Consider the following 115,343-nt stretch of genomic DNA (forward strand, 5'->3'; position numbering starts at 1 on the left):
AAAAGGTGTCCATTCACATGTAAGTCCGGTTAAGTCCGGCTTCGTCGTGTACTTGCCCGGCTTTACCAAATATCGCCCCTTCTTGATCTGCTGCTCCGCCCATTTGAGCCCTCCCCCGGCAAACATTGCGTAGGTGGCATTTTCCGAGGCCGCGTATCGTGCAATTCTCACGTCGCGCCCACCGGCACGTATTTCGCCGACAGACATCAGCCCCGTTCGTAGAGCAAGATGAAGATCGGTTCTTGCAAAGGTCGCGACCTGTCGCAATACCGAAGTCGCCGTCATGATCCCATTCGGCGGCAAAGCAAATGCAGCCCCATCCCCGCGAAATACAAACGGGAAATCAAATGTGCCCCAAGCGTTGCCAAGAGCGGCAATTATGGACGCACCGGCGTAGTTGACGTCTTCATATCGTCCCGACTTGATTGCTGCAGTCGAATTAATAACGTCCGTTACCCCGATGAGCCAATCATCGGGTAATGGCTCATAGCTGGCTGGGTCGAGCACAAGCGAAAACTCACTGTGCACTTGGGATTCTGTGCGTATAGTTCGCAACCATTGACTGTTCTCCAGATGAACGTCGACTAGCAAATTTGACTTCGTTTTCGGCCGGGGTCGCGCAGATTCCCAACGTGTCCCGTTCGATCAGAGTCGGGTCTGCCTAGCCAGAGCAGGCAGACCCGACCGTTTTCGTTCAGAGAAGGTTCGTTGCAACGTCGATGTTGCCGTGAACCGCCTTTGAGTAGGGGCAGATGCCATGTGCCGCAGCGAGTAGTTCGCGCGCAACTTCGGGATCGACCCCTGGCACGCTGACGTTTAGACGCGCCCGCAGGAAGTAAGAGCCATCATCGGCGTTCAGATCGATTTCGGCATCGACCGTGGTACCCGCTTGAAGCTTGATGTTTCTCTGGGAGGCGGCGACTTCGATCGCTCCCATGTAGCAGGCCGACCAGGCGGCGCCGAAGAGCTGTTCGGCAGCGGGATGCGGTTGTGGCAGCCTGATGTCCAGCTGGCCGTCGCTGCTGCGGGCGGCGCCGTTACGGCCGCCAATGTTGTGGGTCTTGCCGGTAAAAATGAGCTTCTCAGTCATGATGAATTCTTCTTTCGTTTTGATTTATATCGTGTCCGATTTAATCGTGTGCGCTTCATATACATCTAGCGAAAACGCATGTCAATAGCATTGCGATTAAATCGGATACGATTTATATATGACTCGATGAAACGTCATTTGAATAGGAATGCCCATGCCCACCCAAACAACACGGACGCCGGATATGTCGGTGCGCGTTTCCTCAGAGGTCCCCAATGAGGGACGAAAGCTGTCCAATTTTCTGTGCTTCGCGATCTATTCGGCCAACCTTGCTTTTGGTCGCGCGTATAAGCCAATCCTGGATAAGCTTGGCCTGACGTATACTCAATATGTCGCCATGGTGGCTCTTTCTGAACAGGATGACCAGACCGTCGGTGCGCTTGGCGAAAAGCTGTTTCTTGAATCCAACACGCTCACACCCATTCTCAAGAAACTCGAGTCAATCGGCTACATCCGGCGCCAGCGCGATCCCGCCGACGAAAGGCAGGTTCGAGTAAGCCTGACGCCCGTCGGACGCGCCCTTCTAGACACTGAACCCGCAGGGTCGCTGGTGGATGCCACCGGCCTGGGAGAGGATTTCGCAACAGTGCAGAAATCTGTGACGAGGCTTCGGGACAATCTGCTGCGATCGACGCAGTCTCACCCCGGAAAAAAATAGCCAACGTCGCGGTACCTGCAACGGCCAGGACGCGCTGGATGCGAATCAGTGAGCAGCTGTTCCCGACGCACATGCCGCTTGGGGCCGAAGCAGTTGAACGGCTATTCTTGCTTTGGATTTGTAACCCACGACGTCGATGCATTTCGTACGATCATGCAGACCCACAACCCGCAGACTCTACCCGATCGCCCGAGGCGTCGTTCGTAACGACGGAGAAGCGAGGATACAGTCCAGGAGGTCCATGTCAGTGCTTTCACCGCCCTCGACAAACAGCTGGGTTGAATCAATCTTCACGGCATGCGACGGAACATTCCTATCAGCGCTTAACCTTTCCGCCCTTTGTCGCCTGCTGAACCTTACCGCCGAACGTGGCAAAGGTCCCCAGATTGCGCCACCCTTCGGAAAGCGCGTTTCCGTTGTTGCCTTTTTGCATCTCTCCTTTCCTTTGGGCGCGTGCTGCACGGGTTGGCCCGCGGTATTAGCAGCTATCGTTCAGGTGCCGCCATGTTGCCACCATCTTCATCATCCTCCGCCAGCATCTGGATCAGTGCGAAGGTGCGGGTGCGCAGACGGGGCGAAAACCGCAAGATCTCATTGACAAAGCGACGACCCTCGGCCGTTGCTATGGCCAATTGTTCGTTGTTTGCCAATGGGATAATGGACGATCTGGGTCGGCTAGACCGACATATCCGTTGCGGCCAACGAGGTTTCCTTTCGAAGGATCGACTGGCGGATACCACAAAAAACCTGGCGTCCGAGCCCGGCGGTTAGCCTTGGAATTATCTTCAACGACAGTCATGCGCCGCTCATCTCTCGACATCACACCGCCTCCGATTCTATCGCTCCCCCCGATCATCGCGATCGTGTGCTCTTTGTTCATCAGCTTCCCGCTGCAGTTCCTCCAGACGGGGAACATGCTGCTTGATGGGGTCGCCACGTGTGGTGTCGCCAATTTCGCGGTGTGCTGCAGCCGAACCCCCGTCCGGATCGCTGCGCTCCGGATCGCGAGCTGCCTCGGATCGCTCGGAACTGGCTGACGCACTTTCGCGACTGGCTTTATGCCGCTGACGTTCCACCGCCTGCAATACGGTGTTCAGTTCCTCGTCAACTTCGGCAACTTCGCCGATGAGCCCGTTGCCGTTGGCGCCGAGCTCGGCAGCCTGAATTAGCCGCGAGTCGAGCTCCTGTCTAAGCGCCGCCATTTTGTCCGGACTGCGGTCGCCGGCCTCCGCGCGTTCCATCGCGTCGCGCGATTGCTCAATCTCAAGGAGAACCCTGTTCGCCGCCTCCGCTGCGGCAAAGCCATGGCGTGCGACCGCATCGTTCCACCGTTGCTTTTCATCGTCCCGGTGTTGGTCGGGGGAACGGCGCTCCTTTGGTTCGGCCATCTCGTTGTGCAGGCGCTGCTCATTCAACGCGACCAGCTCGCGGCGCACATTGACGTGGTCCCTCGCCGCCGTCGCAATCTCGTCAAAGTCCTTGCGCTCCGCCGGGGATATTGTCCGCTCCGCCTGGAAGAGTGCCGTCTCCACACGCTTTTCATAAGCCTCGAATTCAGGTCGCGTCATGCGGCGCATATCGTCACCCTCCCAAACAAGCTCTGATAACTTTCCCAATTGTGTGCGCAATTGCGGGCCGGAATTTGATTGCTCACCTTGGGCCAATGCTCTTGACTCGGACGGCGCTCTGCGGTCTTCAAGCCGGGTCAGCTGAGCTTTGACAAAATCCTGCGCGGGCATGGAGAGCCGCATACTCGCTATTTCTTGCCATTGCTGCTGCGCAACCCGAACATAGGCCTGGCTGCGGGCGGTGCGCGGAAAGCGCTCCACATCAGCGCGCTTCGCATCATACCGGCGTTGTGCGGCATCACTCGTTCCCGCGTGTTGGGTACGACCGATCGTGTTCATCGGCCGGACCTGGTTCTTCGAATAGGCCGGGGGGCTGGCGCGATCCCGCCGATCGGTCATCTCCATGGCGATACCATGCGCGCGTGCCTTTTCAGCCATCGTCAGCCGCCACGCCCGAAAGGCCGGGATGGTCGTCTCGATCCTGTCACCCGCGTCCGAGCGCATGGCGATGATGGCGTGGACGTGAACGTGCGGCCGCTTGCCTCCCGCTGCCTGCGCCTTCGGGTCACTCGCAGCATCGTGAAGTGAGAACACATAACGGTGCCCGGCGAACTGGGTCCCGAGGAAATCCCGCGCCGCATCCTGGAACGCCGCCGCATTGGTTCCGGGGCGCGCCGACAAAACCAGATGCATGACATCGCGCGGCTTGCGGCTATGGAGCTGGCCGCGCCATTCAAGCTGGACAAGGTCGCCGGCCCGCTTGCCGTCGCCGATCGCGCGCCCCTGCTCATCGCATACCTCGCCCTTGTGGGCCGCCACCAGCGAACGCAGGCGAGCGCTGCCGTAATCGGTGCCATTGCCGTGGCCGGTGAACCGGAAGCTTGCGCTGCCCTCTGTGGCCCGCCCGGCATCCAGGCGCTGCTGCACAATCGCGGTTGCCTTCTCGTCGGCCGTCAAGCGTTCACCCCCGGGGCTGCGCAGCACAGTGATCCCGTCTATATCGTAGCCACTGCCATCGGGGCGCGCGCTCACCGCGAAGGCAAAAGCGCGATCGCCGAGGCCCCGCCTGACGATCGCGCGGGCCCGGTCACGGAGATCTCCGCCGTGACCGGAGTCATGCGCGACCGAAACATGAAACAGCCCGATGTCGCGGCTCTCGGCGCGGTTCTTCATCAGATGATCCCACGCGCCTCCCACCGCAGACAGCTGATCGCGCCCGCGCAACTGCTCGCCGCGCTCGTTCTCGACAACGACATCGCCATGGCGCGAGACGTAGTTGATCATGGCCCCCAGCCTGGATCCGCCACCAAACGAAGCCATCTTCACCACCGCCGGCTGGCCGCCGGAGGCAAGGCCAACAAATCGCAGCCGCATCGGCCGGTCGGCGGAACGATGCCTGCCCCCGTCCCCGAAACGTCCTCTTTCCGCCGGCCGAGGACGAAAACCCGGCTTCATCCCGGCTGCCATGTTTGCGGCCGCACCGCCGCGCCGCCGCCGCTCATCCTCGGCGGCGGACGTTTGACGCCCGAGTGAGAGCTCATGGAGCAGCGCCGCCCGGCGCTGCTCCCATTCCGCGGTGAAGGCGCCAAGGAAGAACTCCACTACCGCCTCCCTTTTCGCAGCCTGGCCCCGCGATCGGCAAAAAAGCCGATCTCGTACACCAATGCCGCCATGGCGCGTTGCACATCATCAAGGACTGCCCCTTCCTCATCGAAGCGCGAATGTCGTCGATTTGCTGCACGGGCGAGCTGATTGAGGTTGACGCTAACGGTCCTGAGATCTTTCCAAAGCGCGCCAAGAAGGACGCGGTCCTCCGCCGTGAAAAACGGCCGCACGCCAGCGCCCTCCAGCGACAGCGACCGCATGAACGCCGAAACTGTCAGTCCCGCCCGCTCCGCCGCCCTTTCGATCCTGGTTATTTCGCTCGCACTGAAGCGGGCATGGACCACCTTGTTCTTGCGCTGCTCTGGCGAGGAGCCTGCTCTCGGTTGCCACGTCATTCATTTCGCCTTCCTGAAAGCTGGCCGCAGGCGCCATCGACGGCCCGTCCGTCGATCGTCAGCAAAATTTGTATCACAAATTTGCGTATCCTGCCAAAAGCAATACTACCGATTCGGTAACAGTTTTTCAAGCCATCCCTGCCGCTCGGCTTCCGGGCGGCGCGCAACTTCGTCCCTCTCTTGGCGACCGCGACAACACCGACTGCCCCCATACCCGACCTTCATGCTGCCGCATCGATACCGGCCATATTTGCGCTAAGCATATGAATTGTCGCAATGTAGTGCTTGACCCTACAACCATACCCTACAATGCTTGCATGTGTTTTAAGTGTGGGTTTATGGCCTGCGGAATATATTCCACACTGTAGGTCGCGCCCATACATCAAAAACCCACCTGTCACAGATATGAATATGTTGTATTCATTTTTGGCTTGCATTGTTGCGCCAATTCGAGGCATGATGCGCCTCTCGTCACCACCACACGGACGCGATCATGACACGAACCTATGCGGCGGTAAGCAACAAGGGCGGAGCGGGAAAGACCACGCTGGTGACTCTGCTGGCGGGAGAATATGCGCAATCCGGCGACCGGGGCCAGCATCAAAGTGGCCGCCGCAAAAAACTGTCCTTCGCGCCTGCCAAGGCGCTCAAGGACACGTTGAACAAGTGACAGGAGAAAAGCCCCGCCTGGGCAGCGGGGCTCTTCATTGGGGCTATCGGCGCGTGGTGCGTGACCAGATGAGCTGCAAGCCTTCCTGGCCCTGCACTTCGGTGAGCGTCGCGTAGATCGGAGCGGGGAAGCTCGGGTCGTCGAGCTTGACCGAGATGTAGTCGCGTTCGGTTTCGCGCGCCTGTTTCTGCCAGCCGGCGCCGAACTCGACATTGCCTGCCAGCACCCGGAAGTCGGGAGCGTCGTCGGAGGTACGGTCGACCCGGACGATCTTCGCCTTGACGTTGAGGTTGAGGGTCTTGATGGTGCCGGAAAAGCCGTTGTCGGACGGGATGAAAGAACCGATGGTTGCCATTGTCGTATTCCTTGTCTGTTGGTCGGGGCCGCGCCCATCGTGGCCCCGATGGCAGTCGATCAGACCGGGGACGATCGGCACCGCACCTGACAAGGCCGCAACGACGTGGAGGACGGCCATGGGCCGAGGCTTTCTTGCTTGGCGAGGAATGACGGCGCAGCCGGCAGGGGAAGAAAACGAGCCGGCCGTTGCGGGAGGACGATCGAGCCGAGCACCGCGGGGCGGTTTTCGGTCAGACATGCCCCATCGCGGCCGCTGGGGGCGAGCCTTATGCTGACGCCAAAGGAACAGACGATTGCCGCCATCGGCGCGCAGCCGCCTCGGCCGGCATTCGCTATACGCCATCCTGCCCCTCGCCCGGCAGGCTTGGCCTCCGGCACCGCACCATTCGGTTAACCCGAATGACAGCAACACTGGTGCTTGGAGCAATCGCGGGCTGGGTCATGGCCGATGATCCGGTTGAGTGATCGAGGCATAGCGCGGGCCCGCACCTCAGGAACCCTTTGGATCGGATATCCTCTTCGCAAGCAAGGCTGCGTCCCGCGGACCGGCGAGTAAGGCCGGGGCGACTAGATAGAGGATCGTGGCGATCGCCACGACGCCAGTGAACCCGACGTGCATTGCAAGCAGTGCGGCGAGGATTGCGCTCAGCACCGACGCACAGCCATTGATCCCCCACGCCCAGGGAATAAGCGCCTCCGAGCGTGCGCCAACGTAGCCGAGGCCGATGGGGAACGGCATGCCCATGAAGACGGCGAGTGGGGCTATGAGGAGAAGTGTGATCGCGATCTTCGCGGCATCCGGCAGTGCCAGCAGTCGTTCGAATATCAGGGGCAGCGCGAGTAGGTAGGTGGCAGCGAGCAATGCGATCACCACGACGGCGAGTGTAATGCCGCGTACCGCTGATCCGCGTCCAACCGCCGCCATCCAGCGTGCCGCTATGGCGCTACCCAAACCTGCGAAGGCAAGAAAACCAGCGAGCACGACAGCGACAGCGTAGAGCGGATGGCCAAGGAACAGCAGGAAGCGCTGGATGAAGGCTATTTCGATGAAGAGGAAGGCCAGGCCCAAAGCAAGAAAATACAGACCGAAGCGCAACCGGCGTTCGGCTCTGGGGGGTGCGCGCCGACGAAGCCAGAGCGGGAAAAGGATGAGGACGGCGCTGAGGACAGCGGCCTGGACGAGTGTCGTCACCAGGATCAGGTAGCCCCAGTCGAGCATCGCGGCTCCACCTTGGGTGCGCAGTGTCAGGAGTTCGGGCAGGGCGCGCCAGCGGAAAAAGTCGAAGAAATATGGCCGATTGTCAGTGGCCGGTGAAATATCAAACTTGTAGCGTTCGGTGAAGCCGGCTCGCCCAGGGCCGAGGAGAGCGAGGGCTCCCTCGTAGAGATATTCCTGATCGAGTTGGTTGTAGCGGTTCACGTCGCTCGTGGAGATGCCCGGCGCCCAGGAGATGTCAAAGAAATTCTCGGCTGCGAATCGGCGGATGGCCGCGACGTCTTCGCCTATGAACGGCGACTTGGCGACAAGCAGGGTTGCAGTGTTCCAGCTCCTGATCAGAGCCAGGTGCGTGCCTGGCTCAGCCACGCCATCCGCCTCAAGCGCTGCGGTAGCAGTGGCGAACAGCTTGAGGATGTCGCGCGGCGGCACCCGCAGCCATCGCGTGATGGCGATGACCTCCTCCGGTTTGAGCACCGTTAGGTAATCTCGCAGTGCTTCTACGGTGTAGGTGTAGTTCTCATGCATGCTCTGCACGCCGGCCGCGGCTGCGCTGAAGGAATCAAGGAGCGGCATTTGGATCAGGTCGTAACGCTCGTCAGTCGTCGCAGCGAAGGCGCGTGCTTCGGCTAGATGCACATGTACGTTCGGTCGGCTGAAGATGCCACCGGCGAAGTCGGCGAAGCGATCCCGAACCAGGTCGATCATCTGCGGGTTGACCTCTACCGCATCCACGGTATCGGCTCCGGCGCGCAGCGCCAGCAGCACCTGCTCGCCGCCGCCGGCACCGAGGATTAGCATTCGCGGCCGCTCAAGAATGCGGTACGGGAGCGCCGCTGTTGTCCGGTCGAGATAAGCGAGCGTCGCCGGAGCGCCGTCATAGGCGGTGATGGTCGTAATACTTTCGCCATCGGTGAAGACCGCGAGTTGTGCGAGCGGCTCTTGGGTGTTGGCGAGGCTAAGGCCGGGCACGTATCGGAAAGGGACGGTCGGGCTCTCGACGATAGTCAGCAGTCCGAGCGGGCTCGATCGCTCCTCGACCACTCGCGCGTTCGGCACTTCGAGTGCCATGCGGAGGCCCTTGTACTGCGACATGTGCGGGGCGGGGGCCGTCCAGGAAGGTGGTAGCCACACCGCGATGGCCACGGCTGCAAGCCCGAGGCTGCCCGCGGCCAGCCACCGATGGCGAGCCATGCCCGTCGCGGAGAGGGCAGCTGCCACGAAGCCCAGCGCTGCGACCAAGCGCAGCGCCACAGAGGGAAAGACCAGGAATAAGAGCCCGACGGTGCCTAACGCACCGGTCCCTGCGCCGACCATGTCGAAGGCATAGACGCGCCCGATCTGGTCAGGATGGCGGCTGAAGGCAAGGCCGATACAGGTTGCACCGAAAAAGAACGGCAGGAACAGGAGAGCATAGCTGGCCGCGAGCCAACCGAGCTGGCCTGGATTCCAGACGATCTCAAGCGGGTTGAACGGCAGGCGTTCGGCACCGGCGAAGCTGGCCACCGCTGTAATGCCGAACAGCGCTGCCGACGCTGCGAAAGCGGCCGGATATCGCTCCACCAGGGGGCGACGGGCCAATGCAACGAATGAACCGCTTGCGCCGAAGCCCAGGAGCGCGATGCTTATGATCATATAGGCAAAATAGTGCCATTGAACGATCGAAAAGAGCCGCATCAACAACACTTCGTAGGAAAGAGTCGCCGCCGATATGAGACCGACCGGCAACAGGCATCCCGCTCTCATCGGGCCCTACCGCCCCTCAGCGGCACAAAGCTCACCGGCAGCAGCTGCCGGGTCGTAATGCTTCCGTCCCGTCGCTTCTCGATCAGCATAAGAAACTGGGTCGCGAACGGGCCTCCCACGGGGACGACCATCCGGCCCCCCTTGGCGAGCTGTTCGACCAGGGGCGACGGGATGTGGCTGGCTGCGGCAGTCACTACGATGCCGTTGAAAGGCGCGTGCGCACGCCAACCATAGTAACCGTCGTCTACCTTCACCTCGACATTGTCGAAGCGCAGCTCCTTAAGTCGGGCCGCTGCCCTCTTACCCAGTTCTGGGATGATCTCAATCGAGTAAACCTTCGCTACGAGCGGCGACAAGACGGCCGCCTGATAACCCGAGCCGGTGCCAACCTCAAGGACAACGTCACCAGGGCCAACATTGATCAGGTCGGTCATCAGCGCGACGATGAAGGGCTGCGAGATCGTCTGACCGTATCCGATCGGCAGTGGCCGATCCAAATAGGCCGCGCTGCGCTGCTGCTCGGGCACGAAAGAGTGTCGCGGCACCTTCCCCATGGTCTTCAGCACCGCCGCGTCGATGCCCTGGCCCTCGACCGCCGACGGCGCTGAGCGGGCGTGTAATTTGATCGCTTCGATCATCGCGGCACGCTCGGCGAGGCGATCCTGAGCAGGCGCGGATGTCGATACCACGGCAGCAGCGCTTGCAAGAACCGCGGCCAGTAGTGCTTGACACTGAGCTAGTGGACGCATGAACTCTCTCCCCTCAAAAACGCCGAAGACAGTTGGCGGCGGAGGGCAAGTTTGAGTTCGCTCCGCTGTCAGCCGCTCGCCGTCGAGACCTGCCGAGATTTCAATTGGCCTCGCGGAGGCGACCACGCCCGACTACCTTCCGCTAAGATTGTACGATTTGTCTTGGGGAAATCCAGACGCCTATGCGTCAGCGGGTTCTGCACCGAGGTCACGTCTAAGACCGTTTCCTGAAGACGACCAATCACGTCAGACCAACATGAACCGTCAGCGAACGGGCCGTGGGCAAGCACGACGTTCGTTGCCTGGACGACATCTTTTGCCAGCACGCCCTTTTGGAAGGAGGCTGAGGACGGAGATGCAAGGGCTCCGGTAAACTTACGGCAGGTCCTTGGTCTTATGAACTTCCTGTTCAGACTTTCGACTGAGATAAATTCGTGGCCACGGCATTTCGGCGGGGAATTATAGCAAGGACGGTCTATGCCCATTAAAGATCTGTCGACGGTGGCTTGAGATGGTCAAGCTCTTGCATGTGCCATGCTGCCATCAAAAACGGGCAACGAACCGGCGGACTTAATCCTGGATCTTCGTCCGCTGTCTGCTGATCATCAGCTCAATAGCCTTTTTCGATCGATTTCGACGAGGAGCGTAGGTTCAGGCACGGAGGTCAGGGGGCCAGTTGATACGCCGCCCGGCGGCGAACTTTTTCTCGCCACGCAAAACCTGATCAGCGGTTGGTCACAGGTACCAACCCTCGTCCGCATGGAGTGAACAGACAGGACTCGGGTTCGACAAAAGAAACACGAGTCATTGCACTATGGTTCACTTTACTTGCCAATTCGTGCAAGTCTTTCTTGCTCTTGAGATATCGCGTTCAGAATATATTTAACTGGTTTCGAGAACACGAAAGCTAAGATTGTCGCCAGCGCCGGTACCTGCCCAAATTATTGTACGCTCGTCCTCAGCGTCCCGGTAAAACCTGATGACATTCGACATATTAACGACAACTCGCTCGCTGTCTTCGCCTCGCGTGAGTTCCAACCACATGTCCGTATCCTCCGCAATCAACCCCGCCGAGCAGCCAAGGCGGCAAGCCCCTCAAGATAAATAGATACCACTCCGCGTCCATGGGGATCATCCCCGTTCGTCCCGAACTCCATTACCCTCAGCAAAACCGGGCGATCACGGGCATGGCGGAAGATGAAGAACTGATAGAGGACATCATGGCGCAGGCTGAATCAGTCGAAGGAGAGCGTCCTGAGACGATTGATGTGCGGCTTTGGCGATGACCCTTGGAGCCAAGTTTCCACAACGTCATCAGAGACCGTTTCGAGAGTTCCCAATAAAAAGTGCGATTGCAAAACTGGCCATGCGTAGCATTCCTGATAACGTCGCCATCTCATCGGACCGCGAGGATTAGCTCGAACACGCAATGTCGGAATTTTGTTTATTCAATCGTCTTCGAGAGAGACAGCTATGGAGAACAGCGATGACTATCACAATTACCGCCTTCGAACGGTCGCCCGATGGCGGCAAGGGTCTGGCGCGGGACATGCGCGTTCGCTGGGCGCTTGAAGAAGTGGGCCAGCCTTACGACGTTCGTCTTCTTTCGTTCAAAGCGATGAAGGAACCCACGCATCTTGCGCTTCATCCTTTCGGGCAAATTCCGACCTATGAAGAAGGCGATCTCGCCCTGTTCGAGTCGGGGGCAATCGTGTTCCACATCGCGGAGCGCCATGTGGGCCTGCTGCCAGATGATGCGAATGCCCGGGCGCGCGCGATCACATGGATGTTTGCCGCACTCACCACGCTGGAGCCGCCAATCGTTGATCGCGAGGTCGCGAGATACCTCGAGGGCGACGAGAGTTGGTACGAGCAGCGCCTGTCTGCCGTCGAGGAACGCATCCGGAAGCGACTGAGCGAACTCTCCGGTCGAGTTGGCGATGCCGACTGGCTCGACGGCGACTTCAGCGTCGGCGATCTTCAGATGGTGTCGGTGCTGCTCAGATTGAAAGGATCGGGTATACTGGACGAATATCCGAACCTCTCCGCCTACATCGCCCGCGGCGAAGCACGACCCGCATACAAGCGCGCTTTCGACGCTCAGTTGGCAGTTTTCACGGCCGCATCGACCGGCGGAGAAGGTCTTCTTTAAAACACACTATGCGCCTTGATGCCGAATCGAACCAAAGGCCTACTCAATATGGTTTTGCGAAGTACGGCGCCGCAAGAGCCATTATGCGACATTCGGAGCACAGATCGGGAATATCACCCTTACGCCTGCCGGCTCGTCGGTTCCGACAGGAGCGGTTCAAGTCGTCAGCTGTTCGTTGATGAACGCGCCAGCTGAGGCGATTGCCATTCGCCCCGAACTCAGTCGTGCCGCCCACAGATGCCAAGCGTGGATCATGTGTGGCCAGATCTCGAGACTAGTCGCCACGTCGGCCGCCCCGAGCCGGCGGGCGATCCGCACTGCATCGTCGAGGAGCGTCTCGGCCGAACCAACCTGGATGAGGGTCGGCGGGAGCCCTGCGAGATCGACATGGAGCGGCGAAGCGAGCGGCTCGCGAGCGCTGGTCCCGCCGAGATAAGCGTCCGCGAGCTCTTCGAGATAGTCGCGGTGAATCAGCGGATCGACGGCATCCTTCTCGTCCATACTCGCACCGGTCATTTCGAGATCGACCCAAGGCGATACCAACCAAGCGCAACCGGGCAGCGGTTTGCCGGCCTCACGCAAACGTATCATGGTCGCCAGCGTCAGCCCGCCGCCAGCACTGTCGCCGCCGATCGCGATTGACGCCGCCGGGATCCCTTGAGCGAGCAGGAACTCGAATGCGGCAAGCCCATCATCTAGCGCAGCCGGAAACGGGTTCTCCGGCGCGAGTCGGTAACCGAGTGCAAGCGTGCGGACGCGCGCCGCGCGACCGGTCTCGGCGACCATCCTGCGATGGCTTTGGATCGATCCGGAACAATAGCCGCCGCCATGGAAAAACAGCAGCGTCTTGGTGGTATCGCTTCCCGGTGCAAGCGACCATTCTGCGTCAAGCATACCGACCATTTGAGGTTTGAACTGGATATCGGGCGCGATCGGATCTGCGGCTGCCACGAGATCGAGGCGCTGGCGGCGCTCGGCGAGGCTCGAGGGTCGCGGACGGGATTGCAAGAGCGCCCTGACCGTATCGATTTCGTTTTCGTGCATTGTCGCTACCTCGGTGACCAGCATTTGAAGATGATCAAAACAATCGCCTCCTCAGTGATCGCTCTGGGAAGACGGCGGAAAAGATAGCACAGGTCCACAGAATGAGCGGTCCTGAGACTGTACGTCCAAAGCGTCCGAAGTGTAATGCGAGTGATAAACCTTCCTCGAAAATGCCGGTAATAAGCGGATCTCTTTGTTGAACCTGATTGGTACCAAAAATTCTTCTACAGTCGCTGCGCCATAAGAATGTCCGGCCCCGCGTCCAAAGGCCGTCCTCCTGTCAACTCCGGACGGATGACCTGTGTCGCCCAGAAATGTTTCTTGGGTGCCTCAGAAGGCGTACCAGCACGTTCCGTCTGCTTTTGCGCTGACCAAGATCGATATCGCTGACAAGCTTTGCGCCGCCCTCGCGGCGCTCCAATGTGATCTTGCGGCTATGGAAAGCTTCCAGCTCGGCCTCGATGCGCTACGCTTATGATGGTGACCTTGGGCAATTCGTGGATGAGCATCTCCATCATCTTGTCCTGGCTTTTCTCATCGAGTGCTGAGGTCGCTTCATCCAACACGATGATGTCGGGAGTGTGCAGCAGGAGGCGCGCGAACGCGAGCCGCTGTTTTTCGCCACCCGACAAGGTCTGGTCCCATGGCGCGTCTTCCTCGATCTTGCCATTCAGATAATCGAGTCCCACCTTATCCAGAGCCGCGTTGATTTTCTCCAACGTCCAGTTATCGGCGGCGCCGGGATAGGCGACTGCTCGGCGAAGCGTCCCGGAGGGGATATACGGCCGTTGCGGTAACATGAACAGTCGTCTGTCGGCGTGGAAATTAACACTGCCGTCACCCCACGGCCACAGACCTGCGACGGCCCGTACCAGGGTGCTCTTGCCTGAACCGGATTCGCCGGCCACAAGCAGCCGTTCGCCTGGTTCGACCACGACCTCGGTTTCCTTGACCACGGCGGTGCCGTCGTCAAGCGACACGGAGAGATTGTTCAAGCTGAGCATCGCATCGCCTTCCGTTTCGCCGCGCCTGATACGTCCGAAGGCGTCGCTCTGTTCCGCGCGCTCGAGGCCGTCGAGCGACATCATCAGCGAGGCGATGCGCCGTGCACAGGCGTTCCAATCGGCGAGACGGGGGTAGTTGTCGACAAGCCATCCAAACGCGCCCTGCACGATGGCAAAGGCAGAGGCTGCCTGCATTACCTGTCCAAGGGTCATGCTACCTTCGAGAAATTTCGGAGCGCAAAGCAAAACCGGCACGACCGGCGCAAAAAGGCTCGCCCCCTGCGAGACCAGCGCTGTGCGCATATGCTGGCCCGTAAGAAGGGCCCATCGCCTGAGCACATTGGCGAACGTCTTGTCGATGCCGCTACGCTCCTCCTCCTCGCCGCCGAGCAACGCGATACTCTCGCCGTTTTCCCGCACGCGCGTCAGCGTATAGCGGAATTCGGCTTCCGCCTGATTTTTTTCCTCGGAGAGATGGATGAAACGCCGGCCAATGACCGCCATCGAGGTGGACGTGATTGCGGCGTAGAGTATCGCAGTGATGACGAGGAAGCCGGGAACAGTGACGGTGGAACCTGCGATCGTCAGGGTCAGGGCCCCGCCGATAGTCCAGAGCACCACGATGAAGGTCGAGGCCGACAGAAATGCGGAGATGACACCCGCGATGAAATCGACGGGCGATCTCGGTGGCAATCCGCAAATCATCCGCGATGCGGGCTTCGGGGTTCGTGTGGTCGCCACCGACGAGATTTAATTGATAGTAACGGCCGTTTGCGAGCCAACGCGCGATGACTGCGGTCGTGAGCCAGGAACGCCAGCGGCGCTGAATCGTCATACGAAGGAAGACTTGTGCAACAACTAGGCTTCCGGTTCCGAGCACGAGCGGCAGGAAAACGGCGCTTAGGAAATAAACGGTGCGGGCATTGCGTTGCTCGATCGCGTCGAAAATTGCCCGATTCCAGACATTGATCCCGTACTGGAAGCCGACATTGATACATATCAGGATCAAAAAGCCCGATTGATAGCGGCCAGGCGAGCCTATCGCCACCGCGGCCCCAATACTTGCGCGCGCTGATCCAGAAACGCGTCAGCAAGTACCTCTTGCGCGCCTGCTCGGCCTCCTCAGGCGTCAGTTTTGGATCAGGGTCGATGGAATCCGGCGGCGCGCCTTGGTCATCGACCGCAGACGCGACTTCGACAGTCGATGCCTTCCCCTGGCGGGGCTTTTTAGCACCGCGTGGTTTGGCGCTGTCAATTGATTTCGACTTGAATTTAACCCCGGACATAACGGCGATAACGACTTAAACAGCAAAAGGTTTCATGATGTCCGCTCGAGATCCGGCTGCCAACAGTACAAGGCCCTTTTGGTATTGCAGTGTTCCAACAACCACGCCTAGAGTCGTTCTCGAATGACAGACTTGGCGTGTTGCGGGCACTTTCAGTTCGCTGCCGAGTGGCGTGCACGTGTCAGGAACGGACGCGCTAGCGCCGTCCCACCTGAGTCAGAGATCGACCTGCTCGGAAATTGCGAGACCGTCATCAACTTCGATCCCGAAATAGCGAACGCTGCTTTCAAGCTTGGGTATGACTTGTATCAAATATGATTCCCGCCACTATTTAAGCTAAGCGGCTTAGCGAAGCACACGATTATCGGCCGGGCCATCTCCAGTTCAGTACCAGCTATCAGCCATGGAGGCCTTGCGTCTTGCCACGAAGTCGCAAAGCGCTTCGTCAACGGAGACGTCGAGCGGTGGCGCTTCAAATTCTTCCAGCGTCTTCTTCCATTGGCGGTTTGCGCGAGTCGCAATGTCCGTTGACCCGCCTTCCTCGCTCCACTTCTCGAAGGGTTCGTTGTCCGACAGTGCCGAATCCCAAAAGGCGGTCTGATAGTTTCGCATCGTGTGGGCTGAGCCGAGGAAGTGATTGCCGGGACCGACCTCCTCGAATGCGTCGAATGCCAGCGTGTTATCATCGACTGCGACGCCCGCTAAATAGGAATGAAGGGCGCCGCAAAGGTCGGAGTCCATCACGAACTTCTCGTAGGACATGGACAGCAGCCCATCGAGGAAACCTGCCGAATGGAGGATAAAGTTCGCTCCGCAGTGGATGGCCGACAGCATGGACATCAATCCTTCTTGCATGGCCTGACCATCGGGCAGTTTCGAATTTGAGAAGTTACCGGCACAGCGTAAAGGGAGTTTCAGCCGCCGTGCGAGCTGACCGACGACCATGGAGCCGATGGCAGGTTCGGGGGTTCCGAATGTCGGCGATCCGGATCGTAGCGACATGGAAGACAGGAAGTTTCCGAAGATGACTGGGGCGCCCTTTCTTTCGAGCTGCGTCAAGGCGCAACCGGCGAGTGTCTCGGCAAAGGACTGTGCGATGGCTCCCGCATTGGTGACGGGTCCCATTGCACCACCAAGAATGAAGGGCACGATGACGGCAGCTTGGTTGGCGCGGGCATAGGCGCGTAGAGACGTCGTCATGGTGCCGTCCCAGACCAGCGGGGAGTTCACATTGACGTTGCCCAGGATGACGCACCTCTGGTCGACGAACTCGGCACCGAAAAGGATGCGTGCCATTTCGACGGAGTCCTCCGCGCGCGCCTCCGCCGTCACCGATCCCATGAACGCGCGATCTGAATACTTGATATGGCTGTAAACCATGTCGAGGTGACGTTTGTTGACTGGAACGTCAACAGGTTCGCAGATCGTACCACCGGAATGGTGCAGCCAAGGGCTACTCTGGGCAAGCTTGATGAAGTTGCGGAAGTCCTCGATCGTGCCGTAGCGACGGCCTTTATCGAGATCCATGACGAAGGGCGAACCGTAGGCGGGCGAAAAGACGACATTGTCGCCCCCGATTTGGACGCTGTTTGCAGGATTGCGGGCGTGCTGTGTGAATACGCTCGGCGCGGAAGAGACGATTTCGCGAAGCATTCCCGGCTCGAAGCGGACAAGGACGCCGTCCACCTTGGCTCCGGCCCGCTTCCAGTGATCGACCGCAGCAGGATCGTCGCGAAACTCTATCCCGACCTCGGCTAGGATGCGGTCTGCCGTGCGCTCGATCTTCTGGAGGTTTTCTTCAGACAGAATGTCGTATGTCGGGATGTTTCGAACGATATAGGGCACACCGTGAGGTTTTGCCGCGCCATCGCGTCGCGCGCTTCGCCCACGTCTGGCGGCCTTTTCTGCGGTCATCGCAGCCTCCATAATTCTGTGTATAGGCTAGAACGACTTGAAGGCTTTGTAACGCAGGAAAAATTTGTCATTCAAGCCGTTCTGCGTGAAGGAGGCGTGCGCTGGCCTTGCGGCATCACGACGATTATCTCGAGCGCGCAACGACGATGGACGAGCCAAGACGCCGCGTCCTTTATGGCGCACTATGGCGATAGTTATTCGAGCCCTCCCATGAACCGAAGAGCCGAGACGAATTTTTCTTAAAAGCGACTAATTTGCGACCCTAACGAAGTCCAAAAAATCCGAGTATGAACAGAACAATGACGACGGCTCCGACCAGCCAGATGAGGTTGTTCATGATATGCTCCTTGTCTGCAGCTTCCTAACAGCGATGCCTGTAGGACTAGCGTCCACGGCCGACCAGCCGCCTCCGCCTAACGTCCGCGTCATATAATCGTTCCAATGGAGCTATCTGCAATGCGGAGGTCTGTTCGTAAAAATTTACATGCTGGGTCATATGGGCCCGTACCGACCCTCTGCTGAGAGCGCTGTGTGCTGCTACCTATGAACCTATTAATGCCCATAAGGCATAGCGAACCTTGGCCGTTGGGGGAGCAGGTGAATGTAGCCTACACTGAAACAGGCGGCTTGCGACACACACGGGAACAACCCAAATGGAAGGCGATTCAAACTCAGGTCCTCCACCGCAGCGGATTGAACGAGGCTGGGAAGTCGAAGCCGGGCACCCACCTGACAGTTCATACTGTAGGTTACTGGTGCTATGGTGCGGTAACTCCTAGTGAATAGCTGACCCCTCCGTCCGCTGAACATCGGGTGAGGCCCATGCTGGACAGTTTGCATAGCGGCAATCCGTCAGTGAGAATTAGATTTGGCGCTATCGGAGTTCCGCGATGCCTCCCGAAGCTAAGTCCATCGTTATAACACCTCCGACGGTGACCACCTGGTTCGGTTTTGCCGCCCTGTGCATTGGCATGTTCATGGCAATCCTCGACGTACAGATCGTGTCAACGTCATTGCCGAACATTCAGCACGCTCTCGACATCGATCCCGATCAGATGAGCTGGATACAAACTGCCTATCTGATCGCCGAAGTGGTCGCCATACCGCTGAATGGCTTCTTGACCCGACTGCTCACGATGCGTTGGCTCTTTGTATGCGGGATAATCCTGTTCACACTCGCATCCGTTGGGTGCGCTTTGAGCGGCAATTTCTCAGAATTGCTTGCATGGCGTATTGTCCAAGGGCTCGCCGGCGGCGCGCTCATACCACTCATCTTCTCAGCGGTGTTCATTCTTTTTCCGGAAAATCTCCAAGGCATTGCCACGACCGCTGCTGGTGTCGTCGCAGTATTGGCACCCACTGTCGGTCCCATGGTGGGAGGCTGGATCACCGAATCATATTCCTGGCACTGGTTGTTTCTCATCAATGTCCTTCCGGGGATCACGGCGGCAGTTCTTGCAGCCACGCTATTGCCGCGCGAACAAACACGACTTGGTGAGATACGAAAGTTGGATTTAATCTCCTTTTTATGATGGCGATCGCACTCGCCGCCATGGAAATCGCACTGAAGGAAGCGCCCAAGCGCGGTTGGACGGACGGTCAAGTCCTCGGCCTGGCCGTTCTCAGCGCTGCCAGCTTTGCCGGGTTTGTCCATCGCACCTGGAGCAACCCGGTCCCTTTGGTGAACCTGCGCAACTTCAACGACCTCAACTTTACGATCGGGTGCGCCTTGAGCTTTCTGCTTGGGTTTGGCCTGTTCGGCTCAGTTTACCTGATGCCCGTATTCCTGGCTTACGTTCGTGGTCACAGCGCATTCATGATTGGGACGATGATGCTGGCAACGGGAGTAGCGCAAATCATCGTTGCCCCGATCGCTGTTTTTCTCGAGCAGCGCATGGATGCAAGGCTTCTCACGGCGTTGGGTTACTCGGTATTTGCCGTGGGTCTCGGATGCAGCGCGTTCCAAACGCCGGCAACGGATGCCGACGAGATGTTTTGGCCTCAAATCATCCGAGGCGTTGCGGTGATGTTCTGCATTTTGGCGCCCACGCGTCTGGCGCTCGGAAATCTACCGCATCATCGGATACCCGACGCAAGTGGCCTGTTCAACCTCATGCGCAATCTGGGAGGCGCGCTCGGCTTGGCCCTGATCGATACCGTTATCTACTCGCGGGCATCCACGCATGGTGTAGATCTCGCAAATCGGCTGTTGGCTGGGGACCCGCAAACGGCACAGTTTGTCGGAATCCCACTCGACAAACTCCATGGCGAAGGCCTCGCCGGGTTTGGCGCGGGAGCCCAAGCCATATTCAGTCCTTTGGTAACGAAGGCAGCGCTTGTTGAGTCGATCAACGACGCTTGGGCGATGATCGCATTGATCACCCTCATTTCCCTCCTGGTCATTCCTTTCGCCCGTCCAGTGCGCAATGAAATGTATGGTGTGCCAACCTGACAAAATCCTGCAGCCCTCCTCGTATCGCTCGGCCCGCAGGTCGAATTTGCCCGCCTTTTGAGGGATCGCTCCCGTTTCTCAACCGATGATGATTTTAAAATGTGTGGTCGTTCTCAAGCGTCCGGATCACTGCGAATTGCTTCGACACGGGTTGTTACAGGAAGGTTTGCCATATGAGCCGGTCGGAACGTTGCGGCCAGCTAAATCCGGGCCGGGCCGCTGGTTGTATCCGCAAACACTTACCAGCGCAGGTCGTAGACCGGGGCTGAAAGATGAGCGTGATCAAAGCAGAGACAAGAGTGTCTTTGTGACGCTGACCAAGCAATCGCTTGCATGCGCTGCGGCGAGCGTTGTTCAACCCCCGGAGAAACGGTTCCCTGGAAAAGGCCGATAACTTGCGATTCACTTTGATAATGTAATTCCACGGTTTCAGTCGGGCCACAAAACCGATTTGGGATGTGGAAACTTCCTGCTAAATTTTTGTTTCGATTCGCTAGGCGACATTTGAACTAGGCGTTGTAAATTCGAAACCACAAGCAAGGAATGATTAGTGGAGCTGAAGGCTTGTCAAACATCCATGTTCCAGTCGCCATGGGATTTACCCAGTGACACTGGTGCGGGTTGATCCCGCCAAGGTTCATACGTTCGAGAGTGGCGAGAGCTTCTACGAGTGGCTCGGCGAGCACCACGACAGCGAGGATGAGGTCTGGATCAAAATCCACAAGATGGGTTCCGGGCTCAAATCGATCACTCCCAAGGAGGCAATCGACGTGGCGCTCTGCTGGGGCTGGATCGACGCGATCCGCAAAGGCCTTGACAGCAAAAGCTATCTACAGCGCTACACACGGCGCGGCAGGAAAAGTACTTGGAGCCAGATCAATGTCAACAACGTCGCTCGGCTCATAAGCGAAGGCCGGATGACAGAGCACGGGTTGAAGGAGGTTGATGCGGCAAGGGGAGATGGCCGGTGGGACCGCGCGTACGGGAGCGGCAAAGAAATGAAGATCCCGAGCGATCTTCAGGCTGCCATCGATGCCGAGCCTAGGGCCAAAGAGATGCTGGCAAAGCTAACCGAGCAGAACCGTTTCGCACTGGCCTTCCGCACGCACAACATGAAGACCGAAGCTGGGCGGAAGAAGAAGATCGAGACCTTCGTCGAGATGCTTAAGCGCGGGGAGACCCTTTACCCTCAGAAAAGGAAATGAGCCTGCCGGCGCCAGCGCGATCCCGCCGACGAAAGGCAGGTTCGAGTAACCCTGACGCCCGTTGCACGCGATCTTCTTGACGCTGAACCTGCTGGGCCGCTGCCACCGGACTCGGAGAGGACTTTGTGACAGTGCAGAAATCTGTGAGGAGACTGCGGGACAATCTGCTGCGATTGACGCACTCTTACCCGGGAAAAGGTGGCTTTCCAAACTTCGTGGTATCCTGTGGCATTCACGACGCGCTCTATAAGAAGCGGTCGATCGTTCTGAGCGGCTGCTTCCCAAGCACATGCCACTCGGGAGCGGCAGGACCGCTCCTTGTGCTGTGTTCTTCGTCACCCGTCACCATCTCAATGTCTTTCCACCAAAGAGACTGGATCAGCACTTCACCCCTGCTCAATGCCGAACCTTTCCAACAACGTCACAGCGCCACTGGCAACTCCCGGACGCATTAGACAGGTCCAACAGGCTTAACTTGCATCATAAAGCAAGCGATAATCTGGGAACCTTTGCGCGCAAACATCATCTAATGCGTTGTAGAGGAGATTTGTCATGCCGGTTGTTCGCAATAAGAGAAACGCTGCCGAAGCTCACGCTGGCGATATCGATCTTGTTCGCCGCGCGCTGACCCGCGACGCGGATGCATTTCGTACGATCATGCAGACCCACAACCGCAGACTCTACCGGATTGCCAGAGCCGTCGTCCGTAACGACGGCGAAGCCGAGGATATAGTCCAGGAGGCCTATGTCAGTGCTTTCACCGCCCTCGACAGTTTTGGCGGCGCTTCTTCACTCGCCACATGGCTTTCCCGTATCGTGATCAACGAGGCGCTTGGACGCCTGCGCAAGAATCGGCGTGCCTCTGCCGCCGCTGCAAAGATCGCCCAGAACTCAGCAGCGCAAATCATCCAGTTTCCCCTTAACACAAGCGAAGACCCGGAGCGGACGATGGCGCAACGGCAAATCCTCCATCTGGTCGAAAGGGCGACCGACAATCTCCCGGACGCCTACCGGACAGTTTTCATCGCCAGGATCATCGAAGGACTGAGTATCGATGAGACGGCGGAACTGCTTTGTTTGCGGCCAGAAACCGTCAAGACAAGGCTGCACCGTGCCCGGCTTCTCGTACGCAAACAAATTGACCAGCAGATCGGACCGATGTTGCTGGACGCTTTCCCGTTTGCTGGCCGGCGCTGCGAGCGGATCACAGCCTGCGTCATGAAACGCCTCGGCTTTCCGGGCTAATTTTCCGGGAACCTTTTCCCCTACGCGGCATCCAATGGTGGTCAATTGGAAACGATGCCCGGACCGTTGGTGTCCGGATGATGGAGGATCCCATGTTTACACGAACAACCACGGCATTGGCCATACTCTGCTTTCTGGGTGGCACGTCCCTGATGCAAGCCGCCGATAAGCCAACCGACCCCCAAATCGCGCACATTGCCTACACTGCTGGCACCATTGATATCGAGGCGGCGAAGCTAGCGATCGAAAAGTCCAAAAACAAGGATGTCATGGCCTTCGCCAATGACATGGTTCGCGACCATGAAGCGGTCAACAAACAAGCCCTCGACCTTGTCAAGAAACTCAAAGTGACACCCGAGGATAATGATACCAGTCGTGCCTTGGCCAAAGCAGCGGCCGCCGAAAAGAGCAAACTCTCGAAACTTAGCGGTAGTGCTTTTGACAAAGCCTATGTCGAAAACGAGGTCGCCTACCACAAACAGGTAAATGGCGCGCTGGAAACAGTACTGATCCCGTCGGCAAGTAACTCTGAACTCAAGAGTCTGCTGGAAACTGGTCTGAAAATATTCCAGGGACACGAACAGCACGCCGAGCACGTTGCGTCCGAACTCAAGTAGGACAGGACATGTTGTCGCGACGGTATCTGTGGATCGGCATTATTGTTGTAATGAACCTGGGCGCCGTTCAGGCGCAGGCGGAAACCATTCAGGTTACGATTGACAAGCTCGTATTCTCGCCTGCGGCCATCAATGCAAAGATCGGCGATACGATCGAATGGGTCAACACGGATATTCTGGATCACACAGCCACCGTGAAGGGGGGCTGGGAAGCATTGATCCCGGCTGGCAAGTCGGCAAGTCTGGCTCTGCAAGAGGTGGGGTTGTTCGAATATTATTGCCGCTTTCACCCGAACATGAAGGCCCGTGTTACGGTTGAAATAGAATGATACTGTCAAACAGAACGCATAGCCCCACCTACAAAAACGGCCTCGTGAACATTTCAGCGCCGAGCACGCACAGACAGATCAGGAACCAGTGGCGGAAGGTCGACGAGCTGACCCGGTTGCGAATGATCTGCCCGGCCCACATGCCGGCGAGTGCCGGCGCGATCGCCAGCGCCGAAACGGCGAGATTGTCGATCTGAAGGGCGCTTCGCCATAGCAAGGCTGCCGCAAGTGCAATCGTGGAAACGGTGAAGGACAGGCCGAGCGCCTGGACCAGATCGTCCTTTTCGAGGCCGAGCGCCTGAAGGTAGGGCACTGCCGGGATGACGAAGACGCCGGTGCTCCCGGTTATTACGCCGGTTGCAACGCCGATGACCGGAGAAAGCCACGGTTCCAGGATCGCTGGCACGCGAGATCTGACGAGCAACCAGCGTCCAAACGGCATAGAGGACAAGAGCACACCCGAGCGCGCTCGTTGTGAGTACTGTGTCGCCGCTGGTGAGCAGCGACGAGCCGGCAATCGTCCCCACGACGACCCCGAGTATCATTGGCCAAAATCTGCGCCCGAGCGTGCCGAGATTCGGACCTGCGAGAAGCTGCCAGACATTGGTCACGAATGATGGGACTATCAGCAGGCTGGCCGCGGACAGTGGCGAGAACAGCGCGCCGAGCACGCCCATGGCCACGGTCGGCAGTCCCATGCCAGTGACGCCCTTCACCAAGCCGGCGGCGAAAAAGGTCGCGGTTACCGCGACGACGAGAGGTATCGAGGAATCCATCATAAGCTTGGCTTAAGGGATCTCCCGGCAGACACAATGCGGAAGATCCACATCCAGGCTTCGGCTGGCCCGAAGGCTGGATGTCGGATATGCTCTGTATATGCGCTTTGATCTGACCGACCTTCGCCTGTTCCTCGCCGTGGTAGATGCCGGCAGCATCACGCACGGGGCGGCCGATGTTGGACTTTCGTTGTCGGCGGCCAGCGAGCGCCTGCGCGACATGGAAGCTGCCGGCGAAGTCAAGTTGCTCGAACGCGGCCGTCGCGGCGTATGGCCGACTGCGGCCGGCGAAGCCTTGGCGCATCACGCCCGCCTGATCCGGCGCCAGATGGCGCAGATGCGCGGCGAACTCGGCGAACACGCCAGTGGCGTGCGTGCGACGGTCCGAATTGCCGCAAACACGGCCGCCCTCACCGAGTTTTTGCCGGAAAGGCTCAGCACATGGATGGCGGTCCATCCGCAGATCGATGTCGATCTGAGAGAGCGCCAGAGCGATGAAATCGCGAGAGCCGTCTCGGGCGGATTAGTGGAGTTCGGCATTCTCTCGGATGCGGCCGCCACCGCCGGCCTGCAACTGCGTCCCTTTGCCACCGACCGGTTGGTCGTCGTGATCTCGCGCGATCATGTGCTGGCGGCGAAAAAGCGCGTCACCTTTGCCGATATTCTGGATCAACACCTGGTCGGTCTGGCGGGCGGCGCGCTGCAGGATCACCTCGCTGTCCAGGCCGCGAGGACGGGCGTCAGGCTGAAGGTGCGGGTGCGGATGCGCACTTTTGAGGGCATCTGCCATATGGCGGCCGCCGACGTCGGTTTCGGCATCATGCCCGAGACGGCGGCGCGCCGCTGCAGCCGATCTGCAAAGATCGCGTTTGTCCGCCTTGCCGATGACTGGGCTACACGCCGGCTGTCGATCTGCTTTCGCACCGAGGAAGAATTATCGTCGCCCGCGCGGGACCTCTTGGAGTATCTGGCATCGAGCAATCAACGTCGCCTCTCCGAGCGGTAGCTGTCATCAACAACTTGCGTCATGGCCGGGTTTGGGCAGGTATCTTTGAAAAACCGAACGACCGTCTCCCAACGAAGCTGCATCAGAAGGTTCAGTCGAGCCATTTCACCTTTTGAAGCAACATTGAACACATCGGGCGCTGTTTGCGCGATGACCGGCGAGGCGCATTCATTTCAAGATGCTGACTGGGGACGTCGCTCCCAGTCCTATGGTTTTGTCGCCACAGGCTTTTATGAGTTATCTGTAACAGCCCTAGAAGAGACAGCAACAGCGGTTCGTTTAAGAACGCAGATAAGGACGAAAATTCGATTGTTGAATGAACTTCCCCATTGACGCTGACGCTGAGATCCGCCCGCAAGAATATCCGCCGGCAGCAGTTTGAACGCGCCCAGTGGGCGCATTCAAACTGGGCATGTCAAATAGCAGGTTTGGGTGCTTCAGGGTACCAGGAGTCAGGTTCAGGATATTCCCAGTCATCTGGAAACGCGTATGTTTCGAAGCAGGTCGTCGTGTCGTCTTCGGTTCCGAAAAATGCGAAATGATTTCTGCCCAGCCAGCTGCCGGATTGCATTTTCTTGTACCCGCGTCTCTCGAATTCGGCCAAGCGCTCCTCAAAGGGGATGTTGTTGCAGTCATAAGCAACGTGATGAATTCCCTCGCCGTGCACTTCAAGGAAGTCCGCGAAAATTGTAGGGCCCGATGCAGGCTCCATCAGTTCCCAGACCATATTTCCCGACTGGGCAAAACATACGGTCAATTCAAAATCCACCCGTTCGCCTCTGTAGGTCTGATTCTCCGTATTGCCAGGGTTGAAGCTGTAAACACGCCATGGTCCGATACCGAGCTTACCAAGGCCATCCATCGTCTTGCGATGATCGCGGGTGACGATCGCTATCTCGACCACGTTTCCAAGGAAGGTGTCTTCGGCCGCACCACCGGACAGAGCCTTCAGCACGTTATCCTGTTGTAGAACTGGGATCATTGTATCTCCTTTTATGGTCTTGGGCGGCCATTTGCGGCCGGCCCGTGCTGCATTATTTTCCGCGAGCACTGAGAGGGATCAGGTGCTCATCGGCTTTTCCGCGAAGCTTGTGGAATACGAAGTATGCGACGGATGAGGTACCGATCCCGGCGAGCCAGGAAAGATCGATCCCGCCCAAACGAACCGCTACGGGACCTTGCAGGCTTTCGATCGTGCCCATCTGGAACAGCCATGCAGCCACCAGTCCGGCGAAGAAAGCGCCGATGCCGTTCCAGTTGATATCGCCATAGGCGCTATCGGCTGGCGCGGCATAGAGTTCCGCGATGCTAACCCCTTCCGCGACGAATGACGAAGAAGTCGGTCATTGTGACGCCAGCCCACGGGCTAATCCACACCACCATCGCTACCATGAAACTATCAAAGGCATGGGCGAAGTCTCCCGATTGCAGAAAGAAGTAGAGGATGACGGACCCGACCAGGCCACAGGCGAGCGAGACCATCCAACGAGGCTGCTTGATATCGAGCGCGAGGGTCGAGAGGGCCGCCGAGTAGATGACGACGATATTCGTTGCGATCGGGCCGTGCACGAGCACCATCAACACGGGCAGCGCCATGGCGCCAAATGCGGCGATGATCAACTGAGCAGGATCCGCCCCAACGCCTGCCGATGCAATTGCCGCCCCGAGAAATGCCAGCCAGGCCGTCGGAACGAACATCCCGAGAAACGTTGCGTTGAAGACCTTTCTATTGGTCAGAAGGGGCTTCGCGAAACGTGTGTAATCACCCGCGTAGACGAGCCATGAGATACCCCAACCGATTCCGATTGCCGTCATGAGCTGGCTCATGGCCGCCCAACGATCAATACCTACCAGCGTGGAATTGCTCCAGCGAATGTCGATGGTAAAGAACGCTAACAGTGTCATGATCACCATCACCCCAAGGATCAGGGGCATCGTGTAGCGCTCGAAGTACTTTATCGCGTTGAAGCCCCATGCGGCAATGCCGACCTGGAGCACCATGATTGCGAGAGCCACAACATATTTCAGTTCGGCGCCGCCGCCGATCCCGGCCTTATCGAACGCCGCCACCGCCAGATCCAGGACGATCCAGGTGTTGGTCGCGACCCATCCCATTCCCATCAATACCTGAAGGAGTGTGGGCAGATATGCTCCGCGACGTCCAAAAGAAAGCCGTGTCAGAACCATTTGGGTCACACCTGTTTTATGCCCCATCAGGCAAAACAGCCCGAAAAGACCTGCACCCATGATGTTTCCAATGACGATCACAGTGAACGTGTCCCAAAGACTCAGTCCCATCTGGATACCCAAGGCGCCTAAAACCCAGTTGATAGGCGCAACGTTTGCTCCGGCCCAGATCCAGAATTGGTCGAGGGGCGACGATGTACGGTGCATGTCAGGAACTTGCTCTATGCCCGAAGCATCGAAGCCCCCTTCCGATAGTATTTCCGGGTTTTCCGATTGTAATTGCATATTTAAAATTCCCCTTTCGAGATATTTGCTCCTACCTCCTTCATTTCGGCAGGTATGAAGCAAATCTGAAAATGAGAACTTCTCAAGCTGGCATGAGCTCAACTCGACAGTTCAAGCTAATGTCTTGTTTTCAATACTGAATAGATCCTGTTTGATGTTGGAATGGGCTGATACAGCCTGGTTGAGATTATCTCAACTCATGAACACGAAATTTCAATCACACCCCTTTCGCTATTCGGGCAAAGGTCTTCCAAACCCTGGTTGCAGAGGAAGACATGAAATGACAACAATTCTCCATATCGACTCAAGCCCTAGGGGCGAGCGTTCGCTCAGCCGACGCCTCAGCGCCGACTTCATCGCGAAATGGAAAGAACGCGATTCCAGCGCCGAGATCATAGTCCGCGATGTCGGAACCAACCCTCCCCCGATTATCACCGAACAGTGGATAGCAGCAGCTTTCACAAGACAGGAAGACAGGACGGCTGAGGACCACGATGAGCTCGCGCTTTCCGATGAACTCATTGCGGAAGTGGATCGGGCGCAGATCATCGTTATCGGCGCACCGATGCACAACTACGGCATGCCAGCGGCATTGAAATCCTGGTTCGACAAGGTCATACGCATTGGCAAGACCTTCACATTTGACCTCGAAGCGGGGTGACTTCCCGTTGAAGCCGATCATGTCGGGCAAGACGTTGGTCGTATTGAGCGCGAGAGGCGAATTTGGTTTCGGCGTTGGCGGCATCCGCGAGAACATGAACCACCTTGATACCCATATCGCAACTTGCTCTCATTATCTCGGCGTTGATGAGAGCCATGTGATTTCAATCGACTATCAAGAATTCAATGACGACAGGCACCAAAAGTCGATTGCGGATGCATGCGCAGCGGTACCTCGCCTCGTCGATCAATTACTTCACGTATCAAATATGCGGGCCGCCGAGTGAGCAGATTGAAGGCTGGCCTCCGTGGAACGTCCGGTGGAAGGAGACATATTGTCGGCCTGAGCGAAATTTCCAGAAGACTGGCGGCTGGGGAGACGAGCTCGGTCATCCTTGTAGAGAAGGCCCTTGCACAAGCGGCTGCCACAAAACATGTGTTCATTTCCCTGCGGCGTGAAGAAGCATTGAACGAGGCCCGGGTGTCAGACGATCGCCGAAGCAACGGTCATTCGCTTGGTCCGCTTGATGGCATTCCAATTGCCGTGAAGGACTTGATTGACATGCAGGGGCTTCGGACAACAGCAGGATCGTGCACGCGATTAACTGTTGCACCGGCGCTGCGAGACGCGCCGGTGGTCGCGGCGGTCAAGCGACAAGGGCTCATCGCGATCGGCAAGACCAATCTGAGCGAGTTCGCCTTTTCCGGCCTGGGCTTAAATCCCAGTTTCGGCACGCCCACCGCTTCTTACATTAAGGGCGAGGCCCGAGCACCAGGAGGATCGTCGTCAGGATCTGCCATTGCAGTCGAGCGCGATGTTGTCTCCGCAGCCATCGGCACGGACACTGCGGGCTCTATTCGCGTACCTTCGGCCTTTAATGGATTGGTTGGTTTTCGGGCATCCACGAACCGATACCTGATGTCTGGTGTCCATCCCCTCGCCGCCACCTTCGACACGCTGGGCCCGATTGCCCGGTCGGTTTCCGACTGCGCATGGATGGATTTGGCCATGCGTGACCGAGGGCGCCTGACGCTTACGCCGCCCTCAATGGCCAAGGTGCGCCTTGTCGTCGACGCGGCGATGCTGGAAGACGGCGATGTTGAACCGGCCGTCAGGGATAACCTGATGCACATGATGGAGTCCTTGGCCAGCCGTGGCGCTAAAGTGAGCTACAAATCCGTCGGCGTTGTAAGTGAGGCAAGAAAGGTCATTTCAGATCTGGGCTGGCTGGGTGCTTACGAGGCATGGCAATTGCTTGGCGACATCGTGAATGGGCATTCGAGCGCCTTGGTGGATCGCCGCGTTAGCGCGCGGCTCCGTGCGGCAAGTCTGATGTCTGAGCAGCAAGCAGAGAAAATTATCACTGCGCGACGAGACCTGATGGCGCCGCTGTCATTGGCGCTCGATGGTGCTTTGCTAGTTCTTCCAACGGTCAAACATGTAGCACCCAAGCTCAAGGAGCTTGAGGCTGACGACGACTATTTCGCTGCGCTGAACTTACAGACGTTATCGATAACGATGATAGGCAGCCTTCTGGATATGCCAGGATTGGCCCTCCCGAGCGGTTACGACGATGAAGGCTTGGCGACATCCGTGCTGATTTCTGCGACGCATGGTAAGGACGACGCCCTTCTCGCCTCCGGGTTAGCAATCGAGCACGCATTGGTGAACTCATGAGGAGAATGACATGATCAAAAATCCGATCCCCTGGCCCAATGGGGCGAAATGCGCCTGTGCGATATCTTTCGACGTCGACGCGGACAGCCTCATACATGTCGCTAGACCGAAGGACAGTTACAACAGGCTGTATCCAATCACGATGGGCCGGTATGGTCCGACGGTGGCGATACCCCGCATTCTCGAGACATATCGCAGGCTTGGGCTCAAACAGTCATTCTTTATCCCCGCATGGACGATGGAGCACTATCCGGCCGCCGTGGAGGCGGTCCTGGAAGCAGGGCACGAAATCGGTCACCATGGTTTCATCCACGAGGACCCGAGCGAAAGCAGCGATGCCGAACAGCGTTATTGGTTCGAAAAAGCTTTGGACGTACACGTGCGAATGACGGGACGAAAGCCGCGCGGGTACCGCGCTCCCGTCTACAATGCCACCCAGACGACAATCGACCTTTTAATCGAGCATGGCTTTCTTTACGACTCCTCCCTGATGGCCGATGACATCCCCTACAGGATGAAGACGCCGAAGGGTGAGCTTTACGAGGCTCCGCCTCACTGGGGCAGCGATGATTGGCCGCCATTCGCCCACTATGCCGAGATTGGCTACATGATGCCCGTCAAGGCGCCGGCCGAAGGCCTCGCGGCGTCTTTCGAAGAATTCGAAGCACAATATGAAGCTGGTGGCTTTTGGATGGGCATATGGCATCCCTTCCTTACGGGACGCCTCGCCAGATGGCGAGTGGTGGAGCGTTGGCTCGAAGATGTCCTGTTGAACAAGGCCGACGTTTGGTTTGCAACCCTTGAAGACATTATCAAGCATGTGGACAGTTTACAAAAGAACGGCGACTACAATGTCCGTACCGAGGAGCTTCCATATTTTGACGCCCCCGTAATGCTGCGATAGCCATAGGCTTTATCCCACCGAACGGACCGCATCACGCCTGGAGATGTGGCCTCAATACTTCGATGAATTCTGCCGCAACCTGGGAAAGCTCTTCCCGGGTCGGCAACAAGATGGCGATCTGGTACTCGATATTTGGTTCGAAAGGCACAAGGACCACGTTTTCCGTAAAGGGCCGGCTGACGACAGGATCAACAATCCCGACACCACAGCCGGCGGCGACCAGTTCACAAGCCGTGGAAAAGAACTCGGTCTCCGCCGTGACATTCCAATGGGCGCCATGTTCGGAGAACGCCGTGGCGAGCTGTTGATAAATCGGATCACCTCGAAAAAGAGTCACGAATGGCACACCATCGAGGTCACTCGGCGTCAGAATGCTCTTTGAAGCGAGTGTGTGACCAATAGGGAGCATGCATTGGCACGTGTAGGAAAAGACCTCCATGTGCGATGTCGGATAATCAAGCGGCAGTTCGGCGATCGCGATGTCGAATTGCTGAGTGGACATCAGCTCGCGAACGTTTTGCGAATTTCGTGAGATAATCTTCATCTGCAGATCGGGCCGATCCTCGGCAAACACCGACAAAACCCGCGGGAGCAGGCTGATCGAGATGCTGGCATAGGCTGCTATCGCCAGGTAACCGCGTTGCCCGGATCCGATTTCGTTCGCAATCCTCTTCGTGTTCTCCACCGATTCCAGCGCCTTTGCTGCTTCGATATAGAACAGCTTCGCTTCTGGAGTGGGCTGCAGGCGACCGCCCCGCCGAACGAAAAGAGTCAGACCGATATCCTGTTCCAGTGCCGCGATCATTGTGCTGATGCCAGGCTGCGACATTCCAAGGAGCTCCGCGGCCCGGGTCATTGTGCCGTGGATCATGATCGCGCGGAAACATTCCAACTGCCGTAGCCTCATTTGATAGGTATACGATTTTTCTATAATGAAGCAAAGTAATATTATTGGAATTACAGGGTGCCATCTGCTTCACTGTGCAAACTCAACCACGGCGAGGATTTAGAACATGAACCAGATCACGCAAACCGATCCTGCAGATGCCATACTGATACCAGCGCGCCGAGGTGTAGCGGCCTATGTACAGGCCGGCCAAACCGTGACTGTGATCAATACGCACGGTAGCCAAGTCGTCGATACCTGGGCTTATAACGCCAAAGACATGGGCGAGTTCATGTCCATGGAACACACCCGCGCGGCGATTCTAACGCTCTTGCCCAAGGAGGGCGACGTCTTCACAACCAATAAGCGCCAGCCGATCTTGACAGTCGTAGAAGACACCACGCCTGGTATCCACGATACGCTCATCGCCGCTTGCGACTGCCATCGTTACCGGCAGCTGGGCGCCGTAGGTTATCACGACAACTGCACTGACAATCTCCACCAGGCCCTCGAAGCGATCGCGCTCGAATCCACCGCGACTCCGAGCCCTTTGAATCTCTTCATGAACGTTCCTGTCGAAAATGACGGGACGCTTTCGTTCCTGCCCCCCGTGAGCAAGCCAGGTCAGTTCATTTCGCTGCGCGCGGAGCAAGACATTGTCATCGTCTTGTCGGCTTGCCCTCAGGACATGGTGCCCGTCAACAACATGATACCAACAGAAGCGCATTTCAAAATTCGGTAAGCAAGAAAGAGGAACCACGAATGCTGAACAATTGCATTGGCAACATTTGCCCGCCCGAAAAAGGAATGACCATTGTCATGAGATATCCCAAGTCGATTCTAGGCCGGAAGTCGCGGACCGCATTCGAATAATGGTATTCCAACATGCCGCGGGCGAGCTTTTAGAAATCCCGAGGACGCGCGTCTAAACCAATTTCTTCACACTTCCAGCGGCCCCAGGTGGTTCCGGATCTGAAGTTTCCATCTACCAGCCGGAAAGGAACTGACATGCGAAAGCTACCACCGCTTAACTCTTTGAGAGCCTTCGAAGCCGCCGCACGGCATGAGAGTTTTACCGCTGCCGCCAACGAGTTGTGTGTGACGGTTACGGCTGTGAGCCATCAGGTCAGGCAGCTGGAAGAATTAATCGGGCGCAAACTGTTCGAGCGCTCCGGCCGCGCTGTGGCGCTAACGACAGCGGGTGGCGAGATCTATCCCCTGTTGAGAGATGGTTTTGACAAACTCGCAACCGCTTTCAGCCATGTGGCGTCTGCCAGTGAGTCCGACAGGGTATCAGTGTCGATGACCCGGGCTTTCGCCGAACGTTGGCTGATGCCAAGGCTTGAGAGGTTCGCCCGTGCCTTTCCCAATGTCACCGTTAATATTCACGCTTCTGAGGACGTGATCGATCTTCGAGCCGAGGGCATTGATCTCGCCGTCAGATACGGCCCTCCCCACGGCGGTATAGGGCAGACAGTTTTGCTTGAAGACCACTATATCGCCGTTGCCGCCAGTGCCATCTGCGGTTCTGGGGCGGTGCAGATTGACCAATTCCGGAACAAGCCACTTCTGGCTTATAAGTGGAAGAATCCTGCTTTCTCCTGTCCCACGTGGACCAGTTGGATCGTGGAGGCACCCCATTCGCATGACGGTGATTTCAAGATTTCCTGGTTCAGCGAGGAGACCTTGGCCATGCACGCCGCCGAACGAGGACTTGGCCCTCTGCTATCGAGCAACGTCCTCATTGACGAAGGTATAAAGTCGGGAACGATGCGCCGGATAGAAGGCCCTACCATGCCTGGCTACGCGTACCGGATCGTCGAACTCGCTACGATCGCTCGAATGAAAAGTGTCCGACAGTTTGTCGAATGGCTGCGGCAGGAGGCTAGTGATTTCGCAAGCGAGGCAACCTCCCGGCCGATGGCGGCCTGAGAGTGCTCAGGACGCGAGCCGTCCGCCCGATCGCCGACGAATGAAATACGCTGATTTGAGATCAGGATTGTTCGAGCAAGCATGGCAGCGCAATCGCCTGGGACGCGCCCACACGCTTACAGTCCATATACTTTCGTAATCCTCCAGAACATCGACGTGGCCAGCGGTCGGGGCTGTCGGCCACCGCATCGGTCACATTCGATGCAGGCAAAGGAGTAGGCGAGTTTATGACATCTGACAAATAGTTAGATTCTTTGCAGTCATCTGGAAAACAGATGACTGCAAATTGGTTCTCCATTCCATTCTGGGGCTAGGATATGAAATGCGCCAATACACGGCAGATTACTGATACTCATCTGTGCAAAACATCCCGTCGTTCACACGCAGCCAGCCCGATTGACGCGTTTACTTTCCACGAGAGACAGATTTGGACGAGCGCAACGTCAAACGGCCAGGGCCATATTTCCAAACAGGCGGGAGTGGTGGGCCCCGAAGAGTTCACACAGGATTCACAAGCAGACCCGCAGCCAAGGAACGGAACGCCTGGATGGCCTTCGGCAGTACATCCTCCGGGTCGTCGCTGGCGGCGATCCAAAGAGCAGCATTGAGAGCAGCTCCACTTAGAAGCCGCGCCGCCGCTTCTGCGTCAATGGGCTTGAGGAGCCCTTGTGCGATAAGGCGTTCAACTGTTCGCTTGGTGACTTGTAGACAACTGCTCTGGCTGGGCCATCGCGAGGGATCACCCAACACCGCAGGTCCATCGAGCAGGACAATGCGTTGGACTTCCGGATCAAGCGCCATCTCAATATAGGCGGCACCCTCGGCAAGCAGGCCCTGCCAATCGTTGCCGGCACGGGCGCCGATCTTCTGGGCGCGCGATGCCATTTCCGAGTCAATCTGATCGACAACTGCCGCCAAAAGCCCGCGCTTGTCTCCGAAATTATGGTAGAGCGCACCGCGCGTCAGACTGACTTCAGCGGTCAACTCATCCATTGAAGCGGCAGAGTAGCCCTTTTTGGCAAAAGCCTTTCGGGCAGCCGCGATTAGCTTGGCGCGGTTCTCTTCCATCGTCTCAACGCGTCGTTTAGCCATCTTAGCCTCGATTTCACATACGACGCGTATATTGACTTGACATACGGTGCGTATGTAGAATATTCCACATACGCACCGTATATCAGACGATACGGGCGTATGTGAAGCTGCTGCAGTTCACGCTGCACTCACCGGTCATCAACCCAGATAATCAAGAGAGATCGACTATGGCCCAACGCGAAGCAATCTTTCCTGCAAACAGGCATGCCCTTTACGAGGAACATGGCTATTCGGCCGCTATCCGATCCGGCGATCTCCTGTTCGTGTCCGGGCAGGTCGGCAGCCGTTCCGATGGAACGCCTGAACCCGACTTCGAACGTCAGGTCCAGCTGGCCTTCGAAAACCTCAAGGCGACACTGGATGCCGCAGGCTGCACGTTCGACGATATCGTGGATGTGACGACGTTCCACACTGACCCCGAGAACCAGTTCGCAACGATCATGGCTGTCAAGCAACAGATTTTCAGCAAGGCACCTTACCCGAACTGGACTGCACTAGGCGTAAACTGGCTAGCCGGCTTCGACTTCGAGATCAAGGTCATCGCCCGTATTCCCTCGAATGCGTGACGTTGCGAAACTCCTAAGTTTTGGCCCAATGGATCTTCCGCTATTTCTGATCGAGGAAGACCTCGAAGAAATTCGAAACGCTTAAGAAAGTAATACCGCCATCTTAAGCAGCAGTTTGGATCGCGATGATGTCATGACAACTCCCCCAAGTGTCGCGGCGATGCCTTCGCGCTAAAAGTGACGAAAAGCGATTGCGTCGAACAACATCTCCCCTTGCCTGCCGGACGATCGGCATCTATATTTGCCAAATGCTTGATCATTCGTCCCGACCGTCTTCGCCGCCGCAGATCCCGATGGATGCGCTCAGCGAAGTCCTCCAAGACTTTCGCTTGAGTGGCGTCAACTATGGCCGCTGCGAGCTGCGACATCCATGGAGCATCGCCTTTCCGCAACAACCGCTGCTTCGTTTTCACTTTGTCAGCCAGGGCCCATGCTGGATCCATACCGAAGCGCAAGGCTGGCAGGAGTTGCACGATGGTGATCTGGTGCTGCTGCCGCAAGGCATCGCCCATCGGCTGGCCAGCGCGCCGGATGTTGTAGGCGACTCGCTCCAGGGCTGTCAGGTGACCAAGTTGGGGAGCAACGTCTGCGAGGTGGTGCGGGAAGGAACGGGCGCGACCAGCACCCTTTTCTGCGGCTCCATGGCCTTGGGCGCCTGTGCGCTTAACCCCTTGATCACCTTGATGCCGCCAATCATCAAGGGCTGCGACGTGGCTGGCAATGACCCGATCGTTAGTCCCTTGCTCGCGGCTATGACGACGGAGGCCACACAACCGCAGATGGGCAGTGCCACCATCTTGTCACGAATGGCGGACCTGCTCACAGCGCGGCTCATCCGCTGCTGGGTCAATTGCACCGGAGCCCCGACCACCGGTTGGCTCGCCGCCATCCGCGACCCCCATATCGGCCGCGCCCTGGCAGCCATGCACCGAGACCCCGGCCACAACTGGACACTCGAAAGCCTCGCCGGCCTGGCAGGCCAATCGCGCTCGATTTTCGCCGAACGCTTCAGCGCTGTTTTAGGGGAAGGCGCGGCACGCTATCTCGCCCGTCTGCGTATGCAGCTTGCCCGCGAGTTGTTGGGGCAAAGCGGCATGTCGGTTGCCGAGGTCGCAACCCGCTTGGGCTATGAGTCCGAGGCATCCTTCGCTCGCGCGTTCAAGCGCATTACCAGCGTCTCGCCCGGCGTTGTGCGTCGCACAATTTCCGGACGAACGGACATGGAATTCGGATTATAAGATACATATCATCCGAAAAGACTCGTCTATGAAGATCTCTAAACCTTGGAGACACTTCAATGACGGACACAACATTACAGCTTGATGGCGCCGCGATAGACCTTGATGCCGCTGCGCCAGCCGCGTGGAGCCCCGCGACCTGGTTCGCGGTCCTTTCGATGGCGGCCACCAGCTTTGCGCTGGTGTCAGCCGAGTTTCTGCCGGCAGGCCTGTTGACGCCAATGGCGCGCGATCTCGGCATCAGCGAGGGAACCGCCGGACAGGTCGTCACCGCCACGGCTTCCGTCGGCGCCGTGACGGCCATGTTGAGCAATGTTCTCATCGGCCGATTGAACCGCAAGACGGTGCTGGTTGGTCTCAGTGCCTTGGCGATCGCCTCCAATATTCTCGCGGCGGTAGCGACCGATTTCTGGCTATTATTGTTAGGCCGGGCCGGGCTCGGCATTGCCCTCAGCGCTTTCTGGGCGCTTTCAGTTGCCGTGGTAGCGAGGCTGGTTGGCGCCAATGCGACAGGTCGGGGCATGGCAATCGTCACCCTCGGCGTCTCGCTCGCGACCATTGCCGCACCGTCGATGGGCGCGTTGATCAGCGACTGGCTGGGCTGGCGCAGCGCCATGGCCATGACAGCGGGGCTGGCCGCGCTTGCCATGCTGCTGCAGTTGCTCAGCCTGCCGACGCTGCCTGCAAGCACAAGCAACAGTCTTGGCGATGTCCTTCGGCTGACGCGGCGGCGTGGCATTCAACTCGGCATGCTTGCTATTCTTTTGCTTATGACGGGGCATTTTGCCGGCTCGGTCTATGTGCGCCCCTTCCTCGAACAGGTAACGCTCCTTGCAACCGGGCCGATCGCCCTGGCGCTGCTCGGGTTTGGCATCGCGGCTGTGATCGGTAATATTGCCGGTGGCCGCATGGCTGACGCCAATATCCGCATGGCCCTTGCGGCCACCGCTGCGTTAATGGCGTTTGCGGCGCTCGCTTTGGTACTTTGGGGCGTGCACATCGGCGTTGCCTTCGGCTTCGCTACGCTGTGGGGCTTCGCCTTCGGCATGGCGCCGGTGGTGCTGCCGACCAATCTGTCCCGCGCGGCGCCCGACGCGCTAGAAGCAGCGGGCAGCCTGATGGTAACCTCTTTCCAGGTCGCCATTACAATTGGCGCGGTTGTCGGCGGCTATGTCGTGGACAATTATGGCGCTACCGGCCCCTTGACCCTTACCGCCGTCCTTGCCGCATCGACGGTCGCTCTGGCGCTGCTGCAGCCCCGCGGCTGATCTTTGGCTCTGGCGGAGCAACCGGACGGCATGGCCACGTTGCGCGGGTTGAAAAGATGCGGCGAGACCTCGGCGCATCTGCAAGGCGGCAGATGAGGTCATAGCAAGCGCGTGGACGGTGCTTCCTCCATCTGACGGATAACATCGCAAGACGCGCACTTTCAGAGGTGTTTGGCTCACCGAGTAGGGTCGCGGGCGTATCGAGCTCCAGCTCGCCTAATTGCATCAGGGCCTCGCCTCGACGGGGCTTTCTTTCGTCGTGACAGCGCAGCGGCCTGGCTAGCGCGGCCGCGTGACCATCCGTTCGTGAAATCTCCCACAATTCACTGAAGCGACAAATTCCCCTTTGGCGACAAGCCGCAGCTGCTCGAGTGCGGATTCTTGTCACTATGGCTGGCTCAAGCTACCTACCCTGCGAGCTTACACAAAAAGGGGCGCTGCTCTCTCGACTTCCACCCTGTTCCTTGCCATCGGTGGCTGAGACATGGCAATAAAGTCTGAGACGCAAAACCAGCCGCGAAGGACCGCTCTGCAGCGCAGCAGACTTGGCAAGATGCGCAGCAGAGGCGCCCGTCCGGCAGGCCTACACATTTCGGGAGAACGCATGTTTGACCACGTCAAATTCGGAGTCAGCGATTATGCAGCGAGCAAAGCGTTCTTCCTCAAGGCGCTCGAACCACTCGGCGTAGCTGTTGTATCGGAGGGATTGCCAACGTACGGCGTCGAGCTTAGCCCAAAGGGGAAGGCTTCTTTGTGCCTGTACCAAACCGAGGAGAAGCCGGCGCATCTTCACCTGGCGTTCACGGCCGAGAATCGCCAGCAAGTCGAAGCCTTCTATCGCGCGGCTCTGGAGGCGGGTGGCAAAGATAATGGTGCGCCTGGTCTGCGCCCGCACTACCACTCGAACTATTATGCAGCGTTCGTCATTGGCCCGGACGGGCACAACATTGAAGCGGTTTGCCACGAACCTGAGGCCTAACCTGTTTCATCGGGCTGACCGTCTCCAAGCAGGCTTCGCCCACTTGCGGCTGCCCCTACATGACAAACGTTGAAAAAGCCGACGCACTGGATCAACGCCTTGACTACGTTCAACACAATTGCTCGGTTAAACTGAGTCTTGAATTGGGCCCTGAATCAGTGCTCCTGAAAGAAATCGACCGCAGACCACTCGAAGCGGTTTCTGAGGCGCGGTTTCCACAGGAGCCATATGCAACTTTCGCAGCACACACCGAGAACATCCGGGAGTTTGGCGCGCAAAAGTACCGACACGAAAAAGGCCGCCTTTCGGCGATCTCATCCGCGGGCAAGTTGGGAACTGCCTGATTCCCCTGCGGGCTGGAAGGATGCGCAATGTTGATGTCGGCCTCACCAAGGTCGCCATGATCGTTCACATCGAGCTTGGGAGTGATCACATCGGCCATTCGCTTAGTCTGCAATTCAAAACAGTGGTATCCTCTTTCGCAGACAACCAGACGTACAACTTTACTATCACCAAGGCATATCGGTTCGATCTGGGGGAACCATGGACGATGTCAGGAAATGGCTGAGCAGGCTGAAGCTTGATCACCTCGCTAAGGTATTCGAGGTGAATCAAGTCGACTTCGATACCCTTCGTCTGCTGTCCGACGGCGACCTGCGCGACATGCAAATTCCGCTCGGTCCGAGGAAAAAACTCCTTACAGCGATTAAGCGGCTTATCGACGAAAGCGGCAAAGTACTGGCCCCGATATCGGGGGAGCGCTCGCCAACTGACCATCCTGTTTTGCGACCTGGTAGATTCAACCGAATATGCGGTCCGCATGGACCCTGAAGATTTCAGCACTTTGACGCGTGACTACTTGAACCAATGCAATATCGCCGTGAGAAACCACAACGGCTTTGCTGCCAGTTACATCGGCGATGCCTTCCAGGCCCTGTTCGGCTACCCGATCGCCGAAGAGGACGACGCGGAACGGGCATTGCAGCTGGCGTTCGAGCTTCTGCGGCTTGTACCCGAAATCGAAGTGCCTGACGCGCCGCCCTTGCGAGTTCGGATAGGAATAGCGAGCGGCGTGGTGGTTGTGGGGGATTACCTTGCAGCGCCCGCCGGTGTGTCGACCGTTGCCATGGGTTCGATTCCCAATCTTGCGCAAAGACTCCAGTCGATCGCCGAACCACAAACGATACTGACAGACCAACGGACGTATGACAGCACGGCCGGTGCATTTGAATTCACTGACCTTGGCCCGCAAACATTAAAGGGGTTTTCCAATCTGGTGCATGTTTGGCGCGCCGAAAAACCTCACATCCTTGAAAATCGGTTCGCCAAGCGAACCCAACTGACCGAACTCGTGGACCGTCGAACCGAATTGACCCAGATTCTCAAGCTTTGGCGCGAGGTTGTAACCGAAAACCACGGTCAGGCAGCGCTGATTTGTGGCGAGCCCGGAATCGGAAAGTCGCGGCTGATCTTCGAGGCGCATCAACGCATGCCGAGGTGCACGTACCTCACTCTGCAGTGCTCCACAGCTTACTCCAACAGCGCGTTGTTTCCGTTTCTAACACTGTTGAAACGTTATGCCGGCATGCATGCCGAGGACCTCGCGGACATCAGTCTCGAGCGGCTTGAAGCACTCTTGTCATTCAGCAACATCCCCGTGTCGCAGTCGCTGCCAATTTTTGCCAAGCTCCTTTCCATCAGCCAGACTCGCTATCCGTCCCCAAACATGACATCGGCGCAACAGCGCATGATTTCTGTGCGGGTAATCGTCGACTGGCTGCACCACGTCTCCCGCATCAACCGCGTGTTACTGTCGATCGAGGACGAACAGTGGATCGACCCGTCGTCGAGTGATGTCCTTGAAGCGCTTATCGGGGAAGTTGGCTCGTTTCCGATGCTTATCCTCATAACCACGCGTGAAAAGAGGTTAAGAAAACCCCTGAAGCGGTCGGAGCTGCGCAAAATCACGTTGGAACGGCTAAGCGATGACGATGCCCAGTTACTTGTCGGCAATGCCGTTTCCGGGAAAACCCTCCCTCAGGGTATGCGCAGTTCGGTGTTGGCCAAGGCCGAGGGTGTGCCTCTCTACGTTGAAGAGTTGGCCCGCGCCGCCTTCGAGACAAGCACGAGTCATTCGAGATCATAGATCAGACGGTGGGGTGCCGGGCTCGCTCCAGTCGTCACTCCTGTCACGGTTGGACAAGCTCGGCTCTGGCAAAATAATCGCACAGGTCGCTGCCGTCATAGGCCGAGAGTTCGCGTTGAAGTTGCTCGCCCATCTCTGCGGCCTGTCGTCATCTTCCGTGCATTCGACATTGGGCAATCTTGTGTCGTCCGGACTGGTTGCGCCACAAATCTCGGCCAACCAGCAGAGCTACATGTTTACCCACGTGCTGCTCCAGGAGGCAGCGCGCGACACCCTTTTGCGACAACGTTGTCGGGAACTCCATGTCCAAGTCGCGCGGGCCATCGAGGAGGTCGAACCGAAACTGGCATCCGAACACCCGGAAGTGCTTGCACAGCATTACGCCGAAGGCGGCATGCTCGAGCGCGCCGCCGATTGCTGGCTGGCGGCGGGCCTCAACGTCTCCAAGACCTGGGCCAAGGTCGAAGCCGCCAATATGTTTGCAAACGGGGTAAAATGCCTGCACAAGCTACCCGCGTCGGTGGAACGCAAGCAAAAGGAACTGCGGCTCTGGCTTGAGATCGGCGACGTCCACTATGCCACTTTCGGATACGTGACCAAGGACGGCAGCGAAGCCTACACGAACGCCATGCGGCTGAGCGAGGAATTGGAGGATACGGTTTCGCCGGTCCGGGCACTCGACGGGTTATTCGGTACCGCCTTCAATTCAGCCCGCTTCGCCGACGCCGAATGGGCCAGCGACCAACTCCTCAATATCGGCACCAATCAGGACAACCTCAAAGCGCTGGTTCTGGGACTTCAATTCAAGGGCATGAGTCTGTTTTCGCAAGGAAATCTTGTGGAGGCGCGCGACCATCTGGAACGCTCGCTTGCGCATCAAGAGCACGCAAGCAAGATCGGCAGTGACTTTCCAAGCATGCCACTGCTCTATCTCTCCTGGACGCTGCAACTGCTCGGTGACCACGAAAGGGCGATCGAACTCTACAGGTCCGCCGAATACATTGCACGCCAACAATCCGCCTACAGGCTCGCGGCCTGCCTCGGAAACGGCTGCATTCTGCATGCTCTCAGAAACGATGTGGCCAAGCTGCGCGAACTGACGGACGAACTCATACCGCTTGCGGGCGAGAACGGGTTCCACATGTGGCTGAATATGGGTTTATTCTTCCATGGCTGGGCGACGGTCCGCGGCGGTGGGGACTTTGCGGGCCTGGAGCAAATGCGGTCGATATGCGACAATCTTGGAGATCAGGAGATCGACAAGTCCTGCTATCTGGGTCTCCTTGCCGACTGTTATCTCCGGGCGCAGGACATCGCGAACGCGGCCGACACCGTCGACGAGGCACTGGAGTTGATAAGCAACACCGGGGAGAACTACTTCACCGCCGAACTTCTCAGATTGAAGGGCGAAGTTTTGCGTATGGAGAACGCTGTGGCTGATGCCGAAGTGTCGTTCCAAAAGGCCATCGAGTTTGCGCACAAGCAAGGCGCAAAGTGCTGGGAGCAAAAGGCCGCCGAAAGCCTCGCGAAACTTCGGTTGTCGCGCACAGAAAAGGAATGAGGCGTCTTGATGAACGGGACGCGTGCGGGCTCCGTAAAACTTGCGATGAGACTTGATTATCAAGCAAAGGAAAAAACAAGTTCCTTCTCGTTGAGTGAGACGCCAGTGTTACGGCCGAAAACCCTCATCTGCGAATGCATTAGCCCGAACTGGTAGATGGCGCTGTCGGCGCTTTCGATCCAAACTGGACAGCATGTTTTCTGCGGCGACGGGCGAGCTTCGGCATTGCCGACAATGCGAGCTGGTCCCGCCGCAAGGAGGAGCCAATGGGCAAATCCGGGAACCAAACTGACGCCGGCAGAAGAATCATCAGGCTTATTTGCACGCCAATCTTCATTGTTGCTGCGATCGCGATTCTACTACTGAGCGTGCCTTCGTTCGCTCGAGCCGCAGAAAACGAGACAGTCTTCGTCCAGGGAGGCGAGAAATACCCTGCCCGTATCCTGCCAAGTCAGATCGCTCTAATTCTTTCCGAAGAGACGTTGGCTGACGCCAATCGCTACAAGGAGGCGCTCGATGTTTTCCGTGGCCAGCGCATTCCAACGCTACCCGACAGCGTGATCGAGATCGAAGCGCCGAATTTGAGCGATGCGAAAAGCCTAAACGCTTTCGCCCAGAGTCAGATGAAGTCCCGCCCCGACCTGATCGTCGATTCGGGTATCCTCATCACGATCGGCGATTCCGATTTGCCGTTCGTGTTGACCGACAAGATCATTGTTCAAATTGCCGACGAAAGTGACCCTGGCCTCATCCGACAGATCGCCGAACAATTCCGTGCGGAAGTCATCAGCGACAATCCGTTCGACGAGCGGCAGTTCGTAATCAGACTTTTGCCAGACAATGTGCACAATGCGCTCGAGATCTCCAATGCGATCAACGGTCGGCCTGGGGTGAGTTTCTCACATCCAAACTTTTATCGCCCGGTTGAAAAGCGCCAGGCATCGGTCATCCCGAACGACACGTTTTTTGCCCAGCAATGGCACCTGAACAATACGGGCCAGCACATGGGTACAGTTGACGCCGACGTTGATGCCGATCTCGCGTGGTCGCTCGGATTGGGAAACGCCAGCATTGTTATCGCGGTCATTGATTACGGCTTCGAGACCAACCATCCGGATCTGGTTGGCGGTTTGTGGACAAATCCCGGCGAGATAGCAAACAATGGCCTCGATGACGATGGGAACCGCTTCATCGATGACGTTCACGGCTGGGATTTCACGGCATGCAATGCGGCGGTCCCATGCGGTGATAACGACGTCAGTCCCCGTCCGAGCGACACGCACGGAAATCCTGTCGCCGGCGCGGCCCTGGCGCGTGCCAACAACACCCTTGGCGTCTCTGGAACCTGCCCGCAGTGCAGCTTCCTTCCGATCAGGGCGGTCGATGGCACCGTGTTTGCTGAAGGACTTGCATTTGGCTATGCGCAAGCGATGGGCGCCCATATTATCACGAACTCCTGGGGATATCCCATTGGCACGCCGTCGACTGCAAACGTAGTCACTGCGATCAACAACGCAGCAACAGCTGGACGCGGTGGCTTGGGGGCAGTGGTTGTGTTTGCGATGAGCAACGAAAACAAAGACAACTGCGGAGTCGTCCGCCCGGATATATCGTCGCTACCAAATGTGATTGCAGTGAGCAGCGCGACCAACCAGGATCGTTTCCTGCCTGCAGGCTTCGGCCCCTGTATGGATCTGCTCGCGCCGACACACGGTGGCACGCTTGATGCTGTCACGACTGACAGGGTGGGAATGCCCGGGTATAATAACTTATCCCCTTATCCAAATTGCTCCGAACCCGCTTCACCGCCCGCGTCCAATCTGGACTATACTTTCTGTTTCGGCGGTACCTCCTTTGCCGCGCCTGTTGTCGCTGGCATTGCGGGCCTCATTTTATCGCATGACAATTCGTTAGAACGACTGAAGGTGCAGAGACTTCTGCAGGACACCGCCGACAAGATATCGTCCTTCGATGGCTCTTATTCCGAGCAAACTGGTTTTTCCGCCCCCACGGGCGCGGTGCCAACGCATGGTTACGGAAGGGTCAATGCCTTCGAGGCCGTTCGGACAGTGGCTGGCCGGAACATTGGGGGGCGCGGAGGCGTGGATGTCTATCTGCGTGACAACAGGCTCGATTGGGGAAATACGGAGCAGCCTTCGAACGTCATGTTCGAACAGACGCGAGGATTCATTCCCCATTGGCAAAGCGTTGACATCAAAGTCGATGCCCCTCCCTATCGGGCGAGCGCCGCCAGCAACCTCCGCCGAGTTCGATACGTTCGTCCACGAGGACCCGTTGTCGAGTACCCTCAATCGGGTCTACGTGCGCATTCACAATCGCGGCACGAACATTGCGACCAATGTTCGGGTGAAGCTGCACTGGGCCTTCGCGGGGGCGGGCCTTCCGGCTCTCCCCACAGACTTCTGGCCGCAGTTCCCCTCAAACCCAGTCGATGTTTCGGTCTGGCATCCCCTGCCTGCACAGACCGTGGCGTCTTTACCCTATTCCGGCGCTTCCGTTGCCGGCGGCGCCGGCGACGGTGCAGCTGTGCTGTCGTTCGATTTCGACGCCCCCTTGTACAACGCTGCCTTGAACAATCCTGATCACTATTGCCTGTTTGCTGTCGTTGATGCGGCTGATGATCCAGTATCGTTGACCTCGACAAACTCCCAAGTGCCGGATGTGATTACGCCAACTGATAACAACGTAACGCATAGAAATGTGCAGCTCCTCAATTCCGGTGGTTCGAACAGCCTGAATGCCCGACTTGTTCTTGCGAACCCATTTGAGGATCCGATTCGCGCGCGGCTTGTTGCTTGGCTGCCAAAGGGTTGGAACTTCGAAGCAACGGGTGTTGAGGTGGGTCGGAGTTTCGATTTGAGCGCTGGGGAAAGTCGGCCGGTCGACATTTCCATCATCCCCAACAGCGAGGCATCGGCGTCGGTGAACGTCGTTCAGCTTTATCGAAAGTTGGGTATGCAAGATGAAAAGGTCCTCGGCGGTACGACATATGTTGTTGTGCCCCAACCTGCCCTGGCAGCAGATCGGTTTTTGGGTGAAACGGAGGAGGGTAAGATGGCGGAACTTGGCGGGAAATCCCGAAAGGGCACAGCGAAAGGGCTGGCGCTCTCGGTTGGGTTGGGGCTGGCGGTCGGTGGGACCGCTGCTGCTCTACCCTGTAGTGACCCAATGACTAACGATTGGTTGCCGGCGCGCACCAATATCGTCAATCCTGCGCCTGCCGACAGGCAAGCGATAATGGACCTGATCCACAGCTACAATTGGGCACTGGATGATAAGAATGTCTCTCGCTTCACGGCATTGTTCACTCCGAACGCACAATACGAGGCGTGCACGGGTGCTGGAAATGTCCAGATTTTCACGACAGAAAGCCAAGAAGACCTGGGAACATTCATGGCGGGTATTCTCAATGACCTCGGTGACGATCGGCAAGCCCGGCACTTCGAGAGCAACACACTCCTTCACGCTCAGGATAAGGATACGGTAATAGGAAAAACGACCTTGCTCGTAACCATTCAGTGGGCGGATATGGAAGTTCCGAATTTGGACTACACTGCAGTTCTAAAGGCGACGTTCGCAAGAGGCACCGACAACGTTTGGCGGTTCTCAAGGCTAACTCTCATCACGGACACGCCTGGGACTCAGGCACGAGCACGTTGACACGGTAGTTTGGCCGCGCAGTAGTCCCGGGAGGACTGCCGAAATGGCTGTCAGAGAATTCGCATCTATCTTGGGTATTGTTGCGGTGATTGCTTTCGCCGGTGGTTCGAACGGGCCTTCGCAGAACATGTCGCAACCAGTTGAAACCCTTCGTCTCGGCTCGAGGATGGCTGATGTAGCGCTTGGCAGGGGCGGCGGAAAAGTGTGCCAACAGGGCAGCAGATGCGATGTATGGACCGGCTGCATCGCTCCTTCTCCCCCACCGGGGTCAACCGCCAAAGTCCTCCCGCAGGGTAGGATATATGACAGGTATCTGCGGGACCTGCAGGTCTTTCAGGCTTGCCGGGAGATGGTGCTTTCCGTGATGAAGCGGCAAAAAAGTGACGTCCAGCTCGTTGGCCTCGGGCCCGATCGCGCTACGCTTGAGGCGGAGTCATTCGAAGAAGCAGTTCGACGTTTGAATGGCGATTTTTTTGGGAGCCAGCCTCGGCAAGCAGCGGCGTCATCAGCAGATTTGGCGACGAGGCCCGTAGCGTGTTTGGACCGATTCCGGATGCAGACTGTGCACAAGGTGCGAAAACGATCCCCTTGGAGGTGGAAGGCAATCTCGTGGAGTTGAAGCCCAACGCCGGAAAAACGGGGCACCCGCTGGAGTTCGAACATCGCGATGCCGCGGGCAAAGTCGTCAAATGGACGAAAGGCATCCAGAAATGCGACAAGCCCTCACTTGCCGGAAATGTCACCTACTGTGGTCCGAGTTCGCGCTTGAAGCGCGTTGTCAAAGGCAGTGTGGAGTGGCTATTTTTATGCCGCAAATCAACCACCAACCTGCTGGTGGGCTCGAGATCCATACTGGGAGCAGTCGAGATCCAAAATTCGCTCTTCTGGGAACGATTGGTTTCAACAGGCTCACTGGTGAAATCGTGTTCTTCGACGGACGGAAAGACCGGAACGAATTCGACTGGTCAAGCCCATTTGTTCCACCAGGCGGCCACTCATATTCCGACAGGGTCGGACGTGCTTTTGCTGAGGCGCTATACGATCAGACATTTCAGGTCCAGTGCTACGCATGCCACGATAACAAGAACCCGTATGTCATCAATCCGCATGCTCAACAAGCCAGGGTAGGTTACTTCGGCGGGAAGGATGACCCGAGAGCAGTTGCCTTCAGTCTCGGTGACTACCTGCCCGAAACTCCCCGCAACGAGCGCGCGCCATTTCGTGTCATCGGCTCGGGCTACACCAGCACCCACAATGTCGAACTCGGGCGCGCCAAGACGATACGGGATCCAGCAGGGAATTGTACAGCGTGCCATACGTTGACAACGCAGATCACGGGACGCCGCTTCGCGGCAGATGCGGCTGCGCAGGAACCATGGATTTCGAAACCTACATGGGCGCAAGCACTCGAGCTTCGGGAAGAGAAGAAGAAATACGCACACGTAGGCATTCGCCGTACGGACTGGGCGCTTCGTTCGGGGGCCGGCAAGATTCATCCCTGGATGGTGCCCGGGAATGGCAACCAGTTATCAGCACTGCCACCAGCTATAAGTTCCGCGGACTGGCGGCGGTTGAGTAACTGCTTGTGGGACGCTGGTGGGGCCGAATGCGGTTATCGCCCTCTTTATACTCCTTGTCCTGCCCCCGGATCAAAGTCTCAGGGGGATGGATCCGCACCCACGGACACCTCGATTGCTGTATTTCCATTGCCGTTGGGTGAGAGCGAAGCAACCCAGGTGGTTCGAGTGCGTTGGAAATATCTCAACGGCTATGGAAACGTTCCGCAGAGGGACGATGTCCGATTTAATGTGGCGGTCAAGTGGACAGCGATTCCGCTATCAGGGGAACCTCCATCTGCAGGAGACTATCCAAGTTTGGATGAAACAAAAGGTCAAAACTTCGCGGTCATCGGCGGCGAATTCGGAAATTCTGGTGCCATCAAACTGATCCAGAATATTTCCTATTTTGGACACTCAAGGTTCACCGAACCGATGCCGTCGACGGATCTGCGGGATTTCAGGATAGATCTACCCGCCAAGTGCAATCGGCGATACCTCGTTCGGATACTCCCCAAAAGGTTCTGCTTCGATCAGAGTATCATGGCGTATGGCACTACAGATCACCTGCTCTACGCCGATGCACTATGCGATTAAGCAGACATTTGACAGGCGCTAGTAACCGCCATGACGACCGTCCGGAGGACTCGTCCCACGAGGACTTCGGGCACAAGGGCGCGCTCGAATACCGGGGCGAGCTGTGAGTGGAAACCCGCCAGATCGAGAAGGTTAAACAAAATGTCTTTCGCTTGAAGCAGCTCTGCTCACAGGGCTGTAAGAAACTTGGGGCCTGAAGAAGGCGATCGCCGGAAAATTTCTTGCACGGTGACTTGCGCAGCAGATCTCGAAGCGCAGCCGCTCAAGCGTTATCCAACAGTTGGTAACGTGAGCGGTCACGCATCGGAACGGCCAGAGCGGGTGGCATCAAGGCGGGTGAGATCCATCAGGATCGATCGGATTTGCGGCCATGGCGGTTCGTCGCGGGGACCGTCGTCCTCAAATCTCAGCAGAACAGCATGGAGCTTCGCGACAATTCCAGCGACGGATTGGGCACGCTCGGCCCAAAGGGCTTCCGCCAGTTCGTCCCGATGGACTTCCGCCTCTGCCTCGACACGCCTGGCACGACTGTAACCCAGACGCTCGTCCATTGCGTCCCAGGCGTGCTGCCGCGCCTGAAGAACGGCCTTCGCCTCATTTCGCGCGTCGGCAGTCTCTGTTCCCCCGCCAAGTAGGGTATCGATCTTCTCCGCTGTAAAGGCCACGACCGGTCGCTCCATATCCGCTGCCAATATTTCAACGCGAGGGAAGCCGATAGCTGTGACCAGACGACGCTCAAGCCGCTGCTGTTCCCGGCAGAACTGCTCAACCTTTCTGTGAGCCGCCATCCATTTTCGCCACATGCAAAGCACCCGCTCATCTACTCCTCTCGAAGCGGTCGCGTCACAATCAGGTGACATAGTGGCGATTTGTTCCGTGAGCCATATCTCCGTACCCGAGAGCAACCCTCCGCGAGTGACTGGCGACAAAGTTCTGCTATTCTCAGAATCAGCCATCGATCCGAGCTCCCTGATAACCTGGTTTATGGTCAGAGTGGACTCTGTGTTACCCGCCCCCAGCCGCACTTCCTGGATTTGCCGCCAGTGCCGCAATTCTAAGCGTACCTCCCCCAGAATCCGACGCACGGTCGTAGAAGGTGGCCCCTGCCTTGTCGACCTCAACTGCCTCGTGGTGCGAATATCAGCTCGACACCGAGTTGGCGTTATTCGGCCGCCATGCAGCAGCCATCAGGGGCTGAGCGACGACCAAAAAAATCGGTATTCTGTCCCTGTCATCGATCGCTAGGGTCCTCGCGATTGAAGTGCAATCAGTCACACTCTATAGATAATCAGAAACACTTGGGGTGTCAACCCTTCATATGCATTTTTTTACACTTGAGGTGTATTTTGCTTACTTCTGCGCAACTCCGAGCCGCAAGGTCTCTGCTACGATTAGATCAGTCTCGTTTGGCTGAAAGCGCCGGCGTTTCCGTTGAGACGATAAAGCGATTGGAGAAAATGGAAGGTGAGCTGCTAGCCGCGACCGGCACGACGTTGGCCAAGCTGCAGTCAGCGCTCGAACGGGCAGGCGTCATATTCATTGATGCGAATGGCAATGGTCCAGGCGTTCGATTAAAGGATCGGCAGTGAGGAATTTTGCAGTCTGGCATTCTTCCAATTTTAGCAATAATTGGCGCGCGCGCCTCTCCTAAGAAGGCAGGCGGAAGGAATGCCCCTGCGATCTGCAAAATGCAGCGACGTTCACTGCTAGAGATCGCCCCGATTTCGGAATGGAATGGTCTTATACAAAGTCAACGCTCGTTGGTAACCCCTTTGAAAATGCCGATAAGAGCCCACTTTCCACAGCGCCGTTTTATGAACGTCCAGTGTCCCCTAGATCGGAATCGAACCACGCACCTGCTATGGGCCGTATGCGTGACCGCAATGACGAGACCGCAGCGGAATTCGCAAAATGGGTTGTGAAAAAGTTTCAGTTGACCGTTTTCGATGGCGAGGCGACACTTGCAACCCGCAGCAAGGCAATAGGAAAAAACGATGGACGAGCCAGACCGCTGGCGCCACATGGCAAGCGCGCCGAAAGACGGCAGTCGAGATCCTCGTAACTATCCGCCCGTCCGAACAGGGGCAGGCAGAAGTTGATCTCGCGTATTGGTCTAATGGCGACCAGTTCGGTGCCGAAGGCTGGCGCGCCTCCGATTCCTCACCCGGCCGCGTCGTCGAATATGCCGAGCCGGAATTGAAGTGCTGGATGCCGATGCCCTCGGCCAACCTCGATCGCACTTTTATGCCCTCACCCTGGGAAGGCGAAGACGCCGAGCAACTCGACGGTTCAGGGATTTAAGACTCGCGTCGTTGCAAAGACTCGATACGCGGGCCGATACCGTATTGCGTGAAATGGCCCGGCGGAATGATCCGCTTGGGCGGCAAATTATGAAGTGCTAAAATCCTCAGCCGCGAAGAGGACGCTGTCCGACCGTTTCTCAGTCTCCTACGCAAGAAGCGAACTCGCGGTTATCGGTTGCACATTGACCGGCGCTGGCAGCATCGCACATTTCGGGCCGAATCGCGATTGTATTGGCCGTTGGAACATTTGCCCATAAACCAGGGACCTCTCATCACCGCGCCAGCGCAGGGCGTTGCTTGATCCACGAGCCACCAGCCATCAGAGCGCAGGCGGCAAGGCAGGGGACGTGGAAGGATGACTAAGGGAGGTGTCGATCGCATGTGTCCCTTGTGCCAATCGGCCAAGGAGCGCGTATGGCGAGAAAGCGGAGAATTTCAGGAGTTTTGTGCAGGAATTGTGCAGAGTGAATGGTGGATAGGATCGCGGTTGGTCATATTCACAATTGTCCATCACAATTGTGAAACAGGACATGGCCTGACCAGGTGTGTGCCGGAGAACATGGATTTGGCGCGGGTTGTTCAGCCTGAAGAGCTGCGAGAAACCCCTTCCTTTGATATGCCGATAACACGCGAATTTCGAACAATTTGGATTGTAGCTTGAATGTCGACAATCCATGTCAGGCGCCCATTTTTCACCAATTCGCTTATGGTAAAGTCTCAAAAAAGACGGGTGAGCTGCGGACCCATTCACTTCTCATGGTTGCACTTTGCTACTATGCGGCCGTTTCTGGCAAAACGGGAATGAAGGGAGCCAAATAACGGTTGCTTCGCGCTTGATTGCAGTCGTCAGGTAGCTCGAACTCTGATCCCGGAAGCGGCAGCGCTTGCAATATCAGCCTTGGGCCGTTGCCAAGACGGAGAACGGTCATGCGACTTTCTCCTCGTGGTCGAGCAAACGTTCCAAATTCTCCATCTGCGAGGTATCATTCGGAGGCGCATGAGGCGCGATGCTTAGACACGCGAACGCCTAAGCGAGAACACAGGAGTCGGTCGATGACGAGCACACGAATTTCGCAGGGCTTCTGATATGGTAGCGACCACTCGCCCGAGAACCACCGGTGTGCGGCAATTCCTTGATTCTGAGCAGCAGCGCGATTGGATAGAGGGCAAGATCGACTTGCCGGACACGAGCGATCGCTCGGAGTCCCTGGAACAGCGCTTCAAATATGTCGCGCGATTTGAGAAGCTACTTAGTCGCCCGCAAGCACGGAAAGTACTGGAGATTCTCGGGCTATACGGTCCAAGCTGCATTCCGATCCTGCGCACGACCGAGCGCTACTACTGGTCGGTTTCCTGCCTGCCGTCGACCTCGGACAAGCCGCTCGTCCGCGTCAATGCGAGCTGGATGGAGCTTTTCACGCTCTATGCCCAAGGCGAAGACATCCGCGCCAGATTCATCGTGCATCTTTCGGATTTCACTACGGATCGTTCAGCCACGCCGAGCCGAGTGGACGAACCCTTTCTCGAGCAAAGCGTTGCGACGCCAGAGCACGTCGGTTATTTCTTCCCGCACGGTGCGGACATTTTTGGCATCAATGTGCTAGGCTCTGTCTCGATCCGCAAATTCCTCACGAGCCGCCGCGTGGTGCGCGCCATTCGGACGTTCAACCTGACGCACATGAACCGGGGACGGAACGCCTATCAGGCGAGCCATTGCTACAGCGTGGCGGATTACATGCAGGCAGATTGAGGGGGTCTTTAATGCCCGCCATCTTGGCGAACTCGCAGGCGCCGTCGCGGCCCCTGGACTGTCTCGGCCTAACGGCGGCGCAAAGCTCGGCCGGTGTGCGCCAACAGCGAACGTCAGTTCGCCTGCGATGAAAGGCGGACTTGAGACCGAGTGCTGATAATCCGATATCAGCGCCGGTGAGTGCAAACACACGGGAAAGTTTCGTCGTCACCCCGCGCTCAGGTGCCGGTAACGCGCCAGATGACGTCGCCCACATCATCTGCCATCAACACCGCGCCGTCGGCCGCCAGCGCCACTCCGACCGGACGGCCATAGGAATATTTCTCGTCCGGCGACAGGAAATCGGTGAGAATTTCACGCGGCATTCCCATAGGCTTGCCCTTCTCGAAGGGGACGAATGCCAGCTTGTAGCCCGAGAGCTTGGAGCGGTTCCACGACCCATGCTGGCCGATGGCCATTCCCGACGGAAAGCCCGGCAGTGTGCCCTCGGGCAGCCAGCAAAGACCCAGCGAGGCCGTATGCCCGCCCAGCGCATAATCGGGCCGCAGCGCCGAGGCCACTTTGGCGTGGTCCTGCGGCACCCGATCGTCCACCACCCGGTTCCAATAACAATAGGGCCAGCCGTAAAATCCGCCATCGCTGACTGATGTCAGATAGTCAGGCGGCGTCTCATCGCCCAGCCCGTCGCGCTCATTGACTACTGTCCAAAGCATCCGTTTCTCGGGCTCCCAGGCCATGCCCACGGGATTGCGCAGGCCACCGGCAAAAATGCGGGATTGCCCCGATTTGAGATCATATTCGTGAATGCAGGCGCGGTTTTCTTCGGCAGCCATGCCCGCGTCGCCGATATTGCTCAGCGACCCCACGGCCACGTAAAGCCTGGTGCCATCCTTGCTGGCAATCAGATTACGGGTCCAATGCCCGCCGGGCACCAGATCCATTAGCTTTCTGGCCGGTTTGGAGATTCTGATCGCGCCCGCCTCGTAGGGATAGGCCAGAAGCGCGTCGCTGGCTCCGACATAAAGTGTCTCCCCGACAAGCACGATGCCGAAGGGCTGCCGCACATTCTCGATATAGGCGTGACTTTCCTCGGCCACCCCGTCGCCGTCGGCATCGCGCAGCAGCGTCACGCGGTTGGGGCTGTCGCCGGAAGCGCGCGCCCGCCGCATCGTGGCCGACATGGCATGGTCGAACAAGGTGCGTGGATTTCCCGCTTCGCCCATCGATTCAGCCACTAGCACATCGCCATTGGGCAGCACATGTATATTGCGGGGATGAACCAGCCCCCGCGCAAAGGCATTGACCTTTAGCCCGGCGGCCACCGTCGGCTTGTGCTCGCCCTCCCAGCCCTTGGCCGTCGGCATCTTCAACGTCGGTATCTTGCCTTGCGGTTTGGCCTCCGGAATGACCGGCGCCGTGCCATAGACAGGCGCTCGCGAGCCATCACCCGAATGACGAATGGCAGCAACGCCTTCGCTGACAAAGGCAATAAATCGGGCGAATGGGGAAGACTCGGCCATGGGTCGCCTCTGGCAATGAGGGAAATAAGGGGAGCCTGGACGCTAAAGCCTTTGCGCGACCAGCACTAGAGGGGGCGAAAAAATAAAAAAGTGAGGGAACAGACTACCAAAGGAGTCGGCAAAGGGCCGACAGCAGACCGATCGCTTCGGCAGGAAAGGGCCAATTCCGGTCATTAACAGCAGGTGCACCAAAATGGCCGGATTCGACCCATTGCGGAAATTCCCGAGAGAAATGACGGGCCACTTGGGCGAACAAATTGCCTATGCTCAAGCTAACATTTCGGGGAGCCAAGGTAATGCTGAGGCTAGGCATACTGTTCATCTATCTGAGCATGGGGTCATTTTACGCCTCGTCCGCATTGGCGTTCGACGACACGTTGGTGGTGAATTCCCGCACCCTTGCTGAGGACGATTTTCTGCGGGGCAACACCGCGGCGGGAACACCTGTCACTCTGCGTGGCAATCTCAGTGGCCCAGAGGGTGTCAACAAACTGCCAGTCGTCATCTTGCTGCACGGCACGGATGGACCTGGGAGCGGCGCGGTATGGGCTTGGGAGCGGTTTCTCAATAGCATAGAAGTCGCAACGCTGAGCCTCGACAGCTACACGGGACGGAGTCTCACGCAGGCCTCAACTGATCAATCTCTGTTCGGTCAATTCACGCAAATCGATGATGCTTATAGAGCCGCCGATGCGTTGGCGGACCACCCAAAGATTGACGCCACACGGATTGCGCTGATGGGGTTTTCCCGTGGCGGCAATGCAGCGCTATATTCGGCAATGACACGCTTCCAGAAAGCGTTCGGCCCGTCCAAGGCTCGCATAGTGGCGCATTTACCGTTTTATCCCGCGTGCAATTTCCAGCTTGTCGGGGAACTGGAGGTTGCTGACGCACCAATCCGCGAATTCCACGGCACCGATGACGACTGGACACCTGCCGCGCCCTGTCGCTCCTATATCGATCGCCTGGCTGCGGCTGGCAAGGACGCGGCAATGACAGAGTACAAGGGCGCCATTCATGCATTCGACAGCCCACGCAACCCGGCGCGTTTCACTGATTCCGACAATCAAACCTCGCGAAATTGCATGCGTACGAGGTGGATGGGAAGCTCCTCAATGCCGCGACTGGCCGCCCTTTCAGCTATTCCGACGCCTGTGTCGAATTCGGTCCAAGCTCACAGTACAACGACGCTGCCGCAACGGCGGCACAGGCTACTGTGAAGGCGTTCCTGGAAGAGGTCTTTGGAAGAAACTGAGCTCCATGATATTGGCGTGGTGGCGTCGCACTCAATGCCGGCCGCGGAGGTATCCACGCCGCAAGCAACAGGTATTGGGTAAGCTAAGCTATGCTGCGCATGCGCCGCAAAGTGTAACAACGCCATCAGGGATAGCCGCACCCGATGGTCAATGGTCCGTCCACTCCTCTGCAGAGGGCACGCCGAATGTTGCTGTCGCCGATATCGTGCTTGATCCGGGGCATCCTGCGTGACCGTGGCGACGAAGAGCTCGCTCCGAGATATACATTTCTCATAAGGTGACCGGCGACCCGAGGAGCGATAGTCGCAACCTGTTTTGAAGCTTGAGAATGGTCGGGGCGTACAAAGGTGGTCTGCTGGTGTGGATCTTATATTGAGAGTATTCTCCTCATTAAAGGATAGGCTTAGTTGACCTCGGTTGCGGTCGCTTACTCCATGCCGCGGGAGGAGCCTCTGATTGCGATGGCGCGCTTTGCCCACCTTGCCCTTCTTGCCTTCGCCTTGGGAGTGTTGCCCCAAATTGCACTGGCTGGAGAGCCTTTCGTCCCGGGTTGGATCAAGAACGATCCCGCAGCCAAGACAGTGGCTATAGAGATTGTTGCCGATTGGAACCAAGTCGAGCGGTACCGCAGGGACAACATCCGGACCGACATAATCGACTTCAACGGCTACTGGGGCGGCAATCTCACGATCATGGTGCCAGCAAAATGGTCGGTACAGATCGAGTTCATCAATGGCTCCTCGTCTTTCCGGCACAGCCTGATGGTGACCAGGGTCTATGCTCAGTCAGAGATGCCAGTGAAGTTAACGGCCAAAGATGCGATCTGGGGAGTGTACACCGATCCGCCAGCAGGAATCAAAACCAATGAGAGGAGACAACTCACCTTTTTGCGCGGCAGGCCGGGAACTATTTCCTCGCCTGCGCGAGGCAAACGCATCTGATGGACGGACACTGGATCGGTTTCGAGGTGAGAGACAACCTCGAGCAGGCCGTGGCAATCGTTCATGACGACAAGTTTCCGCAGGAGCAGCCGCCAGGACGTCCATAGGTCTGCGCGAGAAGCCTGCGCGCCATGGCGTCGTCTTGGAGACCGATGCAATCCATGGCGGCTTACAATCTATGCGGAAAATCGTTCGAATAGTGGAGATCCCAGAATGAAGATTGATTTAGGCGAAGTGCTTGATCCATTTCGCAGGCACGTCATCGACATCAAAGATGCGCTTGCTCACGCCCGTTATCGCTACGATGGGCTCGATTTGATCTTGGAAGCGGTCTCGGACTCCAAGGTCCGCGGTGCCTCACAGGAAATTTTCGCCGTGGCGGGTGAAAAGATGAATGTCGTTGACGATATGCTGGACGAACTCTATCGGCAGCTATCTGACGCCGATCGGATGCTCGAAGGTTACGCGTCAAAACGAGAGTGACAGCGGGCGAAGGCCCGTTCGTGCCGCGATTGTCGATGCGGTTACAAATGCAGGCCGCGTCATTGCACTTATCGATATCTTCGGACGCATGCGCAGTCGAATTCGAGGCGAGACAGCTCACCCCTCCGGCATAGACTGACTTAATTTCCGCTTCGCGCCAAGAGAGGACATTTTGCCCTCAGCAAATACACTGAAAGCGGAGCCCCTAAATTAATCCTTCGCAGGCGGTCTTTCGTAACAGGGCGCGCTTACCGAGTGAACCCTTCGCTCAGCCTAGCCTTGCCGAGCCAAAACTATGACGGTAGTTTTTACCGCTGTTGAAATACCGCCGCAGCGAGACCTCGCCCGCCAAGGTAACAGCCAATTGGAGGATCAAGTCGTGAGCACAGCAACACCAGAACATATCATGCAAGTTGGGATGGGTTTTTGGGCATCCAAAACGCTCTTGAGTGCTGTCGAACTAGGGGTGTTTAGTACATTGGCAAATGCGCCGGCCGACCTGCCGACGCTTCAAAGGAAGCTTGCGCTGCATCGGCGATCAGCCCGAGACTTTCTCGATGCGCTGGTGGCGCTCAAGTTGCTGGAGCGCGAGAACGGCCTCTACAGCAACACTGTCGATACGGACCTCTTTCTCGACCGAGCCAAGCCATCCTATATCGGCGGTATCCTGGAGATGGCAAATGCCCGGCTCTATGGCTTCTGGGGATCGCTCACGGATGCCCTGCGCACCGGCGAATTGCAAAACGAGGGCAAGGGTGGAGGAGAAAACTTCTTTGCGGCAATTTATGCCGATCCGGAACGATTGCGGGGATTTCTAAGCGCGATGAGTGGAATAAGCGCGGGTGCAGCCAACGCTATCGCCGCCACTTTCCCATGGCAAGATTACAAGACCTTCATGGATCTTGGTTCAGCTCAGGGCATGGTTCCTGCCACTCTTGCCAGCGCCCATTCCCACCTGACCGGTATCGGTTTCGACCTCCCCGCGGTTCAACCAGTCTTCGAGGAATTTATTGCACGTCGCGGAGTGAAGGACCGAGTGCGGTTTCATGGTGGAAATTTCTTCGAGGATCCCCTGCCGAAAGTTGACGTCATCGTCATGGGCCACATCCTCCACGATTGGGACCTTACCCAGAAAAAGATGCTTCTAAGCAAGGTATTTGATGCTCTTCCGAAAGGCGGCGCAGTCGTTGTTTATGATGCCGTCATCGATGATGATCGCCGCAAAAACGCTTTCGGTCTATTGATGAGCTTGAATATGCTGATCGAGACGCCCGGCGGGTTCGACTATACGGGAGAAGACTGTCAGGCCTGGATGCGTGAAGCCGGATTCTCAAAAACGTGGTTGAAACCACTTGTGGGTCCGGATCTGATGGTGATCGGACTAAAATAGCTTGTCCAAGTGCGGGTTGCCGTTGCGTGCCTCAGGCGGATGGCGCGAGTTCCGCTAAGCTTATGAGCCGGGCTTTTCAGCCACAATGCGCTGGCTAATCGAGCCACTATTCGAAAATCTGAGAATTGCCTAACTCAAAGGATAGATGCAGACATCCGCTGCCCGAGTCAACGCACTACTCCCGATCAATCTGTGCCCACGCATATTCGTCGATAGCAGCCTCTCCGCCGCCGAGAGCCGAGACGACGTCGGCGAAGAGTGAATGATAGCCTTGAGGTTTCCCGCTGCCATGATTTTTTTCTTCAGGTCAGCATGTCAATGCCTATAACATTCAACCACGATCAGCCCGTGAGGCGCGCACGAAACAATGTGCAGCCGTCCGTCAGGCGCGACCTGGAGATATCCCGGAATCCAGCCTCGGTCATCCACGCGCGATACTGACCTTCAGTGTACGATCCGCCGTGGCGATAGAGGTTCAAGAACGTGACATTCAGAAAGACACCCTCAGGCGGGCCGAGGCGGTCGTCATCGACGACGCCCCACCCCGCAATTGCGATCTCGCCCCCTGGTGTGAGGCAACGCGCCGCGTTCAGGATCGAACTACGCGCTTGGTCCGGCGGAAGGACCTGGACGACGGCCTTCAGGATCGCCAGATCGTGCCGACCGATCGATGGCGCGACAGTTATGTCCCCCTCTTCGACAACCACGTCGTCGGCACCGTATTCTGACAGGATAGCTGGGGCGACCGCTGCGACCGTTGGGAGTTCCATCAGCGCCGCCGCAATCTGCGGCCGCCGCTCGCGCAGTCCGACAAGAATGGTCCCGGCGCCCCCACCGATGTCGATCACCGATCCGATCGCCGAGAGGTCCATCTCCCGGGCCAGATGTCGGCCGAAAATCACCCCGCCCGGCGCGAGCATGCGGCTGAAGGCCACCGCGGCCTCAGGCCCCGCTTCGGAAAAGTCGTGCAGCGCAGCCGGCCGGTTCTGTCGCAGCGACTCTGCGGTCAGCAGGTCGGCTCCCCAGAGCTCGCGCAGGAGCGCATGATCGCCGCCGCGATAGGTCGGCTTGGACGCGTCGAGGAAGGCCATGGCTTCGGCTCCGTTGCGAAATTGACCATCCTTGACTTCGAGGAGACCGATGCTGGCAAGCGCGTAGAGGAGCCGCGACAGACGGTGGGGCTCGATTTTGAGTGCGGCCCCAAGCGTGTCAGCAGTCGCGGCCCTGCCACCGAGCCGGGTGAAGATGCCAAGGTCCAGCCCGGCGCAAAGCGCCAAGGCGGGGGGCACCGCTGCGACCAAGTTGTCGATCCGATCAGAATCCACCATGTCACATCCCCTTCTGCGATCTGGTTACTCGAGCGCCCACTTCAGTTTCGGTGTAGTAGACTAACTACATCGTCTTGCGCCTCATCCTTTAGATGAGAACTGTGAATTTGTTTCGATACGTATCGCAGATGTTTAAAGAAAATTCGTCTGGCAAGACGTTATTTTGTAATCTTGCGCTGATCTTTTATCTGGATTGCTGTGTCATCATCCGTCCGCACACTACTACTCTGTCATACCAATGTTGTAAGCACCTGTACGGAAAATAAGGCGGCATTTTCGGTCCAAACTGTTAAGGTTGCAATACATCCTCATTCTGGTGTTCGTTCAGAACCGATCACCGAGCTTTTTGCCGATTCTTGTTGTAGCGCGTATGTCTACAATCCCTCTTCGGCCGTTCGGACAGGGATTGCCTTGAACGGATACGAACTGCAGGATCCTCGAGAGCGAAAAACTGCAATGCAAGGCGTACGCGGTATAACAAGCTCCCTGGTTCTAGCAATTCAGCCGGGTCGACCGCTCTCGAGAAAGTCGAGAAGACGGCGTGCGGCGCGGACGATTTCCTCGTCGACGTGAACCGCCGCCCTCGGATCTGTGCTTTGTAACTGAAGAAGGTTTCGAGAAGCCAAAGCCAGATCGCTAGCCACCGAACCTCAGTTCCAAATCGATGCGTTGCATGCCCGCTCCTCAGTCGAACGTTCGAGGACGCCCTAGTCCGCTAAGCCGCGCGTCGCTTTCGTCACCGGCCAGGGCAGCCATTTATGTGTGCGCCATCAACGACACAATAGCCTCCCGGATCCAGCGTTGGCCGCCGTGTCCGTGACTGCGCTCGTGCCACACCATTCCCACTGCGAAACCTTCGACGGGAAATGGGCAGTCTATTACCATGAGCTTGTCGGCACGGTCGCGTACGAGACGTTCTGGAACAAGGGCAACGAAGTCCGAGTAAGACACGATCTCAGGAACGAACAAGAATGAGGCTGCAGATAACACCGCATTGCGTCTGTGTCCGAGGTCAGCCAAAACCCCGTCCACTGGCGTCACAAAGCCACCGCCGTCCAAGGAAACAATTACCTGGTCCATCTCAGCAAACTCCTCGACCGTGATTCCCTCTCGTAGTCTCGGATGCTTCCGTCGGCCAATGAGCACATAGCGCTCGTTAAACAGGTGTCGAGTACGAAGACTCGGCGAAACGGCCTGCGGCGTCATGAGCGCCAGATCCACATCACCCCGCGCCATCTGCGCGTCCAACTGCGGCACGTCGAGATTGCGCAGCGCGACACGGACTCCGGGTGCCCGCATCCTGAGTTCCACGACGAGCGGCTTGACCACCACCGCCTGCAGATAATCTGTACAGGCGATAGAGACGGTTAGCTTGGCTTTAGCCGGGTCGAAGTTCCCATGGGAAACAACCGTGGCTCGAACTTGGTCAAGGGCCTGGCGCAAAGGATCGAGCAACTCCATTGCTTTAGCGGTCGGCGTCATTCCTCGCTGTGCAGGAATCAGCAGTGGGTCGTCGAACTCATGCCTGAGGCGGTTTAGCTGGGCACTTACCGCCGGTTGGCTCAGATTCAGGCGAGCGGCCGCCTTCGTCACGTTCTGCTCCACAAGCAGCGTCTCAAGAGTGACCAGCAAATTGAGATCCAGGCGCTTGGTATCCATTGAATGGATAGTAGCCGAACATTCCTATGATTTCAAATATAGTTCGAAACAGGCGAGACTTCCCGGCCTGAGGTCCGACCTTTTCCGCGGTCGCCGTTCACTAGCACCTGGTGGACAGCAACCGGGCGACTCCGGTTCACGACCTCAGGTTCAGGAATCTCAAGACTAGGAGAAGTTGCATGATCCAAGCCGATACGTCCAAACCTCTGATCACTGTTGTCGGTGCCTCGAGCAAGCAAGGCCGCAGTGTCGCCGAGGCCCTGCTCGACAGTGGGCGCTACCGGGTGCGTGCCCTGACGCGCCGCCGCGATAGCCAGCCCGCGCAAATCTTGGCGCAGAAGGGCGCCGAGGTCGTGGTGGCACCCCTTGAACTCGGCATGGAAGCGGAGCTAACCGCGGCCATGAGCGGCTCGTACGGAGCATTCTTGATGACGCCGCCCATTGTCAAGGTGCCGCCGGAGGAACTCGAGCTTACCCTCGGCATGGAATTGGCTAACGCGGCGGTGGCCGCTGGCGTCGAACATGTGGTTTTCAGCGCGCTCGAAAATGTCGAAGCGCGTACCGGCGGCACGAAGTGGGCGCCGCACTTCACCGACAAGGCGAAGGTGGAGGACTACATTCGCAGCTTGCCCGTTCGCAGTTCGTTCGTGTACCTAGCGTTTTACTACACCAACTTCCTAGAATACTATGTGCCGCAGCGCGGGGCCGACGGCATAACGTTCGCCATATACTTGCCCCCGCATATACCCATGCCGTTCTGTGATCCGCTCACTGCCGCCGGACCGGCGGTGCGCGAGATTTTCGATCACCCGACGCAATACGCCGGCAAAACCCTACCAGTGATCGGCGAGTTTCTCTCGGCGCAAGAAATGGTGGGCACTTTTGTGCGGGTTACCGGGCAGCGGGCGCACTATGCCTCCGCTTACTCGCGCGAAGACTTGTTGCGCCACTTTCCGAATTTTGCCGCCGACGAGCACCTCGTGCGCGAATTGGTGGGCATGGTGGAATACGCTGTCGAGTATGGCTATTACGCCCCCGACCGCGACCTGACGTGGAGTCGGAAAATCGATCCGCATGCGTTGACTTGGGAGCAATTTGTGAAACGCAGCAATTGGCAAGGCGACCTGCTGTCCTATGGCGCCACCTCTGTGGCGGAGCTTTTGTCGACGTGACAGGGGTGACGCTGCATTCGCGCTGTGAGTACGTTGTTGGCGTTTGCGGACTGGCTGAACCCGGGCGTGCTCGTTCACCAACTCGCCCACTACATCCAGTAGTTAACAAAGTGCCGATGTGTGAGGTAGAAGCCAATACCGGTCAATGCAGATGGCTGCAATCAATGGGCGAAAGCCCAAGAGACTACATTTCAGAGGGAACCATACTCCGACTACCGGAGATAGTGAGTTCTCGAAACTGGATTGGCTGGCGGCAGAATGATTAGCCACGGCCCGAGTATTGAGACATGAGGTTCACCCATCTCTGAGAGACGATGGTTAGGTCCTCTTTCACGGAGAATTCACCATTGGTCGTGACGATATTCGTGGTCTCGCCGGCTTGGGTAATCGTGATGACTGCATACGGGTTCACATGCACCGGAAAGCCATTAGGATAGGTAAGTTCGAGCATAGCGGACTCCTTTCCCCTCCCCCGTGTATCCAATTACTAACCCAACCGGAAAGCAAGGGCGCTTTGACTGATGATCATGAGTCGTCCAATGCCGACGGAATGCATCACTGCCATTGATGCCAGAGTGGGCAGAGGGCGAGTTTCATCGAAGAAAGTTTATCGTCCTTGGATTACTGCGAGAACCTTGGCGTTGGGTATGTCCGTTCGCAAGAGTTGCCGAGCGTCACTCGACGATATTTTCCCGTTCATCGCGCCATCAATATATCGCTTACAGTACAGTGGAATAGGGTTTTTCTGGGTGGTCCTCATACACAAGGCGAGGATCTCTATTCTGCTCTTTCGTTCGACCGGCGCTCGTACTCAGGCATTCATTCATCTTGGCCTTATAGAATGCTGGATTGGTGCGATACAGTTGCCGGACAGATCGAGAAGGCTAAACAAAATGTCGTTCGCTTGAAACAGCTCTGCTCGCAGGGCTGTGAGGAATTGAAGGCCTGGAGAAGGCGATCGCTGGACAATTTCTTGCACGGTGACTTGCGCAGCAGATCTCGAAGCGCAGCCGCTCAAAAAGGGGTGCCACCCATCGTTCCATGCGAGGCATTATGCGATTTTTGAAGCACAGAACGAGAACAGCGAAGGTTTGACTTTCGCTGTGTCTCTCAGCGTTCCGTTTCCACGGGGAGGTCAATCCGAAGAATCTTCATTGCAACTTCCAGCTTTTCACCTTACCGGCATATCTGCGTATCGCTGCATCGTTCGTAATGTTCGGCTTAGATTTGATTTTGCTCTTCCCGACATCGTTTCCTGTTGCCTATGAGCGGTGATAATCCACGCGCGCGAGTCAAAGAGTACGCCCTCCGCGGTCATATGCGCCTCCAATAAATGCCGGCTGATACAGACGTCGAAGCTGGCAGCGGGAAATGTGTGGTGCTGGGCGTCTCCCTGCTCAAACATAACATTTCGCAACCCCGCTTAGGCGGAACGTCGGCGCGTTGCGCGCTCGCCGTGGCGCCGGGCGAGCATATATGCTTCCAGCAATCGTGCGGCGGCAGCTCGCGCTGCTCTTGCTGATCTCGAGGTCAGCCGTGATGCGGTCGAGGCTGACCGGCTCGGCGCAGAGCAGCAGATAGCCGTAAAGGCGCGCCGCTGTCGAAGCACAGACGCGGAACATGTGGTCGATCAATCGGCCAGCCGGGCCGGCCCTATGCGTGCAATGCCATACGAATTTGTCCCACTCGCGTAGATGCTGCCCGTTACTCACTTTGGGTTAAGTGACATTCGTAGGGTTCTCGGCTATAGCTAGTGGCCATTCGACGCCCTGAAATGCACCGAAATAATCCCATTCTTTACACCGAATTTGATTAGCATATGCGGCGCGCAGTGCTGCACAAAAAGGTATCTGACAATCGATAAAGACGGCGAAAAACGAACTCTTCGTCGTGTCCATATGCAATGTCGAGGCCGCCAGGTGATGGATACCGTTGGCTCCGCCTTTAGTCCTACTGTTGTTGCTACCCGGTGGCGCGGATCGATCATGGATCACTGTCACCTCGTCTTGCAGGATTTCCCGGCAACGCGAGGTTGTCCTCAACGTTTAACAGTCAAGCCGCTGAACGCAGGCGCAATGGAGATTCAAGATGCGTAAGCGACTGAGACGGGAAGTTATCGATCAAGACCGGCGCCGGGTCTTTAGCGCTGCTGCGATGTCAATTGCAGCTGCTGCTGCCGCGGGCCTTTTCCCTTATCCGACGATGGCGGCCACGGCTGACGAAATCCGCCCATTCCGCGTCGATATTCCGGACGAGCAACTTGTCGATTTCCGCCGACGCATCGCCGCCACACGGTGGCCGGACCCAGAGACGGTTAATGATCAATCCCAAGGCATACAGCTCGCGAAGATCAAGCCGCTCATCGCGTATTGGGGGACCGACTACGACTGGCGGAAGGTGGAAGCAAAACTGAACTCTCTGCCCCAATTCGTCACCAAAATCGACGGAATTGAGATCTACTTCATTCACGTCCGTTCTAAGCAGCCCGGCGCTTTGCCTGTGGTCATCACCCATGGCTGGCCCGGTTCGGTGCTCGAGCAACTGAAAATCATCGATCCGCTCACGGATCCAACCGCCCATGGGGGACGTGCTGAGGATGCGTTCGATGTGATCATTCCCTCGATGCCGGGCTATGGCTTTTCCGGCAAGCCGACAAGCACCGGTTTTGGCCCTGACCATATCGTGCAAATCTGGGCCAAGCTGATGAAGCGCCTCGGTTACACGCGCTACGTTGCGCAGGGTGGCGATTGGGGCTCCCCAGTCTTAAACGCGATGGCGCGCCAGGCACCTGAAGGTTTGCTCGGCATCCACATCAACCTACCGGCGATCGTACCGCCCGAAATTGCCGCGGTGCTAGCGGTGGGCGGGCCTGCGCCAGCGGGATTGACCGAGAAGGAGCGCGCGACGTTCGATGCGCTCAGCGCTGGCACGAAGATGGGAAACAGGTCATATGCGTTGATGATGGGAACGCGGCCGCAGACGATCGGCTATGCGCTTGCCGATTCGCCTGTCGGCCTTGCCGCGTGGATGCTCGGGCATCCCGGTTTCTCGACGTGGACATACAATAGCAACGATCCGGAAAAGTCACCTGACGAGGTGCTTGACGATGTCACGCTTTACTGGCTGACGAACAGCGGCACTTCATCGGCGCGGCTTTATTGGGAGACCGGCGGCCGCAGCCCTGCATTTGCGGGAGCGGAGATGACGTCCGAAATTTCGCTCCCGGTCGCCATCACCGTTTTTCCGGGCGAGAGCTATCGCGCGCCGGAGACCTGGGCGCGGCGCGCCTATCGCAACCTGATCTATTTCCACGAGGTCGACAGGGATGGTCACTTTGCCCGCTTGGGAACAACCGACAATTTTCGCCCAAGAATTAAGGGCGGCGTTCGGATCGTTGCGACAACCAATCTGATGGGGAGAAGAACACCCCCTCAAGGCCCGGCGTTCCATTCGATGCTCGCATCTCGCACTCGGTGAGAAGTTCGTTCAATACCAAGGAGAGAATTCATGACCAATGCACGAGCAGACATGAAACTCGAGGTGGCCGTTATCCCTGCTTCGGATATCGATCGCGCCATGCGCTTTTACGACAGCCTGGGTTGGAGGCTTGATGCCGATTTCGTCCGGAAAGACGGGTCTCGCGCCGTCCAGTTCACGCCCCCTGGCTCACACTGTTCGATCCATTTGGGTAGCGCAACAGGCCTTTTTCTCGTCGTGCCCGACGTCGAAGCCGCACGCGCTGAGCTCGCCGATCGCGGTGTCGAAGTCAGCGAGGTGTTCCATAGTGGCGACGGGCCCGGCCGAGTCCAGGGTGCGGATCCGGAGCGGCGCAGTTACGCCTCATTCGCCTCCTTCAGCGATCCAGACAACAACAGCTGGCTGCTGCAGGAGGTAACCGCGCGGTTGCCTGGACGCGTCGACAACGACAACACGACATTCAGCTCGTCTGTGGCGCTTGCATCAGCACTGCGCCGCGCAGCGGCTGCGCACGGCGAGCACGAGAAACGCACTGGCGGTCAGCATGATGAAAATTGGCCGGATTGGTACGCCGAATACATCGTCCGGGAGCAGGCCGACGAGGAGCTGCCTTCATAACTGAAGACTTCGCCGGCAAGCTTATTGCAACATTGTCTATCGTTTTGGGCACCGCACCGATCAAGGAGAGGCGGCAATGAAGATATTGATGGTACTGACGTCGCACGATCAGCTTGGCAATACCGGCAAGCCAACCGGCTTCTGGCTGGAGGAGTTCGCTGCCCCTTACTACGTGTTCAAGGATTTGGACGCCACCGTTACCTTGGCCTCGCCAAAGGGCGGCCAGCCACCGATCGATCCCAAAAGCGACGAACCTGGCAACCAGACCGACGCTATGGCGCGGTTCAAGAGCGATCCGACCGCCCGGAAGGAATTGGCGAATACTGCGAGGCTTAGCAGCATTCTAGCGGAGGACTATGACACGGTCTTCTATCCGGGCGGTCATGGACCGATGTGGGACCTTGCCGATGATCCAACGTCGATCGCGTTGATCGAAGCCTTCTACAATTCCGGCAAGCCGGTCGCTGCTGTCTGTCATGCTCCGGCGGCTCTGCACAAGGTCAGCTATCAGGGACAGCCCATTGTGAAGGGCAAGCGGGTTACGGGCTTTGCCAACTCCGAGGAGGAAGCCGTGCAGTTGACCAAGGTCGTGCCGTTCCTCGTGGAAGATGAGCTGAAACGATTGGGCGGCCTGTACGAAAAGGCGGACGACTGGGTGGATTTCTCCATCGTCGACGGGCGGCTGATCACCGGGCAGAATCCGGCCTCGTCCGCCTCTGCTGCAAAGAAACTGGTCACGTTATTGCGGGCGTAGCGGCGCGAGTCGCCGGAAGCAACCCTCGAGATCGCAATGTTCGAAGAAAACGAGAAGGTTGGCAAGAGCGACATAGATTTATAGAGGACCAAGAAGCAGGCGGTCATGCCGGTCCTTGCCCAGATGGTCGGCAGCAATTCCGCTAGTCCGAAGATATCACGGAGTTTCAGTCATGAGCAGTGAACACAAAGTGGCGATCATTACCGGCGGATCGCAGGGCATTGGGGCCGGACTGGTCAGAGCGTATCGCGACCGTAACTATAGTGTGGTAGCAACGTCGCGCTCGATCAAGCAGAGTGACGACCCGGCTATACTTGCAGTCTCAGGCGACATTAGCGATCCCGAAACCGCCGAGCGTCTTGTCAAGGAGACGGTTTCGCGCTTTGGCCGGATCGACACGCTTGTCAACAATGCCGGCATCTTCATTGCCAAGCCCTTCACCGAATACACAGCGCAGGACTTCGCCTTAAAAGTCGCAACGAACGTCGCGGGCTTCTTTTATATTACACAGCGTGTTGTGGCCGAAATGCTCAAGAAGGGGTCCGGCCATATCGTCAATATCACGACAAGCCTGACCGATCAGCCTGTTGCCGGCGTTCCTACGGTGCTCGCCAACCTTACCAAGGGCGGCATAAACTCGGCCACCAAGGCGCTCGCTATCGAATATGCCACAAGGGGGATACGGGTGAATGCAGTTTCGCCCGGCAACATCAGTACACCGCTGCATCCTGTTGAGACCCACGAATTTCTCGCGGCGATGCATCCAGTCAAACGCATGGGTGAGATTCGCGACGTCGTCGAGGCCGTACTTTACCTAGAGTCCGCATCCTTCGTCACCGGCGAAATCCTTCATGTCGACGGTGGCCAGAGTGCCGGCCATTAAAGGAGCTTACCCATGCCTATCGTCACCATCCAAATAACACGGGAAGGATCCGCTCCTGGTCGCGATTTCGTCACGCCCGAGGAGAAAGCATCCTTAATCGCCGGAGCGAGCCAACTCTTGCTCGATGTTCTTCATAAGCCCCTTGAGGCGACCTTCGTGGTCATTGAGGAGGTTGAACTGGAGAACTGGGGTTGGGGTGGCCTGCCGGTGGCAGAATACCGCACGCAACTCGCCCAGGGCCGCCATCGTTGACCACAACGAAAAGCCCGTTGCACCCAGCACATGCTCCCTCGTTAGACGGCCGCGCCCACCATGCACCGCGGGGCAAGGACTATGCGCGTTCGGAGGACACAAAAGTGCATCATGGCGCGGTTCCCAAGTTTGCCAAATATCCCTCGATTTATGGTAGCGACCGGACCTAGGCCAGAGGTCGGCATCCATAAGATCCGGTTGTCATATTCCGGGATTCTATACGCGAACTGGAGCCTTTTGCGTCAAGTTTCCAACAGGCTGATGCCCGTTCCCAGACGCTCTGAACCCGCCGACTCGGGTCACCAGCTCCACGGGCTGAACTTGCTTTCATTGAGATCGTCCTCTATCTGAAATTGCGTTTCTCCGATCTTTGTGAAGCCATTCTCTACGTAGAAATTTTGCGGCACGCGTGTTTTCGGCATTGACGCAGAGCCAGACATCGGGCGTCCCGTCCAGGCGCAGAATTCCAGGCCAGTCGTTAATAGTACTCTTCCAGTTCCGGAGCCTTGGTGCCGCGGCCGGACATGCAGCGTTGCGATCTCAAGATCGGAGCAACCATGCAAAGGTGGTTCTGCGTCGCGGGCGATACGGATAAATCCATCGATCCCAACAGAGTTTTCGGAAACCCAGATAACGCTGTCCGTTCGCGATCTACTCGAAACGGGCCGTGGTGAACTCTTTCAAAGCACGACAAGCTCATCAAGGTGCGAGACATCATTCTTTTGTCGGCGCTTTACGGGGCAAGCGACGCGCGGACCGTGCATTCAACACCATCGACGAATGGTCTCGTAGGACACGACAATACCGCACTCAAGCAGCACTTCCTCAACTTCGCGCAGGGTCAGATTGAAGCGAAATTACAGCCAGATATGCCGTTTTCACAGTCGAACTGAATAAAGCATGAAACCGGGCGGGCTATGGTCGATTGTAGCACGAAGTTCTTTGCGACAGGCCCGAATGAGTCAAGCCGTCCTCACCGCGGTTTCTCGCTGGCATCATTGGCAATAAAGGCGTGCAATGCTGCCGCTACGGGTGTGCCAAAGACGGCGAGATCTCGTACCGTGCTCATGTGATCCCCATCAGCAACGTGTGAGGCTCGCACTTCAAGCCCTTGGGCGGCAAGAATGTCCCTAAAGGCATTTGCCTGGATTTTGAAGGGATTAGTTTCCAGCTCGCCCGTCATGATAGCGACGCGCGTTGCAGGGTCGTGCTCGCGACGCATCGGCGTAAACCGTCGCACCTCCTCGTCGCTCAAGGCGATCTCGTCACGCAGGAAAGACGTCTGCAAGGGTGCGAGGTCGTATAGCCCGCCAAGCAGGAAAGCAGAAATTACACCCGACGGCGCTAAGGAGCGATTAAAGAGAAAGGTCGCAAGATGTGCACCAGCGGAGTGGCCGCTGACGGAAAATCTGCTGGGCGTGGCACCAAAGCGATCGGCATGCGTCAGCAGGAAAGTCTTGGCTTTCAGGACCTGTCCGATCAGGACCTCCATCCTCGCCGTCGGCATCAACGAATAATCGACGATGGCGGCGACTGCGCCGGCGCGGGTGACGGTCTCAGCGACGCAGGAATAGTCCTCCTTGGAGAACATACGCCAATAGCCGCCATGGATGAACATGTGGATCGGCATGCCCGAGCCGGCAGCATTTGGCAGGAAAATGTCAAGCGTCTCGCCCGTCTCACGACCGTAGGCGACGTTGGCCTCCATGGCGACGGTGCGGCGCGTGGCGATGCTGCGGGTACGGATATCGTCGACAATGTCGTCGAAACTTGCGACATGGTCACGAATGCGGAACGGATCGGCGGCCACAGGTCCCTCCTTCATAAACTTGTCGCAATGTACTTGGCTTCCATGAACTCGGCGAGACCGTGACGCTGGCCTCCTTCACGTCCAAGCCCGCTCTGCTTCACACCGCCAAAGGGGGCGGCGGGATCGGAGACCAGTCCACGATTGAGCGCGATCATGCCTGCCTCCACCTTCGAGGCGACGCGCATGCCACGGCCCATGTCGCGGGTATAGATGTAAGCGGCAAGGCCATATTCCGTATCGTTGGCGGCGGCGACGACCTCTGCCTCGCTCTCAAAACGGTAGAGCGGAGCCACGGGACCGAAAATCTCCTCGCAGCCCATGTCGGAGGTCGGGGAAACATTCACAAGCACCGTCGGCGGATAGAAGAAGCCGCACCCTGCCATGGCCCGCCCGCCGCAAAGGACGCGCGCGCCCCGCGAAATGGCGTCCTCAACGAGCCGGTCGAGCTTCTCCACCGCCTTGCGTGTGATCATCGGACCGCATTCCGTATCCGAATGCACGCCCGGACCGACCCTGAGGGCGGCCATGCGCTGGGTGAATTTTTCCGCGAAGGCATCGTGGATTGCGGACTGGACATAAATGCGGTTTGCGGCCGTGCATGCCTCGCCCGCATTGCGCATTTTCGCCACCATCAGGCCCTCGATCGCTGCGTCGAGGTCCGCATCGTCGAAAACGATGAACGGCGCGTTGCCGCCGAGTTCCATAGAGCAGGAGATGACATTCTTCGCCGCTTGCGCCAGAAGCGTGCGGCCAACGCCCGTCGAGCCTGTGAAGGAGAGTTTTCGCACGCGCGGGTCGGCCAGCATGGCGGCGGTGACAGACCCGGGTGTCGACGTTGTCAGCACATTGACGACGCCGGGCGGCACACCAGCATCCTTGTTGAGGGCCGCAAGCGCATAGGCTGTTAGCGGCGTCTCGCTCGCGGGCTTCAGGATGACGGTGCAACCTGCGGCAAGCGCTGGCGCGATCTTGCGGGTCGCCATCGCAGCGGGGAAGTTCCACGGCGTGATGAGAACGCAGATGCCGATAGGCTGGTAATCGACGACGATCCGGTTCGCACCGGACGGGGCAATGCCGAACTCGCCGGAGATGCGCACCGCCTCCTCCGCGTTCCACCGGAAGAATTCCGCCGCATAGGCCACTTCGCCGCGCGCGTCGCGCAAGGCCTTGCCGTTCTCGAGCGAAATGAGCGTGGCAAGCGTTTCGGAGCGTTCCATCATAAGTTCGAAGCAGCGGCGCAGATCTCGGAACGCTTTCGCGGTGGCGTCTCGCGCCAGCCTTCCGCCGCACCTGCAGCAGCCTCGACGGCCGCCGCCGCATCCGCGACAGTCGCATCGGGCACGGCGGCAATGACGGCCTCGGTCGAGGGATCGATCACCTGAATGCGCCCCTCGCCTGCGGCTGGCCGCCAAGCGCCGCCAATATAGAGGCCGTCGGGGACCGAGCGGAACCCGAAGCGATCGTGGTCGGGATGCGGAGGATGCTGGTTGACGTTCATGATGTTTCTCAAGGTCAGAGGGCGGAAGCGGCCAGGTCGCCGTCATAGGCGGCGCGCACGAGGCCGCGCATGGCGGCCGAATCGAAGGAACGCGGATTGTTCTTGATCAGCCGACCGATGCCGAGCGCCTGCTCGGCGGTCCAGTCGAGCCGGTCTTCCGGCAGGCCGAGCCCGGCGAGCGCCGGCGAGATGCCGATCGCGGCGAAGAGGCGGCTCACCTCGCCGATCGCCGCATCGGCAAGGGCCTCCTCGTCCTCCACCCCGGCGGGATCGAGGCCGAGCGCCCTGCCGACAACAGCGATTTCCGCAGCGGCGACGCGGCGATTATAGGTCATCACATAGGGCAGCATGGTCGCGACCCCGAGACCGTGCGCCGTATGGGTCACGGCACCGACCGCATATTGCACCGCATGGGCCGCGGCGGTGCCTGCCGTGCCGAAGGCGCAGCCTGCCGCGAGCGCGCCCATCATGACATCGGCACGCGCATCGATGTCCGAGCCGTCGGCGACGGCCTTTTCCAGACTCCGGCTGAGGAGCCGGATTGCATGCAGTGCGAACTGGTCGGAGAGATCGCTCTTACCGACGAAGACATGCTGCTGCGGGAGTTCCGGATCGCCGGGGCGGCGCATGGCCGTGAAGGCTTCGATCGCATGCGTCAGCGCATCCGCACCGGTAGTCGCCGTGAGACCCGGCGGGCAGGAGACCGTGAGTTCCGGGTCGCAGATCGCCGCTGCGGCAACGAGATAGGGGCTCGAAATGCCAACCTTCAGCGTGCATTCGGGATCGGAGACAACCGCGACAGGCGTGACCTCGGAGCCCGTACCCGCCGTCGTCGGCACGGCAATGACCGGCAGGACGGGTCCTGGTACCTTGAACTCCCCGTAGTAATCGCCGAGCCCGCCGCCATGGGCGAGCAGCAGCGAGGCGCATTTCGCCATGTCGAGGCAACTGCCGCCGCCGATGCCGATCACCATGTCGGACGCAAAGCCGCGCGCCGCCTCCACGCAATCCGCGACCGTATCGCGCGGCACGTCCGGCAGCGTCTGGTCATGCACCAGTACGGTGATGCCGGCCGCTTCGAGCGCGGCGATCATTTCCGCGAATACGGGTGTCGCGGCAAAGCGCGTATCCGTGCAGACGAGTGCGCGCCGGCCGGTCCTGCCGGCGACACTCGCGAGCGCATGACGCTGGCCGACGCCAAAAAGGATTTCGCGCGGCAGCCTCAGGACGGCAAACAGGCTCATGATCTTTGTCCTTCGAAGGCCAGAATACGGGAGCGGGAATGCGCGTTGAGGTCTTCCCAGAGGCGCTGGTCGATATCGAATCCGTTGCGGCCCGCCGTTTCCCTCCGCCGGCGGGCACGATCGCCCGGAACGAGCACCGGCTCGCCGGCCTTGGCGGGCGGTGAGGCGCGCACGGCATCGAGATAGGCCGACAGCCGTGCCGGCAATCCCGACGTCAGACTGGGCTCGATCAATATGAAGACATCACCCTTGTTGCATGGCGAGTGGCTGTCCAGTGTGCCGCGCACATCAGGCGCAAGCGCCGAGCCCGCAAGGGCTGCCACCAGCAACTCCATGGCGATGCCGAGGCCGTAGCCCTTCGCGTCGCCGAACGGCGCAATCGCGCCAGCCTTGGCACGAACCGGATCGGTCGTCGGGTGGCGCTCCGCATCGCGTGCCCATCCTTCCCGAATGGGCCTGCCGGTCGCCGCGTGATGATTTATCCTACCCATGGGCACGAGGCTGGTCGCGAGATCGAGCACGAGCGGCTCCTCGGCGGTCGGCACAGCGACCGCAACGGGGTTTGTGCCAAGCATGGCCCGCGTACCGCCGAAAGGATGGACCTGCGACTCGCTCGACGAGAGCGCAATGCCGATGAAACCCATCGCGGCGATGGCCTCCACATAATGCGCGAGCATGCCGAGATGGTTCGCATTCCGCACGGCGACGAGACCGATGCCCAGATCGGGAATGTGGGGCGCGAGCCGCTCGATCGCGGCCATGGCGACGACAGGGCCTAACCCCGACGAACCCTCCACCTCAATCACGGCATCCGCCCGCCAGCGCTGCGTGCCCTTCGTCTCGGGGTCAATGACACCGCGCTCGATCCGTTCGACCAGTTGCGGAAGGCGGTGCAGGCCGTGCGCAGGGTGCCCCTTCATCTCTGCGGTCACCAGGACGCGAGCCTGCAGGACCGCATGGTCACGCGGCGCGCCGTGCGCTTCCAGCAGGCGGGTGGCGAGCGCAAGGGCTGCTACTTCGGATATCCGCATATTTTTCCCCTATATTAATCGTATAGGATATAGGATTGTATTATCCGCAGCATCGTGCTAGCGATTGGACCTGTCAAGAGGCAATACAGCAGATGATTTTGACGAGACCTAAAGAACCATCAGCGGGCACGACCCAGATACCGCGGGCCAACAGCCTGGCCGGCGACGTCTACGAAGTGATCTTCAACCAGCTCATGTCGTTGAAGATCACGCCGGGCGCGCGCATCACGGTCGACGACCTGGTCAAGGAATTCAACGTCTCCCACACGCCGATCCGCGAAGCGCTCGGTCGGCTTGAAGGCGAAGGTCTCGTCGTCAAGCAGCATCTCGTCGGCTTTCGTGCCGCACCCCAGATCACGCGCCACCGCTTCGACGAACTCTATGAACTCCGCTTGCTGCTGGAGCCCGCCGGCGCTGCCAAGGCGGCCCAGTCGATGGACGACGAAAGGCTCGCTATCCTGACGGAGGCCGCAGGCGTGATGACGCGCAGCGACAACAGGGACGAGCGGGCGAACTATTCGGCTTTCGCCCGAAAGGACGCCATCTTCCACGACCGTATCATGGAATTTGCCGGCAACGAGCTGATCCGCGAGACGCTGACATTCCAGCACACGCATTTCCACATCTTCCGCCTGATGTTCCATCGCCGCGTGACCGAGGAGGCGCTCGGCGAACACCAGACGCTGCTCGATGCCTTCGCGGCTCACGACCCCGACGCTGCGGCGAACGCAATGCGCATCCATATCGAACATTCGCGCGGCCGGCTGCTGCCGGCATTCGATGCATTCTGAGAAACCCGGCGGGCCCAATTAAGCGCCTGCCCGACCTGACAACGAGGAGGAGAACCCATGCCAGGCAAGAAAATCCTGATGCTCACCGGCGATTTCACCGAGGAGTACGAAATCTTCGTCTACCAGCAGGCCATGGAGGCCGTCGGCCATACGGTGCACATCGTCTGCCCGGACAAGAAGGCCGGCGACATCCTCAGAACGTCGCTGCACGATTTCGAGGGTGACCAGACCTACACCGAAAAACTCGGGCACAACGTCACCATCAACAAGACGTTTTCCGAAGCCGAGAAACAGCTCGACCAGTATCACGCCGTCTACTGCGCCGGCGGGCGCGGGCCGGAATATATCCGCACCGACAAGCGGGTGCAGGCGATGGTGCGCCATTTCCACGACGAGAAGAAGCCGATCTTCACCATCTGCCACGGGGTCCAGATCCTGATCGCGGTCGATGGCGTCGTTCGCGGCAAGAAGGTGGGCGCACTTGGGGCCTGCGAACCCGAAGTCACCCTGGCAGGCGGCACCTACATCGACCTCTCTCCGACCGAGGCCTATGTCGATGGTACGATGGTTTCCGCCAAGGGTTGGACGGCGCTCGCCGCCTTCATCCGCGAATGCCTGGAGGTGCTGGGAACGGAAATCCGCCACACCTGAGACGACGGGACCAAGAAACGAAAGGCCCGGCAGATGACAACTGTCGGGCCTTTCTTTGCGGTTGGGCTTGCAATCACACTCCGCCGCGGTTCCAGCCGCGGCCGCGGTCGCCGAACATCTCGTAGCCGCCATGGGTGATGGCGAGCGTGTCCTCCAGCTTGATGAAGCCGCGCTTCGGGTGAAGCATCGTCGTCTCGACCGAGATCACCATGCCGGCTTCCAGCGGCCTGTCGGCATCGATGCCCTCATAGGCGACGGGGTGGTTCGTCATGAGGAACGGCGCTTCGTGGCTGATCAGGCCCATGCCGTGGCAGAAGAAGTCGGTGAAGGCCGCCGACGGCGAGGCCTTGAGCACGGCTTCAACCGCCACGATCATCTCACTGCCCGCGGCCCCTGCCCTGACCCTGGCGAAAGCCGTCTGCTGGATGGACTCCACCTCGGCCAGAAGGTCCTCAAGCTCCGCATCCGGCTCACCGAGCACGCCCATGCGGCAAAGGTCACCGATGTAGCCGTGATAGTTACCGCCGGAATCGATCGACAGCACCTCGCCTTCGGCCCAGGCCTGCGGCGAGGCGGCGCGGTTGTGGCTGGATCCCAGCGTCAGCAGGCAATATTCGAAATGCAGGCCGCGGTTCGTTTCCTCCCGCCGCAGTTGCTCGATGATCTCCGTCTTCGTCGAGCCAGCGCGGGCCGCCGCGATCGTCGCCAGCATCGAGTCGGTGATCAGTTCGGAGGCGCGCCTCAGCTTTGCCAGTTCATCCGGCGTCTTGACGGCCCTTAGCCGCTCCAGCGCATGCGTGGCATCGGCGAGATCGCGCGCCCTCCAGCCGCGAGGCAAGGAGGTCGCGGGCGTCGGACGGCAGGAAGGCCGGCTCGATGCCGATGCGCCCGCCGGCCTTGCCGATCTTCTTCAGGTGCTCGACGGCGAGCCCGGCGGCATCCTGCGTGCCCCAGGTCGCCGTATGCACGGCGGGCGTCCAGAACGGATTGTTCTTGTGCTCTCCGCCCTCCATGCGGTTGCCCACATAGGCCGAGTGGTCCGGCGCGCCCTTATCGTAGATCACTATTGGCAGATACCGGCTATGGCCGATTGCATCCATGGCCGCGAAGAAGATGAACTTGTAACCGCCCATCAGATATTGCGTGTTGTGCTTGGAGGTGGCGACGATGACGTCGATACCGGCTTCGTCCATGAGCCGGTCGAGCTTGGCCGTATCGAACGGCGGCACGGCGGGCCTTGTTTCCTCTGCATTAATGTTCATCGTTTTTCCTCCCAGAAGATGTGTGGCCCGGCTTCACCAGCCCGGCGGCAGCAGGCGGAAGTCCGGCAACTCGCGAAGCGCAAGCTCCGGCCCCGCCGGCGAATAGACGACAAAGAGCTGCATGGGCTCCGCGCCGGTATTCTTTGTCGAATGGAAGCGGCTTTCCGGAACATAGATCGTGCAGCGGGGGCCGACCTTCGTTGTGATCGGATTGCCGTTCTCATCCTCAACCATCTGCTCGCCCTCGCCGGAGATGACGAAGATGATCTCCTCCGCACCCGGATGATTGTGGCGGGCATGGCCCTCGCCGCTCGGCAGGTCCACGACACCTCCGGAAAAGCGGCTGGCGCCGTTCACCTCTGGCCCCACCGTCAGCGACAGCTTGCCCCAGTCGAAACCGAAGGCGCTCACATGCTGTGGATAGATGAAGTACTTGGTCTTTGGCATGAAATGGTCTCCTCCCGTGTCCTTCCTCAGACGACCGCGCCGATGGCGATCGCCTTGAAATCTTCCGTCTGCTTGCGGATCGCCGCCTCTGCCGGCAGGCGCTCCATCGAGCTTGCGCCGTAAAAGCCGTGGCAGCCGGGGCAACACTCCAGGATGTAGCGCGCATCCTCCGGCATGGAGATCGGGCCGCCGTGGCAGAGCACGATGACGTCGTCGCGCACCGAGCGAGCGGCCTTGGTGATCGCCGTGATCTCATCGACGCAGTCATCGAAGCGACTTGCCGGAGGTGGCGCCGATCGTGCCGCCGGTCGTCACCCCCATATGCGCCACAACGATGTCGGCACCGGAAACCGTCATGTCGATAGCCTCGCGCTCATTGAAGACATAGGGCGTGGTCAGCAGGTCAAGCCCGTGGGCGGTGGCGATCATCTCGACCTCCAGACCGTAGCCCATGCCCGTCTCCTCGAAACTTTGCCGCATCCGGCCGTCGAAGAGGCCGATTGTGGGGAAGTTCTGCACGCCGGAAAAGCCCATTGCCTTCAGGTCGGCGAGGAAGCGCGGCATCAGCACGAAGGGGTCCGTGCCGTTAACGCCGGCAAGCACCGGGGTCTTTTTGACGACGGGCAACACTTCGACCGCCATGTCCTTCACGATCTCGTTGGCATTGCCATAGGCGAGCAGGCCGGCCGCCGAACCGCGCCCCGCCATGCGGTAGCGCCCCGAGTTGTAGATAATGATGAGGTCGATGCCGCCTGCTTCCTCGGCCTTAGCGGAGATGCCCGTGCCGGCGCCGCCGCCGACAATTGGCACTCCCGCTGCGATCATGCCGTGGAATTTTTCGAGGATGGTCTTGCGAGGTATGGCTGGCATCGATTTTGTCTTTCAGGGGTTGGCGATGTCACAATAGGCCGCGACGGCGGCCTCTGCGAATTGCGGGTCGTTGATATGGAGCGGCAGGCGGACGATGCGTCGCGCCGCCGTTGGCTTCACGGTCGCCTCTAGCGCGGCAAAGAGCACGGCGTCGGCTTGCGGATCGAAGAATGCACCGCCTTCGATGTCGAGGGCCGAGACGCCCTTCTCGGGAATGAGGAAGCGTACGGGGCCGTAGCAGAGATTGAGCTTCTCGCCGATCCAGCGCCCAATCTGCGCACATTCGGCCGACGTCGTGCGCATCAGGGTGACGTTCGGGTTGTGGCGGTAGAACAGCCGGCCGGCATAGCGCTCCGGGACCGTCTCCGGCGCCCAAAAGTTCACCATGTCTAGCGCGCCGACGGAGCCGACATAGGGCAAACCCGTGCGAGCGATCGCGCCGAAACGGTCCGGGGTGGCAGGCAGGACGCCTCCGAGAAGCAGGTCACAGACCTCGGTCGTTGTGATGTCGAGCACTCCCGAGACAAGCCCGCTGTCGGCAAGCTTCTCCATCGTGCGCCCGCCCGTGCCAGTGGCGTGGAAGACCAGGCAATCGTACTCCGCCCTGAGGCGCTCGACCATAGCGGCTACGGCAGGTGTCGTTACCCCGAACATGGTAAGCCCGAGGGCCGGTTTCGATGCGGTCACCTCAGCGGGCCGGCTGGCCATGGCCGTAATCGCCTGGGCTGCATTGTGCAGGATGACCCGGCTCAGCCGGTTCAGGCCCGCCATGTCGGTGACCGAAGGCATCATCACGATATCGGAAACGTCGACATAGGGAGCGACGTCGCCGGACGCGAGTGTCGAGACCATGATCTTTGGCAGGCCGAGCCGCAATTGGCGCATGCCCGCGGTGATGATCGAAGTGCCTCCGCCGCCACCGATACCGATGACGCCGGCAATGTCCTGGCGCTCAATGAGGAAGCGCGAGAAGGCGATGCCCATCGCCTCGACCGCCCTGCCGCGGTCGTCGCAGGCAAGGACGGCTCCAACCCCCTCCGGATGGAAGGCCGCAACTGTCTCGGCATTTATATCAAAGGCAGCCGCAGGCGCGCGCGTGCCGACATCGACGCGCACCACACCACCGCCCGCCGTCTCGATGCATGCAGCCAGATAGGCAAGCTCCTCGCCCTTCGTGTCGGCCGTACCGACTACGTAGATGTGCTTCATTTCTCCTCCGCGACCGGCGGATTTCCACCCAGCCATGTCTCACATTCACAGCACTCGATGGCCCTTGCAAATTTGTGAGACGAGCGTATCATAAAGATATGCATGTCTCACGTCAACAGAACGAAACCGCCAGAACCGCCGAGCGAGGCCCGCGTGCCCGCACGCGAAAACTGATGCTCGAAACGGCAACGCGGCTCATGCAATCCGGCATCACTCCTTCAGTAAGCGAAGTCGCCGAGGCTGCCGAAGTGTCGCGCGCAACGGCCTACCGTTACTTTCCAAGCCAGGCGGCGCTCGTCCACGCGGTGGTGGACGAGGCTCTGGGGCCCATACTCGACTGGTCGTCCGACAGTCCCGATGCACGTACCCGCGTTGCCGATCTGCTGGCGACCGCGATGCCGCGCATCGACGAGTTCGAGGCCACCTTCAAGGCGGCGCTGAAGCTTTCGCTGGACCAGTGGGCGCAGCGCCAGGCCGGCACGATCGGCAACGAGCCGCTGTTCACGCGCGGCCACCGCGTCGACCTGCTGAAGTGCGTGACTGCGCCCCTGCAGGGCACCGTGCCGCCCAGATCCCGGGAACGCCTTGCACAGGCGCTCTCCCTTGTCTTCGGCGTCGAGGTGCTGATCGTGTTGAAGGATATCTGGGGACTGACCTCCGAAGGCGCGCAGTCTGTTGCCGAATGGGCGGCCAAGGCGCTCGTTGACGCCGCGATACGGCAGGCGGAGAGCGAGGCATGACATGGGCGATCCTCCGACTTGAAGCGAGAACTGGTTCGACCAGTTTAGTTAATATTCTTATTGTGTCGTTGTCCAGATCGGCGATCGCGAATCAGAATGTGCGACGACAAGATGGCTTCAAGAAAACCCGCAATTGTTGGGCGATATAGAAACTTTGAAGACGAGTCTTGGCGGAAGCCCGCCAAAAGTTGCTCTTGACGATAATGGCATTTGGTACTACCAGATTAAGGGAAAAGTATTCAGGCCTGAGATCTGAAACGGAGCGAAGGGCCGGGGAAGACCCTCAGCGGGACCACCACCCAGGAGGATCGGCAAGCTGGATCGGAAGACCCGCAACGAAGCGGAAGCGTGCATAAATGGGAGGAAACGTTATGCGCAAAACTGTGACCGGCCTTTTGGCCGGTGTAGGCTTGATGCTCGCCAGTGGCACGTCCGCTCTGGCACAGGAACTGACGATCTTCTGGGCCGAGTGGGACCCGGCAAACTATCTCCAGGAACTCGTGAACGAGTACGAGGCTCAAACGGGCGTGAAGGTCACTGTCGAGACCACGCCGTGGGCCGACTTCCAGACCAAGGCCTTTACTGAGTTCAATGCCAAGGGCTCGGCCTACGACATGGTCGTCGGCGACAGCCAGTGGATCGGCGCTGCGTCCGAAGCCGGGCACTATGTCGATCTCACCGACTTCTTCAACAAGCACAAGCTGAATGAAGTCCTGGCGCCGGCGACTGTGAAATATTACTCCGAATATCCTGCGAACTCCGGAAAGTATTGGTCGATCCCTGCTGAAGGCGACGCCGTTGGTTGGTCCTACCGGAAGGACTGGTTCGAGGACCCCAAGGAGATGGAAGCCTTCAAGGCAAAATACGGCTACGATCTTGCCCCGCCAAAGACATGGGCCGAGATGCGTGACATTGCCGAATTCTTCCACCGTCCAAACCAAAAGCGCTACGGCATCGCCATCTACACCGACAACTCCTATGATGGTCTTGTCATGGGTGTCGAAAACGCGATCTTCTCCTATGGAGGAGAACTCGGCGACTATCAGAGCTACAAGGTCGACGGCATCATCAATTCGGAGAAGAACGTCAAGGCGCTCGAAATGTATCGTGAGCTCTATGGCTTCACACCTCCTGGCTGGGCCAAAACCTTTTTCGTCGAGAACAACCAGGCGATCACCGAGAACCTGGCGGCGATGAGCATGAACTACTTCGCCTTCTTCCCGGCTCTGGTGAACGAGGCGTCCAACCCGAACGCCAAGGTCACCGGCTTTTTTGCCAACCCGGCAGGTCCGGGGGGTGAGCAGTTTGCAGCGCTCGGCGGTCAGGGTATCTCGGTTGTCTCCTACTCGGAGAACCAGGAAGAGGCGATGAAATTCCTCGAATGGTTTATCAAGGACGAGACCCAGAAGCGCTGGGCCGAACTCGGCGGCTACACGGCAAGCGCAAAGGTGCTTGAATCGCCGGAATTCCAGAATGCGACACCCTATAACAAGGCCTTCTACGAGACCATGTTCAAGGTGAAGGACTTCTGGGCGACACCTGAATATGCCGAACTGTTGATTCAGATGAACCAGCGCATCTATCCCTTCGTCACCGCCGGTGAAGGAACGGCGAAGAAAGCGCTCGACTCTCTGGCAGCCGACTGGAACGCTACCTTCGAGAAATATGGACGACACAAGTAGCAGAGTTACGTGGAGGGGCCCGCCCCTCCCTTTTCATTTTGCATCTCCGCGCCAAAGGGGCGTGGTTCGAGCGGGCGCGGCGCCCGGCATTAACTTCGCGCATCGTGATGCTCGTTCCGGCATCCGGCGCCGAACTCTCGGAGGAGGAGAGTATTGGCCACCGCAGTCATGACATCGCTGGACACGAAATCGCGTGCCGCATCCCGCGGCATGAGCGACATCCGGATCCGCAACCTCTTCATCATTCCGACGATTCTGTTCCTAATCGTCTTCAACATCTTTCCGCTGATCTATTCGCTCGGCTATTCCTTTACCGACTTCCGGGCCTCGTCGAACGCGCCGGCCAATTTCGTCGGCCTGCAGAACTACCGCGAGCTGCTGAACGACCCCTTCATCTGGTCTAACTTTGCCATCACCGCCAAATATGTGATCGTCTCTGTGACGGGGCAGGTGATCGTCGGCTTCGGCACTGCAATGCTGCTCAACCGCGACATTCCGCTGAAGGGTCTGCTGACGACGCTGCTCCTGCTGCCGATGATGCTCTCGATGGCGGTGGTCGGCCTTTTCTGGAAGCTGCTCTACGATCCGTCCTTCGGCATCATCAACTATTCACTCGGCCTCGGTTCCTTCGAGTGGCTGTCTAATCCAGACATGGCGCTCTATGCGGTCGCAATCACGGACATCTGGATGTGGTCGCCCTTCGTGATGCTGCTATCGCTCGCGGGGCTTTCGGCCGTGCCTAAGCACCTCTACGAGGCAGCGGCAATCGACCGGGCGGGGCCGTTCTACACCTTCTTTCGCATCACACTGCCGCTGGTGGCGCCAATCCTGATGATCGCAATCATCTTCCGGACCATGGAAGCCTTCAAGACCTTCGACCTAGCCTACATCCTGACCAGCCAACCGACGACCGAAGTGATCTCGATCCGGCTCTACAAGATGGCCTTCCAGGAGTGGCAGACGGGGCGCTCCTGTGCACTCGCCTACATCGTGCTCATCATGGTGCTCGCCATCACCAACATCTACGTCAAGTACCTCAACAAGGTGAAGGAGCGCTGAGATGGCTGCCGTTCAAACCCGCTCCGAACGCGCGCTGAACCGGGTGGCGATCGTTGCCGTGCTGGTCATCACACTGATCTTCCTGGCGCCGATCTACTGGATCACCTCGACGGCCTTCAAGCCGCGCAACCTCGCCACCACCATTCCGCCGACTGTGCTCTTCGAGCCGGAAATCTCGCCCTTCGTGAAGCTCTTCACCAAGCGCTCCCAACTGCGCGAAGCGCCGACTCCTGAAGAATATGCCGCCGCCCCCTGGTGGGAGCGCATGGTGTTCGACGGCGGTGAGAAGATCGTCCGCTCCGGCCGCGGCGAAATCCAGCCGTCCGGCTATCCGAACCGCTTCATGAACTCGCTGATCGTTGCTATCACGTCCACAGTGCTGGCCGTCGGCATGGGAACCTTCACGGCCTATGGCTTCTCGCGCTTCAGCGTGAAAGGGGAAGCTGACCTTCTCTTCTTCATTCTGTCGACGCGCATGCTGCCGCCCGTCGTCGTGGCGATCCCGATGTTCCTCATGTACCGCGCCGTCGGCCTCAACGACACGCACTGGGGCCTGATCATACTCTACACCGCCTTCAACCTTTCCTTCTCCGTCTGGCTGATGAAGGGCTTCATCGACGAGATCCCGAAGGAATACGAGGAGGCCGCACTCGTCGATGGCTACACCCGCATGCAGGCCTTCTTCAAGATCGTCATCCCGGAAGCCGCCACGGGCATTGCCGCCACCGCTGTCTTCTGCTTCATCACGGCCTGGAACGAATATGCCTTCGCGCTGATCATGACGAACCGGCGGGCGCAGACCGCACCGCCCTTCATTCCGAGCCAGGTCGGCTCCGGCCTGCCGGACTGGACGGTGATTGCCGCTGGCACGTTCCTGTTCCTGCTGCCGGTCGCCATCTTCACCTTCCTGCTCAGGAACCATCTCCTGCGCGGCATGAGCTTCGGAGCGATCCGCAAATGACCTTCCGCGCCCTGAACCAGAAATATCTCGAACCCGGTTCGCAGTACATGATGATCTTCGGCATCATCGCGCTCTGCCAGCCCTGGAACCCGTTTCTCCACCGTTACGGTCTGACGGTGACACTCGTCGGGCTGATTGCCTTCATGGTGACGACAAAGATCCCGCGGGACGAGCAACGAGACGAAGGCAGCCATTCATGACGCAGATCGAACTTCGTGGCATCCAGAAATATTTCGGTGCCGTCCAGGTCATCAAGGACCTTAATCTCGCCATCTTAGACAACGAATTCATCGTGCTCCTCGGCCAATCTGGCTGCGGCAAGACGACGACGCTGCGCGCCGTCGCGGGCCTGGAGACCATCGACGAAGGCGACATCCTGATCGACGGTCAGCCGGTGCAGCATATCAAGGCATCCGACCGGGACATTGCCATGGTGTTCCAGTCCTTCTCGCTCTATCCGCATATGACGGTCTACGAGAATATCGCCTTTCCGCTCCGCGCCACCCGAATGAGCCGGAATGATGTCGATACGTCGGTCCGCGAGATCGCCGGCGTGCTGCGCATCACGGGCCTGCTGGGCCGCAAGCCTTCGGCGCTATCAGGCGGCGACATGCAGCGTGTTGCGATCGGCCGCGCGCTCGTGCGACGGCCAAAGGCCATGCTGATGGACGAGCCAATAGGTGCGCTGGACGCGAAGCTGCGCGAGGAGATGCGGGCGGAAATCAAGCGTTTGCACATCAAGCAGGGCTCGACCACCATCTACGTGACTCACGACCAGGTGGAGGCCATGTCGCTCGCCGACCGCATCGTCATTATGCACGAGGGCATCCTCCAGCAGGTCGGCACGCCGGACGAGGTCTATTCGCAGCCCGCCAATATGTTCGTCGCCCAGTTCGTCGGAAGCCCCGTCATGAACATGGCGCAGGCGACCGTCAGCGAAACGGGCGGCCATGCCAGCGTGCAGGTCAGCGGCGGTGTAATGGGCTTCGAGTTCCCGGCCGCCCTTGCCAACCGCCTCTCGGACGCCAGGTCCGAAAACGGCAAGTTGACGCTCGGCGTCCGACCTGAGGGCGTGCTCATCTCGCGCGAGGCCCGCGAGGGCTTCATGCCGGTCGAGGCGCACATCATCGAACCGCTCGGCTCGCACGACATCGTCGACCTGAAGGTCGGCGACCAGATAATCAGGGCCCGCACCAAGAGCGGATTCGTGCCCGGTCCGGGCGAAGCCGTCTGGGCACGAGATCGACCCCGCCCAGGCGCATTTCTTCAACACGGCGACCGGCTCGTCACTCGGGATCAGACTCTGATGGCGCATATCGAACTCAAGAGTATCACCAAGACCTTCGGCAACCACACGGCGCTGAAAAACATGAACATCGACATCGCCGACGGCGAGTTCTTCGTATTGCTCGGCCAGACCGGAGCCGGCAAGACAACGACGCTGCGCCTGATTGCCGGTCTCGAGAAGCCGACGGCAGGGCAGATCTTCATCGACGGGCAGGACGTCGCCGACTGGGGTGCCGCCGAGCGCGACGTGGCCCTGGTGCTCCAGCAATATTCGCTCTATCCGCGCTATACGGTGCGGGAGAACTTGGAATTTCCACTGAAATCCCGCATCCGCCGCGTCGAACCCGCGGAGATCAAGGAACGCGTCGACCGGGTTGCTAAAACCCTGAGCATCGAGCACCTGCTCGACCGCAAAACTGACCGGCTGTCGGGCGGCGAGATGCAGCGCGTCTCAATCGGCCGGGCGATCGTGCGCAAGCCGCGCGTCTTTCTGATGGACGAACCGCTTTCGGCGCTCGACGCAAAACTGCGCGAGGCGCTGCGCACTGAGCTGAAAAACCTGCAGATGAACCTAGGCGCAACCTTCCTGTTCGTCACACACGACCAAATCGAGGCCATGTCGATGGGCGACAAGATCGGCGTGCTAAACAACGGCCATCTCGTGCAGACGGGCACGCCGCATGAAATCTACAACAACCCGGTCAACACCTTCGTCGCCCGCGCCGTCGGCTCGCCGCCGATGAATTTGATCGACGGAAAGCTCGCCGGCGGCGAGGCAGTATCGAACGATGGCTACCGCCTGCCCTTCGGCAGCGGTCACGGCATCGCCACGGATGGACGTTCGCTGACCTTCGGCATCCGCCCCGAAGACCTGCAACTCGAACGCGGCGGTCCCGGTGGAGGCGACGGTGCACGACATCGAGAACCACGGCGTCGCCAAGATCGTCACGCTGCGCACCGGCGAGAAGTTCATCCACGCGACCGTGCCGGCGCAGACGGTGCTTCGGATCGAGGATACGGTTCGCTTTTCGTGGAATCCGGAGAAAGTCGTGCTGTTCGACAGCGGAAGCGGCGTCAGCCTGCGGCACGCGGGCTAACCTGATAGGTCCGAAAGATGCCAGCGGCCCCGTGACACCGCAGGGGCCGTTTGCGTTTCGGATTGTCGCGAAGGGGCTCCAAGCTATGGCGGAAAGCGCCGGCGATAGTGTTCGACCACTTGGGGATTGCGCAGATTGACGGGCAGTTCGCCCTTCATGACGCGCAGGGCTTCGCTTGCCGCGCCCGTTCCCATGCGCATCATGCTCTCATCCGTAAGACCGGCGAGATGCGGAGTGACGATGACATTGTCGAAGCCGAAATAGGGATGGTCGAGCGGAAGGGGCTGGGTTGCGAAGACGTCGAGCGCGGCTCCGCCGATGCGCCCATCGCGCAGCGCCTCGATCAGCGCCGCGTCATCGATCACCGGGCCGCGCGAGACGTTGACCAGAATGGTATCGCGCTTCATCCGGCCAATGCGCCCGGCATTGAGCAACCCGGTCGTCTCCGGCGTCAGCGGGCAGCAGAGCACGACGATGTCGGCCGTCGCGACGAGTTCGTCGACCGGCAGGAAGCGCGCACCATCCGGCACGCTTTCCGGCGACCGGCTCGTGGCGACCACCTCCAGGCCAAAACCGAACTTCGCGATCCGGAAGATCGCCTTGCCGACATTGCCCATGCCGACGATGCCGATGGTGCGGCCGCCGAGGTCCACAGCCGCGTCCGACTGGCCGCGGCCCGCCGCCCAGCCCTTCTGCCGCAATTCCCTGTCCATCAGGCGGAAGCGCCGAAGCAGGGCCAGCGTCACGAGGAAGACGTGCTCGGCGACCGTCGGCGCATTGACGGCCGGCACGTTGGCGACAAGCACGCCGGCGCGGGTCGCCGCATCCATCGGCACCATGTCAAGCCCGGCGCCATGGCGGATCGCAGCGCGAAGCGCCGGCGCATCCTCGAAGAAGGCCGGCGGGATCGGCGCGCGCACGACGACGATGCCCGCGCCCCGCCCTTCCCGCAGCAAGGTTTCGGGATCGGGGGCGGAGGCGACTCGCAGATCGCTGGAGGCCTTAAGCATAGCCTCGGCCGCGGGATGCAGGGGGTGTGTGGAAAAGATGAAGCTCATCGGCCCTCCCCGCCGGCTACGCCTATCCGGCGGCCGTCGAAGGCCCCGCCGATGAGACCCTTCCAATAGCTTTCCGCACCTTGGAGGTGGGCGTTCATCAGCGCCTGGGCGAGATTGCCGTCGCGGGCAAGCAGCGCCTCGTAGATGCGGATATGTTCCTCATGCGAGCGCCGGCTGCGGGCGGCGTCACTAAAATAGATCGGCAGGCGCTGTTCGCCCATCATGTAGTAGACGCTGCACACGCGATAGAAGACGCTATTCTTGGTGGCCCGGACGATCTCCAGATGGAAATCCCGGTCCTCGCGCGCCAGCCCCTCGCCAGCGGCAAGCTTCGCCTCGGACGCGGCGAGGATATCGCGCAGGCGCTGGTAATTCTCTTCCGTCGCCCGTATGCAGGCGAGTTCCGCGGCCTTGATCTCATGGATCTTGCGAAGCTCCACGGTCTCATAGATCAGGATCGGATCAAGCGGCACGCCGGCGCGGGCAAAAAGTGCCATGGCCTCTACGCTCGCCTCCGTGGTTGTCAGATAGATGCCCGACTTGGCGCGGCGCTCGACGATACGCATCGCCTCCAGGACGGCCAGCGCCTCGCGGATCTGGCCGCGGCTGACGCCGAAATGCTCCGCAAGCTCCCGCTCCGAAGGCGTGCGGCCGTTGCCGCTCGAATTCGAGAAAAGATATCCCGCGAGATCGGAGAGGAGGGAGTTTTCTTTCATCGTCACCGTCTTTGCGCGTGAGCCTTCAGGACCCGCTGATTGATCGTGAAGCCCAGGCCGGGTCTATCAGGAATCTCTATCATACCGTCCTTCACCGACACAGTTTCCTCGACAAGATCATGGATCATCGGATCTCGCGCCGAGCGAATATTCGATGACGAAGCTTGCCGGGGAAGCCGCGCACAGGTGCAGGCCCGAGAAGAAACAGGGCGCACCGGCCCACAAATGCGGTGAGAAACGGAGGTTGAAGGCGCTGGCGAGCGAACTGATGCGCATCGACTCCGTTATGCCGCCGCAGAAGGCCGGATCGGGCTGGAATATATCGGCGGCGCGCAGCATAGCAAGATCGCGGAAGGCAAAACGTGTCGCCTCACTCTCACCCGCGGCGATCGGCACGTTACCCGCCGCGCGCACCTCCGCCATGCCCGGCTTGTCGTCGGCGATCACCGGTTCCTCGAACCAGGCGAGGTCGCAATCCGCCACCATCTGGATGAAGCGCTTGGCGTCTGCGACGGTGTAGGTGCCGTGCGCATCGGCCATAAGGTCGACGTCGGGGCCGATCGCCTCGCGGGCCGCCCGCACTCGCTTCGCCGAGACATGCGGCGCACGGTCCATCGCGCCGACACGCATCTTGACCGACTTGAAACCGCCGGCCGCTATATAGGATTGGAGCTGCTCGCCGATCCGGTCCGCACTCTCCCAACCGCCCGAGGCATAGGCGGGCAACCTGTCCGCCTTGCGGCCACCCAGCAGCTTCCAGACGGGGACGCCGAGCGACTTGCCGAGAATGTCCCACAGCGCCATATCGATCGCGCTGATCGCCGCGACGGACAGGCCGCGCCGCGCGATCTCCGGCATGGCGTGACCCGAAATCGCCGCCATCTCATGGCGTACGCCGTTGTAAAGCATCTCCCATATGGCGGAGATGTCGGCGGGGTCACGGCCGACGATCTTCGGTCCCACCTCGTGGTTCAGCATATATACCAGCGTGCCGTAGGTGCCTGCACTGCCGGCGGCATTCTTTCCTTCTCCCCAGCCAACGATGCCGTCGTTCGTCTCGATACGCAGGATCGCGGCGTCGAAGGTCGTCAGCCGGCCGAAGTCGCTGCGGTGTTGGCGGGTCGTCTCGATGGGAATCTTCACCCACCAGGCCTCTACGGTCTTGATACGCATGTGTCGGATCCCCCTTCACGACCCGCAGGCCGCAGGGCATATGCCTTTCCGTTCTTACTTGATCAGCGGCAGGATGGTCTCGGCGGTGATCCGCATCTGATCGTCGTAGAACTTCTCGGTGAGAAGGCTTGAGCCGTGGTCCTGGATGAACTTCAACTGCTCCGGCGGAATGTCAACGGGGTTGCGCTCCACCATGTCCGGATATTTGGCGGCCGGCGTGCGGTCAACAGGCGCGACAAACTCGTTCGTCACCGCGCCGTCGTAACCGATCTCCTTCAGCGCACCGATGATCCTTGGCCAGTCGAGTTGGCCGAGGCCGGCAGCGAAGCGATTGTTGTCGGCAACATGAAAGTCGAAAAGCCGCTTTCCGGCAAGACGGATCGCCTCATACATGTCTTCCTCCTCAATGTTCAGGTGGAAGGCATCGAGGCAGACGCCGCATTGGGGGCTGACGGCATCGGCGAGCGCCAGCGCCTGGGCGGCACGATTGAAGAAATAGGTTTCGAAACGGTTGAGCGGCTCGACGGCAATGCGCACGCCCTTCTTCTGGGCATGGGCAAAACACTCTTTGGTGGCATCCACCACCCACGTCCACTCTTCCTCCTCGGTCCCATCCGGAACCACCTTGCCGACTGTCGCCGGGACGAGGGTGACGATTTCGCCCTCAAGTTCGCTGACCATGGAGATGACGCTCTTGACGTAGTCCACTGACCTGGCGCGCTGGCCTTCGTCCCTGGCGGCAAGGTTGCGTTCGCCGAGCGTCAGCGTGACGGCGCCCCAGCAGCGGATGCCGTGTTCCTTCAATAGTGCGCGCGTCTCCTTGACGTCGTACTGTGTCGGCTCACCGGATATTTCGATGCTCTCGTAGCCATATCTCTTGATGCGCTTCAGCGTAACGGCGAGCGGTTCCGCCCGCATCCAGTTGTGTGTCGAAAGATGCATGGGGTCCTCCCAGACTGTTGCAGCTCACTCGACCGCCGAGGGTGGCGGCAAAACGGTGACCTTCTCGTCGGCCAGCCCCGTCGCCTTCGGCAATCTGGTTTGGCCAATCGTTGGTTAGTTAAAAGCTCTATCGGAATTTCTCACCCTCTTCAAGACGGAACGATAAATGGAGATATATCTTATTATACCTATGTTGAATGTTGTATTTTGGATTTTAGCTAAACCTGCAGACTAGCGAAGCGGAGAATTGACTTGACCGAATTTTCAATTTTGGTATTACCAGATTACGAAACTTGATATTGAAACACTGCGCGGTGACCGACGGGGCCAGAGGGAGGGGACATGAAGATCGGCATGTGCATGTTCCTCTGGACGACGAGTGTCGCCCGGAAGCACGAAGGACTGTTGCGCGACATCAAGGACACGGGGTTTGATGGCGTCGAGATTCCAATCTTTTCGGGCACGCCCGACGACTACCGTCGGCTGGGGGCCCTGCTCGACCGGATCGGCCTGGAACGGACCTCCGTTTCCGCCATGGGCGACCCCTCGATGAACCTGATCGCCCCTGACGCCACGACCCGCAGACGCGGCATTGACTACATGAAATGGGCAATCGATTGCAGCGATGCGCTCGGCGCCACGATTCTGAGCGGGCCGCTGCACTCGACGCTCGGCAAATTTTCCGGAAGCGGGCCGAGCGCGGCTGAACTCAAGCGCTCGGTCTCCTCGCAACGCGCGATCGGCGATCATGCAGCAAAGCACGGCGTCACGATCGGGCTTGAGGCGCTGAACCGATTCGAATGCTACCTGTTCAACACGATGGACGCCCTTGCGGCCCATGTCGACGCGGTCGGGCATCCGAATATCCGCGCCATGTATGACACGTTCCACAGCAATATCGAAGAGACCGATCCCATCGGCGCCTTCACGCGAAACAGTAACCGCATCGTCCATGTCCACATTTCGGAGAATGACCGCGGCGTACCGGGGCGCGGCAACATTCCCTGGGCGGAGACGTTCAGGGCGCTACGCGCGAGCGGCTACGACGGCTGGCTGACAATCGAGGCCTTCGGCCGGGCGCTCAAGGACCTTGCCGCCGCGACAAAGGTCTGGCGCGACTTTTCCGAGACACCGGAATCGGTCTATCGCGAAGGCCACCGCCATATCCGCGATGGATGGCACGCGGCGGCATGAACGCCAATCGATCAGTCTGAATTTCGATCGGGGCAGGGCTGCACGGCCGCGTCACTCCACTCTCTCGGGTTGACGCTCGGAAGCGAAGGACCACATTTCGAGCCAAGCGGATGACGGTGGGCCATGCACACCGAAACAGGAGGTCTCATTCGCGGGAGGTATAGGAATCCATTAGGCTCTTTCCGGGCCTGTTCGGCTTCTGAAATTGGGCGGCGCTGAAGACATTGGTCCATTTGCCGACCCTTCCTGCACCTGGCGACATTCCGGGCGCGCCGGAATGCGGCAGCGTCTCGATCGATGGCAATCGCGTGGATGCCAACTGCCTTCAGTTCCGTCAAAGTGTCAAACGTCTGTTCATTCTTGTCCAGCAACACAGATTCGGTGATCCCAAGCTCAAGTCGGTTCGGATCGAGACCACTTTGAGTGAGTATGGTAACGATACTCTGAATGAGATTTTGACTGCGGAATTGTACTGGCGACAAATTGACCGCAACTTTGAGCGACCTTGGCCAACGGGTTGCCTCCAGGCAAGCTGTTCCTAAAACCCAATTCCGCAATTCATGGATTAGCCCAATATTTTCGGCGACCGGGATGAATTCTGATGGGGAGACTTGGCCGCGTATCGGATGAAACCACCGCAAGAGGGCTTCGTAGCCACAAATTTCGCGTGTAATCGTGTTCACTTGCGGTTGATAGAATATTTCCAGCTCTCCATTCCGCAGGGCCTGCTTAAGATCAGCCTCGAAGGACTTTTTTCTCCGTCAATTTCGTTTGCATCTGGGATTGGAAGACACACGCATGACCTGAGCCGAGAGACTTTGCTTCGTAGAGCGCGAGGTCCGCGTGCTTGAACAGTTCATCTGCGTCGGATTCCGCGTTCGATATGGCAATACCCACGCAAGTACCGATTTTGATCTCCCGTTCACTGACATGGTAGGGAACACTGATTTCATCCATCACGTGGCGTGCGAAATCAAAAACCTGTTTCTCGGTGAGACCCGCGCTCAGGATCGCGAACTCATCGCCGCCCAACCGGCAGATGAGGTCACCTTCGCCGCTGAGTTTCGTGAGGCGACTTGCGACGGCCTGAAGGAGGTCGTCCCCCACGTCATGATCCAGCGTATCGTTCACATCCTTGATCCATCGAGATCAAGGAGAAAGATCACAGCAGTTGGTCCCCCAGCTATCGCTGCTTTCAATCGCGCTTACAGGTCCGTGGGAAACAAAATACGATTGGGGAGCCCGGTGAGCGCGTCATGGTGGGCAACATGCTTCAGACGATAGTTTTGTAGCTTCAATTCCCCTGACGCTTCGCGAAGATTGTTCGTCAGGTCCTTCATCTTGCGGTGAGTACCGTCCAGGAGGCTGTTGTGGCGCAGGAGCAGAACAACAAGTCCCTCCCCGCAGAGAATAAGCCCACCTGCAAGCCCGGTATAGATCAGATGGAGCTGTCTCAATTCTGCCTGGGCAGCGTCGATCAAGCCCACATCGTACTCAACCGCAGTGGATGCAAGCGCAGTCATGGACGCATCCAGAACGGACATTGACTGCAGCAATGTCGCACGGTACTTAACTAGGATCTTCCTCAATCTGTGTGAAGCTGGCGTGATGGACTGTGACGGGTGCGGGCGCATTCTCTCTAGCCAGGTCCGTGTCTACAATTACGCTGACTTGTGGGCTGAAGCGGTCATTGTGTTCAAGATAAAGAGAATCGAACCTGCGCCTCCAATGTGCGGCAGTTCGGATACTAGGGGACGGTCGCGCCAAAAATGTCCGATTCCCAGCTCGATAACGCCCTACGGGCAGACAGCCTCAACCTCGATTTCCACTTCGTAGTCCCCGACCAGATTGCCCGCTTGAAGCAAGGTATTTGCCGGAAGTATCCCGGAAAACACTCGCCCATGCGCGCGGGACACCGGCTCCCATTTGTCGACATCCCGCAGGTAAACACGTGTTCGAACGACGTCATCAATCGAACCGCCCAATGCTGCAATCGACGCAGCAATCTTGTCGAGGATATAAGTTGCCTGTGCACCGGCGTTCCCCGGCGCCACACAACGGTCAGAGGCATGAGTTGCCGTTGTCCCGGAAACAAGGATCCTGTCGCCCACGCGCAGGGCGCGGCTGTAGCCTGCGAGCGGCTCCCAGATACTGCCGGTTGACACACGCATTCGGCCGGGCTTGCCAGGAACAGATTCCGCCTTAAATACCGACGGGACTGCATCGAGGTGATGACTGAGATCACCTGAGGCAGTCAGAAACGGGGGCTTTCTATACTCATCGCCGCAATCGCCGGGTATTGGCAGTGTTGCGGCAAAGGCAGCGTCGAGCGCAGCATTATCCTCATCATCAAGCGAGAACCGGAAAACATTGAGATTGTCGTCCCGATGTTCAGTTTCACCGAGGCGAGCGCCAATAATGACGGCAGCAACAGCCTCGTGCTCAAGAACCCAGCGGCTCGCGATGTTGGACACCGAGACCTGATGTTTGTCTGCGATTGCCGCAACGGCGGTCAGAATGCCCTGATACGCGCGCCATCTGCCGGCAGCGTCGATGAATCGCTTGTATTTGGAGCGGCTCCAGTCAGCAATTAAAGCTGGTTCGGGCTGATCCAGCCATTTTTCCGAAAGAAAGCCGCCGCACAAAGTACCGTAGGCCAGAAGCTTAACGCCGGTTTGTCGGCAAAGTTCCGAGAGGGCACCGGCTGCCCGGCGATCGATGAGCGAAAAGGAAACCTGATTAGTGGCAATCTTGATACCGTCAGCCAAGGCCACTGCCAGATGTGCTGCATCAAAATTGGTAAGACCTAGAGCCTCGATCTTGCCTTCCTCGCGCATCCGCTCCATTTCGTGCAAGGCATCGAGCCATGCAGGATGTTCGAAGGTCCACCAATGGAATTGCAGCAGATCGATCTTGTCGACACCGAGCCGTGACAGGCGCTCCTCGATGCCTTTTCGCACCACCTGGCGCGTCATCGGACCCGGTTCGGGGCACCATTTGGTAAAGGCCACGGGCCTTTGTTCGCCCCCGTCATATCGTGACAGCAGGCGGCCAGTAATCAATTCGGCACTGCCATAATGATCGGCCATGTCAAAGGTATCGAAACCCGCCTCTACATAAGCGCGCAGTGCATCGGCCCCCTTGCCAGGATCCATAAGCGTGCCATTTTTCTCGATATCCGCAATCTGCCAAAGGCCGCAGACCAGACGACTGATATCAAGCGTTCCCGTCAAGGAAATACGATGTGGAGTGGTGGTCATGCTCAATCCTTCGATAGGGAGCGGGACGCCAACTCTGCGTCGCCGCTTTTCATTATATTCCTGATGTGCCGCGACACGTTGCGCACTTCACCGAGAATGCCCCTGGGGCGAAGCAGCAGAATAAGGCAAAGCCCGACGCCGATCATGACGATCTGCAGCGAGGCTGCCCGCGCCTGTTGCTCTGGTGGAAAAAAGGTCGAAACAGCGGCTGCCGAAGAAGCCCAGATGCCCCAGACAAGCACGGCACCCAGTATGGCACCGCGATTGTTGCCAGATCCGCCCACAACTAACATGGCCCAGACCTGAAACGTCAGGATTGGCATATAGTTGTCGGGAGCAATGAAGCCGATGAAATGCGCCTGCGCCGCACCTGCAAGCCCCATGATTGCGCCACCGATGGTAAAGGCCTGCAAACGGAATCGCGTCGGATTCTTGCCCAGCGCCTGTGACGCTGCCTCATCCTCGCGAATGGCTCGAAGCACTCGCCCCCAAGGGCTGCGGACAAGGTGTTCAAGCGCCAGGTAGAGAACGGCTGTTACAGCGATGAGAAGTCCCGCATTGGAAAGTCCAAATGCAAGCGGATTGCTAGCCAGTTCGGCAAAGGGTCTCGGAATGAACCCGATACCGAAAGCACCACCCGTCAGCGTTTCGAGATTGAGGACACAGAGCTGGACTGCGACGGCGACACCGAACGTCGCGATCGCGAGGTAGTCTGCGCGCAGCCGAGATCGTCAGAGCACCGATCAGGTAGGCCACAACGCCGGCCACCAGTGCTCCTCCAAACCATCCGGCAGCAATGGGCAAACCGAATCCGCCAATGCGCCCGGCGGTTTCGGGCGTGGTCAGCAAAGCGGAAGCATAAGCGCCAATTGCAACAAAGCCGGCAATGCCGACATTGAAGAGTCCGGTTTGCCCCCACTGCACATTCAGCCCAAGACACATAATGGCATAGGTTAGGGCCATGGTGAGAAAGAAGGCACCGTAGGCAACGAGATCAAGGATCATGCTTGCCTCCCGAACAGGCCGCGCGGACGTATCAACAGCACAGCGACAAGGATTACGAAGGAAATTGCCGCACGCCACTCTGCACCGATAAGCTGCACAGCCGCCGCTTCGGACAGGCCAACGATCAGACCGGCCAGCATTGCGCCCGGCACACTGCCGATGCCACCAAGGATGGCAGCGGCAAACAGTGGCAACAAAAGATCGTGACCAAGATAGGGCCTGATCTGAACCAGAAGGCCCGCCATCATACCGGCGATGCATGCCAGACCGGCACCGACGATCCAGACAGCCCGAATGACCATGCGGACGTCGATACCGACAACTCCAGCAAGAGCCGGATTTTCGCTAACCGCCCGCATGGAGCGTCCGATACCGGTCCGCGTCAACAAGAGATGGATGGCAAGGACAACGACTGTCGTCAAAGCCAGTGCCAGCATCTGGTCCGGAGTTACCCGCAGGCCGCCGCCAATATTTACCGCTATCTGCAGCGCTTTGGTGTAGTAGGCCGGCTTTGACGTAAAGATGAATTCGAGCATGCTTCGCAATGCCAGAGACGCACCGAAGCTCGCCATCACCATGATAATGACGGCACCCCGTTGTGCCCTCAATCTGCCGAACAGAATTGCATCGAGCAGAAGTGCAAGCATACCCGTCAGTAAAATCGCCAGAATTCCGGCAAGCGGCAGTGACCAACCAAAGGAAAAGGGACCCACCGGCGTCTTCAATGCGCTAAACAGAAAGCCGAGCGCTCCACTCAGGGCCAGAGCAAGGTACGCCCCCCAGGACAGGAACTCGCCATGGGCAAAATTGGCAAAGCGCAAAATGGAATAGGTCAGCGTGATGCCGATTGCTCCAAGGCCAATCATCGATCCGGCGATGAGTCCATCAACCAGGAACTGGGGGTTCATGACACACCTGCCTTTCTGGTCGCGGACGCTCCAAGATAGAGTTTTGCCACGATCGGATCGTCAGCAAGTGTCGCGGCGGATCCTTCATGCCGTAGCTTGCCCTCGACGAGGATGATTGCGCGGTCCGCAATAGTGAGCGCCGCGCGGACGTTTTGCTCGACGAGAATGATCGTTACGCCACTCTTGTTGATGTCTTGAAGCATGCTGAAAACTTCTGCGACGATCTTCGGCGACAGGCCCGCAGATGGTTCATCCAGGATAAGGATAGACGGATGCACAATCAGCGCCCGTGCCACCGCGAGCATTTGCCGCTGGCCACCGGAAAGCTGCCCGGCGAGACGGGATGGCCGAGTTGCCAGATCGGGAAACCGCTCAAACAGCGTTGCGATACGTCGTTCACGCTCGCTCTTCGGTGCCATCGCTGCAGCCAGAAGCAGGTTCTCATGTATTGACATCGTCGCAAAGATATTCTCGGTCTGGGGAACGAAGGCGAGACCGCGCCCGATCTTGCCATGAGCTGGTACGGCAGTGATATCCTGGCCATCTAGATGCACGGTCCCGGAGTGGATCGGAACGAGGCCCGCGATTGCCTTGACAAAAGTGGATTTCCCGGCCCCGTTCGGCCCCAGCAAGACGACAAGTTCGCCCTTCAAAACCGACAGGTCGACACCGCGGACGATCGGCATGTCCGGCTCGTATCCGGCCATCAGGGATCGCATTTGTAGCGCCGGGACCAGGTTCGTGCCGCCCGCCAAAGTCATGCAGCACCTCCGAGGTAAGCTTCGATCACCGCGGGATTGGTCGCGACCTCGTCAGGCGTTCCCTCGGCAAGATACCTGCCTGAGGCCATTGCCATAACCCGGCTGCAGAGCCGGGATACCATATCCATATTGTGCTCGATCAGCAGAATGGATTTCCCTTGCGCGTTGAGTTCCAGCACACGCTCCATGATTGTTTCCAGAAGTGCAGGGTTTACGCCCGCAGCGGGTTCATCCAGCAGGATCGCGGTCGGGTCAGCCATCAGAATCCGGGCAAGTTCCAGAAGTTTGCGCTGCCCGCCTGAAAGCACCCGCGCAGGCTCGTTCTCAAGTCCCGACAGCGTAACAAAGGAAAGCAGTGACCGTGCCTTGTCGATCGCCGCCCTTTCCTGCCGTGCAATATACCCAGGATTGAAAAAATTCGCGAAAAGGCGCTCGCCGTCCTGGTCTTGAGCACCAGTCAAAACATTTTCAAGCACCGTCATCTCTGCGAATGGTCGGGGAATCTGGAAGGTACGTCCCACGCCTCGAGCGATCCTCAACTCTGGTCGGTCTTGCGAAACCTCCCGACCGGATATCCATATCTCTCCTGATGACGGTTTAAGGCTTCCCGCAATCAGATTGAAAAGTGTGGTCTTCCCAGCGCCATTTGGACCGATCAGGCCGATCATTTCACCCTGCCGCAGCACAAGCGAGATACCCGCCACGGCTGTCATTCCACCAAAGCGCTTGACCAGCCGGCGCGCGTCAATGACCGGCTTGCCCTCTATCGAAGCCGTTTCATGTTTTTCATCGGCGACACTCTGCATGAAAATCTTCTTGAATAAAATATTTGATACGTGATGTTTGATCAAACTTTACGTGGCGCGAAAAAGCAAGTAGAAATTGTGCACGGGCAGAGGTTGCCTGGTCGAAACGAAAGAGTGAAATGTTTGCCTACCGTGATCGCAACAGAGCCCTGAACTGGATCGCCGCGTGACCTTGGATGAAGGGTTGTCTCCTGTCGGACGTGAAACACTCCACGATCGGGTTTACGCCCAATTGCGCCGATCTCTGATAAACGGCATGTTTGACGCCGGTGATTTCCTCCGAATTGTCGACCTTGCAGAAAAGCTCCAGACAAGCACGATGCCGGTTCGGGAGGCATTGCGCCGTCTTATCTCGGAACAGGCTCTTGAGGCGCTGCCAAACCGCACGGTCCGCGTTCCCTTGATTACGCGGGAACGTCTTGATGACCTGGCCCATGCCAGAACAATGATCGAGGGCCAGATGGTAGCCTTGGCCATGCCTCACCTGACGGCGAAGGATTTTCGTATCCTTCGTCAGATCAACAGTGACTGCGACAGGGCGTTCGAAGACCACAGTGCCGATGTCGGCTATCAAACGTCCGAGCTCAATCAGCAGTTTCATTTTCATATTTATCACGCTGCTCGCTCGCAGGTGCTCATTCCCATCGTCGAAAGCCTCTGGTTGCAATCGGGACCCTATATCCGCACGGCCGCCCACATTCATGACAAGCAGGGCGGGCGTGCGGCTACCAACCATCATTGGGCTCTGATCGACGCGCTGGAACGAAGAGAGCAAGAGGCTGCTGTCCTGGCACTTTCCAACGATATCAGCCGCTCATTTGACCTTATTCGCGGCACACTTGATGCCAATGTGGCGCAGACAGGAGAGGATGCCCGATATGGCTAACAAAAAATCCCTCGCCGATGTGTTCGAGCTTTACGATCTTAAAGTGGAAGTAGTTGTACCGGATGGCGGTGCCATTTATTGCGGGGCAAAGCCCGGGGACCATTTCGAGTTGCGCGGTGAGATGCTTCACTTTCCGCCCGGTCAGGGCTTTTCCATTTATTCGCTTTCATCTGTCTTGCCGCTGCTTGCCGCAAAACAGCGGCAGACCCACCGCAACGACTGGATGACAACTGATGCTGAGATAGCCTGCCCGGATCCCAACTGTTCCAGCAGGCTCCGGATCACCCGGCTCGGCCTGCGCCGATTCAGGCACGCTGAAACAACAGCTGTTCCCTTAGAAAACGAGTAGGCAATACCCATGCAGCGCATAGAACTTGCCGAAAACTACGAAATATCGCGGGTGATCCGCGGCGGCTGGCAACTAGCCGGGGGACATGGCGCGATCAGTGCGGACGAGGCAGTCGCCGACATGGTTGCCTTTGCGGATGCGGGTATCACCACCTTCGACTGCGCCGATATCTATACCGGCGTCGAGGAGCTTATCGGCCGGTTCCGTTTGCGTTATCGCGATCTTCACGGACAGGATGCGCTGAACCGGATCCGCATCCATACGAAATTCGTCCCAGATCTGGAGGTGCTGCCGCGTATCAACAAGGCTGATGTCGAAGGCGCGATCGACATATCGCTGAAGCGGCTGAACCTCGATTGTCTCGACCTTGTGCAGTTTCATTGGTGGGACTATGCCGCACCAAAATGGCTCGAAACAGCTCAATGGCTGCTGGAACTGCAAAACGCGGGCAAGATTTCACGTATCAGCGGTACCAATTTCGATACAGACCACGTTCGGGCCATCATCCAGTCCGGCGTGCCTCTTACGTCGATACAGCTGCAATATTCACTGCTCGATCGGCGACCGGAAAAGCAGATGGTCACCCTTGCAGCCGATCACGGTTTCTCGTTTCTCTGCTACGGCACTGTTGCGGGAGGTTTTCTCGGCGATCGTTGGCTCGGCGAGCCCGAACCGGGCCACCCGCTCGAAAACCGCTCGCTGACCAAGTATAAGTTGATCATCGATGATTTCGGTGGCTGGGACTTGTTCCAGCACCTGCTCGTCACCTTGCGCAAAGTCGCAGATCGTCACCAGACGGACATCGCAACGGTCGCCAGCGCGGCCATGCTGACAAAACCCGGCGTGGCAGCAGTCATCGTCGGAGCGCGAAATCGGGACCATCTGAAAGCCAACCTGGCCATTTCGGATCTGAAACTGACTGAGCAAGATCAAGCCGACATCGACGCGGTTCTTGCGCAGGCGCATAATATTGACGGCGATGTGTACACGTTGGAGCGTGATCGCGAAGGCCGCCATGGAATGATCATGAAATACAATCTCAACAAAGGGGAATAAAAATGCGGAAAACGCTGCTTCTGACAACATTGCTGGCCGGCATTACCATATCGGCTGCGCCTTCCTATGCAGCCGAGTGTGACATTACGGTTGGTCTGGTCATGGAACTTACGGGACCTGCGGGCGAATATGGCCAAGCCGGAGCGAAGGCCGTCGAGATGGCCTTCAAGGATTTCAATGACGCCGGCGGCGCAAACGGATGCAAGGTCATTGCCGACACGCGCGACAGCCAGAGCCAGGGAACCGTGGCCGTCGATCAGGCGACACAACTTGTCAATATCAAGAAAGTACAGGTGATCATCGGTGGCATTATCTCCTCCGTTTCCATCCCGATCCTGACATCCGTCACCGCGCCTGCCGGTATCGTTCAAGTCTCGCCTGCCTCCTCATCGCCAACACTGACGGAGCTCGGCAAGCAGGGCAAGACAAATGGCGTGTTCTTCCGCACAATTACATCCGATGCCCTTCAGGGAACGGCGGCTGCCAAATACGCATTGGATCAGGGCCTGCAGAAGATAGCGATCATTCACGTCAACAATGATTTTGGCGTCAACATGGTTCGCGAATTCTCCGCTGCCTACAAGGCGCTCGGAGGAACGATCACCTCAACGACTCCGTACAATGAGAAGCAGGCGAGCTATTCGTCTGAAGCCAGCGCCGCCATGGCCGGAGAACCGGATGCGCTCTATCTGGTCAGTTACCCGGTTGACGGGGCCACCATTGCCCGTGCCTGGATATCCGGCGGCGGCAAGCAGACCTTCCTGTTGAATGATGGCATGAACTCCAAGGATTTCATCGAGAGCGTTGGCGCGCAATATCTGGAAAACGCCTACGGCACCTCCTCCGGCACCAGCCCGACAGCTTCGACAGAATATTTCAACGCGAATTTCGAGACCTTCTCCGGCGGCATTGCGCCAAGTGCACCCGCTGCCGACCGCTCCTATGATGCAGGTGCGATCGTGGCTCTCGCGATTGCCGCGGCTGGCAAACCGGATGCAGCGGCAATTAAGGCGGCCATTCCGAAGATCGTAGCCGATGGCGGTGAGCCAATTTCGGCCGGCAAGGAACAGTTCGAAAAGGCCCTGAAACTGATCAAGGACGGAAAGCCGATCAAGTATCAAGGTGTGATAGGCCCCGTCAGCTTTGACCAGTATGGTGACATCACCGGACCGTTCCGGCTCTGGAGAATCAAGAGTGGAGAGGTTACGACCGTTGGTGAAATGAGCGCGGACGAAATCGGAAAAATCAAAAGCGACGCGGGAAAATAGCGCATTGCGCCGAGATCGCCGTTTGCCGTGGATGCAACCGGCGTTCACTCCTACGGCGTGCTGACGGTTATTTGTGTTAGCGTTTACTTACACGCTTCTGCACCATGCCGCCGCTGATGATGACAGCTCGGTCTGATCGCTTCCGGTAAAGCATGTATTCGCTCTGCAATGGGAAATTCCTCAAACAAAGGACGGTTGATCACGATCGGATGGTACCCGCAAATCTTGTTCAACCAGGAATTGCGCAAGAAACCCTTCGTTTGAAAATGCCGATAATAAGCGAATCTGGAACGTTTTCGATTGTAGCGTGAATATCTACAATCCCGATTAAAGGCCTGTTGTGTCTCGCTTTTTCAATGGTCGCCTTGAAATAATATATAGGGACTGCAGACCCGCTAGTTGTCCCCTTTCGTTCCGAATAGTTATACGATTTGGCAAGAACGGGAATGAACGTGGCCCAACGACGACGACGGCTTCGCGCCTTGAAGTCGGACCCTGAGCGGAGCACGGCGGTATTCCAGAAGCGGACATGCACAGACGTCGCCGAGCTGCAGATTTGCGCCACAAGCAATCTTAAACGTTACTCAGATATGAGTTGATGTTCGTGAAGTCGACCCACCGGCGCGCTCGGAAAAAAACACCGCCACCGGGTACCGGCGGATTTCGACATAAATTGACCACTTGGAGCGTAGCGCTCAGGTCTTTCATTCTCGCATTCGAAGATTGTTGATACCGTTGGCGTTAGCGAATACTTTGATTCGGGACTACGCAGGAAAGGGCGTTACGCATGAATGCACGTCCAGCCTAAATCCGCCTCTTGGGCCCGATCAGGCACCCTTGTTTGCCGGGTTCGGCGCGGGATCGATCACCGCTACCGCAGCAACTTGGGGGCGAGTTCGATCTGGGCATTACGCAGGCCTATCTGCGGCAGAACCTATTCGATAGCCGCTTCCAGTATGCCGTTGGCAAGCTCTTCGCGCCCAACTTCGTCAACGCTTACCCATTTTTTGATGACAACCGGCAGTTCTTAAATCAGAACTTCACGACGAGCCCGATGATACCTGTTCCGATCAGAGGCTTTGGTATTGCCGGCGCGGTCTATCCTACCGAAAACAACTTTTACATTCGGGAGGGATGTTCACACCGTACAGTGATGATACCGGATGGACAGTCGACGACTTCTTCGAGCGCAACCAGTATTTTTACAATCTGGAGATCGGCTTTGGCGGCTTGGCGCGCACACCGACACCGATTCAGGGACGCGGGCCGATGATGATGATGCCAACAACTACCATATCTCTCTATGGTACCGCGATGAACTTCGATGACGGAAAACCAGAAGCACACGGCATTGCTTTCAATGCCAACCAGAAGGTTGGCGAAAATGCGATGTGGCTCGGCTTCGCGTTGGGGTGGGCAAATCCGTCGAACGACCTTCTGGACGATCAATACACGACCGAGGCGTTCTACCGATTCCATGTCACACCGGCTTTGGTGCACGGATCAGAAATTTTTCGGACGCGGGTCTTTGAAGCTGCCGTCTATGCGGTGGTTGACATGCGACGGACGGATTTCGGGCGTGCACCAAAGCCCGTCCCAGGTATTCCTAGGGATACTCACATCGACCTTTGAGTGGAGTTCAACCTCCTGACGGCGGACAAACAAGACCATCAGTTGGCAGAGGTGCTCAGATAAGACCAATTGCTGGCTGCGTAGCGGCCACTCCCTTGTGCAACGGCGAACACCCGCCATGCGAAGGCCCCCTTAAAACTACTTGAGAGAGCAACGTTCAGGCTCGAAACATCGACGAAGCCGGAATAGATCTCCCTTGAACCAGATGGCACAAGTGCGCGCAACTCCACAAAGAAGCGCACCCCCTCGGGTCCCTGGCGCGCCGTCCACACGAGTTCGACATTATTTGCGCCGGAGCCAATCAGCTCGCCATCCGCAGGCGCGACGAGCACAGGAGCGGAAAGCGTCGCGGCCTTTGCGCCACCAGAGCGAATGGCGGTCAGGCGCGCGCGGGCAGCCGGGAGATCGGATGCTTTGAACCACGCACGGGCGAGATCAACGTTTTGCGGAACGCCCTGCCCTGCTTCGTAAAGCTGGCCGAGATTATATGCCGCTCTTCGAATGCCGTGAGAGGCCGCACGCGCGTACCATGTGGCGGCTTGCGCCACATCCGGGGACACGCCGCGGCCGCTGTCAAGCATGATGGCGACATTGAATTGTGCTTCGGGCAAGCCGGCTTCTGCAGCACGGCGGTACATGTCGAAGGCGAGCCGAGCATCCGCCGGCCCGCCCTTCAAGTCTTGTCGCAGCGCCTCGCGAAATAAAGCACTCGAATCCTCTGCGCCAGCCGACGTCGCCGACTGTGCAAATGCGAGCAGTAGCGTGGCCACCGCCGAGAAACGGCGCAGGGCGTTAGCGCCAAGTGATCTCGACACGACGGTTTTCAGCTTCGGCAATACCCTCTTCGGTCGGAACGGCGAGTTCCGTTTCGCCTTTCGCCAGGACCTGGAACCGGTCGACCGGAAGTCCGCGATCGACCAAGGCTTTCAGCACGACCGTAGCCCTGCGCTGAGAAAGCGAGAGATTCTTCCCAGGTGATCCGACACGATCGGCACCACCCGTAACGATCATGACTTGCGGCTTGCCCGCGTTGAAGGCGCGAGACGCTTGATCAAGGACTTCTCTTTCCTCGGGAGGAATTGTGCTGCTGCCGCTACCGAAATGGATGACCAATGGGGCCGGTCCACCACTTTCTGGTTTCGAGCTTTCCGGCGTCGCGGGCGAAGGCGGATTTGTTTGCGCGAAAGCGGATGTGCTTCCCAGCAGGACAATACAGGCGAGATGGCGAACAACGCAACTGAGGCTCATGTCAGGCTCCTGTGTTTTACACTACATTACTAGTTACCGTCCGATTGCCACTTCGATAGTTCCTGGGGGAGGGAGGGAGCCATCGTCCGCAAATGGGCGCTGAATGAATGCTGCTTCCGCAAGCCCAGCCGCTATACGCTCTGCGCTCGGTCGATCTTCTTTGTAAAAGTACATGACTTTGTCTGCACGAGAGCTTGCAAGTGAATCTCCGGATTTTACGACGTCGAGACCCTGGGCTCGCAGACTCCGCTCCAGAGTCGCCGCTCGTGTCCGCGCGGAATCGCGGTTGCGCGCAAAGCGCAGAATGACTCGGGGGACTGTATCTGGGGGCAGAACGATATCAGGCGACGCGGCGATCGTTCCTGTAAACTGAGGCGACTGTTGAGGCTGCAGGATGGACGGAGGCGTGTCGGTCGCTCGCGGTGGCGCATGAAGTGCTTCACCGAACCGCTTTTCAAGGCGATCCAAGCCGGCATGATTGTCCGTCGCCGCCCGCCGCAGCTTCTCGATCTCCGCGGCGAATTCTGCCATCTGGCGATCGAGCCCGGCCGAATCCGGCGCCGGCGCGCGAGCGGCTTCGCCCACCTGCATCCGCAACTGCGCCACGGCCGCGCGGTCGGCGCCCGCCTGCTGCCGCAGCTTCTCGATCTCGGCCGCGAGTTCGGTCCTTTGGCGGTCGAGCACGGCATCCGGCGCCCGCGCCGCTTCGCCCACCTGCGTCCGCAACTGCGCCACGGCCGCGCGGTCGGCGCCCACCTGCTGCCGCAGCTTCTCGATCTCGGCCGCGAGTTCGGTCCTTTGGCGGTCGAGCACGGCATCCGGCGCCCGCGCCGCTTCGCCCACCTGCGTCCGCAACTGCGCCACGGCCGCGCGGTCGGCGCCCACCTGCTGCCGCAGCTTCTCGATCGCGGCCGCGAGTTCGGTCCTTTGGCGGTCGAGCGCGGCATCCGGCGCCCGCGCCGCTTCGCCCACCTGCGTCCGCAACTGCGCCACGGCCGCGCGGTCGGCGCCCGCCTGCTGCCGCAGCTTCTCGATCTCGGCCGCGAGTTCGGTCCTTTGGCGGTCGAGCACGGCATCCGGCGCCCGCGCCGCTTCGCCCACCTGCGTCCGCAACTGCGCCACGGCCGCGCGGTCGGTGCCCGCCTGCTGCCGCAGCTTCTCGATCGCGGCCGCGAGTTCGGTCCTTTGGCGGTCGAGCACGGCATCCGGCGCCCGCGCCGCTTCGCCCACCTGCGTCCGCAACTGCGCCACGGCCGCGCGGTCGGCGCCCACCTGCTGCCGCAGCTTCTCGATCTCGGCCGCGAGTTCGGTCCTTTGGCGGTCGAGCACGGCATCCGGCGCCCGCGCCGCTTCGCCCACCTGCGTCCGCAACTGCGCCACGGCCGCGCGGTCGGCGCCCACCTGCTGCCGCAGCTTCTCGATCTCGGCCGCGAGTTCGGTCCTTTGGCGGTCGAGCGCGGCATCCGGCGCCCGCGCCGCTTCGCCCACCTGCATCCGCAACTGCGCCACGGCCGCGCGGTCGGCGCCCGCCTGCTGCCGCAGCTTCTCGATCTCGGCCGCGAGTTCGGTCCTTTGGCGGTCGAGCACGGCATCCGGTGCCCGCGCCGCTTCGCCCACCTGCGTCCGCAACTGCGCCACGGCCGCGCGGTCGGCGCCCGCCTGCTGCCGCGGCTTTTCGAGTTCGGTCCGTTGGCGGTCGGTGTCCGCCTGCTGCCGCAGCTTTTCGAGTTCGGTCCGTTGGCGGTCGGTGCCCGCCTGCTGCCGCAGCTTTTCGAGTTCGGTCCGTTGGCGGTCGACGCCCGCCTGCTGCCGCAGCTTTTCGATCGCGAACGCGAGCTCTGCCAGCTGGCGATCGAGCCCGGCTGCATCCGACGACGGCGCGCGGTCGACGCCCGCCTGCTGCCGCAGCTTTTCGAACTCGGCCGCGAGCTCTGCCAGCTGGCGATCGAGCCCGGCTGCATCCGACGACGGCGCGCGGTCGGCTTCGCTCATCTGCGTCCGCAGCTTTTCGATCTCGGCCGCGAGCTTTGCCAGCTGGCGATCGAGCTCGGCCGCATCCGACGACGGCGCGCGGTCGGCTTCGCTCACCTGCGCCAGCTCCGTTTGATCGGCGGTCGCCTGCTGCCGCGCTTTTTCGATCTCAGCTGTGGACGCCGTGTGTTGGTTCTCGAGCTTTGCGATCAAAGTGCTGTGGCGCTGGGAAGCTTCGTCAGTTGCCACCTTCGCTGGCTCGAACAGCCCGGTCGCAGTCGAAACCGTGATCGTCGCACCGACGATCAACACACCAAGCGAGATTTTTTTTGCCAGTTGACACGAAACCAGTCCCTGCCATTCGGCAACTCGGCGGCGCCGCTAGCAGTTGGAACCACAGCTGTGCGATCAAGCAAGGTGGAATCCACTTCAGCGACGGGCTGGTACTCCAGAGGCAATCGAGCCAGTTCCCCGAAATGCTCGCCTTTCACAATGCCCTCCCCGAGCGGACCACGCTCAAGTCTCAACGAAGCATCTTAGAGAAAATACGCCGGAAATCCACGGTTAGCACTTCATCTTTTCGGATAAGGCATTGGTGCACGGATCGTTTAGCGGTCCTGGAGTAATCGAGCGGCAATCGAAATAGCCCTCTGTCACCACCATGCCTTTCAAACACAATGCCGCCCGCCGCCATCGCATCGGGAAAATGAAATTCAAGGTGACGATCTGGCGTGAGTATGAGGCCGGCCTTCGCCGACGCGGCAGCCTGACGCGGTGGATGACCGCGGAAGCTTTGTCGCAGTGGCAAGCGCCAAAGCGCACGACCCGCGGGGGTCAGCCGCGTTACTCCGATCTGGCGATCGAGACCGCTCTGACGCTGGGCCTAGTGTTCGGCCTGCGGCTCCGTCAGGCGGAAGGTCTGCTGACATCGGTGCTGGAACTGATGGGGTTGGATCATCTCGCCGTACCCGATCACACGACGCTGAGCCGACGGGCACGCACAGGGCGTTCGTCTAGCAGACGGCAATGCCGCTCCCTTTCAGCAGAAGGACCTGCGCATGTCCTCATCGACAGCACCGGGCCTGAGATCTACGGCGCCGGCCAGTGGCTGGCGGAAAAGCACGGTGTCAGATCGCGGCGAAACTGGCGCAAACTGCGTCTGGCACTGGATGCCGACAGCGGCGAGATCATAGCCCACGTCATGACGGAGCGGGATACCGGTGATGCCTCGCAGGTGCAGCCGCTACTCAACCAGGTCGACGTCCCTGTTGGGCAATTCACCGCCGATGGTGCCTATGACGGCAAACGACCTACGATGCCGTCAGCAACCATAGCGCCGATGCGGTCATCGTCATTTCGTCGCGCGCCAATGCGGTGGAAGGATCGGACACCGAGCCCTCCAGTCAACGAACCGTCATATCGTGATGATCAACACGGATGGCCGGATGAAGTGGCAAGCCACCACCGGCTACGGCAAGCGTTCGCTGGTCGAGACCGCGATCGGCAGATACAAATCGATCATCGGTCGTCGCCTGCGGGCGCGATCCTTCGGGGCGCAACAGGCCGAGGTCGCCATCGGCTGCATCGTCCTCAATCGCATGTGGCATGTGCACGCCCGAAATCCGTCCGTTGCATGTCAACCATCGGATAGACGGCAGCTTCCAGCCCTCCCGCCGCGGCGGCCTGACGAGACGCGGAACACACGGCGCTGTCAACATCCGCCGCGCATCGTTCCTAGCGAGTTCAAGCTGGGATACCTGCGCCACGTTCCGCCAGGCTCGGCGATTACATTGGCATAGTTGTTGCCTCACCCTGAAATACTGCTTGATACGTAGATACCAAACCTTAACCAATTAACTATGTTAGCTCGTTGTGTTTGTTCTAGAATATGCAGTGTTTATGGCAGAGTGCATGATGCTCTGATTATCGCAGGGGGGCGGATTTAATAAATGGAATCGGAATCTCCTATCAGGCTTATGATGAATTTGTCCTTGTTCAAGGCATACGTGGTTTTTCTGTGCGTACTGTCCATTGTACTTTTGCCTCAAGCGGGTCCGTTCGTGCTGATTTTGATTCCTGACGATGGCGATACATACGCTACCGCTGCTTGTCGCGAACATGCTGATATATGCCATTTTCGCTGACTATTTCTATCGCTGGCACTTCGAATACTCGATAGCGATCCCCGTCATTGTCGCCCCGATTATGTGGTGGATCGTCGGATCGCTCTTTCCCGTCGGAACGACTGCAGTGGTTGCGATGATCACGCTTCCCATCGCAGCGATTATCTTTATGAAAGAAGAAGAAGCCCGCGAAACGCGGCGGCGACGGATGCACTTTGAGCGTTCTGTTTCGAGTGAGTCACACGATCCGGTCGGGAAAGCGTAGAGCTAAGACTTCTTCATCGTGTCAACGGCCAGGCCGCAGCGAGGCGTTCAGGCCGCGTCCAAGTGGATCCTATTTCTCTCTTTTGAGGTGACCGCCGCCGATCATGAATGGGTGGACTGAGTAGGAAACGCAGTTCCCGTCCAAGGCACACTGCCGCTTCTTGGGGTCGCTCCATAACTCGTCGAACCACGGCAGATGCTGACCCAAATTCTCGCTAAGAGGTTCGTCGGTGGCTTCGATGATGATGGCTTTGAGTGCGTATCCTGGACCAAATGTGCCGGTGAGTTTGAGGGGATCGACCTTCTGGACTGAGAGCGGATCAGAGCCCAATTTCGGCGTGTTGAGCAGCCCCAAATCGAACAGCCGCCCCCGAAAAATCTTCCGGAGATTAAACAAAGGATTGTCTCGAGAAGGGACGTCTTTTCCAAAAATGGCGAACGGGTTCTCAGGATCGTCATCGCCGATCCTCGGCTCGTCGCCTTCGGAACGGTGAACTCGGTGGCGCGCGCATCTTCGGTCTCTCCAACCACAGTGAACAAGGCTGTCCACGCTCTGGGCTTTGCGAGTTTTCGAGACCTTAGATTTGTGTTTCGGGAGCACATGCGACAAACTTGGCAGTAGCATCCACAGACCAGATGCCGCTCTTCGTCGACTATATCGGCGACGGCAGCCGGCATGCCCACGCCTTCGCGATCCTGATTGGCAACAACGCGCTCGGCGTGGCTGCCCCCGCTGCCGATGTCGTTTCCGGCATCGGTGCCGTCTTCCTTGCCGTGGTGGCCCCAACGGCCGACTTCGTCATACGCAATGTCGTCACATCATCAGACGGCCGCCATCGGCAAATCCTCGGCCCACTCGCAATCGGAATGATCACTGACAGGACCGGTTCTGTCCCGGCGGGCCCCTTCATCGGCGCTACGCCGATCATGGTGGGCGCTGCGCTTTCTCTCCAAAGAGACGCTAAGAACTGATGCCACCCAGGGAAGTGTGGAGATTTCGATGAACTTGAGGGGATTCAAACCGCCGCCCCATGATTTCGAGCGCTGCTTCCGATGAGGGCCGCGAGTTGAAGCTCTTGAACGGTATCGAACTCGCGACCAACAATTTTCGATGTTTGTTCAAATTGATACCTACTGGTAAACGTTCCTTGGAAAATGCCGATAAATAGCGGATTTTTGCCGATTTGGATTGGTGCCTGAAGTTCTACAATCCACAAAATTGCATTAGAGCGCGTTTGATCCCGGGAAGTTCGTTCAAGCCACCGGGGTCGCTCGTACGCAAATATTCAACGTGATCCGAACCGACGACCTCTTCTTTGACGCTGTCGAAATGGAACGAAATGCGCATTCAAACGGTCCTGTCGAACATCGGAGACGCTATGATGTTCGCGACATCAGGAGTATGCAGGCATCTCCAATGCAATACGGTCGTAAGTGACGTGGGGGATAAGCTTGCCGCCCTCTCCCTTTTCCAACTCAACCAAACCATATCGCTGCATCGTTCGTAACGTTCGGCTAAGATTTGATTTTGCTCGTCCCGACATCGTTTCCAACTCCGCAATCGATGCTGGCTTTTCTTTGACGATCATCTCGAGGAGAGCCCGATTTCGATCGGATAAAACCTTTGCGAAACTTTCGATGGACGTGAACCAGACTTTGGGATCGTCTTTTTTCGGCTTAAGTTGCCCTCGAGCCATCGCCATGGTTCGGCTCTTCATCGTCTCATAGCTTGCGATACCAACATGAAGCGTCTTCGTCATTTGATCAGTCCTACCTCTTTCAAAACGCCATCGACTTCGCTCCAGAAGTCTTCCAGCAATGTGGCAGCTCACTGTACTCATACGGCCTCAATGTCCGAAATCGGTGCTTATGGTCGTACTTTTGCGTCGACTTGCGGCTTGGCCCACTCACCGCTGAGATCGCGTGAGCATTGTCAAAGCCTACCAGCCGCTCCCACCGGGTCCGTGTAACGTCAATGAATAGCGCAACCCGTGCGGCCGTTGCGGCGTGACCGTGACCGCTTTGACGGCGAACTCGACCCAATACGTCTTGCCGACAAACATTGTTTGGCCGTCCAGATCGAGCAGGATATCAAGACTCGTGTCACGCGCACTCATGCCACCCTGTTATCATTTAGTGATAACTGCCGCAAGTTCAATATCCAATGGCATTCCATAGGAGCCATTATGAATGGATCATGCAAGAAGGTAGATCTTGGAGGCCCACCGCTTCCGCAGTTTGTAACGGCTTGCCAGCCGTCACATACTGCGGAAGTCCAATGTAGCGCTGGCTTTACACACATTGGCCCCGCTAGGGCCCTGCAGGCCTCGAACTGTCCCGTCCGAGCGGTCCACGAAAAAAGGAAGTGCCAAGCAATACGGGTACGACCTCTACCCGATGGCGGTACTGAACCAATTGTAGAATGTCTACATTTGCTTCCGACATACCAAAATGGCAGTCGGCTCGAGGGGTCAGCATTCGATGCCAATTCACACATACCTTACCAGACTCGAACTTACCTTTCGGACCAGGTACCAATTAGCATATTGAGGAATCGCTCTGCAGCCGGCGACAAGGTCCCTCCGCGACGCCTCACCACGCCTATTGTTCTTGAAATTGCCGGATTCCGTATCGGGCGGCTAATGAGAAAAGCATGTTCCCCTTGGGGCGTAGCCATCTGCGGCAGCACTGATATGCCAAGCCCGGCTTCGACAAGACCAAGTGACGTCGAAAGGTGCGTTACTTCATAGAACCATCGAAGCTTGATATTCGACTTCGCCAAGGCCGCATCGAGAAGTGTGCGGTTCGCGCTTGACCGGTGAACCGTGATCAGAGGGTAAGGTTCCAGGTCGGCCCACCCCACTTCCGCTTTCTCCGCAAGCGGATGATCCCTTCCGCGCCGCGAGAACGAACGGGTCTTCAATAAGACGGTCGAACGTCAGATCCGGATCGGAAGTACCCATGATGTTGATGCCGAACTCCACCTCACCCCGCGCAACGGCCTGCAGGCCGTCGGTCGCAGGCAAATCAAGGATACGGAAACGAATATTGGGATGTTCTGCATTGAACTGCCGAATGACAGTCGGAAGGAAATAAAACGCAGCAGTGGGAAGACAGGCAATCGTGACCAGACCGCCCCGATTGACGCCGACTTCGCGAACGGCAAACAGCGAACCATCGAATTCCTCGAGCATGCGGCGAACGAGGGGGAGCAATTCCGTCCCCAAAGCCGTCAAAGAGACGTGCCGTGTCGTCCGCTCCAGCAACGGAACGCCGATAGCCATTTCCAGCTTCTGAATGCGCCGACTGAGGGCGGGCTGAGAGAGGTTAAGGGCCTCGGCAGCCCGATGAAAGCTCACAAGTTCCACGACACTCAAAAAGGCTCGGAGATCAAGTATCTCACAATTAATGTTCATAACACATCAATCCTCCGAATCTTCGCATTTCACATATCAATCACTTTACCGCAAAGTGCAAGAAATCGACAGATTGATCTGTCAGGCGCATGAATAAAAGAGCGGCAAATCATGAATGACCTCATTCGTATACCCTGTGTCTTGATGAGAGGTGGTACGTCCAAAGGCCCGTTTTTCCTGGCGTCGGACCTCCCTTCAGATCCGCGCCAGCGCAACCAGATTCTGTTATCCATAATGGGTTCCGGTCATCCGCTACAAATCGACGGCATCGGCGGTGGCAATCCCGTCACGAGCAAAGTTGCCATTGTTGGACCGGCGACTGTATTGGGGGCGGATGTCGATTATCTCTTTGCCCAGGTGCGCATCGATCAGCAAATGGTCGACACATCGCCCAATTGCGGCAACATGCTCGCCGCTGTCGGTCCCTTCGCTATCGAAGCCGGTCTCGTCAAGGTAACGGGACCGGTGACGCGGGTGCGGATATACAATGTGAATACGGGCAAGCTTATCGAGGCGGAGGTTCCAACGCCAGAGGGCCAAGTCGCCTATCTTGGCGATGCCTCGATTGACGGCGTCCCCGGTCACGCCGCGCCGATCGCCTTGACATTCATGGATGCCGCCGGTGCTCGCACTGGCAGGCTCTTCCCCACTGGACAGCCTCGCGAGACGATCGACGGCATAGAGGTGACCTGTATCGATTGCGCCATGCCAATGATGATCCTTGAGGCCGGGGCCATCGGGGCAAGCGGTTATGAAACGGCGACGGAGCTCAATGCAAACAGTGCTCTCCTCGAGCGGCTGGAAAAATTGAGGCTGCAGGCGGGCCAGCGTATGGGTATGGGCGACGTAACCACACAGGTTGCCCCGAAACCGGTACTGATCTCGAAGCCAAAAGCCGGCGGTGATCTGAATGTGCGCTATTTCATGCCGCATCAGTGCCATCCCTCTCTCGCCACGACAGGGGCCGTCGGTATTGCTACGGCCTGCATCAGTGACAACACCGTTGCGTCCAGACTGATTGGCGGACGCAAGCCCCTAGTCGTTCTCGTTCTCGAACATCCAAGCGGACGCTTGGAGGTAAAGTTGGACTCCCGAGACGGCAAGACATGCGCAGGCATACTGCGTACAGCCCGCCGTCTGTTCGAGGGCCAGGTCTTTGCAAAACCTATCGCGCAAATAGTTTGCGCGGCATAATCAAAAGCGGTTGCCGGGAGGGCGCCGCACATCAGGGAGGAAATTCCATGCGTAAACTTATGCTCGCTCTCGCGGCTACTGTTGTATTGGCCGGATCGGCCTTTGCGGATCCCGTCAGAATCAGCGTCGGCTCTTACAATCTAAACAATTTGCCGTTCCCAGTAGCATCGGGCCTTGGTCTCTATGAAAAGGAAGGGCTCGAAGTCACCGTTGAGAATTTCGCCTCGGGCGGATCCAAGACCTTGCAGGCGCTTGTGGCAGGCTCCACAGACATAGCCGTCGGCTTCTACGATCATACGATCCAGATGCAGGCACAAAGGAAGGACGTCGTAGGTATTGTGTTACTAGCGCGCAATTCCGGTCTTGTGCTTGCAGGCGGCAAGAACTCGACATTTGACCCGGCAAAGCCTGAGACCATCAAGGGTGCGAAAATCGGCATTACTGCCCCGGGCTCCTCATCGGATTTCTTCGTTCGCTATTATTTGCAGCGCCACAAGCTTTCTGCGGATGATGTTTCGCTAATCGGCGTCGGCTCCGGTTCGGCTGCGGTCGCCGCTCTCGAGCAGGGAAAGGTTGATCTGCTGGTCAATTATGATCCCGCCGCCACATTCATCGAGGCTAAGGGTGTAGGCAAAATCCTGATTGATGCGCGCAGCGATGCGGGTGCCAAGGAGATTTACGGCGGCATATATCCGACCTCCGTTCTCTATGCCACGCAAGCCTATATTGATGCAGAATCCGGAAACGATTCAGAAGGTCGTCAACGCGACAGTTGAGGCACTGGAATGGATGAACAGCAGCTCACCTGAGGAGATTGTTCAAAAACTACCCGAAGCCTTCATTTCCGGTGACCGCGAAACTTACGTGAAGGCTGTCGCGAATGCCAAGCCGATCTTCTCCCTGGATGGGCGCTTCAATGAAGCCGAGGTTCAAACCCCGCTCGCTGTTCTGAGGAGTTTCAACGACAAGGTTGCCGCAACGGAAATCGATCTGAAGAAAACATACACCAACGCTTTCGTCGACAAAGCGCCGCGCAAGAGCACGAACTGAGGAGGAGGCTATGGCCCTGGCAGTGGTAAATTCGGTGGTGGAGGAAACCGCCCCGCAACAAAAGAAGGCGATGGTTTCCATCGACTCCGTGACGATGTCCTTCGGAACTTTTGTTGCGGTAGAGGACGTCAATCTGACGGTGGCGGATGGAGAATTCCTTGCCATTGTCGGGCCGACGGGATGCGGCAAGAGTACGATACTGAACGCAATTGCCGGGCTTCTCAAACCGACCAGCGGCAGCGTCTTGATCGATGGCAATCGCGTCTCTGGTATTCAGAATGATATCGGTTACTTATTCCAACAGGATGCGCTGTTGCCGTGGAAAACGGCTATCGAGAATGTTGAACTCGGCCTGCTGTTTCGGGGCGTAAGCACATTGGAACGTCGTGAACGATCGATGGCGTGGCTCGCCAAAGTGGGTCTCAAGGGATTCGAGCAGCGATACCCCCATCAGCTTTCGGGCGGTCAGCGAAAGCGTGTCCAGATGGCCCAGGCATTGATCAGCGGTCCAAAGGTCATTTTGATGGATGAACCGTTTTCGGCGCTCGATATCCATACTCGCCATCTGATGCAGAACGAGCTTTTGCGCTTGTGGCAGGAGGAACGCAGGGCCGTGGTCATGATTACGCATGATCTGGAGGAAGCGATTGCCCTCGGCGACCGGGTGACTGTGTTGGCTGCCGGACCACGCAGCCGGGTTATCAACAGCTTCCCTGTCGAACTAGAGCGTCCCCGCGACGTCGCCGAAATCAAACTGGATCCGCGTTTCATGGATCTATACCGCAATATCTGGGCGTAGCTGCGCGGCGAAGTGGAGAAAAGTTATGAACGTCGCGACTGAACGATTTATCCAACTGGGTTTGCTTGTTGTCATCCTTGGCGGATGGCAGCTCGGGGTTTCCATTGGCATCATCGATGTTTTCTTTTTCCCTGCGCCTATGGACATCTTCAACCAGATCATCAGTTGGGTCCTTGATCCCAATTTCTATCGTCATGTGACGATCACGCTGACGGAAACCGTTCTGGGCTATGTTATCGGAACGGGTCTGGGTGTCGCTGCTGGCGTCTGGCTTGGTCTTAGCCGTAGTGCCGCTCGCATTCTTGACCCCTTTATCAAGGGCTTGAACGCCATCCCGCGCGTCGTGCTTGCTCCGATCTTCGTGCTTTGGCTCGGTCTTGGCCTGTGGTCGAAAGTTGCGCTCGCTGTGACGCTCGTTTTCTTCATTACATTCTTCAACGCGATGCAGGGTGTGCGTGAAGTCAATCCGGTGGTGCTGGCAAACGCCCGTATTCTTGGCGCCAAGCGGTCCGAGCTTCTACGCCACGTCTATTTCCCTG

The 115,343-nt window shown here is 58.4% G+C and carries 93 protein-coding genes and 19 pseudogenes (2 of these 112 only partly in view); 63 read left to right on the top strand and 49 right to left on the bottom strand.

The features are described from left to right. Nucleotides 1-555, bottom strand: the 5' portion of a protein-coding gene (locus tag N8E89_RS27875; RefSeq protein ID WP_262263715.1) for a DUF3095 family protein. Its footprint begins 480 nt before the window's first position; the window shows 555 of its 1,035 coding nt (coding positions 1-555); its start codon is at nt 553-555; its stop codon lies beyond the left edge, outside the window. A 139-nt stretch (nt 556-694) separates the two neighbouring features. Further along, a complete protein-coding gene (locus N8E89_RS27880) occupies nt 695-1,090 on the bottom strand; it encodes an Ohr family peroxiredoxin (RefSeq protein ID WP_106665520.1) in 396 nt (131 codons plus the stop codon). Nucleotides 1,091-1,274: 184 nt separating this feature from the next. Between N8E89_RS27880 and N8E89_RS27885 the strand changes: the two genes are divergently transcribed. Continuing rightward, nucleotides 1,275-1,748, top strand: coding sequence for a MarR family winged helix-turn-helix transcriptional regulator (locus N8E89_RS27885; protein WP_262263717.1), 474 nt, complete (start codon nt 1,275-1,277; stop codon nt 1,746-1,748). 836 nt (nt 1,749-2,584) lie between these two features. On the opposite strand, the gene N8E89_RS27895 is transcribed toward N8E89_RS27885, so the two are convergent. Both N8E89_RS27895 and N8E89_RS27900 read right to left on the bottom strand, forming a co-directional pair. Beyond that, entirely contained in the window at nt 2,585-4,918 is a 2,334-nt protein-coding gene (locus N8E89_RS27895; RefSeq protein ID WP_262263401.1) for a conjugal transfer protein TraA, read from the bottom strand. Next, the gene (locus N8E89_RS27900; RefSeq protein ID WP_262263402.1) at nt 4,918-5,316 is read right to left on the bottom strand and encodes a MobC family plasmid mobilization relaxosome protein; all 399 of its coding nucleotides are present in this window, start codon (nt 5,314-5,316) and stop codon (nt 4,918-4,920) included. Before N8E89_RS27900 ends, N8E89_RS27895 begins: the two co-directional genes overlap by 1 nt. A 493-nt stretch (nt 5,317-5,809) precedes the next feature. On the opposite strand from N8E89_RS27900, the gene N8E89_RS27905 reads away from it, so the two are divergent. Further along, nucleotides 5,810-5,986 (top strand): P-loop NTPase family protein, encoded by a 177-nt coding sequence (locus N8E89_RS27905; RefSeq protein WP_262263403.1) that lies wholly within the window; start codon nt 5,810-5,812, stop codon nt 5,984-5,986. A 43-nt stretch (nt 5,987-6,029) separates the two neighbouring features. Here the strand turns inward: N8E89_RS27905 and N8E89_RS27910 are convergent, their stop codons facing one another. Beyond that, on the bottom strand, nt 6,030-6,341 hold the full coding sequence (locus N8E89_RS27910; RefSeq protein ID WP_262263404.1) for a DUF736 domain-containing protein: 312 nt from the start codon (nt 6,339-6,341) through the stop codon (nt 6,030-6,032). Between the two features lie 188 nt (nt 6,342-6,529). Between N8E89_RS27910 and N8E89_RS27915 the strand changes: the two genes are divergently transcribed. Then, a complete protein-coding gene (locus N8E89_RS27915) occupies nt 6,530-6,808 on the top strand; it encodes a hypothetical protein (RefSeq protein ID WP_262263405.1) in 279 nt (92 codons plus the stop codon). Between the two features lie 25 nt (nt 6,809-6,833). Here N8E89_RS27915 and N8E89_RS27920 read toward each other — a convergent pair whose 3' ends face one another. Both N8E89_RS27920 and N8E89_RS27925 read right to left on the bottom strand, forming a co-directional pair. Continuing rightward, complete coding sequence (locus N8E89_RS27920; protein WP_262263406.1) at nt 6,834-9,305, bottom strand: SAM-dependent methyltransferase; 2,472 nt, start codon at nt 9,303-9,305, stop codon at nt 6,834-6,836. After that, nucleotides 9,302-10,054, bottom strand: a complete 753-nt coding sequence (locus N8E89_RS27925; protein WP_262263407.1) for a protein-L-isoaspartate(D-aspartate) O-methyltransferase — start codon at nt 10,052-10,054, stop codon at nt 9,302-9,304. Before N8E89_RS27925 ends, N8E89_RS27920 begins: the two co-directional genes overlap by 4 nt. 1,486 nt (nt 10,055-11,540) lie before the next feature. Here N8E89_RS27925 and N8E89_RS27930 point away from each other — a divergent pair. After that, the gene (locus N8E89_RS27930; RefSeq protein ID WP_262263408.1) at nt 11,541-12,206 is read left to right on the top strand and encodes a glutathione S-transferase family protein; all 666 of its coding nucleotides are present in this window, start codon (nt 11,541-11,543) and stop codon (nt 12,204-12,206) included. A gap of 156 nt (nt 12,207-12,362) precedes the next feature. On the opposite strand, the gene N8E89_RS27935 is transcribed toward N8E89_RS27930, so the two are convergent. From N8E89_RS27935 to N8E89_RS27945, 3 genes and pseudogenes are all read right to left on the bottom strand, one after another. Further along, on the bottom strand, nt 12,363-13,250 hold the full coding sequence (locus N8E89_RS27935; RefSeq protein WP_262263409.1) for an alpha/beta hydrolase: 888 nt from the start codon (nt 13,248-13,250) through the stop codon (nt 12,363-12,365). Nucleotides 13,251-13,530: 280 nt separating this feature from the next. Further along, nucleotides 13,531-15,540 (bottom strand): annotated as a pseudogene (locus N8E89_RS27940) (ABC transporter ATP-binding protein/permease). Between the two features lie 384 nt (nt 15,541-15,924). After that, nucleotides 15,925-17,454: a trimethylamine methyltransferase family protein gene (locus N8E89_RS27945; RefSeq protein WP_262263410.1), complete on the bottom strand. Its 1,530-nt coding sequence runs from the start codon at nt 17,452-17,454 to the stop codon at nt 15,925-15,927. 890 nt (nt 17,455-18,344) lie between these two features. Here N8E89_RS27945 and N8E89_RS27950 point away from each other — a divergent pair. The 6 genes and pseudogenes from N8E89_RS27950 (at nt 18,345) to N8E89_RS27975 (ending at nt 23,302) form a co-directional block, all read left to right on the top strand. Then, nucleotides 18,345-19,906, top strand: a pseudogene (locus N8E89_RS27950) (DHA2 family efflux MFS transporter permease subunit). Between the two features lie 605 nt (nt 19,907-20,511). Continuing rightward, the gene (locus N8E89_RS27955; protein ID WP_112761344.1) at nt 20,512-21,111 is read left to right on the top strand and encodes a YdeI/OmpD-associated family protein; all 600 of its coding nucleotides are present in this window, start codon (nt 20,512-20,514) and stop codon (nt 21,109-21,111) included. A 9-nt stretch (nt 21,112-21,120) separates the two neighbouring features. Further along, nucleotides 21,121-21,308: pseudogene (locus N8E89_RS27960) on the top strand (MarR family transcriptional regulator); the annotation flags it as partial. A gap of 355 nt (nt 21,309-21,663) precedes the next feature. After that, a complete protein-coding gene (locus tag N8E89_RS27965) occupies nt 21,664-22,356 on the top strand; it encodes an RNA polymerase sigma factor (RefSeq protein ID WP_262263411.1) in 693 nt (230 codons plus the stop codon). 92 nt (nt 22,357-22,448) lie between these two features. Continuing rightward, complete coding sequence (locus N8E89_RS27970) at nt 22,449-22,973, top strand: DUF4142 domain-containing protein (RefSeq protein ID WP_262263412.1); 525 nt, start codon at nt 22,449-22,451, stop codon at nt 22,971-22,973. Between the two features lie 8 nt (nt 22,974-22,981). Then, nucleotides 22,982-23,302: a cupredoxin domain-containing protein gene (locus N8E89_RS27975; protein ID WP_262263413.1), complete on the top strand. Its 321-nt coding sequence runs from the start codon at nt 22,982-22,984 to the stop codon at nt 23,300-23,302. A 109-nt stretch (nt 23,303-23,411) separates the two neighbouring features. Here N8E89_RS27975 and N8E89_RS27980 read toward each other — a convergent pair. Further along, nucleotides 23,412-23,985 (bottom strand): annotated as a pseudogene (locus N8E89_RS27980) (sulfite exporter TauE/SafE family protein); the annotation flags it as partial. On the opposite strand from N8E89_RS27980, the gene N8E89_RS27985 reads away from it, so the two are divergent. Continuing rightward, nucleotides 23,906-24,094, top strand: coding sequence for a hypothetical protein (locus N8E89_RS27985; RefSeq protein ID WP_262263730.1), 189 nt, complete (start codon nt 23,906-23,908; stop codon nt 24,092-24,094). The pseudogene N8E89_RS27980 and the gene N8E89_RS27985 sit on opposite strands and share 80 nt — an antisense overlap. 84 nt (nt 24,095-24,178) lie before the next feature. Then, nucleotides 24,179-25,084, top strand: a complete 906-nt coding sequence (locus tag N8E89_RS27990; protein WP_262263414.1) for a LysR family transcriptional regulator — start codon at nt 24,179-24,181, stop codon at nt 25,082-25,084. 415 nt (nt 25,085-25,499) lie between these two features. On the opposite strand, the gene N8E89_RS27995 is transcribed toward N8E89_RS27990, so the two are convergent. Next, nucleotides 25,500-26,135, bottom strand: coding sequence for a VOC family protein (locus N8E89_RS27995; protein WP_262263415.1), 636 nt, complete (start codon nt 26,133-26,135; stop codon nt 25,500-25,502). Between the two features lie 257 nt (nt 26,136-26,392). After that, nucleotides 26,393-27,556, bottom strand: coding sequence for a purine-cytosine permease family protein (locus N8E89_RS28000; RefSeq protein ID WP_262263416.1), 1,164 nt, complete (start codon nt 27,554-27,556; stop codon nt 26,393-26,395). A gap of 280 nt (nt 27,557-27,836) precedes the next feature. On the opposite strand from N8E89_RS28000, the pseudogene N8E89_RS29625 reads away from it, so the two are divergent. From N8E89_RS29625 to N8E89_RS28015, 3 genes and pseudogenes are all read left to right on the top strand, one after another. Continuing rightward, a pseudogene (locus N8E89_RS29625) lies at nt 27,837-28,503 on the top strand (FMN-dependent NADH-azoreductase). Continuing rightward, the gene (locus N8E89_RS28010) at nt 28,500-29,894 is read left to right on the top strand and encodes an amidase family protein (protein WP_262263417.1); all 1,395 of its coding nucleotides are present in this window, start codon (nt 28,500-28,502) and stop codon (nt 29,892-29,894) included. Before N8E89_RS29625 ends, N8E89_RS28010 begins: the two are co-directional and overlap by 4 nt. Nucleotides 29,895-29,904: 10 nt before the next feature. Next, the gene (locus tag N8E89_RS28015; protein ID WP_262263418.1) at nt 29,905-30,798 is read left to right on the top strand and encodes a polysaccharide deacetylase family protein; all 894 of its coding nucleotides are present in this window, start codon (nt 29,905-29,907) and stop codon (nt 30,796-30,798) included. Nucleotides 30,799-30,829: 31 nt separating this feature from the next. On the opposite strand, the gene N8E89_RS28020 is transcribed toward N8E89_RS28015, so the two are convergent. Beyond that, nucleotides 30,830-31,705: a LysR substrate-binding domain-containing protein gene (locus N8E89_RS28020; RefSeq protein WP_262263419.1), complete on the bottom strand. Its 876-nt coding sequence runs from the start codon at nt 31,703-31,705 to the stop codon at nt 30,830-30,832. A gap of 106 nt (nt 31,706-31,811) precedes the next feature. On the opposite strand from N8E89_RS28020, the gene N8E89_RS28025 reads away from it, so the two are divergent. Both N8E89_RS28025 and N8E89_RS28030 read left to right on the top strand, forming a co-directional pair. Continuing rightward, complete coding sequence (locus tag N8E89_RS28025; RefSeq protein ID WP_262263420.1) at nt 31,812-32,426, top strand: DUF1989 domain-containing protein; 615 nt, start codon at nt 31,812-31,814, stop codon at nt 32,424-32,426. Nucleotides 32,427-32,692: 266 nt separating this feature from the next. Beyond that, complete coding sequence (locus N8E89_RS28030; RefSeq protein ID WP_262263421.1) at nt 32,693-33,616, top strand: LysR substrate-binding domain-containing protein; 924 nt, start codon at nt 32,693-32,695, stop codon at nt 33,614-33,616. Nucleotides 33,617-34,114: 498 nt separating this feature from the next. Here N8E89_RS28030 and N8E89_RS28035 read toward each other — a convergent pair whose 3' ends face one another. Continuing rightward, nucleotides 34,115-34,708 carry a TetR/AcrR family transcriptional regulator gene (locus N8E89_RS28035; protein ID WP_262263422.1) on the bottom strand — a complete coding sequence of 198 codons (594 nt, stop codon included), beginning with the start codon at nt 34,706-34,708 and terminating at the stop codon, nt 34,115-34,117. 167 nt (nt 34,709-34,875) lie between these two features. Between N8E89_RS28035 and N8E89_RS28040 the strand changes: the two genes are divergently transcribed. The 10 genes from N8E89_RS28040 to N8E89_RS28085 all read left to right on the top strand — a co-directional run bounded on the left by N8E89_RS28040 (nt 34,876) and on the right by N8E89_RS28085 (nt 48,300). Then, complete coding sequence (locus N8E89_RS28040; RefSeq protein ID WP_262263423.1) at nt 34,876-35,274, top strand: RidA family protein; 399 nt, start codon at nt 34,876-34,878, stop codon at nt 35,272-35,274. Between the two features lie 248 nt (nt 35,275-35,522). Further along, nucleotides 35,523-36,512 carry an AraC family transcriptional regulator gene (locus N8E89_RS28045; RefSeq protein ID WP_262263718.1) on the top strand — a complete coding sequence of 330 codons (990 nt, stop codon included), beginning with the start codon at nt 35,523-35,525 and terminating at the stop codon, nt 36,510-36,512. Nucleotides 36,513-36,571: 59 nt separating this feature from the next. Next, the gene (locus tag N8E89_RS28050; protein WP_262263424.1) at nt 36,572-37,780 is read left to right on the top strand and encodes an MFS transporter; all 1,209 of its coding nucleotides are present in this window, start codon (nt 36,572-36,574) and stop codon (nt 37,778-37,780) included. A gap of 604 nt (nt 37,781-38,384) precedes the next feature. Then, nucleotides 38,385-38,759, top strand: coding sequence for a VOC family protein (locus N8E89_RS28055; protein WP_262263425.1), 375 nt, complete (start codon nt 38,385-38,387; stop codon nt 38,757-38,759). Nucleotides 38,760-39,302: 543 nt separating this feature from the next. Next, nucleotides 39,303-39,590, top strand: coding sequence for an SAM domain-containing protein (locus N8E89_RS28060; RefSeq protein WP_262263426.1), 288 nt, complete (start codon nt 39,303-39,305; stop codon nt 39,588-39,590). Continuing rightward, on the top strand, nt 39,580-40,905 hold the full coding sequence (locus N8E89_RS28065) for an ATP-binding protein (RefSeq protein WP_410010473.1): 1,326 nt from the start codon (nt 39,580-39,582) through the stop codon (nt 40,903-40,905). Before N8E89_RS28060 ends, N8E89_RS28065 begins: the two co-directional genes overlap by 11 nt. 115 nt (nt 40,906-41,020) lie before the next feature. After that, nucleotides 41,021-42,466 carry a tetratricopeptide repeat protein gene (locus tag N8E89_RS28070; RefSeq protein WP_262263427.1) on the top strand — a complete coding sequence of 482 codons (1,446 nt, stop codon included), beginning with the start codon at nt 41,021-41,023 and terminating at the stop codon, nt 42,464-42,466. A gap of 266 nt (nt 42,467-42,732) precedes the next feature. After that, nucleotides 42,733-45,069 (top strand): S8 family serine peptidase, encoded by a 2,337-nt coding sequence (locus N8E89_RS28075; protein ID WP_262263428.1) that lies wholly within the window; start codon nt 42,733-42,735, stop codon nt 45,067-45,069. After that, complete coding sequence (locus N8E89_RS28080) at nt 45,014-46,147, top strand: nuclear transport factor 2 family protein (protein ID WP_262263429.1); 1,134 nt, start codon at nt 45,014-45,016, stop codon at nt 46,145-46,147. Before N8E89_RS28075 ends, N8E89_RS28080 begins: the two co-directional genes overlap by 56 nt. Before the next feature lie 794 nt (nt 46,148-46,941). Beyond that, nucleotides 46,942-48,300: a hypothetical protein gene (locus tag N8E89_RS28085; protein ID WP_262263430.1), complete on the top strand. Its 1,359-nt coding sequence runs from the start codon at nt 46,942-46,944 to the stop codon at nt 48,298-48,300. Between the two features lie 296 nt (nt 48,301-48,596). Here N8E89_RS28085 and N8E89_RS28090 read toward each other — a convergent pair whose 3' ends face one another. Then, nucleotides 48,597-49,088, bottom strand: coding sequence for a hypothetical protein (locus N8E89_RS28090; RefSeq protein WP_262263431.1), 492 nt, complete (start codon nt 49,086-49,088; stop codon nt 48,597-48,599). Nucleotides 49,089-49,706: 618 nt separating this feature from the next. On the opposite strand from N8E89_RS28090, the gene N8E89_RS28095 reads away from it, so the two are divergent. The 3 genes and pseudogenes from N8E89_RS28095 (at nt 49,707) to N8E89_RS28105 (ending at nt 52,353) form a co-directional block, all read left to right on the top strand. Next, complete coding sequence (locus tag N8E89_RS28095; protein WP_315975752.1) at nt 49,707-49,889, top strand: transcriptional regulator; 183 nt, start codon at nt 49,707-49,709, stop codon at nt 49,887-49,889. 405 nt (nt 49,890-50,294) lie between these two features. Beyond that, a pseudogene (locus N8E89_RS28100) lies at nt 50,295-50,601 on the top strand (hypothetical protein). 1,089 nt (nt 50,602-51,690) lie between these two features. Then, nucleotides 51,691-52,353: a hypothetical protein gene (locus N8E89_RS28105; protein WP_262263433.1), complete on the top strand. Its 663-nt coding sequence runs from the start codon at nt 51,691-51,693 to the stop codon at nt 52,351-52,353. A 218-nt stretch (nt 52,354-52,571) separates the two neighbouring features. Here the strand turns inward: N8E89_RS28105 and N8E89_RS28110 are convergent, their stop codons facing one another. Further along, complete coding sequence (locus N8E89_RS28110; protein WP_262263434.1) at nt 52,572-53,873, bottom strand: PQQ-dependent sugar dehydrogenase; 1,302 nt, start codon at nt 53,871-53,873, stop codon at nt 52,572-52,574. Between the two features lie 296 nt (nt 53,874-54,169). Between N8E89_RS28110 and N8E89_RS28115 the strand changes: the two genes are divergently transcribed. From N8E89_RS28115 to N8E89_RS28130, 4 genes are all read left to right on the top strand, one after another. Further along, nucleotides 54,170-55,093, top strand: a complete 924-nt coding sequence (locus tag N8E89_RS28115) for a dienelactone hydrolase family protein (RefSeq protein WP_262263435.1) — start codon at nt 54,170-54,172, stop codon at nt 55,091-55,093. 497 nt (nt 55,094-55,590) lie between these two features. Next, entirely contained in the window at nt 55,591-56,070 is a 480-nt protein-coding gene (locus tag N8E89_RS28120) for a sulfocyanin-like copper-binding protein (protein ID WP_262263436.1), read from the top strand. Nucleotides 56,071-56,283: 213 nt separating this feature from the next. Then, entirely contained in the window at nt 56,284-56,553 is a 270-nt protein-coding gene (locus N8E89_RS28125) for a hypothetical protein (RefSeq protein ID WP_262263437.1), read from the top strand. Nucleotides 56,554-56,959: 406 nt separating this feature from the next. Then, the gene (locus N8E89_RS28130) at nt 56,960-57,943 is read left to right on the top strand and encodes a methyltransferase (protein ID WP_410010487.1); all 984 of its coding nucleotides are present in this window, start codon (nt 56,960-56,962) and stop codon (nt 57,941-57,943) included. Between the two features lie 341 nt (nt 57,944-58,284). Here N8E89_RS28130 and N8E89_RS28135 read toward each other — a convergent pair whose 3' ends face one another. The 3 genes and pseudogenes from N8E89_RS28135 to N8E89_RS28145 form a co-directional block, all read right to left on the bottom strand. Continuing rightward, nucleotides 58,285-59,271, bottom strand: coding sequence for a methyltransferase (locus N8E89_RS28135; RefSeq protein ID WP_262263439.1), 987 nt, complete (start codon nt 59,269-59,271; stop codon nt 58,285-58,287). A gap of 503 nt (nt 59,272-59,774) precedes the next feature. Then, nucleotides 59,775-59,861 (bottom strand): annotated as a pseudogene (locus N8E89_RS29630) (type II toxin-antitoxin system mRNA interferase toxin, RelE/StbE family); the annotation flags it as partial. Between the two features lie 166 nt (nt 59,862-60,027). Then, the gene (locus N8E89_RS28145) at nt 60,028-60,930 is read right to left on the bottom strand and encodes a LysR family transcriptional regulator (protein ID WP_262263440.1); all 903 of its coding nucleotides are present in this window, start codon (nt 60,928-60,930) and stop codon (nt 60,028-60,030) included. Between the two features lie 179 nt (nt 60,931-61,109). Here N8E89_RS28145 and N8E89_RS28150 point away from each other — a divergent pair, with 179 nt between their 5' ends. Beyond that, nucleotides 61,110-62,102, top strand: a complete 993-nt coding sequence (locus N8E89_RS28150; protein ID WP_262263441.1) for an NmrA/HSCARG family protein — start codon at nt 61,110-61,112, stop codon at nt 62,100-62,102. Between the two features lie 262 nt (nt 62,103-62,364). Here the strand turns inward: N8E89_RS28150 and N8E89_RS28155 are convergent, their stop codons facing one another. Both N8E89_RS28155 and N8E89_RS28165 read right to left on the bottom strand, forming a co-directional pair. Further along, nucleotides 62,365-62,553, bottom strand: coding sequence for a hypothetical protein (locus N8E89_RS28155; RefSeq protein ID WP_262263442.1), 189 nt, complete (start codon nt 62,551-62,553; stop codon nt 62,365-62,367). A 946-nt stretch (nt 62,554-63,499) separates the two neighbouring features. Further along, nucleotides 63,500-63,736, bottom strand: coding sequence for a hypothetical protein (locus N8E89_RS28165; protein WP_262263731.1), 237 nt, complete (start codon nt 63,734-63,736; stop codon nt 63,500-63,502). Between the two features lie 454 nt (nt 63,737-64,190). Between N8E89_RS28165 and N8E89_RS28170 the strand changes: the two are divergent. From N8E89_RS28170 to N8E89_RS28190, 5 genes and pseudogenes are all read left to right on the top strand, one after another. Further along, nucleotides 64,191-65,514 (top strand): annotated as a pseudogene (locus N8E89_RS28170) (epoxide hydrolase family protein). A gap of 95 nt (nt 65,515-65,609) precedes the next feature. Further along, nucleotides 65,610-66,197: a VOC family protein gene (locus tag N8E89_RS28175; RefSeq protein WP_262263443.1), complete on the top strand. Its 588-nt coding sequence runs from the start codon at nt 65,610-65,612 to the stop codon at nt 66,195-66,197. Between the two features lie 76 nt (nt 66,198-66,273). Continuing rightward, nucleotides 66,274-66,951: a type 1 glutamine amidotransferase domain-containing protein gene (locus N8E89_RS28180; RefSeq protein ID WP_262263444.1), complete on the top strand. Its 678-nt coding sequence runs from the start codon at nt 66,274-66,276 to the stop codon at nt 66,949-66,951. Nucleotides 66,952-67,123: 172 nt separating this feature from the next. Further along, nucleotides 67,124-67,834 (top strand): SDR family NAD(P)-dependent oxidoreductase, encoded by a 711-nt coding sequence (locus N8E89_RS28185; RefSeq protein ID WP_262263445.1) that lies wholly within the window; start codon nt 67,124-67,126, stop codon nt 67,832-67,834. A gap of 12 nt (nt 67,835-67,846) precedes the next feature. Then, nucleotides 67,847-68,086: a tautomerase family protein gene (locus N8E89_RS28190; protein ID WP_262263446.1), complete on the top strand. Its 240-nt coding sequence runs from the start codon at nt 67,847-67,849 to the stop codon at nt 68,084-68,086. A gap of 299 nt (nt 68,087-68,385) precedes the next feature. Here N8E89_RS28190 and N8E89_RS29635 read toward each other — a convergent pair whose 3' ends face one another. From N8E89_RS29635 to N8E89_RS28215, 5 genes and pseudogenes are all read right to left on the bottom strand, one after another. Further along, nucleotides 68,386-68,718: a GNAT family N-acetyltransferase gene (locus tag N8E89_RS29635; RefSeq protein WP_410010488.1), complete on the bottom strand. Its 333-nt coding sequence runs from the start codon at nt 68,716-68,718 to the stop codon at nt 68,386-68,388. Between the two features lie 341 nt (nt 68,719-69,059). Beyond that, nucleotides 69,060-69,896: an alpha/beta hydrolase gene (locus N8E89_RS28200; protein WP_262263447.1), complete on the bottom strand. Its 837-nt coding sequence runs from the start codon at nt 69,894-69,896 to the stop codon at nt 69,060-69,062. An 11-nt stretch (nt 69,897-69,907) separates the two neighbouring features. Continuing rightward, nucleotides 69,908-71,394: pseudogene (locus N8E89_RS28205) on the bottom strand (NAD-dependent succinate-semialdehyde dehydrogenase). Between the two features lie 14 nt (nt 71,395-71,408). Next, on the bottom strand, nt 71,409-72,638 hold the full coding sequence (locus N8E89_RS28210) for an iron-containing alcohol dehydrogenase (RefSeq protein ID WP_262263448.1): 1,230 nt from the start codon (nt 72,636-72,638) through the stop codon (nt 71,409-71,411). Then, a complete protein-coding gene (locus N8E89_RS28215) occupies nt 72,635-73,669 on the bottom strand; it encodes an Ldh family oxidoreductase (protein WP_262263449.1) in 1,035 nt (344 codons plus the stop codon). Before N8E89_RS28215 ends, N8E89_RS28210 begins: the two co-directional genes overlap by 4 nt. 92 nt (nt 73,670-73,761) lie before the next feature. On the opposite strand from N8E89_RS28215, the gene N8E89_RS28220 reads away from it, so the two are divergent. Both N8E89_RS28220 and N8E89_RS28225 read left to right on the top strand, forming a co-directional pair. After that, entirely contained in the window at nt 73,762-74,460 is a 699-nt protein-coding gene (locus N8E89_RS28220) for a GntR family transcriptional regulator (protein ID WP_262263450.1), read from the top strand. A gap of 57 nt (nt 74,461-74,517) precedes the next feature. Then, a complete protein-coding gene (locus N8E89_RS28225) occupies nt 74,518-75,111 on the top strand; it encodes a DJ-1/PfpI family protein (RefSeq protein ID WP_262263451.1) in 594 nt (197 codons plus the stop codon). Between the two features lie 73 nt (nt 75,112-75,184). Here the strand turns inward: N8E89_RS28225 and N8E89_RS28230 are convergent. From N8E89_RS28230 to N8E89_RS28245, 4 genes and pseudogenes are all read right to left on the bottom strand, one after another. Continuing rightward, a pseudogene (locus N8E89_RS28230) lies at nt 75,185-76,373 on the bottom strand (M24 family metallopeptidase). Nucleotides 76,374-76,406: 33 nt separating this feature from the next. Next, on the bottom strand, nt 76,407-76,820 hold the full coding sequence (locus N8E89_RS28235) for a cupin domain-containing protein (RefSeq protein ID WP_262263452.1): 414 nt from the start codon (nt 76,818-76,820) through the stop codon (nt 76,407-76,409). Between the two features lie 26 nt (nt 76,821-76,846). Continuing rightward, nucleotides 76,847-77,690 (bottom strand): annotated as a pseudogene (locus tag N8E89_RS28240) (phosphoenolpyruvate hydrolase family protein). Nucleotides 77,691-77,702: 12 nt separating this feature from the next. After that, nucleotides 77,703-78,899, bottom strand: coding sequence for a Tm-1-like ATP-binding domain-containing protein (locus tag N8E89_RS28245; protein ID WP_262263453.1), 1,197 nt, complete (start codon nt 78,897-78,899; stop codon nt 77,703-77,705). Nucleotides 78,900-78,997: 98 nt separating this feature from the next. Between N8E89_RS28245 and N8E89_RS28250 the strand changes: the two genes are divergently transcribed. The 7 genes and pseudogenes from N8E89_RS28250 to N8E89_RS28280 all read left to right on the top strand — a co-directional run bounded on the left by N8E89_RS28250 (nt 78,998) and on the right by N8E89_RS28280 (nt 85,725). Further along, nucleotides 78,998-79,639 (top strand): TetR/AcrR family transcriptional regulator, encoded by a 642-nt coding sequence (locus N8E89_RS28250; RefSeq protein WP_262263721.1) that lies wholly within the window; start codon nt 78,998-79,000, stop codon nt 79,637-79,639. A 371-nt stretch (nt 79,640-80,010) separates the two neighbouring features. Beyond that, nucleotides 80,011-81,321 carry an ABC transporter substrate-binding protein gene (locus tag N8E89_RS28255; protein WP_262263454.1) on the top strand — a complete coding sequence of 437 codons (1,311 nt, stop codon included), beginning with the start codon at nt 80,011-80,013 and terminating at the stop codon, nt 81,319-81,321. Between the two features lie 153 nt (nt 81,322-81,474). After that, nucleotides 81,475-82,380, top strand: a complete 906-nt coding sequence (locus N8E89_RS28260) for a carbohydrate ABC transporter permease (protein ID WP_106667154.1) — start codon at nt 81,475-81,477, stop codon at nt 82,378-82,380. Between the two features lies 1 nt (nt 82,381). Further along, nucleotides 82,382-83,341: a carbohydrate ABC transporter permease gene (locus tag N8E89_RS28265; protein ID WP_262263455.1), complete on the top strand. Its 960-nt coding sequence runs from the start codon at nt 82,382-82,384 to the stop codon at nt 83,339-83,341. Next, nucleotides 83,338-83,541: a hypothetical protein gene (locus N8E89_RS28270; protein ID WP_113171651.1), complete on the top strand. Its 204-nt coding sequence runs from the start codon at nt 83,338-83,340 to the stop codon at nt 83,539-83,541. The genes N8E89_RS28265 and N8E89_RS28270 overlap by 4 nt, the downstream gene beginning before the upstream one ends. Next, nucleotides 83,538-84,648: pseudogene (locus tag N8E89_RS28275) on the top strand (ABC transporter ATP-binding protein). The gene N8E89_RS28270 and the pseudogene N8E89_RS28275 overlap by 4 nt, the downstream one beginning before the upstream one ends. Then, nucleotides 84,648-85,725, top strand: a pseudogene (locus N8E89_RS28280) (ABC transporter ATP-binding protein). The pseudogenes N8E89_RS28275 and N8E89_RS28280 overlap by 1 nt, the downstream one beginning before the upstream one ends. An 83-nt stretch (nt 85,726-85,808) precedes the next feature. Here N8E89_RS28280 and N8E89_RS28285 read toward each other — a convergent pair. The 4 genes and pseudogenes from N8E89_RS28285 to N8E89_RS28300 all read right to left on the bottom strand — a co-directional run bounded on the left by N8E89_RS28285 (nt 85,809) and on the right by N8E89_RS28300 (nt 89,614). Beyond that, on the bottom strand, nt 85,809-86,783 hold the full coding sequence (locus N8E89_RS28285; protein ID WP_262263456.1) for a 2-hydroxyacid dehydrogenase: 975 nt from the start codon (nt 86,781-86,783) through the stop codon (nt 85,809-85,811). Nucleotides 86,784-86,805: 22 nt separating this feature from the next. Further along, nucleotides 86,806-87,499 (bottom strand): annotated as a pseudogene (locus N8E89_RS28290) (FadR/GntR family transcriptional regulator). Nucleotides 87,500-87,501: 2 nt separating this feature from the next. Beyond that, nucleotides 87,502-88,672: pseudogene (locus N8E89_RS28295) on the bottom strand (mandelate racemase/muconate lactonizing enzyme family protein). Nucleotides 88,673-88,726: 54 nt separating this feature from the next. Further along, a complete protein-coding gene (locus N8E89_RS28300) occupies nt 88,727-89,614 on the bottom strand; it encodes a sugar phosphate isomerase/epimerase family protein (protein WP_262263458.1) in 888 nt (295 codons plus the stop codon). Nucleotides 89,615-89,956: 342 nt separating this feature from the next. Between N8E89_RS28300 and N8E89_RS28305 the strand changes: the two genes are divergently transcribed. Continuing rightward, the gene (locus N8E89_RS28305) at nt 89,957-90,808 is read left to right on the top strand and encodes a sugar phosphate isomerase/epimerase family protein (RefSeq protein ID WP_262263459.1); all 852 of its coding nucleotides are present in this window, start codon (nt 89,957-89,959) and stop codon (nt 90,806-90,808) included. An 11-nt stretch (nt 90,809-90,819) separates the two neighbouring features. Here the strand turns inward: N8E89_RS28305 and N8E89_RS29640 are convergent, their stop codons facing one another. The 8 genes and pseudogenes from N8E89_RS29640 to N8E89_RS28335 all read right to left on the bottom strand — a co-directional run bounded on the left by N8E89_RS29640 (nt 90,820) and on the right by N8E89_RS28335 (nt 97,548). Next, nucleotides 90,820-91,491, bottom strand: coding sequence for an EAL domain-containing protein (locus N8E89_RS29640; RefSeq protein WP_410010474.1), 672 nt, complete (start codon nt 91,489-91,491; stop codon nt 90,820-90,822). A 52-nt stretch (nt 91,492-91,543) separates the two neighbouring features. After that, nucleotides 91,544-91,939 carry a diguanylate cyclase domain-containing protein gene (locus N8E89_RS29645; RefSeq protein ID WP_410010475.1) on the bottom strand — a complete coding sequence of 132 codons (396 nt, stop codon included), beginning with the start codon at nt 91,937-91,939 and terminating at the stop codon, nt 91,544-91,546. A gap of 74 nt (nt 91,940-92,013) precedes the next feature. Next, complete coding sequence (locus tag N8E89_RS29650; RefSeq protein WP_410010476.1) at nt 92,014-92,331, bottom strand: hypothetical protein; 318 nt, start codon at nt 92,329-92,331, stop codon at nt 92,014-92,016. Between the two features lie 273 nt (nt 92,332-92,604). Continuing rightward, nucleotides 92,605-94,068: an aldo/keto reductase gene (locus N8E89_RS28315; RefSeq protein ID WP_262263460.1), complete on the bottom strand. Its 1,464-nt coding sequence runs from the start codon at nt 94,066-94,068 to the stop codon at nt 92,605-92,607. A 2-nt stretch (nt 94,069-94,070) separates the two neighbouring features. Then, nucleotides 94,071-95,073, bottom strand: a pseudogene (locus N8E89_RS28320) (branched-chain amino acid ABC transporter permease). Continuing rightward, the gene (locus N8E89_RS28325) at nt 95,070-95,981 is read right to left on the bottom strand and encodes a branched-chain amino acid ABC transporter permease (protein WP_262263461.1); all 912 of its coding nucleotides are present in this window, start codon (nt 95,979-95,981) and stop codon (nt 95,070-95,072) included. Before N8E89_RS28325 ends, N8E89_RS28320 begins: the two are co-directional and overlap by 4 nt. Next, nucleotides 95,978-96,742, bottom strand: coding sequence for an ABC transporter ATP-binding protein (locus tag N8E89_RS28330; RefSeq protein ID WP_262263462.1), 765 nt, complete (start codon nt 96,740-96,742; stop codon nt 95,978-95,980). Before N8E89_RS28330 ends, N8E89_RS28325 begins: the two co-directional genes overlap by 4 nt. After that, complete coding sequence (locus N8E89_RS28335; RefSeq protein ID WP_262263463.1) at nt 96,739-97,548, bottom strand: ABC transporter ATP-binding protein; 810 nt, start codon at nt 97,546-97,548, stop codon at nt 96,739-96,741. Before N8E89_RS28335 ends, N8E89_RS28330 begins: the two co-directional genes overlap by 4 nt. 166 nt (nt 97,549-97,714) lie before the next feature. Between N8E89_RS28335 and N8E89_RS28340 the strand changes: the two genes are divergently transcribed. From N8E89_RS28340 to N8E89_RS28360, 5 genes are all read left to right on the top strand, one after another. After that, nucleotides 97,715-98,434 (top strand): GntR family transcriptional regulator, encoded by a 720-nt coding sequence (locus tag N8E89_RS28340; protein WP_262263464.1) that lies wholly within the window; start codon nt 97,715-97,717, stop codon nt 98,432-98,434. Then, on the top strand, nt 98,427-98,783 hold the full coding sequence (locus N8E89_RS28345; RefSeq protein WP_262263465.1) for a TIGR04076 family protein: 357 nt from the start codon (nt 98,427-98,429) through the stop codon (nt 98,781-98,783). The genes N8E89_RS28340 and N8E89_RS28345 overlap by 8 nt, the downstream gene beginning before the upstream one ends. A 9-nt stretch (nt 98,784-98,792) precedes the next feature. Further along, on the top strand, nt 98,793-99,839 hold the full coding sequence (locus N8E89_RS28350; RefSeq protein WP_262263466.1) for an aldo/keto reductase: 1,047 nt from the start codon (nt 98,793-98,795) through the stop codon (nt 99,837-99,839). 2 nt (nt 99,840-99,841) lie between these two features. Next, entirely contained in the window at nt 99,842-101,107 is a 1,266-nt protein-coding gene (locus N8E89_RS28355; protein ID WP_262263467.1) for an ABC transporter substrate-binding protein, read from the top strand. A 1,134-nt stretch (nt 101,108-102,241) separates the two neighbouring features. Beyond that, nucleotides 102,242-102,739 (top strand): hypothetical protein, encoded by a 498-nt coding sequence (locus N8E89_RS28360; RefSeq protein WP_262263468.1) that lies wholly within the window; start codon nt 102,242-102,244, stop codon nt 102,737-102,739. Between the two features lie 38 nt (nt 102,740-102,777). Here N8E89_RS28360 and N8E89_RS28365 read toward each other — a convergent pair whose 3' ends face one another. Genes N8E89_RS28365 through N8E89_RS28375 form a run of 3 tightly spaced genes read right to left on the bottom strand, consistent with a single transcriptional unit; the run spans nt 102,778 to nt 106,267 of the window. Continuing rightward, nucleotides 102,778-103,575 carry a tetratricopeptide repeat protein gene (locus N8E89_RS28365; protein WP_262263469.1) on the bottom strand — a complete coding sequence of 266 codons (798 nt, stop codon included), beginning with the start codon at nt 103,573-103,575 and terminating at the stop codon, nt 102,778-102,780. Next, nucleotides 103,532-103,987, bottom strand: coding sequence for an OmpA family protein (locus N8E89_RS28370; RefSeq protein WP_262263470.1), 456 nt, complete (start codon nt 103,985-103,987; stop codon nt 103,532-103,534). The genes N8E89_RS28365 and N8E89_RS28370 overlap by 44 nt, the downstream gene beginning before the upstream one ends. 33 nt (nt 103,988-104,020) lie before the next feature. Further along, on the bottom strand, nt 104,021-106,267 hold the full coding sequence (locus tag N8E89_RS28375) for a coiled-coil domain-containing protein (RefSeq protein ID WP_262263471.1): 2,247 nt from the start codon (nt 106,265-106,267) through the stop codon (nt 104,021-104,023). 352 nt (nt 106,268-106,619) lie between these two features. Here N8E89_RS28375 and N8E89_RS28380 point away from each other — a divergent pair. From N8E89_RS28380 to N8E89_RS28395, 4 genes and pseudogenes are all read left to right on the top strand, one after another. Next, nucleotides 106,620-107,609 (top strand): annotated as a pseudogene (locus N8E89_RS28380) (IS5 family transposase). Nucleotides 107,610-108,040: 431 nt separating this feature from the next. Then, entirely contained in the window at nt 108,041-108,346 is a 306-nt protein-coding gene (locus N8E89_RS28385) for a hypothetical protein (RefSeq protein ID WP_262263472.1), read from the top strand. 450 nt (nt 108,347-108,796) lie between these two features. Further along, on the top strand, nt 108,797-108,967 hold the full coding sequence (locus tag N8E89_RS28390) for a hypothetical protein (protein WP_262263722.1): 171 nt from the start codon (nt 108,797-108,799) through the stop codon (nt 108,965-108,967). Continuing rightward, entirely contained in the window at nt 108,958-109,317 is a 360-nt protein-coding gene (locus N8E89_RS28395; protein ID WP_262263473.1) for a hypothetical protein, read from the top strand. Before N8E89_RS28390 ends, N8E89_RS28395 begins: the two co-directional genes overlap by 10 nt. 422 nt (nt 109,318-109,739) lie before the next feature. Here the strand turns inward: N8E89_RS28395 and N8E89_RS28400 are convergent, their stop codons facing one another. The 3 genes and pseudogenes from N8E89_RS28400 to N8E89_RS28410 form a co-directional block, all read right to left on the bottom strand. Beyond that, nucleotides 109,740-110,105 carry an HVO_A0114 family putative DNA-binding protein gene (locus tag N8E89_RS28400; protein ID WP_262263474.1) on the bottom strand — a complete coding sequence of 122 codons (366 nt, stop codon included), beginning with the start codon at nt 110,103-110,105 and terminating at the stop codon, nt 109,740-109,742. Between the two features lie 180 nt (nt 110,106-110,285). After that, on the bottom strand, nt 110,286-110,462 hold the full coding sequence (locus tag N8E89_RS29185) for a hypothetical protein (RefSeq protein WP_315975753.1): 177 nt from the start codon (nt 110,460-110,462) through the stop codon (nt 110,286-110,288). A 398-nt stretch (nt 110,463-110,860) separates the two neighbouring features. Further along, nucleotides 110,861-111,761, bottom strand: a pseudogene (locus tag N8E89_RS28410) (LysR family transcriptional regulator). A 111-nt stretch (nt 111,762-111,872) separates the two neighbouring features. Here N8E89_RS28410 and N8E89_RS28415 point away from each other — a divergent pair. The 4 genes and pseudogenes from N8E89_RS28415 to N8E89_RS28430 all read left to right on the top strand — a co-directional run. After that, nucleotides 111,873-112,955, top strand: coding sequence for a 4-oxalomesaconate tautomerase (locus tag N8E89_RS28415; RefSeq protein ID WP_262263475.1), 1,083 nt, complete (start codon nt 111,873-111,875; stop codon nt 112,953-112,955). A gap of 47 nt (nt 112,956-113,002) precedes the next feature. After that, a pseudogene (locus N8E89_RS28420) lies at nt 113,003-114,005 on the top strand (ABC transporter substrate-binding protein). Between the two features lie 10 nt (nt 114,006-114,015). After that, nucleotides 114,016-114,804: an ABC transporter ATP-binding protein gene (locus N8E89_RS28425; protein WP_410010477.1), complete on the top strand. Its 789-nt coding sequence runs from the start codon at nt 114,016-114,018 to the stop codon at nt 114,802-114,804. Between the two features lie 25 nt (nt 114,805-114,829). Then, a protein-coding gene (locus tag N8E89_RS28430) for an ABC transporter permease (protein WP_262263476.1) crosses the window boundary here: on the top strand, nt 114,830-115,343 show its 5' portion. Its footprint extends 263 nt past the window's final position; the window shows 514 of its 777 coding nt (coding positions 1-514); its start codon is at nt 114,830-114,832; its stop codon lies beyond the right edge, outside the window.

Source organism: Phyllobacterium sp. A18/5-2 (assembly GCF_025452215.1).
Taxonomy (GTDB): Bacteria; Pseudomonadota; Alphaproteobacteria; order Rhizobiales; family Rhizobiaceae; genus Phyllobacterium; species Phyllobacterium sophorae.

Coding starts and splice junctions, on each gene's coding strand:
- N8E89_RS27880 (WP_106665520.1), bottom strand. CDS start 1,090: ATGACTGAGAAGCTCATTTTTACCGGCAAGACCCACAACATTGGCGGC.
- N8E89_RS27885 (WP_262263717.1), top strand. CDS start 1,275: ATGTCGGTGCGCGTTTCCTCAGAGGTCCCCAATGAGGGACGAAAGCTG.
- N8E89_RS27900 (WP_262263402.1), bottom strand. CDS start 5,316: ATGACGTGGCAACCGAGAGCAGGCTCCTCGCCAGAGCAGCGCAAGAAC.
- N8E89_RS27905 (WP_262263403.1), top strand. CDS start 5,810: ATGACACGAACCTATGCGGCGGTAAGCAACAAGGGCGGAGCGGGAAAG.
- N8E89_RS27910 (WP_262263404.1), bottom strand. CDS start 6,341: ATGGCAACCATCGGTTCTTTCATCCCGTCCGACAACGGCTTTTCCGGC.
- N8E89_RS27920 (WP_262263406.1), bottom strand. CDS start 9,305: ATGAGAGCGGGATGCCTGTTGCCGGTCGGTCTCATATCGGCGGCGACT.
- N8E89_RS27925 (WP_262263407.1), bottom strand. CDS start 10,054: ATGCGTCCACTAGCTCAGTGTCAAGCACTACTGGCCGCGGTTCTTGCA.
- N8E89_RS27930 (WP_262263408.1), top strand. CDS start 11,541: ATGACTATCACAATTACCGCCTTCGAACGGTCGCCCGATGGCGGCAAG.
- N8E89_RS27935 (WP_262263409.1), bottom strand. CDS start 13,250: ATGCACGAAAACGAAATCGATACGGTCAGGGCGCTCTTGCAATCCCGT.
- N8E89_RS27945 (WP_262263410.1), bottom strand. CDS start 17,454: ATGACCGCAGAAAAGGCCGCCAGACGTGGGCGAAGCGCGCGACGCGAT.
- N8E89_RS27965 (WP_262263411.1), top strand. CDS start 21,664: ATGCCGGTTGTTCGCAATAAGAGAAACGCTGCCGAAGCTCACGCTGGC.
- N8E89_RS27970 (WP_262263412.1), top strand. CDS start 22,449: ATGTTTACACGAACAACCACGGCATTGGCCATACTCTGCTTTCTGGGT.
- N8E89_RS27975 (WP_262263413.1), top strand. CDS start 22,982: ATGTTGTCGCGACGGTATCTGTGGATCGGCATTATTGTTGTAATGAAC.
- N8E89_RS27990 (WP_262263414.1), top strand. CDS start 24,179: ATGCGCTTTGATCTGACCGACCTTCGCCTGTTCCTCGCCGTGGTAGAT.
- N8E89_RS28000 (WP_262263416.1), bottom strand. CDS start 27,556: ATGCAATTACAATCGGAAAACCCGGAAATACTATCGGAAGGGGGCTTC.
- N8E89_RS28015 (WP_262263418.1), top strand. CDS start 29,905: ATGATCAAAAATCCGATCCCCTGGCCCAATGGGGCGAAATGCGCCTGT.
- N8E89_RS28020 (WP_262263419.1), bottom strand. CDS start 31,705: ATGAGGCTACGGCAGTTGGAATGTTTCCGCGCGATCATGATCCACGGC.
- N8E89_RS28025 (WP_262263420.1), top strand. CDS start 31,812: ATGAACCAGATCACGCAAACCGATCCTGCAGATGCCATACTGATACCA.
- N8E89_RS28030 (WP_262263421.1), top strand. CDS start 32,693: ATGCGAAAGCTACCACCGCTTAACTCTTTGAGAGCCTTCGAAGCCGCC.
- N8E89_RS28035 (WP_262263422.1), bottom strand. CDS start 34,708: ATGGCTAAACGACGCGTTGAGACGATGGAAGAGAACCGCGCCAAGCTA.
- N8E89_RS28040 (WP_262263423.1), top strand. CDS start 34,876: ATGGCCCAACGCGAAGCAATCTTTCCTGCAAACAGGCATGCCCTTTAC.
- N8E89_RS28045 (WP_262263718.1), top strand. CDS start 35,523: ATGCTTGATCATTCGTCCCGACCGTCTTCGCCGCCGCAGATCCCGATG.
- N8E89_RS28050 (WP_262263424.1), top strand. CDS start 36,572: ATGACGGACACAACATTACAGCTTGATGGCGCCGCGATAGACCTTGAT.
- N8E89_RS28055 (WP_262263425.1), top strand. CDS start 38,385: ATGTTTGACCACGTCAAATTCGGAGTCAGCGATTATGCAGCGAGCAAA.
- N8E89_RS28060 (WP_262263426.1), top strand. CDS start 39,303: ATGGACGATGTCAGGAAATGGCTGAGCAGGCTGAAGCTTGATCACCTC.
- N8E89_RS28065 (WP_410010473.1), top strand. CDS start 39,580: ATGGACCCTGAAGATTTCAGCACTTTGACGCGTGACTACTTGAACCAA.
- N8E89_RS28075 (WP_262263428.1), top strand. CDS start 42,733: ATGGGCAAATCCGGGAACCAAACTGACGCCGGCAGAAGAATCATCAGG.
- N8E89_RS28090 (WP_262263431.1), bottom strand. CDS start 49,088: ATGGCGGCTCACAGAAAGGTTGAGCAGTTCTGCCGGGAACAGCAGCGG.
- N8E89_RS28105 (WP_262263433.1), top strand. CDS start 51,691: ATGGTAGCGACCACTCGCCCGAGAACCACCGGTGTGCGGCAATTCCTT.
- N8E89_RS28110 (WP_262263434.1), bottom strand. CDS start 53,873: ATGGCCGAGTCTTCCCCATTCGCCCGATTTATTGCCTTTGTCAGCGAA.
- N8E89_RS28115 (WP_262263435.1), top strand. CDS start 54,170: ATGCTGAGGCTAGGCATACTGTTCATCTATCTGAGCATGGGGTCATTT.
- N8E89_RS28120 (WP_262263436.1), top strand. CDS start 55,591: ATGGCGCGCTTTGCCCACCTTGCCCTTCTTGCCTTCGCCTTGGGAGTG.
- N8E89_RS28125 (WP_262263437.1), top strand. CDS start 56,284: ATGAAGATTGATTTAGGCGAAGTGCTTGATCCATTTCGCAGGCACGTC.
- N8E89_RS28130 (WP_410010487.1), top strand. CDS start 56,960: ATGCAAGTTGGGATGGGTTTTTGGGCATCCAAAACGCTCTTGAGTGCT.
- N8E89_RS28135 (WP_262263439.1), bottom strand. CDS start 59,271: ATGGTGGATTCTGATCGGATCGACAACTTGGTCGCAGCGGTGCCCCCC.
- N8E89_RS28145 (WP_262263440.1), bottom strand. CDS start 60,930: ATGGATACCAAGCGCCTGGATCTCAATTTGCTGGTCACTCTTGAGACG.
- N8E89_RS28150 (WP_262263441.1), top strand. CDS start 61,110: ATGATCCAAGCCGATACGTCCAAACCTCTGATCACTGTTGTCGGTGCC.
- N8E89_RS28155 (WP_262263442.1), bottom strand. CDS start 62,553: ATGCTCGAACTTACCTATCCTAATGGCTTTCCGGTGCATGTGAACCCG.
- N8E89_RS28175 (WP_262263443.1), top strand. CDS start 65,610: ATGACCAATGCACGAGCAGACATGAAACTCGAGGTGGCCGTTATCCCT.
- N8E89_RS28180 (WP_262263444.1), top strand. CDS start 66,274: ATGAAGATATTGATGGTACTGACGTCGCACGATCAGCTTGGCAATACC.
- N8E89_RS28185 (WP_262263445.1), top strand. CDS start 67,124: ATGAGCAGTGAACACAAAGTGGCGATCATTACCGGCGGATCGCAGGGC.
- N8E89_RS28190 (WP_262263446.1), top strand. CDS start 67,847: ATGCCTATCGTCACCATCCAAATAACACGGGAAGGATCCGCTCCTGGT.
- N8E89_RS28210 (WP_262263448.1), bottom strand. CDS start 72,638: ATGAGCCTGTTTGCCGTCCTGAGGCTGCCGCGCGAAATCCTTTTTGGC.
- N8E89_RS28215 (WP_262263449.1), bottom strand. CDS start 73,669: ATGCGGATATCCGAAGTAGCAGCCCTTGCGCTCGCCACCCGCCTGCTG.
- N8E89_RS28220 (WP_262263450.1), top strand. CDS start 73,762: ATGATTTTGACGAGACCTAAAGAACCATCAGCGGGCACGACCCAGATA.
- N8E89_RS28225 (WP_262263451.1), top strand. CDS start 74,518: ATGCCAGGCAAGAAAATCCTGATGCTCACCGGCGATTTCACCGAGGAG.
- N8E89_RS28235 (WP_262263452.1), bottom strand. CDS start 76,820: ATGCCAAAGACCAAGTACTTCATCTATCCACAGCATGTGAGCGCCTTC.
- N8E89_RS28245 (WP_262263453.1), bottom strand. CDS start 78,899: ATGAAGCACATCTACGTAGTCGGTACGGCCGACACGAAGGGCGAGGAG.
- N8E89_RS28250 (WP_262263721.1), top strand. CDS start 78,998: ATGCATGTCTCACGTCAACAGAACGAAACCGCCAGAACCGCCGAGCGA.
- N8E89_RS28255 (WP_262263454.1), top strand. CDS start 80,011: ATGCGCAAAACTGTGACCGGCCTTTTGGCCGGTGTAGGCTTGATGCTC.
- N8E89_RS28265 (WP_262263455.1), top strand. CDS start 82,382: ATGGCTGCCGTTCAAACCCGCTCCGAACGCGCGCTGAACCGGGTGGCG.
- N8E89_RS28270 (WP_113171651.1), top strand. CDS start 83,338: ATGACCTTCCGCGCCCTGAACCAGAAATATCTCGAACCCGGTTCGCAG.
- N8E89_RS28285 (WP_262263456.1), bottom strand. CDS start 86,783: ATGAGCTTCATCTTTTCCACACACCCCCTGCATCCCGCGGCCGAGGCT.
- N8E89_RS28300 (WP_262263458.1), bottom strand. CDS start 89,614: ATGCATCTTTCGACACACAACTGGATGCGGGCGGAACCGCTCGCCGTT.
- N8E89_RS28305 (WP_262263459.1), top strand. CDS start 89,957: ATGAAGATCGGCATGTGCATGTTCCTCTGGACGACGAGTGTCGCCCGG.
- N8E89_RS29650 (WP_410010476.1), bottom strand. CDS start 92,331: ATGACTGCGCTTGCATCCACTGCGGTTGAGTACGATGTGGGCTTGATC.
- N8E89_RS28315 (WP_262263460.1), bottom strand. CDS start 94,068: ATGACCACCACTCCACATCGTATTTCCTTGACGGGAACGCTTGATATC.
- N8E89_RS28325 (WP_262263461.1), bottom strand. CDS start 95,981: ATGAACCCCCAGTTCCTGGTTGATGGACTCATCGCCGGATCGATGATT.
- N8E89_RS28330 (WP_262263462.1), bottom strand. CDS start 96,742: ATGACTTTGGCGGGCGGCACGAACCTGGTCCCGGCGCTACAAATGCGA.
- N8E89_RS28335 (WP_262263463.1), bottom strand. CDS start 97,548: ATGCAGAGTGTCGCCGATGAAAAACATGAAACGGCTTCGATAGAGGGC.
- N8E89_RS28345 (WP_262263465.1), top strand. CDS start 98,427: ATGGCTAACAAAAAATCCCTCGCCGATGTGTTCGAGCTTTACGATCTT.
- N8E89_RS28350 (WP_262263466.1), top strand. CDS start 98,793: ATGCAGCGCATAGAACTTGCCGAAAACTACGAAATATCGCGGGTGATC.
- N8E89_RS28355 (WP_262263467.1), top strand. CDS start 99,842: ATGCGGAAAACGCTGCTTCTGACAACATTGCTGGCCGGCATTACCATA.
- N8E89_RS28360 (WP_262263468.1), top strand. CDS start 102,242: ATGTTCACACCGTACAGTGATGATACCGGATGGACAGTCGACGACTTC.
- N8E89_RS28370 (WP_262263470.1), bottom strand. CDS start 103,987: ATGAGCCTCAGTTGCGTTGTTCGCCATCTCGCCTGTATTGTCCTGCTG.
- N8E89_RS28385 (WP_262263472.1), top strand. CDS start 108,041: ATGGCGATACATACGCTACCGCTGCTTGTCGCGAACATGCTGATATAT.
- N8E89_RS28400 (WP_262263474.1), bottom strand. CDS start 110,105: ATGACGAAGACGCTTCATGTTGGTATCGCAAGCTATGAGACGATGAAG.
- N8E89_RS29185 (WP_315975753.1), bottom strand. CDS start 110,462: ATGAGTGCGCGTGACACGAGTCTTGATATCCTGCTCGATCTGGACGGC.
- N8E89_RS28415 (WP_262263475.1), top strand. CDS start 111,873: ATGAATGACCTCATTCGTATACCCTGTGTCTTGATGAGAGGTGGTACG.
- N8E89_RS28425 (WP_410010477.1), top strand. CDS start 114,016: ATGGCCCTGGCAGTGGTAAATTCGGTGGTGGAGGAAACCGCCCCGCAA.